Annotated in this window: 114 protein-coding genes, 2 tRNA genes and 1 pseudogene (2 of these 117 cut by a window edge); 45 read left to right on the top strand and 72 right to left on the bottom strand. The window is 60.1% G+C overall.

The annotated features are described in order from the left end of the window. Positions 1 to 214, bottom strand: the 5' portion of a protein-coding gene (locus CKW30_RS08635) for a hypothetical protein (protein ID WP_095180553.1). 134 nt of this gene lie to the left of the window's left edge; only the first 214 of its 348 coding nucleotides appear in the window; the start codon lies at positions 212 to 214; its stop codon lies off the left edge, out of view. A 137-nt stretch (positions 215 to 351) separates the two neighbouring features. Between CKW30_RS08635 and CKW30_RS08630 the strand changes: the two genes are divergently transcribed. Both CKW30_RS08630 and CKW30_RS08625 read left to right on the top strand, forming a co-directional pair. Continuing rightward, the gene (locus tag CKW30_RS08630) at positions 352 to 1,005 is read left to right on the top strand and encodes a COG3650 family protein (protein ID WP_095180552.1); all 654 of its coding nucleotides are present in this window, start codon (positions 352 to 354) and stop codon (positions 1,003 to 1,005) included. A gap of 96 nt (positions 1,006 to 1,101) precedes the next feature. Then, positions 1,102 to 2,715 carry an NAD(P)/FAD-dependent oxidoreductase gene (locus tag CKW30_RS08625; protein ID WP_095180551.1) on the top strand — a complete coding sequence of 538 codons (1,614 nt, stop codon included), beginning with the start codon at positions 1,102 to 1,104 and terminating at the stop codon, positions 2,713 to 2,715. A gap of 138 nt (positions 2,716 to 2,853) precedes the next feature. Here the strand turns inward: CKW30_RS08625 and CKW30_RS08620 are convergent, their stop codons facing one another. Beyond that, positions 2,854 to 3,948 (bottom strand): PLP-dependent cysteine synthase family protein, encoded by a 1,095-nt coding sequence (locus CKW30_RS08620; RefSeq protein WP_095180550.1) that lies wholly within the window; start codon positions 3,946 to 3,948, stop codon positions 2,854 to 2,856. 251 nt (positions 3,949 to 4,199) lie between these two features. On the opposite strand from CKW30_RS08620, the gene nhaA reads away from it, so the two are divergent. The 6 genes and pseudogenes from nhaA (at position 4,200) to CKW30_RS27845 (ending at position 7,550) form a co-directional block, all read left to right on the top strand. Further along, entirely contained in the window at positions 4,200 to 5,384 is a 1,185-nt protein-coding gene (nhaA, locus tag CKW30_RS08615; RefSeq protein WP_041478038.1) for a Na+/H+ antiporter NhaA, read from the top strand. Positions 5,385 to 5,555: 171 nt separating this feature from the next. Continuing rightward, entirely contained in the window at positions 5,556 to 6,770 is a 1,215-nt protein-coding gene (locus CKW30_RS08610; RefSeq protein WP_095180549.1) for an S-type pyocin domain-containing protein, read from the top strand. A gap of 7 nt (positions 6,771 to 6,777) precedes the next feature. Beyond that, the gene (locus CKW30_RS08605) at positions 6,778 to 7,029 is read left to right on the top strand and encodes a colicin E3-like toxin immunity protein (protein WP_095180548.1); all 252 of its coding nucleotides are present in this window, start codon (positions 6,778 to 6,780) and stop codon (positions 7,027 to 7,029) included. After that, positions 7,030 to 7,275, top strand: coding sequence for a colicin E3-like toxin immunity protein (locus CKW30_RS08600; protein WP_095180547.1), 246 nt, complete (start codon positions 7,030 to 7,032; stop codon positions 7,273 to 7,275). 22 nt (positions 7,276 to 7,297) lie between these two features. Beyond that, positions 7,298 to 7,399 (top strand): annotated as a pseudogene (locus tag CKW30_RS27850) (pyocin S6 family toxin immunity protein); the annotation flags it as partial. Further along, entirely contained in the window at positions 7,389 to 7,550 is a 162-nt protein-coding gene (locus CKW30_RS27845) for a pyocin S6 family toxin immunity protein (protein ID WP_371857549.1), read from the top strand. The pseudogene CKW30_RS27850 and the gene CKW30_RS27845, both read left to right, overlap by 11 nt. A 73-nt stretch (positions 7,551 to 7,623) precedes the next feature. Here the strand turns inward: CKW30_RS27845 and CKW30_RS08590 are convergent, their stop codons facing one another. The 6 genes from CKW30_RS08590 to dinG form a co-directional block, all read right to left on the bottom strand. Next, entirely contained in the window at positions 7,624 to 8,088 is a 465-nt protein-coding gene (locus CKW30_RS08590; protein ID WP_016771369.1) for a glycine zipper 2TM domain-containing protein, read from the bottom strand. A 180-nt stretch (positions 8,089 to 8,268) separates the two neighbouring features. Continuing rightward, positions 8,269 to 8,916 carry a pyridoxamine 5'-phosphate oxidase gene (gene pdxH / locus CKW30_RS08585; protein ID WP_024011915.1) on the bottom strand — a complete coding sequence of 216 codons (648 nt, stop codon included), beginning with the start codon at positions 8,914 to 8,916 and terminating at the stop codon, positions 8,269 to 8,271. Between the two features lie 24 nt (positions 8,917 to 8,940). Beyond that, the gene (locus CKW30_RS08580) at positions 8,941 to 10,044 is read right to left on the bottom strand and encodes an OmpA family protein (protein ID WP_095180546.1); all 1,104 of its coding nucleotides are present in this window, start codon (positions 10,042 to 10,044) and stop codon (positions 8,941 to 8,943) included. 113 nt (positions 10,045 to 10,157) lie between these two features. Next, positions 10,158 to 11,303: a serine hydrolase domain-containing protein gene (locus CKW30_RS08575; protein WP_095180545.1), complete on the bottom strand. Its 1,146-nt coding sequence runs from the start codon at positions 11,301 to 11,303 to the stop codon at positions 10,158 to 10,160. Positions 11,304 to 11,513: 210 nt separating this feature from the next. Beyond that, complete coding sequence (locus CKW30_RS08570; protein WP_095180544.1) at positions 11,514 to 13,982, bottom strand: beta-galactosidase; 2,469 nt, start codon at positions 13,980 to 13,982, stop codon at positions 11,514 to 11,516. Positions 13,983 to 14,077: 95 nt separating this feature from the next. Continuing rightward, positions 14,078 to 16,222 carry an ATP-dependent DNA helicase DinG gene (gene dinG, locus CKW30_RS08565; RefSeq protein WP_024011911.1) on the bottom strand — a complete coding sequence of 715 codons (2,145 nt, stop codon included), beginning with the start codon at positions 16,220 to 16,222 and terminating at the stop codon, positions 14,078 to 14,080. Positions 16,223 to 16,585: 363 nt separating this feature from the next. Between dinG and CKW30_RS08560 the strand changes: the two genes are divergently transcribed. Next, positions 16,586 to 17,044 carry a CopD family protein gene (locus CKW30_RS08560; RefSeq protein WP_076566254.1) on the top strand — a complete coding sequence of 153 codons (459 nt, stop codon included), beginning with the start codon at positions 16,586 to 16,588 and terminating at the stop codon, positions 17,042 to 17,044. A gap of 113 nt (positions 17,045 to 17,157) precedes the next feature. Here the strand turns inward: CKW30_RS08560 and CKW30_RS08555 are convergent, their stop codons facing one another. From CKW30_RS08555 to CKW30_RS08540, 4 genes are all read right to left on the bottom strand, one after another. Beyond that, the gene (locus tag CKW30_RS08555) at positions 17,158 to 17,916 is read right to left on the bottom strand and encodes a collagen-like protein (RefSeq protein WP_095180543.1); all 759 of its coding nucleotides are present in this window, start codon (positions 17,914 to 17,916) and stop codon (positions 17,158 to 17,160) included. Further along, positions 17,909 to 18,190: a DUF1145 domain-containing protein gene (locus CKW30_RS08550; RefSeq protein ID WP_016771375.1), complete on the bottom strand. Its 282-nt coding sequence runs from the start codon at positions 18,188 to 18,190 to the stop codon at positions 17,909 to 17,911. The genes CKW30_RS08555 and CKW30_RS08550 overlap by 8 nt, the downstream gene beginning before the upstream one ends. Positions 18,191 to 18,350: 160 nt before the next feature. After that, positions 18,351 to 19,073 carry an OmpA family protein gene (locus CKW30_RS08545; RefSeq protein ID WP_095180542.1) on the bottom strand — a complete coding sequence of 241 codons (723 nt, stop codon included), beginning with the start codon at positions 19,071 to 19,073 and terminating at the stop codon, positions 18,351 to 18,353. A 90-nt stretch (positions 19,074 to 19,163) separates the two neighbouring features. Next, positions 19,164 to 19,859 (bottom strand): OmpA family protein, encoded by a 696-nt coding sequence (locus CKW30_RS08540; protein WP_016770616.1) that lies wholly within the window; start codon positions 19,857 to 19,859, stop codon positions 19,164 to 19,166. A 199-nt stretch (positions 19,860 to 20,058) separates the two neighbouring features. Here CKW30_RS08540 and CKW30_RS08535 point away from each other — a divergent pair, with 199 nt between their 5' ends. The 4 genes from CKW30_RS08535 to CKW30_RS08520 all read left to right on the top strand — a co-directional run bounded on the left by CKW30_RS08535 (position 20,059) and on the right by CKW30_RS08520 (position 21,835). Continuing rightward, complete coding sequence (locus tag CKW30_RS08535; protein ID WP_095180541.1) at positions 20,059 to 20,556, top strand: DUF6231 family protein; 498 nt, start codon at positions 20,059 to 20,061, stop codon at positions 20,554 to 20,556. 4 nt (positions 20,557 to 20,560) lie between these two features. Continuing rightward, the gene (locus tag CKW30_RS08530; protein WP_095180540.1) at positions 20,561 to 21,037 is read left to right on the top strand and encodes a YchJ family protein; all 477 of its coding nucleotides are present in this window, start codon (positions 20,561 to 20,563) and stop codon (positions 21,035 to 21,037) included. A 103-nt stretch (positions 21,038 to 21,140) separates the two neighbouring features. Continuing rightward, entirely contained in the window at positions 21,141 to 21,626 is a 486-nt protein-coding gene (locus tag CKW30_RS08525; RefSeq protein WP_095180539.1) for an LEA type 2 family protein, read from the top strand. 5 nt (positions 21,627 to 21,631) lie between these two features. Then, positions 21,632 to 21,835 carry an SEC-C metal-binding domain-containing protein gene (locus CKW30_RS08520; protein WP_095180538.1) on the top strand — a complete coding sequence of 68 codons (204 nt, stop codon included), beginning with the start codon at positions 21,632 to 21,634 and terminating at the stop codon, positions 21,833 to 21,835. A 199-nt stretch (positions 21,836 to 22,034) separates the two neighbouring features. Here CKW30_RS08520 and CKW30_RS08515 read toward each other — a convergent pair whose 3' ends face one another. Continuing rightward, positions 22,035 to 22,592, bottom strand: a complete 558-nt coding sequence (locus CKW30_RS08515) for a cysteine hydrolase family protein (RefSeq protein ID WP_095180537.1) — start codon at positions 22,590 to 22,592, stop codon at positions 22,035 to 22,037. A 201-nt stretch (positions 22,593 to 22,793) separates the two neighbouring features. On the opposite strand from CKW30_RS08515, the gene CKW30_RS08510 reads away from it, so the two are divergent. The 10 genes from CKW30_RS08510 to pdeM all read left to right on the top strand — a co-directional run bounded on the left by CKW30_RS08510 (position 22,794) and on the right by pdeM (position 36,281). Next, the gene (locus CKW30_RS08510) at positions 22,794 to 25,244 is read left to right on the top strand and encodes a penicillin acylase family protein (RefSeq protein WP_095180536.1); all 2,451 of its coding nucleotides are present in this window, start codon (positions 22,794 to 22,796) and stop codon (positions 25,242 to 25,244) included. Positions 25,245 to 25,657: 413 nt separating this feature from the next. Next, entirely contained in the window at positions 25,658 to 26,692 is a 1,035-nt protein-coding gene (locus CKW30_RS08505) for a ligase-associated DNA damage response exonuclease (RefSeq protein ID WP_041478061.1), read from the top strand. Beyond that, positions 26,689 to 28,377 carry an ATP-dependent DNA ligase gene (locus tag CKW30_RS08500; protein ID WP_095180535.1) on the top strand — a complete coding sequence of 563 codons (1,689 nt, stop codon included), beginning with the start codon at positions 26,689 to 26,691 and terminating at the stop codon, positions 28,375 to 28,377. The genes CKW30_RS08505 and CKW30_RS08500 overlap by 4 nt, the downstream gene beginning before the upstream one ends. Positions 28,378 to 28,747: 370 nt before the next feature. Continuing rightward, positions 28,748 to 29,530 carry a transporter substrate-binding domain-containing protein gene (locus CKW30_RS08495; protein WP_041478063.1) on the top strand — a complete coding sequence of 261 codons (783 nt, stop codon included), beginning with the start codon at positions 28,748 to 28,750 and terminating at the stop codon, positions 29,528 to 29,530. A 56-nt stretch (positions 29,531 to 29,586) separates the two neighbouring features. Then, the gene (locus CKW30_RS08490; protein ID WP_016771383.1) at positions 29,587 to 30,315 is read left to right on the top strand and encodes an ABC transporter permease; all 729 of its coding nucleotides are present in this window, start codon (positions 29,587 to 29,589) and stop codon (positions 30,313 to 30,315) included. Further along, a complete protein-coding gene (locus tag CKW30_RS08485) occupies positions 30,312 to 31,022 on the top strand; it encodes an ABC transporter permease (RefSeq protein WP_095180534.1) in 711 nt (236 codons plus the stop codon). The genes CKW30_RS08490 and CKW30_RS08485 overlap by 4 nt, the downstream gene beginning before the upstream one ends. 28 nt (positions 31,023 to 31,050) lie before the next feature. Next, positions 31,051 to 32,169, top strand: coding sequence for a succinylglutamate desuccinylase/aspartoacylase family protein (locus CKW30_RS08480; RefSeq protein ID WP_095180533.1), 1,119 nt, complete (start codon positions 31,051 to 31,053; stop codon positions 32,167 to 32,169). Positions 32,170 to 32,181: 12 nt separating this feature from the next. After that, positions 32,182 to 32,946, top strand: a complete 765-nt coding sequence (locus CKW30_RS08475; protein ID WP_041478066.1) for an ABC transporter ATP-binding protein — start codon at positions 32,182 to 32,184, stop codon at positions 32,944 to 32,946. 195 nt (positions 32,947 to 33,141) lie between these two features. After that, the gene (locus CKW30_RS08470) at positions 33,142 to 35,631 is read left to right on the top strand and encodes a ligase-associated DNA damage response DEXH box helicase (protein WP_095180532.1); all 2,490 of its coding nucleotides are present in this window, start codon (positions 33,142 to 33,144) and stop codon (positions 35,629 to 35,631) included. Beyond that, positions 35,628 to 36,281 (top strand): ligase-associated DNA damage response endonuclease PdeM, encoded by a 654-nt coding sequence (gene pdeM / locus CKW30_RS08465; protein WP_371857537.1) that lies wholly within the window; start codon positions 35,628 to 35,630, stop codon positions 36,279 to 36,281. The genes CKW30_RS08470 and pdeM overlap by 4 nt, the downstream gene beginning before the upstream one ends. Positions 36,282 to 36,325: 44 nt before the next feature. Here the strand turns inward: pdeM and CKW30_RS08460 are convergent, their stop codons facing one another. Together CKW30_RS08460 and dcd are read right to left on the bottom strand one after the other, a co-directional pair. Further along, positions 36,326 to 36,535 (bottom strand): hypothetical protein, encoded by a 210-nt coding sequence (locus CKW30_RS08460; RefSeq protein WP_016771389.1) that lies wholly within the window; start codon positions 36,533 to 36,535, stop codon positions 36,326 to 36,328. A 107-nt stretch (positions 36,536 to 36,642) separates the two neighbouring features. Then, the gene (gene dcd, locus CKW30_RS08455; protein ID WP_007940589.1) at positions 36,643 to 37,209 is read right to left on the bottom strand and encodes a dCTP deaminase; all 567 of its coding nucleotides are present in this window, start codon (positions 37,207 to 37,209) and stop codon (positions 36,643 to 36,645) included. 355 nt (positions 37,210 to 37,564) lie between these two features. On the opposite strand from dcd, the gene CKW30_RS08450 reads away from it, so the two are divergent. After that, a complete protein-coding gene (locus tag CKW30_RS08450) occupies positions 37,565 to 37,774 on the top strand; it encodes a cold-shock protein (protein WP_002554837.1) in 210 nt (69 codons plus the stop codon). Positions 37,775 to 37,893: 119 nt separating this feature from the next. Here the strand turns inward: CKW30_RS08450 and CKW30_RS08445 are convergent, their stop codons facing one another. Further along, positions 37,894 to 38,901: a DUF481 domain-containing protein gene (locus CKW30_RS08445; RefSeq protein WP_041478069.1), complete on the bottom strand. Its 1,008-nt coding sequence runs from the start codon at positions 38,899 to 38,901 to the stop codon at positions 37,894 to 37,896. 165 nt (positions 38,902 to 39,066) lie between these two features. On the opposite strand from CKW30_RS08445, the gene CKW30_RS08440 reads away from it, so the two are divergent. The 4 genes from CKW30_RS08440 (at position 39,067) to CKW30_RS08425 (ending at position 43,839) form a co-directional block, all read left to right on the top strand. Next, a complete protein-coding gene (locus CKW30_RS08440) occupies positions 39,067 to 39,420 on the top strand; it encodes an MGMT family protein (protein ID WP_095180530.1) in 354 nt (117 codons plus the stop codon). A gap of 43 nt (positions 39,421 to 39,463) precedes the next feature. Beyond that, entirely contained in the window at positions 39,464 to 41,023 is a 1,560-nt protein-coding gene (locus tag CKW30_RS08435) for an AmpG family muropeptide MFS transporter (protein WP_024011895.1), read from the top strand. A 129-nt stretch (positions 41,024 to 41,152) separates the two neighbouring features. Then, a complete protein-coding gene (locus CKW30_RS08430) occupies positions 41,153 to 42,868 on the top strand; it encodes a proline--tRNA ligase (RefSeq protein WP_024011894.1) in 1,716 nt (571 codons plus the stop codon). Between the two features lie 17 nt (positions 42,869 to 42,885). Further along, positions 42,886 to 43,839 carry a hypothetical protein gene (locus CKW30_RS08425; protein WP_056783330.1) on the top strand — a complete coding sequence of 318 codons (954 nt, stop codon included), beginning with the start codon at positions 42,886 to 42,888 and terminating at the stop codon, positions 43,837 to 43,839. Between the two features lie 124 nt (positions 43,840 to 43,963). On the opposite strand, the gene dinB is transcribed toward CKW30_RS08425, so the two are convergent. Then, entirely contained in the window at positions 43,964 to 45,025 is a 1,062-nt protein-coding gene (gene dinB, locus CKW30_RS08420) for a DNA polymerase IV (protein ID WP_095180864.1), read from the bottom strand. A 279-nt stretch (positions 45,026 to 45,304) separates the two neighbouring features. Between dinB and CKW30_RS08415 the strand changes: the two genes are divergently transcribed. The 6 genes from CKW30_RS08415 to CKW30_RS08390 all read left to right on the top strand — a co-directional run bounded on the left by CKW30_RS08415 (position 45,305) and on the right by CKW30_RS08390 (position 55,516). Next, positions 45,305 to 45,381 (top strand) — tRNA-Met (locus tag CKW30_RS08415). 217 nt (positions 45,382 to 45,598) lie between these two features. After that, positions 45,599 to 45,675: transfer RNA gene (locus CKW30_RS08410), tRNA-Met, on the top strand. Positions 45,676 to 45,954: 279 nt separating this feature from the next. Beyond that, a complete protein-coding gene (gene mprF, locus CKW30_RS08405; protein ID WP_095180529.1) occupies positions 45,955 to 48,594 on the top strand; it encodes a bifunctional lysylphosphatidylglycerol flippase/synthetase MprF in 2,640 nt (879 codons plus the stop codon). Further along, the gene (locus CKW30_RS08400) at positions 48,594 to 49,889 is read left to right on the top strand and encodes a virulence factor family protein (protein WP_095180528.1); all 1,296 of its coding nucleotides are present in this window, start codon (positions 48,594 to 48,596) and stop codon (positions 49,887 to 49,889) included. The genes mprF and CKW30_RS08400 overlap by 1 nt, the downstream gene beginning before the upstream one ends. A gap of 184 nt (positions 49,890 to 50,073) precedes the next feature. Then, the gene (locus CKW30_RS08395) at positions 50,074 to 52,812 is read left to right on the top strand and encodes a hypothetical protein (RefSeq protein ID WP_095180527.1); all 2,739 of its coding nucleotides are present in this window, start codon (positions 50,074 to 50,076) and stop codon (positions 52,810 to 52,812) included. Beyond that, positions 52,799 to 55,516, top strand: coding sequence for an adenosine deaminase (locus CKW30_RS08390; RefSeq protein WP_095180526.1), 2,718 nt, complete (start codon positions 52,799 to 52,801; stop codon positions 55,514 to 55,516). The genes CKW30_RS08395 and CKW30_RS08390 overlap by 14 nt, the downstream gene beginning before the upstream one ends. A gap of 65 nt (positions 55,517 to 55,581) precedes the next feature. Here the strand turns inward: CKW30_RS08390 and CKW30_RS08385 are convergent, their stop codons facing one another. The 3 genes from CKW30_RS08385 to CKW30_RS08375 all read right to left on the bottom strand — a co-directional run bounded on the left by CKW30_RS08385 (position 55,582) and on the right by CKW30_RS08375 (position 58,189). Continuing rightward, positions 55,582 to 55,869 (bottom strand): type II toxin-antitoxin system RelE/ParE family toxin, encoded by a 288-nt coding sequence (locus tag CKW30_RS08385; RefSeq protein WP_095180525.1) that lies wholly within the window; start codon positions 55,867 to 55,869, stop codon positions 55,582 to 55,584. 11 nt (positions 55,870 to 55,880) lie between these two features. Continuing rightward, positions 55,881 to 56,171, bottom strand: a complete 291-nt coding sequence (locus CKW30_RS08380) for a Phd-YefM (RefSeq protein WP_064393110.1) — start codon at positions 56,169 to 56,171, stop codon at positions 55,881 to 55,883. 176 nt (positions 56,172 to 56,347) lie between these two features. Continuing rightward, positions 56,348 to 58,189 (bottom strand): potassium transporter Kup, encoded by a 1,842-nt coding sequence (locus tag CKW30_RS08375; protein WP_371857548.1) that lies wholly within the window; start codon positions 58,187 to 58,189, stop codon positions 56,348 to 56,350. Between the two features lie 349 nt (positions 58,190 to 58,538). On the opposite strand from CKW30_RS08375, the gene rimO reads away from it, so the two are divergent. From rimO to tsaA, 6 genes are all read left to right on the top strand, one after another. Further along, positions 58,539 to 59,876, top strand: coding sequence for a 30S ribosomal protein S12 methylthiotransferase RimO (gene rimO, locus CKW30_RS08370; protein ID WP_024011887.1), 1,338 nt, complete (start codon positions 58,539 to 58,541; stop codon positions 59,874 to 59,876). A gap of 435 nt (positions 59,877 to 60,311) precedes the next feature. Further along, positions 60,312 to 60,785: a GNAT family N-acetyltransferase gene (locus tag CKW30_RS08365; RefSeq protein WP_095180524.1), complete on the top strand. Its 474-nt coding sequence runs from the start codon at positions 60,312 to 60,314 to the stop codon at positions 60,783 to 60,785. Between the two features lie 189 nt (positions 60,786 to 60,974). Then, a complete protein-coding gene (locus CKW30_RS08360; RefSeq protein ID WP_095180523.1) occupies positions 60,975 to 61,685 on the top strand; it encodes an rRNA pseudouridine synthase in 711 nt (236 codons plus the stop codon). Between the two features lie 70 nt (positions 61,686 to 61,755). Then, positions 61,756 to 62,226 carry a DUF1456 family protein gene (locus tag CKW30_RS08355; protein WP_056783315.1) on the top strand — a complete coding sequence of 157 codons (471 nt, stop codon included), beginning with the start codon at positions 61,756 to 61,758 and terminating at the stop codon, positions 62,224 to 62,226. Positions 62,227 to 62,355: 129 nt separating this feature from the next. Further along, positions 62,356 to 63,126 (top strand): SDR family oxidoreductase, encoded by a 771-nt coding sequence (locus CKW30_RS08350; RefSeq protein ID WP_056783313.1) that lies wholly within the window; start codon positions 62,356 to 62,358, stop codon positions 63,124 to 63,126. Positions 63,127 to 63,308: 182 nt separating this feature from the next. Beyond that, complete coding sequence (gene tsaA / locus CKW30_RS08345) at positions 63,309 to 64,007, top strand: tRNA (N6-threonylcarbamoyladenosine(37)-N6)-methyltransferase TrmO (RefSeq protein WP_095180522.1); 699 nt, start codon at positions 63,309 to 63,311, stop codon at positions 64,005 to 64,007. A 179-nt stretch (positions 64,008 to 64,186) separates the two neighbouring features. Here tsaA and fpr read toward each other — a convergent pair whose 3' ends face one another. Further along, positions 64,187 to 64,966 (bottom strand): ferredoxin-NADP reductase, encoded by a 780-nt coding sequence (gene fpr, locus CKW30_RS08340; protein WP_007908723.1) that lies wholly within the window; start codon positions 64,964 to 64,966, stop codon positions 64,187 to 64,189. A 132-nt stretch (positions 64,967 to 65,098) separates the two neighbouring features. On the opposite strand from fpr, the gene CKW30_RS08335 reads away from it, so the two are divergent. Then, positions 65,099 to 66,025: a LysR family transcriptional regulator gene (locus CKW30_RS08335; protein WP_024011881.1), complete on the top strand. Its 927-nt coding sequence runs from the start codon at positions 65,099 to 65,101 to the stop codon at positions 66,023 to 66,025. Here CKW30_RS08335 and CKW30_RS08330 read toward each other — a convergent pair. The 3 genes from CKW30_RS08330 to CKW30_RS08320 form a co-directional block, all read right to left on the bottom strand. After that, positions 66,022 to 66,384: a diacylglycerol kinase gene (locus CKW30_RS08330; protein WP_003222276.1), complete on the bottom strand. Its 363-nt coding sequence runs from the start codon at positions 66,382 to 66,384 to the stop codon at positions 66,022 to 66,024. The two genes, CKW30_RS08335 and CKW30_RS08330, sit on opposite strands and share 4 nt — an antisense overlap. Before the next feature lie 74 nt (positions 66,385 to 66,458). Beyond that, positions 66,459 to 67,109 carry a response regulator transcription factor ErdR gene (gene erdR, locus CKW30_RS08325; protein WP_016771412.1) on the bottom strand — a complete coding sequence of 217 codons (651 nt, stop codon included), beginning with the start codon at positions 67,107 to 67,109 and terminating at the stop codon, positions 66,459 to 66,461. Between the two features lie 223 nt (positions 67,110 to 67,332). Beyond that, a complete protein-coding gene (locus CKW30_RS08320; protein ID WP_095180521.1) occupies positions 67,333 to 68,079 on the bottom strand; it encodes a tRNA-uridine aminocarboxypropyltransferase in 747 nt (248 codons plus the stop codon). A gap of 189 nt (positions 68,080 to 68,268) precedes the next feature. On the opposite strand from CKW30_RS08320, the gene CKW30_RS08315 reads away from it, so the two are divergent. Further along, the gene (locus CKW30_RS08315) at positions 68,269 to 68,694 is read left to right on the top strand and encodes a PA3611 family quorum-sensing-regulated virulence factor (RefSeq protein WP_007908738.1); all 426 of its coding nucleotides are present in this window, start codon (positions 68,269 to 68,271) and stop codon (positions 68,692 to 68,694) included. Here CKW30_RS08315 and CKW30_RS08310 read toward each other — a convergent pair whose 3' ends face one another. Beyond that, positions 68,695 to 68,892 carry a hypothetical protein gene (locus CKW30_RS08310; RefSeq protein ID WP_016770569.1) on the bottom strand — a complete coding sequence of 66 codons (198 nt, stop codon included), beginning with the start codon at positions 68,890 to 68,892 and terminating at the stop codon, positions 68,695 to 68,697. Between the two features lie 341 nt (positions 68,893 to 69,233). Here CKW30_RS08310 and CKW30_RS08305 point away from each other — a divergent pair, with 341 nt between their 5' ends. After that, a complete protein-coding gene (locus tag CKW30_RS08305) occupies positions 69,234 to 70,349 on the top strand; it encodes a TIGR00730 family Rossman fold protein (protein ID WP_095180520.1) in 1,116 nt (371 codons plus the stop codon). 60 nt (positions 70,350 to 70,409) lie between these two features. Here CKW30_RS08305 and recX read toward each other — a convergent pair whose 3' ends face one another. From recX to CKW30_RS08105, 40 genes are all read right to left on the bottom strand, one after another. Continuing rightward, positions 70,410 to 70,880 carry a recombination regulator RecX gene (gene recX, locus CKW30_RS08300; RefSeq protein WP_041478085.1) on the bottom strand — a complete coding sequence of 157 codons (471 nt, stop codon included), beginning with the start codon at positions 70,878 to 70,880 and terminating at the stop codon, positions 70,410 to 70,412. Between the two features lie 8 nt (positions 70,881 to 70,888). Next, positions 70,889 to 71,947, bottom strand: coding sequence for a recombinase RecA (gene recA / locus CKW30_RS08295; protein WP_024011876.1), 1,059 nt, complete (start codon positions 71,945 to 71,947; stop codon positions 70,889 to 70,891). Between the two features lie 83 nt (positions 71,948 to 72,030). After that, complete coding sequence (locus CKW30_RS08290) at positions 72,031 to 72,531, bottom strand: CinA family protein (protein WP_041478216.1); 501 nt, start codon at positions 72,529 to 72,531, stop codon at positions 72,031 to 72,033. Between the two features lie 67 nt (positions 72,532 to 72,598). Next, a complete protein-coding gene (locus tag CKW30_RS08285) occupies positions 72,599 to 73,117 on the bottom strand; it encodes a lysis system i-spanin subunit Rz (protein ID WP_095180519.1) in 519 nt (172 codons plus the stop codon). Beyond that, positions 73,096 to 73,662: a glycoside hydrolase family 19 protein gene (locus CKW30_RS08280; protein ID WP_095180518.1), complete on the bottom strand. Its 567-nt coding sequence runs from the start codon at positions 73,660 to 73,662 to the stop codon at positions 73,096 to 73,098. Before CKW30_RS08280 ends, CKW30_RS08285 begins: the two co-directional genes overlap by 22 nt. Before the next feature lie 36 nt (positions 73,663 to 73,698). Continuing rightward, positions 73,699 to 73,917: a hypothetical protein gene (locus CKW30_RS08275; protein WP_095180517.1), complete on the bottom strand. Its 219-nt coding sequence runs from the start codon at positions 73,915 to 73,917 to the stop codon at positions 73,699 to 73,701. Between the two features lie 11 nt (positions 73,918 to 73,928). Beyond that, a complete protein-coding gene (locus tag CKW30_RS08270) occupies positions 73,929 to 75,131 on the bottom strand; it encodes a carbohydrate-binding protein CenC (RefSeq protein ID WP_095180516.1) in 1,203 nt (400 codons plus the stop codon). A gap of 17 nt (positions 75,132 to 75,148) precedes the next feature. Then, positions 75,149 to 75,595, bottom strand: coding sequence for a phage tail assembly chaperone (locus tag CKW30_RS08265; protein WP_095180515.1), 447 nt, complete (start codon positions 75,593 to 75,595; stop codon positions 75,149 to 75,151). Then, a complete protein-coding gene (locus tag CKW30_RS08260; RefSeq protein WP_095180514.1) occupies positions 75,596 to 76,489 on the bottom strand; it encodes a phage tail protein in 894 nt (297 codons plus the stop codon). It lies immediately after the preceding gene. Between the two features lie 124 nt (positions 76,490 to 76,613). After that, positions 76,614 to 77,129, bottom strand: coding sequence for a phage tail protein (locus CKW30_RS08255; protein WP_095180513.1), 516 nt, complete (start codon positions 77,127 to 77,129; stop codon positions 76,614 to 76,616). Further along, complete coding sequence (locus CKW30_RS08250; RefSeq protein ID WP_095180512.1) at positions 77,126 to 78,277, bottom strand: phage tail protein; 1,152 nt, start codon at positions 78,275 to 78,277, stop codon at positions 77,126 to 77,128. The genes CKW30_RS08255 and CKW30_RS08250 overlap by 4 nt, the downstream gene beginning before the upstream one ends. A gap of 13 nt (positions 78,278 to 78,290) precedes the next feature. After that, the gene (locus CKW30_RS08245; RefSeq protein ID WP_041478090.1) at positions 78,291 to 78,890 is read right to left on the bottom strand and encodes a YmfQ family protein; all 600 of its coding nucleotides are present in this window, start codon (positions 78,888 to 78,890) and stop codon (positions 78,291 to 78,293) included. Then, positions 78,878 to 79,924, bottom strand: coding sequence for a baseplate J/gp47 family protein (locus CKW30_RS08240; protein ID WP_056783281.1), 1,047 nt, complete (start codon positions 79,922 to 79,924; stop codon positions 78,878 to 78,880). The genes CKW30_RS08245 and CKW30_RS08240 overlap by 13 nt, the downstream gene beginning before the upstream one ends. Further along, positions 79,914 to 80,312, bottom strand: coding sequence for a phage GP46 family protein (locus CKW30_RS08235; RefSeq protein ID WP_016771422.1), 399 nt, complete (start codon positions 80,310 to 80,312; stop codon positions 79,914 to 79,916). Before CKW30_RS08235 ends, CKW30_RS08240 begins: the two co-directional genes overlap by 11 nt. Next, positions 80,312 to 80,821, bottom strand: a complete 510-nt coding sequence (locus CKW30_RS08230; RefSeq protein WP_095180511.1) for a phage baseplate assembly protein V — start codon at positions 80,819 to 80,821, stop codon at positions 80,312 to 80,314. The genes CKW30_RS08235 and CKW30_RS08230 overlap by 1 nt, the downstream gene beginning before the upstream one ends. Before the next feature lie 151 nt (positions 80,822 to 80,972). Further along, positions 80,973 to 82,022 carry a phage baseplate assembly protein gene (locus CKW30_RS08225; RefSeq protein WP_095180510.1) on the bottom strand — a complete coding sequence of 350 codons (1,050 nt, stop codon included), beginning with the start codon at positions 82,020 to 82,022 and terminating at the stop codon, positions 80,973 to 80,975. Positions 82,023 to 82,025: 3 nt separating this feature from the next. Further along, on the bottom strand, positions 82,026 to 83,264 hold the full coding sequence (locus CKW30_RS08220; protein WP_095180509.1) for a DNA circularization protein: 1,239 nt from the start codon (positions 83,262 to 83,264) through the stop codon (positions 82,026 to 82,028). Beyond that, positions 83,261 to 85,150 (bottom strand): phage tail protein, encoded by a 1,890-nt coding sequence (locus CKW30_RS08215; protein WP_095180508.1) that lies wholly within the window; start codon positions 85,148 to 85,150, stop codon positions 83,261 to 83,263. Before CKW30_RS08215 ends, CKW30_RS08220 begins: the two co-directional genes overlap by 4 nt. Positions 85,151 to 85,280: 130 nt before the next feature. Further along, complete coding sequence (locus tag CKW30_RS08210; protein WP_007908778.1) at positions 85,281 to 85,577, bottom strand: phage tail assembly protein; 297 nt, start codon at positions 85,575 to 85,577, stop codon at positions 85,281 to 85,283. Then, entirely contained in the window at positions 85,574 to 85,921 is a 348-nt protein-coding gene (locus CKW30_RS08205; protein WP_007908779.1) for a phage tail tube protein, read from the bottom strand. The genes CKW30_RS08210 and CKW30_RS08205 overlap by 4 nt, the downstream gene beginning before the upstream one ends. Positions 85,922 to 85,988: 67 nt before the next feature. Further along, complete coding sequence (locus tag CKW30_RS08200; RefSeq protein ID WP_095180507.1) at positions 85,989 to 87,485, bottom strand: phage tail sheath subtilisin-like domain-containing protein; 1,497 nt, start codon at positions 87,483 to 87,485, stop codon at positions 85,989 to 85,991. Further along, complete coding sequence (locus CKW30_RS08195; RefSeq protein ID WP_024011856.1) at positions 87,485 to 87,667, bottom strand: DUF2635 domain-containing protein; 183 nt, start codon at positions 87,665 to 87,667, stop codon at positions 87,485 to 87,487. Before CKW30_RS08195 ends, CKW30_RS08200 begins: the two co-directional genes overlap by 1 nt. Further along, positions 87,664 to 88,248: a hypothetical protein gene (locus CKW30_RS08190; RefSeq protein ID WP_095180506.1), complete on the bottom strand. Its 585-nt coding sequence runs from the start codon at positions 88,246 to 88,248 to the stop codon at positions 87,664 to 87,666. The genes CKW30_RS08195 and CKW30_RS08190 overlap by 4 nt, the downstream gene beginning before the upstream one ends. Before the next feature lie 156 nt (positions 88,249 to 88,404). Continuing rightward, on the bottom strand, positions 88,405 to 89,427 hold the full coding sequence (locus CKW30_RS08185; RefSeq protein WP_095180505.1) for a phage tail protein: 1,023 nt from the start codon (positions 89,425 to 89,427) through the stop codon (positions 88,405 to 88,407). A gap of 9 nt (positions 89,428 to 89,436) precedes the next feature. Beyond that, the gene (locus CKW30_RS08180; RefSeq protein ID WP_095180504.1) at positions 89,437 to 89,649 is read right to left on the bottom strand and encodes a tail protein X; all 213 of its coding nucleotides are present in this window, start codon (positions 89,647 to 89,649) and stop codon (positions 89,437 to 89,439) included. Then, entirely contained in the window at positions 89,642 to 90,025 is a 384-nt protein-coding gene (locus tag CKW30_RS08175; protein WP_041478101.1) for a phage tail protein, read from the bottom strand. The genes CKW30_RS08180 and CKW30_RS08175 overlap by 8 nt, the downstream gene beginning before the upstream one ends. Continuing rightward, positions 90,025 to 91,998, bottom strand: coding sequence for a phage tail tape measure protein (locus CKW30_RS08170; protein ID WP_095180503.1), 1,974 nt, complete (start codon positions 91,996 to 91,998; stop codon positions 90,025 to 90,027). Before CKW30_RS08170 ends, CKW30_RS08175 begins: the two co-directional genes overlap by 1 nt. A gap of 128 nt (positions 91,999 to 92,126) precedes the next feature. After that, positions 92,127 to 92,708, bottom strand: coding sequence for a phage tail assembly protein (locus CKW30_RS08165; protein WP_095180502.1), 582 nt, complete (start codon positions 92,706 to 92,708; stop codon positions 92,127 to 92,129). A gap of 152 nt (positions 92,709 to 92,860) precedes the next feature. After that, positions 92,861 to 93,367, bottom strand: a complete 507-nt coding sequence (locus tag CKW30_RS08160; RefSeq protein WP_039762530.1) for a phage major tail tube protein — start codon at positions 93,365 to 93,367, stop codon at positions 92,861 to 92,863. Next, complete coding sequence (locus CKW30_RS08155) at positions 93,367 to 94,533, bottom strand: phage tail protein (protein ID WP_095180501.1); 1,167 nt, start codon at positions 94,531 to 94,533, stop codon at positions 93,367 to 93,369. Before CKW30_RS08155 ends, CKW30_RS08160 begins: the two co-directional genes overlap by 1 nt. Before the next feature lie 2 nt (positions 94,534 to 94,535). Continuing rightward, entirely contained in the window at positions 94,536 to 94,721 is a 186-nt protein-coding gene (locus CKW30_RS08150; RefSeq protein WP_039762525.1) for a hypothetical protein, read from the bottom strand. Positions 94,722 to 94,838: 117 nt separating this feature from the next. Next, positions 94,839 to 95,030, bottom strand: a complete 192-nt coding sequence (locus CKW30_RS08145) for a hypothetical protein (RefSeq protein ID WP_095180500.1) — start codon at positions 95,028 to 95,030, stop codon at positions 94,839 to 94,841. A 10-nt stretch (positions 95,031 to 95,040) separates the two neighbouring features. Beyond that, positions 95,041 to 97,788 (bottom strand): phage tail protein, encoded by a 2,748-nt coding sequence (locus CKW30_RS08140; protein WP_095180499.1) that lies wholly within the window; start codon positions 97,786 to 97,788, stop codon positions 95,041 to 95,043. Further along, positions 97,789 to 98,424 (bottom strand): phage tail protein I, encoded by a 636-nt coding sequence (locus CKW30_RS08135; RefSeq protein WP_095180498.1) that lies wholly within the window; start codon positions 98,422 to 98,424, stop codon positions 97,789 to 97,791. Further along, the gene (locus tag CKW30_RS08130; RefSeq protein WP_095180497.1) at positions 98,421 to 99,416 is read right to left on the bottom strand and encodes a baseplate J/gp47 family protein; all 996 of its coding nucleotides are present in this window, start codon (positions 99,414 to 99,416) and stop codon (positions 98,421 to 98,423) included. Before CKW30_RS08130 ends, CKW30_RS08135 begins: the two co-directional genes overlap by 4 nt. After that, positions 99,413 to 99,745: a phage baseplate protein gene (locus CKW30_RS08125; protein WP_095180496.1), complete on the bottom strand. Its 333-nt coding sequence runs from the start codon at positions 99,743 to 99,745 to the stop codon at positions 99,413 to 99,415. Before CKW30_RS08125 ends, CKW30_RS08130 begins: the two co-directional genes overlap by 4 nt. 14 nt (positions 99,746 to 99,759) lie before the next feature. Beyond that, complete coding sequence (locus tag CKW30_RS08120; RefSeq protein WP_095180495.1) at positions 99,760 to 100,368, bottom strand: phage baseplate assembly protein V; 609 nt, start codon at positions 100,366 to 100,368, stop codon at positions 99,760 to 99,762. Positions 100,369 to 100,371: 3 nt separating this feature from the next. Continuing rightward, positions 100,372 to 100,893 carry a hypothetical protein gene (locus tag CKW30_RS08115; protein ID WP_095180494.1) on the bottom strand — a complete coding sequence of 174 codons (522 nt, stop codon included), beginning with the start codon at positions 100,891 to 100,893 and terminating at the stop codon, positions 100,372 to 100,374. A gap of 71 nt (positions 100,894 to 100,964) precedes the next feature. Next, the gene (locus tag CKW30_RS08110) at positions 100,965 to 101,303 is read right to left on the bottom strand and encodes a phage holin family protein (protein WP_041478110.1); all 339 of its coding nucleotides are present in this window, start codon (positions 101,301 to 101,303) and stop codon (positions 100,965 to 100,967) included. A gap of 526 nt (positions 101,304 to 101,829) precedes the next feature. Further along, entirely contained in the window at positions 101,830 to 102,573 is a 744-nt protein-coding gene (locus tag CKW30_RS08105) for an XRE family transcriptional regulator (RefSeq protein WP_056783238.1), read from the bottom strand. A gap of 202 nt (positions 102,574 to 102,775) precedes the next feature. Here CKW30_RS08105 and mutS point away from each other — a divergent pair, with 202 nt between their 5' ends. Together mutS and fdxA are read left to right on the top strand one after the other, a co-directional pair. After that, the gene (mutS, locus tag CKW30_RS08100; RefSeq protein WP_041478113.1) at positions 102,776 to 105,358 is read left to right on the top strand and encodes a DNA mismatch repair protein MutS; all 2,583 of its coding nucleotides are present in this window, start codon (positions 102,776 to 102,778) and stop codon (positions 105,356 to 105,358) included. A 163-nt stretch (positions 105,359 to 105,521) separates the two neighbouring features. Then, positions 105,522 to 105,845 (top strand): ferredoxin FdxA, encoded by a 324-nt coding sequence (gene fdxA / locus CKW30_RS08095; protein WP_056783233.1) that lies wholly within the window; start codon positions 105,522 to 105,524, stop codon positions 105,843 to 105,845. Positions 105,846 to 106,374: 529 nt separating this feature from the next. On the opposite strand, the gene rpoS is transcribed toward fdxA, so the two are convergent. The 7 genes from rpoS to fghA all read right to left on the bottom strand — a co-directional run. Continuing rightward, positions 106,375 to 107,382 (bottom strand): RNA polymerase sigma factor RpoS, encoded by a 1,008-nt coding sequence (gene rpoS, locus CKW30_RS08090; protein WP_016771451.1) that lies wholly within the window; start codon positions 107,380 to 107,382, stop codon positions 106,375 to 106,377. 106 nt (positions 107,383 to 107,488) lie between these two features. Continuing rightward, complete coding sequence (locus CKW30_RS08085) at positions 107,489 to 108,358, bottom strand: peptidoglycan DD-metalloendopeptidase family protein (protein ID WP_041478115.1); 870 nt, start codon at positions 108,356 to 108,358, stop codon at positions 107,489 to 107,491. A gap of 212 nt (positions 108,359 to 108,570) precedes the next feature. After that, positions 108,571 to 109,206, bottom strand: coding sequence for a protein-L-isoaspartate(D-aspartate) O-methyltransferase (locus CKW30_RS08080; protein WP_160768345.1), 636 nt, complete (start codon positions 109,204 to 109,206; stop codon positions 108,571 to 108,573). Positions 109,207 to 109,244: 38 nt separating this feature from the next. After that, a complete protein-coding gene (gene surE / locus CKW30_RS08075; RefSeq protein WP_024011837.1) occupies positions 109,245 to 109,994 on the bottom strand; it encodes a 5'/3'-nucleotidase SurE in 750 nt (249 codons plus the stop codon). Next, positions 109,982 to 111,040 (bottom strand): tRNA pseudouridine(13) synthase TruD, encoded by a 1,059-nt coding sequence (gene truD / locus CKW30_RS08070; RefSeq protein WP_095180493.1) that lies wholly within the window; start codon positions 111,038 to 111,040, stop codon positions 109,982 to 109,984. Before truD ends, surE begins: the two co-directional genes overlap by 13 nt. After that, complete coding sequence (gene ispF / locus CKW30_RS08065) at positions 111,037 to 111,510, bottom strand: 2-C-methyl-D-erythritol 2,4-cyclodiphosphate synthase (protein ID WP_016771456.1); 474 nt, start codon at positions 111,508 to 111,510, stop codon at positions 111,037 to 111,039. The genes truD and ispF overlap by 4 nt, the downstream gene beginning before the upstream one ends. Positions 111,511 to 111,553: 43 nt before the next feature. Then, positions 111,554 to 111,576, bottom strand: the end of a protein-coding gene (gene fghA / locus CKW30_RS08060; RefSeq protein ID WP_056783229.1) for an S-formylglutathione hydrolase. The gene runs 823 nt beyond the window's last position; 23 of the gene's 846 nt are visible here — the last part of the coding sequence; its start codon lies off the right edge, out of view — the gene reads right to left on this strand; its stop codon occupies positions 111,554 to 111,556.

Raw genomic sequence — 111,576 nt, 5'->3', positions numbered from 1 at the left:
CCATCGCCTCATGACTGATTGCCTTAGCCCTCGCAGTGGCTACGGGTGTCAACACCAGGGATAGTTCGACAAGATCCGGATTAGGCCCCTGATCATCCTTGAGCAGCATTACCATCTTTGTGAAATCAACCCCTGAAGAGAAAGCCAAATCGGCTGCCTGGACGCTGACAGCGCTTGCAGATGCCAACAGCAACAGCGCAATTTTCCATTTCATTTAACACTCCCTGATCCATCAAAAAACGTGCATGAGACTATGCGGGGCTCCCACGCCCGACTCAATAGTGGCAGACCAGACCTTGTGATAGGCACTCAGCCTCAGTAACGTGGCAGCACTTGTCTGGAGAGCCAAAGATGCGTGTTGCCCGTTCGATCGTCCTCGTTACCCTGCTGCCGATGTTTGCCGCCTGCCAGTTGTTCGACGGCCAGCGTGAAAGTGTGTCCCATGCCGGGCAAACGCGAATGCAGGGGCAACTGACCGCCGCCGACGGCAAACTGGTGTTCCAGCCGTGCCAGGAGCAGCGGCAACTGGTGGTCAACGACATCGGCGGCACCAGCGTCCTGCAAGAGGCCGCCACCTTGGCCGACGAGCAAGGCAAGTTGTTTGCCGATGTGCGCGGCAAGGTTTCCGGCGACCGCCTCGACCTCGGCCAGTTGTATCGCGTCGAGCGCTCGGGCACGGCCTGCGACGACCCAAATTTCAAACTGCTGATCCTGCGCGCTGCCGGCCATGGCCCGGAGTGGAACGTCAAGGTCAGCGGCAAAGGCATGGTCATCGAGCGTGAGGGCCAGGCTCCACTGGCGGTGCCGTATGTGGAAGAGCAACTGGGCGACGGCCGCTTCAATCTCAGCAGCGAAGCCAACAACCAGCGCATCGAATTGTGGGTGGCGCCACAGCGCTGCGTCGACAGCAGCACCGGCAGCGTGCAGCACATGAGCGCCGAGTTGCGCATCGACGGTCAGGTCCAGCGCGGCTGCGGCTATTTCGGCGGCGCGCGTAACGACTGATCGTTTTTCCCCCACGGATCCGCTCGCGGCGGCTTATAATCGCCGCCTTCAAACGCCCTGGCGCAGTTGTGCGCCCCGCGAATCCGGATCCCCGCCATGTTACGAATCACTGAACTCAAGCTGCCAATCGACCATCCCGAAGAAGACCTGCGCGCCGCAATCGTGCAGCGTCTGGGCATCGCCAGCGATGATCTGCTCGATTTCACCTTGTTCAAGCGCAGCTATGACGCGCGCAAAAAGTCCTCCGAACTGTGCTTCATCTACACCATCGACCTCAACGTACGCGACGAGGCCAGAGTGTTGGGCAAGTTCGCCGACGACCGTAACGTCAACGTGGCGCCGGATGTCAGCTACAAATTCGTCGGCCAGGCACCGAACGATCCCGGCCAGCGGCCGATCGTCGTCGGTTTCGGCCCGTGCGGCATCTTCGCCGGTCTGCTGCTGGCACAGATGGGCTTCAAACCGATCATTCTCGAACGCGGCACCGAAGTCCGTCAGCGCACCAAGGACACTTGGGGTCTGTGGCGTAAAAGCGTGCTCAATCCCGAGTCCAACGTACAGTTTGGCGAAGGCGGCGCGGGCACGTTCTCCGACGGCAAGCTGTACAGCCAGATCAAGGACCCGAAATTCCTCGGCCGCAAAGTCCTGCACGAGTTCGTCAAGGCCGGCGCGCCGGAAGAAATCCTCTACGTCAGCAAGCCGCACATCGGTACGTTCCGCCTGACCGGTATGGTCGAAAACATGCGCGAGCAGATCCGCGAACTGGGCGGTGAGGTGCGCTTCCAGGAGCGCGTCAGCGACGTGCTGATCGAAGACGGCCAACTTGTCGGCGTGCAACTGGCCAGCGGCGAAACCCTGCATTCCAAACACGTGGTTCTGGCCCTCGGCCACAGCGCCCGCGACACCTTCCGCATGCTCCACAGCCGTGGCGTGTTCATGGAAGCCAAGCCGTTCTCGGTGGGTTTCCGCATCGAGCACCCGCAATCGCTGATCGACCGCGCGCGCTTGGGCAAGTACGCCGGCCACCCGAAACTTGGTGCTGCCGATTACAAGCTGGTGCACCACGCCAAGAACGGGCGTTCGGTCTACAGCTTCTGCATGTGCCCGGGCGGCACCGTGGTCGCGGCGACGTCCGAGCCCAATCGCGTGGTCACCAACGGCATGAGCCAGTACTCCCGTAACGAGCGCAATGCCAACTCCGGCATCGTCGTCGGCATTACCCCGGAAGTCGATTATCCGGGCGGCCCGCTCGCCGGTATCGAGTTGCAGGAGCGCCTGGAATCCCACGCGTTCATTCTGGGCGGCAGCGACTACAAGGCTCCGGCGCAACTGGTTGGCGACTTTATCAACGACATTCCATCGACCGAGCTGGGCGAAGTCGAGCCGTCGTACAAGCCGGGCGTGGCGCTGGGCGATCTGGCCTTGGCGCTGCCCGACTTTGCCATTGAGGCGATCCGTGAAGCCTTGCCGGCGTTCGAGAAGCAGATTCGCGGTTATTCGCTGCACGACGCCGTGCTGACCGGAATCGAGACGCGCACTTCATCGCCGCTGCGCATCACCCGCAACGAGTCGCTGCAGAGCATGAACGTCAAGGGCCTGTTCCCGGCCGGTGAAGGCGCGGGCTATGCCGGCGGAATTCTCTCGGCGGGTGTCGACGGGATTCGCATTGCCGAGGCAGTGGCTCGCGATATCCTCGGCCTGGAAGCCTGATCAGCATCAGCTGACCCAACACAAAACCCTGTGGGAGCGAGCCTGCTCGCGAAAGCGGTCTGTCACTCAACGAAGTTGTTGAATGTGATTCCGCCTTCGCGAGCAGGCTCGCTCCCACAGTGGTTTCTGCGTTGAGCTTTAGATATTCGCGCGCAGTACCGAGGTCGGCAGCGCCTCCCCGCGCTCGGCACTCGCCGCCACCGCTGCAATCAAATTACCCAGTTCATAGCCCTGCGCCTTCAGCCATTGCTGATCGTAATACGTGTCGGCATAACGCTCGCCGCCATCGCACAGGATCGCCACGATCGACCCCGACTGCCCCGCCGCTTTCATCTGTTGCGCCGCCATCAGCGCACCGATCAGATTGGTCCCGCTCGACCCGCCGACATACCGCCCCAAACGCTGCGCCAGATAATGCATGGCCGCCAGCGACAGGGCGTCCGGCACCTTGACCATCGCATCGATGACCTTGGGCAGGAACGACGCTTCCACCCGAGGCCGACCAATGCCTTCGATGCGTGAACCGCAATCCAGACGCAGGCTGGCATCTCCCGTCTGGTAAAAATCGAAGAACACCGAACGCTCGGCATCGGCACACAACACGCGGGTGCAGTGCTGGCGATAACGCACGTATCGACCAAGGGTCGCTGTAGTCCCGCCAGTGCCGGGGCTGGAAATCAGCCACGTCGGCTCAGGGTGTTTTTCGTAGCGCATCTGCTGGAAGATCGACTCGGCGATGTTGTTGTTCGCTCGCCAGTCGGTGGCACGTTCGGCGTAGGTGAACTGATCGATGAAGTGACCGCCATGCTCGCGGGCCAGGCGCTCGGATTCGGCGTAGATCTGCGTCGGGTCCTGCACCAGATGGCTCTGGCCACCGTAGAAGGCAATCTGGGCAATCTTCTCTTTCGAAGTCGTCGCCGGCATTACCGCGATAAACGGCAATCCGAGCATGCGCGCGAAATACGCTTCGGAAATCGCCGTCGAGCCGCTGGATGCCTCGATCACCGGCGCGCCGGGTTTCAGCCAGCCGTTACACAGCGCGTAAAGGAACAGCGAACGGGCCAGGCGATGCTTGAGGCTGCCGGTCGGGTGGCTGGATTCGTCCTTGAAATACAACTCGATGCCGGCAAAACCGGGCAGCGGCAAAGGGATCAGGTGGGTGTCGGCGCTGCGCTGGAAGTCCGCCTCGATGATGCGGATGGCTTCGCGTGCCCACTGTCGGTTGTCGCTCATGGTTTCGGTTCTCGTTGAATCAGCCAGAAGATCGGTCTTCTGAAAAAGGTCTGCCGCAAGCTTAGGAAAAATCCCGCAGGCGGCAAAGATACAGCTGAGTCTCAATGTGTCGGGCAACTGCTAGGCTCAGTGCTGCCCGAGCCAGACAGCCTGTAACGACATATAACAAAAAAGAATATAACTTTTGTTTTAACAACTAACGGTACGGGTTAGGGTGTTTCACCTTTTTCTTGATTCGATGGAGAGCGACCTTGCCTCTGCGTAGCACTTTCACGCGTTTCTTTCAGTTGGAAGCCGCCAGCGGTCTGCTATTGATCGCCGCAGCCGTTCTCGCGCTGATCATCAACAACTCACCGCTGTCGTGGCTGTACACCGGCCTGCTCGACACCCCGGTGGTGGCGCAGATCGGCGCGTTGAAAATCGCCAAACCCCTGCTGCTGTGGATCAATGACGGCCTGATGGCGATGTTCTTCCTGCTGATCGGTCTGGAAGTCAAACGCGAAGTGCTCGACGGCCAATTGTCCAAGCCTTCGCAGATCGTCCTGCCCGGCGCAGCGGCGATTGGCGGCATGCTGGTGCCGGCGCTGATCTACTGGTTCCTCAACCGCGACAACCCCGCCGCCCTGAGCGGCTGGGCCATTCCGACCGCCACCGACATCGCCTTCGCCCTCGGCGTATTGGCCCTGCTCGGCAAACGCGTGCCGGTGTCGCTGAAACTGTTCCTGATGACCCTGGCGATCATCGATGACCTGGGCGCCATCGTCATCATCGCAATCTTCTATTCCGGCGAACTCTCGACCCTGTCCCTTGGCCTGGCGGCTGCGTGCATTGCCGCGCTGGTGGCGATGAACCGGCTCGGCGTGGTCAAGCTCGGGCCGTACATGATCATCGGCCTGATCCTCTGGGTCTGCGTGCTCAAGAGCGGTGTCCACGCGACACTGGCCGGCGTGACCCTGGCTTTCTGCATTCCCCTGCGCACGAAAAACGCCGAGTCGTCGCCGCTGCTGACCCTCGAACACGCGCTGCACCCCTGGGTCGCCTACGGCATCCTGCCGCTGTTCGCCTTCGCCAACGCTGGCCTGTCACTGAGCGGCGTCACCGTCGAAAGCTTCACCCACGACGTACCGATGGGCATCGCCATCGGCCTGCTGCTGGGCAAGACCATCGGCGTGTTCGGCCTGACCTGGCTGGCGGTCAAGATTGGCATCGCCGCCCTGCCCCAAGGCGCCAACTGGGGCCAGGTCCTCGGCGTGGCAATCCTCTGCGGCATCGGCTTCACCATGAGCCTGTTCGTCGGCTCGCTGGCCTTCGAACCGGGCGTGAGTGATTACGCCGGCATGGATCGCATGGGCATCCTCACCGGCTCGATTCTCGCGGCGGTGATTGGTTATGCGGTGACGGCGGCGGCGAGTCGCAAGAATTCACAACTGCAATGACCCCTGTGGCGAGGGAGCTTGGCCCTCGCCACAGATTCTCCGCCTGACAGTTACGCAGCGAACAATCCCCACGTCATTAGCGACCCGTCCTACAGCCACACTTTCCCCGCTTCGATAACGTCGTGCAGCCCCTTTCCGAGGGGCTGTCGATGATGAACGAAGGGATGATCAGTGGCGCGGAACAAGGACATTCCCCGGGTGCAAAACCCACCGCAGGGCGACGGGCATCACGTTACCTGGCGGTATATGACGGCCGCAGAACTGGCCGAGCGCGAAGCCGGGCAAAACGCTTACGACGCGATGCTGGCGCGGCAGGAGGCGTTCGAGCGCAGTCGTGAAGTGGCTGCGAAAAAACCTGAAGCCGTGCGTGCCGGCTGTGTATTCGCCAAGTCCTGCAAGTTGCCGGATGCGATTATCGATTACAGCAATCCTTCCGGCATGGTGCCGACCGACAGCCTGAAGGATTACGGCGAGCTGATCCTGCTCGGCGCTCGCGAAGCCGACGCAAGCGGCGGCATTCCTCTCAAGAAAATCAGCGCCAACACCATCCCGGTCGGGTTCGGCAGTCTGGCCTTGGCAGGCTCGGCTTTTGAAGTGCTACCGGCGCTCGCCTCCCCTGCGGCGGCTGCGACTTTGGTGGGGCTGATTGCGCTTTTGATGCCATCCAGCCTGGGCGACAGCGCGCTCTACACCGATGAGCAACTGAGCACACTCAAACAAGCCCGAACCCGCGTGCGCCTGCGCGTCGAGCAACAGGCCGATGGCAGCCTCAAGGGTTACGGTTTCTACACCGGTAAGAACCGCGATTGGGAAATGGTCGATGTCGTGCAGTTCATTGCGCGTGGCGACCGGTTCGTTGCCGATCTGGGTGAAGGCGTCGAACTGCTCTGGACCCCGGCGGTGGATGGCTCGGACATTCTCGGCATTCCAGCACTGGAGGCCGCACCGCAGGCACCGCATATCTGGGTGTATCCACCGACGAAGGCGGCGGACGGGATACTGGTGAATCCGCTTTATCCGCCGGAGTACAAAGATTTCATTCTGGTGTTTCCCACAGACTCGGGTGTAAAACCGATTTACATCGTTGTCAGCTCTGCGAAAGGCACCGCTGAAGCGGGACATACCTATCACCCCGCTCCCGAAACGTCGGATATCACAGCCTTTCCCGATTTAAGAAGAGCAAAAAAGAAAACGCCGTTCAACGGTGGGCTCCGGGATCGCTGGATCAATGCAAAAGGCCGAATAATTTATGAATGGGACTATTTACACGGCGAGCTTGAAGGCTACCGCGCAAGTGATGGCAGCCATTTAGGCTCTTACGACCACAGAACTGGTGAACAGATAGATCCACCCAAAAAAAACCGTAGTATTAAAAAATATTTATGAGGATTACATGGGACTCAAAGCCAGACTCGAATGGTACGACCAACAAACCGAACTGGGTGAGGGGGAGGAACTGTCGAAAGACTTTGGCGAGGACGGCTCATTAATGGAAGCATTAGGCCTACCGTCGAAAAGCTTCAATAACGGCGGATTTGATGTAAAAGCCGATTGGATCAAGACTCTCCAGCCCCACTTCCAGCATTCCATTCAATTTTCTTCTTACGACTATCAGGTATCGTTCGTTTACCGGGATCAATGGTAGATGGGACTGGAACTGAGATTGGAATGGTACGACACAGCAACCTTGGAGTTTCAGGGGGAAGAGTCGTCAAAAGACCTGGGTGGTGACGAGTCAGTGTTAAACGCCTTGGGGATTCCCGCCGCGGACAACATCAACAATGGCAGTTTCAACGTCGCTCAAAATTGGCTCGCCACCATTCAGCCGTATTTTCAACATCAAATCGATTTGAGAGTTCACGACTATCAAATTTCGTTTGACTACGGCTAACAGCTCCGGAAGTATTAGCTCCGTGCACTTTCTTTTAATTACCGGTTTTTTCCCTGACGAAGCCCAAGACGACTCCTTGCAATTCGAGCTGGATATCACAGGCAGCGAGATGAATGAAAAAGTGGCTCAGCTCATTGAATCAAAGCCCTTGGATGAGGTGGAACCCGGGCGAGCTGTTGTTGACTCAGGATCAGGTAACCGCATTGGAAAACCTGCTCAACGTCAGTTTTCCAAAGGGCCTCGAATACTTCATGGGCACCTGCGCCACATACTGAATGAGCAATTCACAAACAAAGAAAAACCCCGACCAGTCACCTGATCGGGGTTTTCTTTTACCCGGCTTCCCGCTTAGTGCGAAACGCGGCTGGTTCCGCCAACGGTGGAAATCCGTACCCGCTCGCCAACGCGGAATACTTCATTCTCCTGAACCTGCTGCACATAGGCGCGCATGCTGCCGTCGTCTTCGCGGACGGTGATTTCCACGCCCTGGGTGCGGGTCAGGCCTTCTTCGGTGGCCGAGCCAAGCAGGCCGCCGGCCACTGCCCCGATGACCGCAGCCACAATGCTGCCCTTGCCGCCGCCGATAGCGCTGCCGCCGACGCCGCCGACCACTGCGCCTGCTGCGCCGCCGATCGGGGTCTTGGTGCCTTCGATTTTTACCGGTCGCAGGGATTCGATGGTGCCCATGCGAATCGTCTGCACACGACGCGCTTCGTCACGGGAGTAGGAGTCGCCAGTGAGGCTCGATTGGCAGCCGGTCAGCAACATCGCCATCGTCGAAAAGGAAGCAACCAGCAGAACAGACTTACGCATAGCATCAACTCCAAAAGAACATGTGTTCATTAAACCCCGTGGCCTGGCGCCTGTCACGACACCATCCGGATAAAATTGGCTTCCATTCAGGCCTGGTACAGATGCCCGCGAGCGTCCACTCAAGGTAGCGTCAAATCAACGATCCTGCGCCATCCGCGTTTATCTCGCTCGGTAGACTGCTCAGGGTGCCAGACGTTCCAGAATCCACTCGGCGCCCTGGAGGCGGTAGTTGAGGCGATCGTGCAGGCGGCTCGGACGGCCCTGCCAGAACTCGATGCGCTCGGGCAACAAGCGGTAACCGCCCCAATGTTCCGGGCAGTGCGGCTGGCTGTCGCTGAAGCGTTGCTCGGTGGCCTTGAGCAAATCTTCCAGTTCGCCACGACCGTTGATGACCCGGCTCTGCGGCGAGGCCCAGGCGCCGAGGCGGCTACCCAGCGGACGCACCTGATAATACGCGTCGGACTCTTGCGCCGTGACCTTGACCACCCGCCCTTCGATGCGCACCTGGCGCTCCAGGGTGGGCCAGAAGAAGGTCATGGCGGCAAACGGGTTTGCCGCCAGATGCTGGCCCTTGGCGCTGTCGTAGTTGGTGAAGAAGGTGAAGCCCTGCTCGTCTAGGCCCTTGAGCAACAAAATGCGGCAATGCGGACGACCGTCGGCATCGACCGTGGCCAGGGTCATGGCATTGGCTTCCACCGGCGCCTGCTCGGTTTTCACCGCATCGGCGAACCACTGGTGAAATAGCGCAAACGGCTCGGCCGGGGCTTGCGCCTCGGTCAAACCGTCACGGGTGTAGTCGCGACGCATATCGGCCAGAGCCTGGGTCATGGCGGATTCCTTTTCGTTAGCGGATCACTTCTTGGCGGCGTCGGCTGCGGCGACTTTCTTGTCGGTCGCGGCGGCTTTGGCTGGTGCAGTTTTTTTCGCTGGAGCCTTGGCCGGGGCCTTCTTCGCAGGAGCCTTGGCGGCGGTTTTCTTGGCTGGCGCCTTTTTCGCCGCCGGCACAGCGGCTTTTTTCGCCGCAGGCGCCGGGGTAACCGGTTTGGCAACTGGCTTGACGTCTTGCGCAGCAACCATCGTCACCGGCTTCGGTGCTGGCATGTTGTATTTGCTCAGCAGCGCAACCATGGTGTTTTGCGGAGTCACCAGCAGCTCGACACGACGGTTCAAGGCGCGGCCTTCAACGCTGTCGTTGGCCGCACGCGGCGCTTCGGAACCCATGCCGCGCAGCATCAGGCGATCACGCTGCAAGCCGCTGAGGCGGAAGATCGCTGCCACCGATTGCGCACGTTCCTGGCTCAGCTTGACGTTGGCCGGTGCGGCACCGCTGGTATCACTGTGACCGAGCACCAGCACTGCGGTTTTCGGATCGGCTTCAAGGATTTTCGCCACGCGAGTGAACGGGCCAAGGGTGACCGGCAGCAGCATCGCCGGGCGATCCGGGTTGAACGAGCCTTCGACAGGGGCTGTTACGACCAGCACGTTATCGCGACGCTCGAGTTGCAGATTGCTGTCTTTCACCGCTTCACGCAGACGCGGCTCGTAGTCGTCGAGCCAGGCCTGAGTCACCTTCGGATCGGGCATCGGCACGGCTTTGGCGGTTGGCTGGTCCTTGCCGCCGAACGGCCACCACCATTTGCCATTGGACTGCGCCTCGGCTTTGGCCACCTCGACCGGTTTGGCTTCAGGTTTGACCTCGGCTTTCAGATCAGCCTTGGCCGCTTCATCGCTGGAACCGAACGGCCAGTACCACGGGTTGCTGCTTTCGGCCTTGGCCACTGGCGCAGTCGCCGCAGGTTTCAAAGGAGCCGGAGCCGGGGCCGAATCTTTGGCCGCGACTTTGTCGGAAGAACCGAACGGCCACCAACTGCCGCCATCTGCATCGTTTTTCGGAGTCTGTGCGCAACCGGTGATCGCTACACACAGGGCCAGGGCGAGGGTCTTTTTAGATGACATTGAAAATCCACAAAATGAAGTAATGAAAAATCAGAGCACTTTCGCCCGGATAAACAGCCGTTTTGAAACGAAAATCCCTTCGAGGTTCCGACCCTGGAACCTCAGTTGAAGCTTTACAGACAAGTGGCAAGCACCCGCGCCAGCTTTTGTGCACGCGGATCCATCAAAACGTAAGGCCCCAGGGTATTTGTCACGAAACCGAAAGCCACATCGTGCTCCGGATCAGCAAAACCGATCGAGCCGCCCGCTCCCGGATGACCGAACGCGCGTGGTCCGAGGCCGTAGGTGGCGTTGGGCACGTCCGGTTGATCGAGCATGCAGCCGAGGCCGAAACGGGTGCGGGTGAGCAAGGTCTTGTCATCGCCAAGGCTGTGCTCGCGGGTCAGCTCTTCGAGCATCTCGCTTTCGAGCAGGCTGCCGTCCAGCAGGCCGGCGTAAAACCCGGCGAGGCTGCGCGCATTGCCGTGGCCGTTAGCCGCAGGCTGCTGCATGCGGCGCCATTCCGGCTTGTTGGTGCTGGTCAGCACTGACGGCGGATTGGTGAAGGCGCGGGTAGTCATGGCCGTCGGTTCGCGCATGGTGACTTGCAGCAGGCGCTGCGCCGCAGCGTCGCCGGCGTTGCCCTTGCCACGAGCGATGTGCGCCACGCGATGAAATTCTTCGTCGGCCAGGCCCACATGGAAATCCAGGCCCAACGGTTTGGCGACCCGAGCGACGATCGACTCGCCCGGCCCACGCCCGTCAGCGCGGCGCAGCAATTCGCCGACCAGCCAGCCGTAGGTAATCGCGGCATAACCGTGACCGGTGCCCGGCGTCCACCATGGTGCTTCGGCCGCAAGGGCGTCGACCATGGTTTGCCAGTCGTAAAGGGCTTCAGGGGCGAGCAGTTCGCGCAGCGCCGGCAGGCCGGCCTGATGGCAGAGCAATTGGCGCAGGGTGACGGATTCTTTGCCGGCGGCTGCGAATTCCGGCCAGTAGCGGGCAACCGGGGCATCGAGCTGCAACTTGCCTTCAGCGACCAGTTGCAGCGCGGTAACGGCGGTGAAGGTCTTGGTGCAGGAGAACAGGTTGGCGATGGTGTCGCTGTGCCAGGCTTCGGTGCCGTCCTTGTCGGCAGTACCGGACCAGAGGTCGAGGACGGTTTCTCCACCGACCTGGATGCACAGGGCTGCGCCGCGTTCCTGGGGATCGTCGAACAGTGCGGCGAAAGCCTCGCGCACCGCTTCGAATTGAAGCTCGTAATGTCCCTGAATCTGCACCCGCAACTCCCCCGCGAAAACGCTCTACAAAGTGGTCCGCATTGTTCCAGCCCTTGAGGGATTTGGGAACAGGCGCGGGCCAGACGGTTGATCGGCAATTTGTGGCGATCCCTTCGCGAGCAGGCTCGCTCCCACAGGGGATCTCCGCTGCTGTTGATATCCAGTGTGGGAGCGAGCCTGCTCGCGAAGAACGATAACGCGGTCTGAAACCTAGTGACCATTCCCCGAATGCCCACCCGCCTGTGCAGCCTCCGCAGCTTTGCCAGCCTCGGCCTTGCGCCCGCCTTCAACTTCCGCAGCCGGGGTTTTCTGCGCCTCCTTGCCCAGTTGCTCAAGCGCCTGCAGATTGCTTTTGCGCACCGCCTCGACAAATCCCTGATACGGCAGATCGGTCACACCGACCAGACCGAAATGGCCATTCTCGCCGTCGAGCAAACGCCCGGTCACCGGTTGGTCGAGATACTGGAACCAGTGCACGCCGACAATCGACGGTTCGCTCAGCGCCTGTTTTAGGAAGTTGGCATAGGCCGGGCCGCGATCTTCCTCCTTGGCCAGCTGCGTCACGCCGCCCCAGAACGGACCTCGGTCGGCCGAGCCGAAGTTGAATTCGGTGATCAGCACCGGTTTGTCCAGGGCTGCCAGCGCGGCGAAGTCGTAGCCGTCCTGCGGCTTGAGCGTGTACATGTTGAAGCTCAACACATCGCAATACTGTGCGCAGGACGCCACGGCTTCAGGGGTACTGATGGCGAAACGACCGCCAAGGAGCATCTGGTTCGGCGCGTGCCATTTCAGCGAATCGGAAATGGTCTTGAAATAGGTATCGGCGAAGACCTTCTGGAAGTATTTGAAATCCGCTTCGATCTCCGGATGCTCCGGGTTCGGCAGTGGCGGCACGAAGCCAGGGTCTTCCATCAATTCCCACGCCGGCAACTCGATGCCCCAGGCCTTGGACAGTCCGGCCTGATTGCGGTACTTGTCGCGCAATTGCTTGAGAAAGGCGCGTTTGGCCGGCACGTCGGTGGTCATTTTCAACGTGCCGTAGGCCAGCGCGTAGCGAGCTTTCGGATCGTCGCCAGGGCCGGCCCAGGCCAGTTCGTTGTCGGCGTAATAACCGATCAGCCACGGATCGTCACGGTGATCGCGGGCGGCAATGGCCACGGCACGCTCGGTGGCCATGGCGAAACGCGGATCGAACGGATCCGGCATGCCGCCCCACCAATCGCTGCCGGTGCTGATGCTGGTGTAATCGCCGACGATCGACAGCGGCAAGGTGTACGGTACGCGCTCAGCATCCGCCAGCGACGGCGCGCTCCAGTTGCCCACTGTGTTGAAGCCCCAGGCTTGCAGCCGATCGAGGGTGTGCCGGGTCCAGCGTTCTTCATCAATAGTGGCTTTGCACGGAGCGGTTTCCTCGCTGGACGCTTGCACCGCATCGGTCTGCGCCGCTTCGGCAATACCGGATTTTGGCTCGGCAGGCACCGCTGCGGTTTCAGCGGCCTGCACCGAACCGGCCTCAGCCGCCCCAGCCTTCGCCGCTTCGGCAATCCCGGCCTTGTTGTCGCTGTCTGCCTTGCACGGTTCGCCGTACAGGCGTTGCAGATTGGCGCCATAGAAGTCGTACCAGCGGCCGTTGCCGTAGCCACGCCCCTGGTCGGCGCCATTGCCGCCACGGTTGTCACCCTCGCCAAAATGCGCGGCCAGCGGGTCGTCGTTCTTAGGCAACGATTCAAACATGGATTCACGGCCGGCGACGTAGGTCTGGTTGACCTGCGCGCTGACGGTGTTGACGCCCAACGAATAGAACGGGTGGCCTTCGGGGGTCACCAGATACCAGCGGCCATCGCGTTTTTCCGTGCGAAAGAAACCGCTGGCCTTGAACGCCGGGCCTTTGTTCCAGCCCCCGAATGTGTCCAGCGAAGCCTTTTCACGCTCGGCCAGCCACGTATTCAGCTGTTGCTGCTCTTTGCTGGCGGCGCTTTTCAGTTGTTCGTCGCTGCTGACTTTTTCCGGCCACTTGCTGCGGGTTGACTGCCCGTAAGCATCGACCAGATTGCCGTACACCGCCCGCGTCACCGATTCGCCGTCCTGCACGCCGAACCGCTCGAGCAACAGACTCTGCGCAACTTTCGGCTGATCCATCGACAGACTCACCGAAACCACCTGGCTGCGGTCGATCTCGCCCGTGCTGCTGGCCAGCAGGATGCGTTGGCCATCGACGGTCATCGGCATCGGCGGCCCGGCTTTCATGCCCTGGCTCAGCGGCGTCGAAGCCACCAGCGGCACCAGCAAGGTCTGCGCGGGGCCGGCCGGCAGATCGACGCGGCTGACCAGAGTGCGGCCGTCGTTGCTCTGGATCTGCACATAGACTGTGACCGCCCAATTCATCGCACTTTGCAGACGCAGGGTCATCATGTCGGACTGCGACCAGTCCCAAGCGCCGGTCTGCGGGGTAAGGCGCAAGGTCGGGCGGGCGACCGGGTTGAACGTCACCCGGCGCAGCACTTCACCTTCCGCGGTCTGTTCGGCATTGGCCTGCGGCAGGTCGGCGTTTTCCGTGGCGACCTTGACCACGTCGGCCGGGCGTACGAAGTTGAACAGCGTCTGCTGACCGGCGGGCGCAGCCAGCAACGGCGCGGCAAAGATCAAGGCGAAAACAGCGGGCAACGAACGGCGGATCATAAGAGCGGAGTTCTCCCTAACGACCAGTCAAGGCCAGTGGAAAAGCGGTGGCAGAGAGATAGACAACGCGGCGGGCCAATCGGCCCACCCGTGTCTCAGGATATTTCACGACGGAAAGGAGGCAACGCATTGAGGATCGCCTTGCCGTAGCGCTGAGTGACCAGACGCCGGTCTAGCAAGGTGATGGTGCCGCGGTCTTCTTCGGTGCGCAGCAGACGGCCGCAGGCCTGAACCAGTTTCAGCGAGGCATCGGGCACGGAGATTTCCATGAACGGATTGCCACCGCGCGCCTCGATCCACTCCGATAACGCGGCCTCAACCGGATCATCGGGCACCGAGAACGGAATCTTGGCGATCACCACGTGCTCGCAGTAGGCCCCCGGCAAATCGACACCTTCGGCAAAACTGGCCAGCCCGAACAGCACGCTGGAATCACCGCCATCGACCCGCGCCTTGTGCTTGTTCAGGGTTTCCTGTTTCGACAGGTTGCCCTGAATGAACACTTGCTTGCGCCAGTCGCGGTCGAGACCGTCGAATACGTCCTGCATTTGCTTGCGCGAGGAGAACAGCACCAGTGTGCCTCGTGAACCTTCCACCAGATCGGGCAGCTCGCGAATGATCGCCGCCGTGTGGGCGGCGGCATCGCGCGGGTCGGCCTTGAGATCCGGCACGCGCAGCACGCCGGCATCGGCATGATGGAACGGGCTCGGCACCACCGCTGTGACAGCTTTTTTCGGCAGACCGGCGCGCATGCGGAAACGGTCGAAAGTGCCCAGCGCCGTCAGCGTCGCCGACGTCACCAAGCAGCCGTAAGCGACGTTCCACAAACTGCGACGCAAGGTTTCCGCCGCCAGAATCGGGCTGGCGTTGACCTCGATATCGAACAGCGAACCGCTTTCGGCCAGGGTCAGCCAGCGCGCCATCGGCGGGCTGTCTTCCGGGTCTTCGGCGGTGAACGCGGTCCACAATTCCCAGTTGCCGGAAGCGCGGGACAACAAGCTGCCGAACAACGGATACCATTCTTCGGCCTGATTGCTGGCGATGCCGATATTGACCTCACCGTCCATGCCTTCCTTGAGCAGGTCGGTCAGGCGCTGGAACAGATCGTTAAGGCGCGAATAGCCTTTTTTCAGCTCGATGCCCATCTCGCGCATGTCCTCGGGAATCACCCCGCCGACAAAGCGATGACGCGGTCGCTCGCGGCCTTCGACGTCTTCGCCGGGTTTGAAATCGGCGATCTGCTCGCAGGCGGTGAACATGAACTGCTGTTGGGTCTTGATCTCCCGCGCCAGCTCGGGCACCTGCTCGATCAGCTTGCCGAGATCGCCCGGCAACGGATGCTGGGCCAGCAGCTTGGTGAGGTTCTTGGCGGTGGTTTCCAGCCAGTCGGCGGTGGAGCGCAGGCGCGTGTAATGAGCGAAGTGGCCGATGGCCTTGTCCGGCAAATGGTGACCTTCGTCGAACACGTAAATGGTGTCGCGCGGGTCAGGCAACACGGCGCCGCCGCCCAGTGCCAGGTCAGCCAGGACCATGTCGTGGTTGGTAACGATCACGTCAACCTTGCCCATGCCTTCGCGAGCCTTGTAGAAAGCGCACTGGCCGAAGTTCGGGCAATGACGGTTGGTGCACTGGCTGTGATCGGTGGTCAGGCGCGCCCAGTCGGCGTCTTCCAGCGCGTTAGGCCAACTGTCGCGGTCGCCGTCCCATTTATTGCCGGCGAGCTTTTCGATCATGCTGGTGAACAGCTTCTGACTGGCCTCGTCGACTTCGATCTTGAAGCCTTCTTCTTCGAACAGCTGCGCGGTGGCGGTTTGTGCGTGGCCTTCCTGCAACAACATGTCGAGCTTGGACAGGCACATGTAGCGACCACGGCCCTTGGCCAGGGCAAAGCTGAAATTCAGCCCGCTGTTGCGCATCAGGTCGGGCAAATCCTTGTAGACAATCTGCTCTTGCAGGGCGACGGTCGCGGTGGCAATCACCAGACGCTTGCCGGCCAGTTTCGCCGTGGGGATCGCCGCCAGGCTGTAGGCCACCGTCTTGCCGGTACCGGTGCCGGCTTCCACCGCGACAATCGCGGGGTCGCCACTGCGCCGGCCTTCGTCGTCGGTGTCGATATCTCCGAGGACTTTGGCGATTTCAGCGATCATCAGGCGCTGGCCGTAACGCGGCTTGAGACTCTTGGCCTCTAGAAAACGCGAATAGGCGCCCTGGATCGTGGTTTTGAGTTCAGTGCTGATCATTGAGTGTCGGGCGCTGGAAACGCTGGATAAATTTTCAGTAGTTTAGGGGGCGTTCTCGATTAGTTTCCACGCCGCGTTGTCGCCTTAAACCGGGCCAGGCAAGGCGCAGGCCGCTGGGAATGGTGTTTTATTTCCAAGGCCTGCAACGCAGGCTGGCCCGGCTTAAGGCACAACCCGAAGGGCCGGGTCTGCTGTTGTGCAGGGCTGCGTTGCTCGAAGCTTATTTGGAATGACCAAACCACGCTTCTCGCGCCTTGCCCTGCACAACAGCAGGCCCGGCGCGGCGCGGAAACTAATCGAGAACGCCCCCAGCGGCGGCTATCATACCTGCCTAATCGATCCTGCGCAGAACGGAGTGCCCGAATGACACCTTTTAGCCTCGTTTACCCCCTGCATGTCCTTGCCGCTTTGGTGTGGGTCGGCGGTATGTTTTTCGCCTGGATGGTCTTGCGCCCTGCGGCCGTGAAGGCTCTGGACGGCCCCGCTCGCCTGACCCTGTGGGTGGAAGTGTTTCAAGGTTTTTTCCGTTGGGTCTGGGTCGCCGTGATCCTGTTGCCGATCAGCGGCGTGGGCATGTTGCATCTGCAGCAGGTCGGATTTGAAACCGCGCCGAAGTACGTGCAGGTGATGATCGGTTTGTATGTGGTGATGACGGCACTGTTCATCCGCATTCAGGGGTTGATGCTGCCAGAATTGCGCAAGGCGGTTGAGGCGAAGGATTGGCCGGCGGGTGCGGCAGTGCTGGGGCGGATTCGGCGGGTGGTGGGGCTTAATCTGCTGGTCGGGTTGGTGCTGGTGGCAGTAGCTGCGGCTCGGCCGTGATCGTTCCCACGCTCTGCGTGGGAATGCCGCAAGGGACGCTCTGCGTCCAGTGACGCGGAGCGTCACGGGCTGTATTCCCACGCAGAGCGTGGGAACAATCAGCGGGTTGGCCGTTAGAGGCGCTGCACGGTAACCGAACCCGTCGCTCCCACCGGCCCCGGCTGGCCATCCGCACCGGCCTTACCGTTCTTGCCGCCATCAGCGCGATAGACCAGGCAGCCCTTGGACTTGCCACCCTTGCCCGCCTTGCCGCCGACACCCGCCGGTCCGCCGGCACCGCCAGCCACGTTGACCTTGATCAGCTCGACTGGGAAATCCCGTGGTACGGCGAGGCGCACCAGCGCACCCGGCGCGCCTGGCTGACCATCGCTGCCGTCACTGCCATCGGCACCGTGGCCGGCCGAGCCATAGGTGCAGCCCGGATCTTCACCGTTGCCGCCGTCGAGGCCGACGAAACCCGGCGCGCCCCTGCCGCCACGGGCATCGACCGTCAGTTGCGGCGCGCTCAGGGCCTGAAATTGCAGGTTCAGATTGCGCCCGGCCCGGGCCGCTTTTTCATAAGTGCCGGGGGCGCCGCGCGCGGTGATCTGGCTGCCCTCGCTCAATTCAGCGCGCTTGACCTTCACTTCCAGCGCCTGTTCAGCCGGAACGATAGCAATACGTGCTTCGTGGCCCAGACGCAGTTCATCAATGTTCAATTCAGTCACGTTGGACGGGATCAGCAAGGTGCCGTAATCGGCGACTTCCAGTTTCTCCAGTTGCAGCGTGCTGGTGGTGTTGGGCAAGCGCATCAAAGAATTGCTTTGCACGTTGACCACCTGGGCGCAGGCCAGTGGACTGATGAATGCAGCGAGCAGGCAGAGTTTACGCATGGGAAGAAGCCTCCGGAGCGGCCGGGGCCGGGATGGTTTGCAGGTGGAAAACGCCGAACAACAGAATGCGGCCACGATCACGCCAAGGGTGCGGACGACCCTTGAGGCTGCGATTGCACAGCAGCACTTCGAGTAGATGAATCAGCAACAACAGAGCGCCGGCCAGATTGACCAGCAGATGCAGCGGATGAACAAACGGCACCAGTTGATTGGCCAGTACCACGCAGCAGAACAGCAGGGTCAGCAAACGCCCCAGCCCCCAGAACACCTTCATACGCTCCCCCGTGTTGCGAATTATTCTTTGCACGCACAGTACCGGCTTCTGCGGGGGATAAGCCAGAGGGAAAAATGAAATTTGTGCAAACGCGGATGAAATGGCTGCCGGGGCGACGATCTCGACCCGGCAGCTCTAGCCTGCGTACTACAGACGGTTGCTAACGATTGATGTGCAGCTCGACCCGGCGATTTTCCGCGCGGCCTTCATCGCTGGCGTTATCGGCGACCGGCTCACTCTCGCCTCGGCCCTCGCTGGTGAGCTTGTTCGGCGCCAGCCCCTGACTCAACAGATACGCTGCGACACTGCTCGCGCGCCGCTCGGACAAAGCCTGGTTATAGGCGTCGGAGCCTTTACTGTCGGTGTGCCCGATGACCTTGATGCTGACCACATCGGCATTGCGCAGCTTGTCCATCAAGGTATCGAGCTGGGCTTTAGCCGCCGGGGTCAGATCGGACTTGTCGAAATCGAACAGCACGTTGCCGGCATCGCTCAAGGTGATCACTTCGGTTTGCGGCGCCGGTTCGACCGGTTTGACTGCCACCGGATATTGCGGCAGCGGGCAGCCACGGTGATCGACTTCGGTGTTTTCCGGAGTGTCCGGGCAGCGGTCGCGGCGGTCGAAGACGCCGTCGCTGTCTTCGTCGCCATCCTGGGCGTAACAGATCAGCCCGCCGGTGACGATACCCAATGCCGCGCCGCCGCCGGCCCAGCCGGCGCTTTCAATGGCGCCAAGACCGCCGCCGACCAGACCGCCAAGCAGGCTGCAGATCGGCCACGTACGTTGATTGAGGGGGGCGGTGCCATCGCTGTGAGTGGCACAACCGGTGAGCAAGCTGCCAAGCAGCAGCACCGGCAAGACGGACCTTGAGAAAAGACGCATTTGTGAACGCTCCTGTGTACCGGCCCATACCGGTTACACAGGAGTAAAGACCCGCATCCGCGACTGCACAAGCCGCGGATGCGAGAGGGGCTAGCGGACGATTTTGATTTCGGTGCGACGGTTCTGTGCACGACCATCAGCCGACTTGTTGTCAGCCACAGGCTGGCTTTCACCAAGGCCCGACACCGAAACGAAGCTGGCACGCGGTACACCCTGCTGGATCAGGTATTCCACCACCGAGTGCGCACGACGATCCGACAGTTTCTTGTTGTAGGCATCGCTGCCGACACTGTCGGTGTGACCGGTCACGGTCAGTTGCGCGGTAGAGGATTCCTGTTTCAGGCGATCGGCGACCTTGTCCAGCACTTGCTTGTCAGGGCCGGTCAGCGTGGCTTTGTCGAACTCGAAATGCACATCACGAATGACGATGGTTTCTTCCTTGACCACAACCGCTTCTTCGACCACTGGCGCAGGCGTCGGTGGCGGGCAACCGTCAGCATCGACCTGCACGCCTTTTGGCGTGCCCGGGCACTTGTCGCGACTGTCCGGCACGCCATCGCCGTCTTCATCGCCATCGCCATGCACCCAGCAGTAAGCCGCTGCCGTACCGCCGACGATCAGTGCACCGTAGCCAGCCCACGATGCGCTTTCCGTCGCGCCGAGACCGGCACCGACCACACCGCCGACCGCCGCACAGGTCGGCCAGTCGGTTTTCTGCAAACCTGCACAACCAGTCAACACACTGGTTAGCAGAACCAAGGGTAATGCTGTCCGAACTATGCTCATCTAGTTTTCTCCTGAGGGATCGGCTTAAAACCGATTCAGGGAGTAAAGACCGGAGTTTTAATCTCCGCCAGCAATAGGCCACCGCTGTTTGCGACCGTGTTCACAGGGGTTTGCCTCTTTGGGCGAAAACCGCCGCCACCGGGCGCTTTGCCGACGCGGTCTGGCAGGCTAGTCTTGGCGGTCTGACTGAGGAGCTTCGATGAACGTCGCCATTTCTTCGCGCACGCCACAACAGGCGTTGGCCGCTTTGCTGGATCGCTACGCCCCGGCCCGACTGCTGCTGATCGGCGCCAGCGAATTTCCCGCCTTGAGCGCTTTCAAGGACGCGCATCCAGATACCGTGGTCGCCCATGCCGCACCCGGCGGTCTGCCCGCCGAACTGGCCGCGCAACGCTTCGATCTGGCGCTGGTAGTCGATTGCCTGGAACATTTGCCCAAACGCGATGGCCTGAACCTGTTGGGCGGCATCCGCAATCTCAACGCCAGTCGCATCGCGGTGCTGGCGGATCTGGCCGCCAGTGGCTGGCAGGAAACCGATTTCTATTCGCTGGCACTGCAGGCCAGCGAGCGTTTTCAGCGCGACGCGCAGGTGCTGACCCTGTTCACCTACGATCTGCTTGACTACAAACAAGTCCCCGACTGGCTCAATTCACGCTTCTGGGCCAATCCGGAAAACTTCGGGAAATACTGGTGGTAATGCAATGAGTACAGCCATTTGCCCTTGCGGCAGCGGCAATCTGCTGGATGCCTGCTGCGGCCCTTATCATGACGGCCACCCGGCGCCGTGTGCCGAAGCCTTGATGCGTTCGCGGTACAGCGCTTATGTGCTGGGGCTGATCGACTATCTGGTGGCGACCACCCTGCCCGCGCAGCAGGCGGGGCTGAACCGACAATCGATCAGCGACTGGAGTGCGCAAAGCACCTGGCTTGGTCTTGAGGTGGAAAGCTCGGAAGTGTTCGGCGGCCAGCCGGAACACGCTTTTGTGACCTTCACCGCACGCTGGCATGACAGCCAGGGCGAGCACAGCCATCGCGAGCGCTCATCCTTTGTACAAAACGCCGGGCGCTGGTACTTCATCGATCCCACGGTGCAGCTGAAGCTGGGGCGCAATGACGGCTGCCCTTGCGGCAGCGGGCAGAAGTTCAAGAAGTGTTGTTCGGGTTATTTCGGCGCTTGAAAGCCAAGATCAAAAGATCGCAGCCTTCGGCAGCTCCTACACGGGATTAGCCGAAGGCTGAAATCTTTTAAGGTCTAGACTGGGCACAAAGGGAGTCAATTTCATGCTCGGTCGTCGGCGCACACTACATTTTCTGCTGTTGATGCTGATCGTAAACCTCGGCGGCTGTGCCTCGTGGTTCAGCGACGAAAGCGTCGAGCCCGCCGTGCATCTGGTGAAAGTCGAGGTGGTGCGGGCCAAACTGCTCGAGCAAAAATTCATCCTGCACTTTCGCGTCGACAATCCCAACGACAGCGATCTGACCGTGCGCGGCCTCGAATACCGGATTCACCTGGCGGACATGCTGCTCACCGAGGGCGAGCATGAGCACTGGTTTACCGTGGGACCCAAGCGCAGCGCTTACTTCAAAGTGCCGATCCGCACCAACCTGTGGCCGAAGGTCAAACAGGTGGTGAAACTGCTGAAAAATCCGAACCAGCAGATTCCCTATCGATTGCAGGGGGAAATGGAAACCGGTTTATTCATCGCCCACTACGTGCACCTTGAGCGCAATGGCGTGATAATCCCCGCCGATCTAACTCCGGAGTGACCTCGATGAACCAGCAACCCCATGTCCATGGCCCTGACTGCAACCACGATCATGACCACCATCATGATCACGACCATGGCCATGTCCACGGCCCGAACTGCGGCCACGCCCACCAGGAACCGGTGCGCAACGCCCTGAAAGACGTCGGCCGCAACGACCCTTGCCCATGCGGCAACGGCAAGAAATTCAAGAAGTGCCACGGCGCTTGATGTCACGGGCGAAGATCTTCTTCGCCTGACACACCGCTTCGCGAGCAGGCTCGCTCCCACAGTTGATCTGCACTCAACACATTTTTGTGAACCTGCGCAGCCCTGTGGGAGCTGGCTTGCCAGCGATAGGGCGGCACATCCCTGCATTGATGTCGCCTGATTCACCGCAATCGCTGGCAAGCCAGCTCCCACAGGTCTATCAGTTGACTGTCAGAATCAGGGCAGCACTGACCACCGTCGCGTACTCCCCATGCAGATTGCCCAGCGACATCCCGTGCACCTCTTCAGCGGTACGCGGTGTGCCGAAATAATCGGCCTTGTCGAAGGTAAAACATGCATCCTCTGCCACCCATGCGTCGAACCCCAGATTGCCCGCAGTGCGCGCCGTCGACTCAACAGAGTTGTTGGTCGCCACACCAACGATGATCAGTTGCCCGATCCCGGCCTCACGCAACTGCGCCTCCAGCCCACTGGCACAAAACGCATCGGGCACCTGTTTCTGGATCAGCCATTCAGCGTCCTGCGGCATAAAGCGCGGCTGAAACTCCACTCCGTCCTGCTCCGGCCAGAACACCGAGTCAGGTGAGCGCGACAAATGCTGCACGTGAATCACCGGGCGCCCGCGCAGGCGCCACAGCGCCAATAACTCAAGCATTCGCTCTTCGGCCTGAGGATTATTCCGCCGCCCCAGACGCGGATGCAGAATGCCTTTCTGCTGGTCGATGATGATCAGCGCAGCGTTGCTTTGAAGCTCCATAGCGATCTTTCTCCTGACAGGTCTCGGGACTCATTCCGCAGTTCAACATCAGCGCTTTCCCACAAGCAACTGTCACAGCTCTGACCGATCAGCCGACAACAGCACAAATAACCGCTCGCCCCGCTTGCGCGGCCCTCGCGCCCTCACTAACGTAGCGGCTTTATTGCGCCCCCAGCCTTATACCCCCGCAGGAGCTTCGCCATGGCCTCGCCAGCCCTTACACATTTTCTTCCCCGGTTCGGCGTTGCCGCAGCAGTGGCCGGTGTTCTCGGCCTGTCCGGTTGCCAGACCTGGAACGCCCAGGACAGCCTGCCGCCGACCTCCGGCGTACAACCGCTCAAGGGCCTGGCGCAGAATGTGTCGGTGCGGCGCAATGCGATGGGCATGCCGCTGATCGAGAGCAACAGCTTCCATGACGCACTGTTCAGCCTCGGCTATGTCCACGCCAGCGACCGCATCAACCAGATGGTCACCCTGCGCCTGTTGGCCCAGGGCCGGCTGGCGGAAATGTCTGGCGCGTCGATGCTCGATGCCGACCGCTACATGCGCGCGGTCAATCTGAAGAAGAGCGCCGGCGAGCTGTACAAGGCCTCGTCGCCACGGCTCAAGCGCTTCTTCGAAGTCTACGCACGAGGCGTCAACGCTTATCTGTTCCGCTATGCCGACAAGTTGCCGGGCGACCTCGCCGCCAGCGGTTACAAGCCCGAATACTGGAAACCGGAAGATTCGGCGCTGATTTTCGCCCTGCTGAATTTCAGCCAGTCGGCCAACCTGCCGGAGGAAATCCAGTCGCTGGTGCTCGCGCAAACCGTGACCACTGACAAACTCGCCTGGCTGAGCCCGTCGGCGCCTGATGAAAACCTGCCGGTGGCTGAAGCCGACAAGCTGCAAGGCCTCAAGCTCAACGGACAGATTCCGGGGCTGACGGAATTGAGCAGCGCCAGCCAGCAACTGTCGGCGCTGAACCTGCTCGCCACACCGACTGCGAACAACTGGACAATCGCCCCGCAACGCAGCCGCAGCGGCAAGAGCCTGCTGGCCAGCGATGCGCACGGGCCGCTGGCCGCGCCGTCGTTGTGGAGTTTCGTGCAGATCCGCGCACCGAAATATCAGGCGGCCGGCGTCACGGTTGCCGGTCTGCCGATGGTGCTCGGCGGCTTCAACGGCAAAGTGGCGTGGAGCATGACCAGCGTGCTCGGCGACAATCAGGACCTGTTCCTCGAGAAAATCCGCCGTCAGGGCAGCAGCCTCACTTATGAAGTCAACGGCAAATGGCAGCCGTTGGGCGTGCGCAACGAAACCTATTTCGTCAAAGGCCAGCGGCCGATTCGCGAAGCCGTGTACGAAACCCGCCACGGCGCGCTGCTCAACAGTGCCCAGGCAGCGGCGCAAGGCAACGGTTTCGGCCTCGCCTTGCAGACGCCAAGCTTCACTGACGACAAAACCCTGGATGCCTTCTTCGACCTGACCCGCGCGCAGAACGTCGAGCGCGCCTCAGACGCCAGCCGTGAAATCCGCGCCATTACCCTGAATCTGGTCTTTGCCGATGCAAGCAATATCGGCTGGCAAGTCACCGGGCGCTTCCCCAACCGTCGCGAAGGTGAAGGCCTGCTGCCCTCGCCGGGTTGGGACGGTCGCTACGACTGGGACGGTTACGCCGACCCGATGCTGCACCCCTACGATCAGGACCCGGCACAAGGCTGGCTCGGCACCGCCAACCAGCGTGTAATTCCCGACGGCTACGGCATGCAGTTGTCGAAATCCTGGGCGGCACCGGAGCGCGGCGAGCGCCTGGCGGAAATGGCCGGCAGCGGCAAGCACGACAGCCGCAGCGTGATCGCCATGCAGTACGACCAGACCACCACGTTCGCCGCCAAGCTGAAAAAAGTCTTCGAAGCGCCGGGGATGAAGCAACCGCTGAAACAAGCGATCGACGCTTTGCCGGAAGCGGAGCGCAGCAAGGCCCGCGAAGCCTTCACGCGCTTGATGGCGTTCGACGGCAAGCTCAGCCCGACCTCGGCGGATGCGGCGATTTATGAACTGTTTCTGCAGGAAAGCATGAAGCAGATCTTCCTCGATGAACTGGGTCCTGAGTCGAGCCCGGCGTGGAAGGCCTTTGTCGCCAATGGCGATCTGTCCTACGCGGCGCAGGCCGATCATCTCTTGGGGCGTGAGGACAGTCCGTTCTGGGATGACCTGCGCACGCCGCAGAAGGAAGACAAATCCGTGATTCTCGCCCGCAGCCTCGCTGCGGCGATTACTGCCGGTGACAGCCAGTTGGGCGGCGATCATCGCGCCTGGCAGTGGGGCAAATTGCACAGCTATGCGTGGAAAAACAGCAACGGTCAGACTGTGCGCGGACCACTGGCAGCCGGTGGCGATCACACCACGCTGAACAACTCGGCGTTTGCCTGGGGCCAGGACTTCGTCACCACGCGCGCGCCGTCGATGCGTTTTATCGTCGACTTCGGCCAGAGCGAGCCACTGATGGCGCAGAACGGTACGGGGCAGTCGGGCAACCCGCTGAGTCCGAACTACCTGAACGGGATCGATGCGTGGCTGAAAGGTCAGTACATCGGCCTGCCGATGCAGCCGCAGAACTTTGATCGGGTGTATGGCAAGACCCGCTTGACCCTCACCCCCGGGAAATAGAGCAAAGATCAACAGCCCCTCACCCTAGCCCTCTCCCGGAGGGAGAGGGGACTGATTGGGGGATGCTTGGGTCTTGCGCCGACCTGAAAGAGAGATGGTGAATCCAACGTTGGATCAGGCTCAAGGCTGTGCCGGATCCATATTCAACTCGGTCCCCCAGGTCGATGTACCTCACCAGACACCTCGGTCGGCCCCTCTACAAAGCGAGGTGAATCCAACGTTGGATCAGGCTCAAGGCTGTGCCGGATCCATATTCAACTCGGTCCCCCAGGTCGATGTACCTCACCAGACACCTCGGTCGGCCCCCTCTCCCTCTGGGAGAGGGCTGGGGTGAGGGTAGCGCTTCAAAGCCGATCGAACTTCCAGCCTCACGCCCGCCTCATAGCTAACAAGCCCCCCATTCCGGTCACGACATGGATCTTGTTATTGCCCGACCTGAAGGTCTCTACTGCCCCGCCGGAGATTTCTATATCGATCCGTGGCGGCCGGTCGAGCGTTCGGTGATCACCCATGCCCATGGCGATCACGCGCGCACCGGTAATCAGCACTACCTGTCGAGCAGCGCCAGCGCCGGGATTCTGCGCGCGCGCCTGGGTCAGGACATCCAGTTGCAAACCCTTGATTACGGCCAACGCCTGACCCATCACGGCGTGACCCTGAGCTTTCACCCCGCCGGGCATGTCCTCGGTTCGGCGCAGGTGCGCCTGGAATACGGCGGCGAAGTCTGGGTCGCGTCGGGGGATTACAAGGTCGAGCCGGATGGCACGTGCGCCCCATTCGAACCGGTGCGCTGCCACACCTTCATCACCGAATCGACCTTCGGCCTGCCTATCTACCGCTGGCAGCCGCAGGCGCAGATCTTCGCCGAGATCAATCAGTGGTGGGCGGCCAATATCGCCGCCGGCAAGGCCAGCGTGCTGTTCTGCTACTCCTTCGGCAAGGCCCAACGCATCCTCCACGGCATCGACGAAACCCTCGGGCCGATCCTCAGCCACGGCGCAGTCGAACCGTTGAACCGCGTCTACCGCGATGCCGGCGTATACCTGCCGCCGACGATTTACGCAGGCGACGTGAAAAAAAGCGATCCGATCATGCGCCAGGCGCTGGTCATTGCTCCGCCATCGGCGGGCGGCAGCACGTGGATGCGCCGTTTTGGCGACTTCAGCGATGCCTTCGCCAGCGGCTGGATGCGCTTGCGCGGGACCCGGCGGCGGCGCGGCGTCGATCGCGGCTTCGTCCTCTCCGACCACGCCGACTGGCCCGGCCTGCTCTGGGCGATCAACCAGACCGGCGCGGAGCGGGTGATGGTCACTCATGGCTCGATCGGCGTGCTCGTACGTCATCTGCGCGAACAGGGTCTTGATGCACAAGGCTTCACCACTGAATACGGCGATGACGAAGACGACAACATCGCCACCGAACCCACCGTTGCCGAGACGTCCCCATGAAAGCGTTCGCCGAGTTATATGCCGAACTCGACGCCACCACGTCGAGCAACGCCAAGCTGGCGGCGATGCAGGTGTACTTCGCACAGGCCGCGCCAGCAGATGCCGCGTGGGCGGTGTATTTCCTCTCCGGTGGTCGGCCTCGGCAACTGGTACCGGTGCGCATACTCCGAGAGCTGGCGGTCGAAGTTTCGGGACTGGAGCCATGGCTGTTCGAAGAAAGCTACCAAGCCGTCGGCGATCTGGCCGAGACCATTTCTCTGGTGCTGCCGGAAAATCCTCACAGCTCCGAGGCCGGTCTAGCCGAATGGATCGAAGACAAGCTGCTGCCACTTCGCGGTGAAACCCCGGAATATCTGGCGCGCCAACTGCCGATGTTGTGGGCGCAACTGGATCGGCCGAGCCTGATGCTGTGCATCAAGCTGATCACCGGCAGTTTCCGCGTCGGCGTGTCGAAGTTGCTGGTCACTCGCGCCCTGGCGTCGATGGCCGGCCTCGACAGCAAACGCGTGGCCCAGCGCCTGGTCGGTTACACCGATCTGTCGAACCGGCCCAACGCCGCGAGTTACCTGAAACTCATCGCCCCGGAATCCGCAGACGAACATGCCCAGCGCGGCGGCCAGCCCTACCCGTTCTTTCTTGCCCACGCCTTGGCGCAACCGGTCGAGGAATTCGAAGCCCTGCTCGGCCCCGCCAGCGACTGGCAGGTGGAATGGAAGTGGGACGGTATCCGCGCGCAAGTTGTCAAGCGCGACGGCAAGCTGTGGGTGTGGTCGCGCGGCGAGGAATTGGTGACCGAGCGCTTCCCTGAATTCGATGTGCTGGTGCATGGCTTGCCTGACGGCACGGTGATCGACGGCGAAATCGTCGTGTGGAAGAGCACCCATCCGACTACTGAAGATGCCTTCGATCCGCAATCCGATGAACCGCCGGCCGTGCAACCGTTTGCCCTGCTGCAACAACGCATCGGTCGCAAGACGCTCGACAAGAAGATTCTCGAAGAAGTGCCGGTGGTAGTGCTGGCCTACGACCTGCTGGAATGGCAGGGCGAGGACTGGCGCAACCAGCCGCAGGTCAAGCGACGGGCGCAACTCGAGGAAGTCATCGCGCGCTGCAACAGCCCGGTACTGCTGCCCTCCCCCGTATTGACCGGCGAAGACTGGCTCGACCTCGGCCGCCAGCGCGAAGCGTCACGCAAACTCGGCGTCGAAGGCATGATGCTCAAGGCGCGCGATTCGCTGTATGGCGTCGGCCGGACCAAGGACATGGGCGTGTGGTGGAAGTGGAAGGTCGACCCGTTCAGCGTCGACGCGGTACTGATTTATGCCCAGCGCGGACACGGTCGTCGCGCCAGTCTGTACAGCGATTACACCTTCGCGGTGTGGGACGGCCCGCCGGAATCCAGTCAACGCTCGCTGGTACCGTTCGCCAAGGCGTATTCGGGGCTGACCGATGAAGAGATGCGCCAGGTCGACAGCATCGTGCGCAAGACTACCGTGGAGAAATTCGGCCCGGTCAGCAGCGTCAAGCCGAGCCTGGTGTTCGAACTCGGCTTCGAAGGCATCGCCCTGTCGCGCCGGCACAAGAGCGGCATCGCCGTGCGTTTCCCGCGCATGCTGCGCTGGCGCAAGGACAAGACCGTCGAAGAAGCGGACAGCCTCGCTACCCTGCAAGACTTATTGGCCTGATTCATTCTCGACACATCGCAGAACCCTGTGGCGAGGGGATTTATCCCCGCTGGGCTGCGCAGCGGCCCCCAGCAATTCCCACCTGAAATCGTGCACTCAGGTTTTTGCGACTGCTGCGCAGCCGATCGGGGACAAATCCCTCGCCACAGTTTTTCCCTGCTCTGAGCTACGCGTTTGAACCGAAACAGTGCATGCAAACAGCAATGCCCGTTTCCGTGCATTCAACTACCCTTGCCTCTCTGCACTCGACCTTTTAAAACACCTGTTCGGCACTCTGGTTCGGAAATTGCTACTTTCTATAGGTCGTAAGCGTTGCAGTAACAATAATTCTGCGCCACAAGCGCTCATATTGGTTCTTAGGGATTGAATAATGAAAAAAGCATTGCTGACCCTTTCTGCACTGGCGTTGTGCATGGCCGCCGGCTCCGCGCTGGCCAAGGAATACAAAGAGCTGCGCTTTGGCGTTGACCCTTCGTACGCACCGTTCGAGTCGAAAGCGGCCGATGGCAGCCTGGTCGGGTTCGATATCGATCTGGGCAACGCGATCTGCGCCGAACTGAAGGTCAAGTGCAAATGGGTCGAAAGCGATTTCGACGGCATGATTCCGGGCCTCAAGGCCAACAAGTTCGACGGTGTGATCTCGTCGATGACCGTGACCCCGGCTCGCGAGAAGGTCATCGACTTCTCCAGCGAACTGTTTTCCGGCCCGACCGCTTACGTGTTCAAGAAAGGCTCCGGCATCACCGCCGACGTCACTTCACTCAAGGGCAAAACCGTCGGTTACGAGCAAGGCACCATTCAGGAAGCCTACGCCAAAGCCGTGCTGGACAAGGCTGGCGTGAAAACCCAGGCCTATCAGAACCAGGATCAGGTGTATTCCGACCTGACCTCCGGTCGTCTCGACGCCGGTATCCAGGACATGCTGCAAGCCGAACTGGGCTTTCTGAAGTCGCCAAAAGGCGCTGATTATGAAATCAGCCAGCCGGTCGACAGCGAATTGCTGCCAGCCAAAACCGCTGTCGGTATCAAGAAAGGTAACACTGAGCTGAAAGCACTTTTGGATAAAGGTATCAAAGCGTTACACGACGACGGCAAATACGCCGAGATTCAAAAGAAACACTTTGGTGACCTGAATCTGTACAGCGGCAAATAATGCTCCGGCGCCCATCCTCGATGGGCGCCTTTTCCATCCGCTCAGGTTGCTGATTTATGTTTGAAACCCTCCTGCAAAATCTGGGGCTGGCCTCGTTCAGTCTGCAGGGCTTCGGCCCGTTGCTGCTGCAAGGCACCTGGATGACCATCAAATTATCGGCGATGTCGCTGCTGGTGGCCGTGTTGCTCGGCCTGCTCGGCGCCAGTGCCAAACTGTCGAAAGTCAAACTGGTGCGCCTGCCCGCGCAGCTCTACACCACGCTGATTCGCGGCGTGCCGGATCTCGTGCTGATGCTGTTGATCTTCTACAGCCTGCAAACCTGGCTGACGTCGCTGACCGACTATATGGAATGGGAATATATTGAAATCGACCCGTTCAGCGCCGGCGTGCTGACGCTGGGCTTCATTTATGGCGCGTATTTCACCGAGACCTTCCGTGGCGCCATCCTCGCGGTGCCGCGTGGCCAGGTCGAAGCCGCCACCGCGTATGGCCTCAAACGTGGCCAGCGTTTTCGCTTCGTGGTGTTTCCGCAAATGATGCGCTTCGCTTTGCCGGGCATCGGCAACAACTGGATGGTCATGCTCAAGGCCACCGCGCTGGTGTCGATCATTGGCCTCGCCGATCTGGTCAAGGCTGCCCAGGACGCCGGTAAAAGCACCTATCAACTGTTCTACTTTCTGGTCCTCGCCGCCTTGATTTATCTGCTGATCACCAGTGCTTCGAACTTCATCCTGCGCTGGCTCGAACGCCGCTACGCCGCCGGTGCCCGGGAGGCCGTACGATGATCGAACTTCTCCAGGAATATTGGCGCGCCTTCCTTTATACCGACGGCCAGAACATCACCGGGCTGGCGATGACGATGTGGCTGCTGACCGCGTCGATCTGCATCGGCTTCGTCGTCTCGATTCCGCTGTCGATTGCCCGCGTCTCGCCGCACTTCTACGTCCGTTGGCCGGTGCAGTTCTACACCTACCTGTTCCGGGGCACGCCGCTGTATATCCAGTTGCTGATCTGCTACACCGGCATCTACAGCCTCGCCGCCGTGCGCGAGCAGCCGATCCTCGACAGCTTCTTTCGCGACGCGATGAACTGCACGATCCTCGCCTTCGCTCTCAATACCTGCGCGTACACCACGGAGATTTTTGCCGGGGCGATTCGCAGCATGAACCATGGCGAAGTCGAAGCGGCCAAGGCTTATGGCCTGACCGGCTGGAAGCTGTATGCCTACGTGATCATGCCGTCGGCATTGCGCCGTTCGTTGCCCTACTACAGCAACGAAGTGATCCTGATGCTGCACTCGACCACCGTGGCGTTCACCGCGACCATTCCCGATATCCTGAAAGTCGCGCGGGATGCCAACTCGGCGACCTTCCTGACCTTCCAGTCATTCGGCATTGCCGCGCTGATCTACCTGACCATTACTTTTGCGCTGGTCGGTCTGTTCCGCCTCGCCGAACGCCGCTGGCTGGCCTTCCTCGGGCCGACTAACTAGCACTGGTTTCAAAAATAAAGAGATAACAATGCGCCACCAGATCCATGACTTGCTGGCCCCGCTGCCGGGGACCGCACGGCAGATTCACAGCTTCTACTTCGGCCCACCGCAGGCCAAGGGCAAGGTTTACATCCAGGCGTCGCTGCACGCTGACGAACTGCCGGGCATGCTGGTCGCCTGGCACCTGAAACAGCGTCTGGCCGAACTGGAAGCTGCCGGCCGCCTGCGCAGCGAAATCGTCCTGGTGCCGGTGGCCAACCCGGTCGGCCTCGAACAAGTGCTGATGGACGTGCCGCTGGGCCGTTACGACCTGGAGAGCGGGCAGAACTTCAATCGCTGGTTCGTCGACCTCAGCGAAGAAATCGGCAACGCCATCGAAGGCCAACTCAACGACGACGCGCAGCACAACCTCGAACTGATCCGCGCCAGCCTGCGCAACGCCCTCGACCGTCAGAAGCCGACCACACAACTGCAATCCCAGCGTCTGACCCTGCAACGCCTGGCCTGCGATGCCGACATGGTGCTGGACTTGCATTGTGACTTCGAATCGGTGGTGCACCTGTACACCACGCCCGAGGCGTGGCCACAGGTCGAGCCCTTGGCGCGCTACATGGAAGCGCAGGCCAGCCTGCTCGCTACCGATTCCGGCGGGCAATCGTTCGACGAGTGCTTCACCCTGCTCTGGTGGCAACTGCGCGAGCGCTTCGGTGAGCAGTTCGAGATTCCGCTGGGCAGCTTCTCGGTGACCGTCGAATTGCGCGGCCAGGGCGACGTCAATCACCCGCTGGCCAGCCGCGATTGTCAGGCGCTGATCGACTATCTGATCCAGTTCGATGCCATCGTCGGCGAGACCAAGCCGCAACCGCCACTGCCGTACCCGGCCACGCCGCTGGCCGGGGTCGAACCGGTGACCACGCCAGTTGGCGGCCTGCTGGTGTACTGCGCGACACCCGGCCAATACCTGGAAGCCGGGCAGCAGATCGCCGAAATCATTGACCCGGTCCACGACAAGGTCACCCCCATTCATTGCACCGCCGCCGGCCTGCTGTATGCGCGCTCGCTGCGGCGCATGGCCACTGCCGGCATGGTCATCGCCCACGTCGCGGGCGCCCAGGCCTATCGCAGCGGCTACCTACTTTCGCCTTGAGGATGCTCGTCCATGTACAAACTGACCGTTGAAGGCCTGCACAAAAGCTATGGCGATCATCAGGTGCTCAAAGGCGTTTCGCTCAAGGCCAAAACCGGCGACGTGATCAGCCTGATCGGCGCCAGCGGCTCGGGCAAAAGCACCTTTTTGCGCTGCATCAATTTCCTTGAACAACCGAATGACGGCGCCATGAGCCTCGATGGCCAGGCGATCCGCATGGTCACCGACCGCCACGGCATGCACGTTGCCGACGCCGATGAACTGCAACGCCTGCGCACGCGGCTGGCGATGGTGTTCCAGCATTTCAACCTGTGGAGCCACATGACCGTGCTGGAAAACATCACCATGGCCCCGCGCCGGGTGCTGGGCTGCAGCAAACAGGAAGCCGAGGATCGCGCCCGACGTTATCTGGACAAAGTCGGCTTGCCGGCGCGGGTCGCCGATCAATACCCGGCGTTTCTGTCCGGCGGCCAGCAACAGCGCGTGGCGATCGCCCGGGCACTGGCGATGGAGCCGGAAGTGATGCTGTTCGACGAACCGACCTCGGCACTCGACCCGGAACTGGTCGGCGAAGTGCTGAAAGTGATTCAGGGTCTGGCCGAGGAAGGCCGGACGATGATCATGGTCACCCACGAAATGAGTTTTGCGCGCAAGGTGTCGAATCAGGTGTTGTTTCTGCATCAGGGTCTGGTGGAAGAAGAAGGTGCGCCTGAAGACGTGCTGGGCAATCCCAAGAGTGAACGCCTGAAGCAGTTCCTCAGCGGCAATCTTAAATAAGGTTGGCAACCCACCCCTGTGTGGGAGCGAGCCTGCTCGCGAAAGCGGTTTATCAGTCAACATCAATGTTGAATGTGCAATCGCATTCGCGAGCAGGCTCGCTCCCACAGGGGGAATCCATCGACCGACAAAGTTAAACTTGTCGCCCCGCTTCGCTGTCTCTGAAACAACACCTCCAGAGCGCACGCAGCCGGCATGGCGAAATCCCCCGACTTTGCAAAAACCTGGTTCAGCGCCCGCGACTGGAAGCCGTTCGCCTTTCAGAAACAGGTGTGGGCGGCGGTGAAAAACGGCGAGTCCGGCTTGCTCCACGCCAGCACCGGCGCCGGCAAAACTTATGCGGTATGGTTTGCTGCGCTCAACCGCTTCGCCCGCCTGCAACCGCCCGCGGCTACACCGCGCAAACGCAAACCGCCGGCCGAGCCGTTGACAGTGCTGTGGATCACGCCCATGCGCGCCCTCGCCGCCGATACCGCCCGCGCGCTGCAAAGCCCGGTGGATGATTTACAGATTCCGTGGTCCATCGGCCTGCGCACCGGCGATACCAGCAGCAGCGAACGCGCCCGCCAGGGCCGACGTCTGCCGACCACGCTGATCACCACACCGGAAAGCCTGACTCTGTTGCTCGCCCGCGCCGATGCGCGCACCGCGTTGTCGACCCTGCGCATGATCGTCGTGGATGAATGGCACGAATTGCTTGGCAACAAGCGCGGCGTGCAACTGCAACTGGCCCTCGCCCGCCTGCGTCATTGGCAGCCGGAACTGATCGTTTGGGGCGTGTCCGCCACCCTCGGTAATCAATCCCACGCCGAGCAAGTGCTGATCCCACAGGGCGGCGGCGTCAGTGTTCAGGGCAAAAGCGAAAAAACCCTGCAAGTCGACACCCTGCTGCCTCCGGCCATCGAGCGTTTTCCCTGGGCCGGCCACATCGGTCTGAAGATGCTGCCGCAGGTGGTGGCCGAACTTGACGCCTGCGCCAGCAGCCTGGTGTTCACCAACACCCGCGCGCAATCGGAGATCTGGTATCAGGCGCTGCTGGAAGCGCGGCCGGACTGGGCCGGGTTGATCGCGCTGCACCACAGCTCACTGTCCCGCGATACCCGCGATTGGGTCGAGCAGGCGTTGAAGAATGGCCAGTTGAAAGCAGTGGTGTGCACCTCGAGCCTGGACTTGGGTGTGGATTTCCTCCCGGTCGAGCGCGTATTGCAAATCGGCTCGGCGAAAGGCGTCGCACGTTTGATGCAACGTGCCGGGCGCTCCGGCCACGCGCCGGGGCGCACCTCGCGGGTGACGCTGGTGCCGACCCACAGCCTTGAACTGATCGAAGCGGTTGCCGCACGCGACGCCGTCGAACAGCGGCGCATCGAGCCGCGTCTGTCACCGCACAAGCCGCTGGATGTGCTGGTCCAGCATTTGGTCAGCATGGCCCTTGGCGGTGGCTTTATTCCTGAAGACTTGTACGAAGAAGTCCGTGGTGCCTGGGCTTATCGTGACCTGACAGCGGCAGACTGGGCCTGGGCGCTGGCGTTCGTACGCCATGGCGGGATGTCTCTTACAGCGTATCCGGATTACCGCCGGGTCGAGCCGGACGAGCACGGCGTCTGGCGTGTGCCGGATGCGCGCCTGGCGCGGCGCCATCGCATGAGCATCGGCACCATCGTCAGCGACGCGAGCATCAATCTGAAATTCTGGAGCAAGGGCGGCGGCGGCAAACAACTGGGCAGCGTCGAGGAAGGCTTTATCGCGCGGCTGAAACCCGGCGATGGTTTCCTCTTCGCCGGGCGCCTGCTGGAACTGGTGCGGGTGGAAAACATGACCGCCTACGTCAAACGCAGCACCGCAAAAAAAGCCGCCGTGCCGCGCTGGAATGGCGGGCGCATGCCGTTATCCAACGAACTGGCCGAAGCAGTGGTGACGCGCTTCAGCGCCGCTGCTCAAGGTCAGTTCAACGGCCCGGAAATGCACGCGCTGCGGCCGCTGCTGGAGACGCAGATACGCTGGTCCGGCTTGCCCACCACGGAAAATCTGCTGGCCGAGGTACTGAAATCCCGCGAAGGCTGGCATCTTTTCCTCTATCCGTTCGCCGGGCGCCAAGTGCATCTGGGACTGGCGAGCCTGCTGGCGTGGCGCGTCAGTCAGCGCCAGCCGGTGACCTTCTCGATTGCCGTGAATGATTACGGCCTGGAACTGCTCAGCGCCACGCCGGTGGATTGGGCCACGCATCTCGACGCTCACCTGTTCAACGCCGATGACCTGTTGCTGGACGTGCTGGCCAGCCTCAATGCCGGTGAACTGGCGTTGCGCCGCTTCCGCGAAATCGCGCGGATCGCCGGGCTGGTGTTCGCCGGGTATCCGGGCGCACCAAAAAGCACTCGCCAGGTGCAGGCGTCGAGTGGCTTGTTCTTCCAGGTGTTCAAACAATATGACGCCGACAACCTGCTGCTAGCCCAGGCTGGGGAAGAAGTCCTACGCGAAGAGCTGGATATTCGCCGTCTGGAACAGACACTGGAGCGCATCAATCAGATGAAACTGGACGTGCATCAGGTTAAACGTCCTACACCGTTGGGCTTTCCGCTGCTGGTGGAGCGGATGCGCGAGAGCATGAGTTCGGAAAAACTGGCTGACAGGATCAGAAGAATGGTTGGTGACCTGGAAAAAACCGCTGATAACGGGAAATCGTCGTGAGTGCGTACCCGGTGCGTTTGGCCGGTGAGGAGTTGTGGCTGCTGCCGGAGAAAGCGCTGTACTGGCCAGCGCAGGAAGCATTGCTGATCGCCGACGTGCATTTCGGTAAGGCGGCGGCCTATCGCAGCCTCGGCCAGCCGGTACCGCATGGCACGACGGCGAGCAACATCGAGGTAATCGACGCGTTGCTGGCGCGGTTGCCGTGTCGCCAGTTGATCTTCCTCGGGGATTTTCTGCATGGGCCTGGTTCACATGTCCCGGCCACGCTGAATGCGCTGGCAGAGTGGCGCGCACGGCACGCTGACCTGCCGATGACACTGATTCGCGGCAACCACGATAAACGCGCAGGCGACCCACCAGCCTCGCTGAATATTCGCGTGGTACCAGAGCCGCTGTTACTAGGGCCATTCGCCCTGCAGCATGAGCCCGATCCGCATCCGGAACGGCACGTGCTCGCGGGCCATGTGCATCCGGTTTATCGATTGCACGGCAAAGGTCGGCAGAGCCTGCGCCTGGCCTGTTTCAGACTTGGTGAGCGCATCAGCCTGATGCCGGCATTCGGTGCGTTCACCGGCGGCTATCAGGTCGAGCGCGACGACAGCTGCAAAGTCTTCGTGATCGGCGACAACGAAATATGGCCCATCAGCTAGATCGCAAATCGATCAGACTGACGGGCCATATTCATGACAGTGGATCAGGCCACAGGCGCCGGAGGCGGCTCGTCCGGCAGCGTCGGTTCGCCTGGTTCGGTCGGTTGTTCGTTGGGAGTATCGGGATCGGGCTGGCCGGGCACGCCGCCGGACAGGCTCAAAGACGGATTCGCCAGTAACGACCAGGCCAGAACGCCTATCTGATTGGGCTCAAGCCTTGCCAGTTCAGCGCTGATTCGCGGGTCGATCTTCATAGGGCACTCCTCAGTGAAGGCCCGAATCTGTGTGTAACAAAAACGGGCAGTACACCCCATAGAGTGTCTGCCCGCCAAAGAATTCCCGACATCCGTCGGATGGTCGATCAGGTACGCGGCAAGGTCACGCCACGCTGGCCCTGGTATTTGCCGCCGCGATCCTTGTAGGAAACTTCACATTCTTCATCGGATTCGAGGAAGAGCATCTGCGCCACACCTTCGTTGGCGTAGATTTTCGCCGGCAGGTTGGTGGTATTGGAGAATTCCAGCGTCACATGACCTTCCCACTCAGGCTCGAGTGGAGTGACGTTGACGATGATGCCGCAGCGCGCGTAGGTGCTTTTACCCAGGCAGATGGTCAGCACGTTGCGCGGAATGCGGAAGTATTCGACGGTGCTGGCCAGGGCGAAGGAGTTCGGCGGAATGATGCAGACGTCGCTGTGGATGTCGACGAAGCTGCCGGCGTCGAAGTTCTTCGGGTCGACAATGGCCGAGTTGATGTTGGTGAACACCTTGAAGTGGTTGGTGCAACGCACGTCGTAGCCGTAGCTCGACACGCCGTAGGAAATCACCCGGCTGTCGTCGCTGCCGCGCATCTGGCGCTCGACGAACGGTTCGATCATGCCGTGTTCCTGCGCCATGCGGCGAATCCACTTGTCCGATTTGATGCTCATGGCGGGTTTGTCCTGAATAGCGAGGTGGAAAAATTCTGTCCGGCATCTTACCGGGCGCGTCGTCTCGTTCAAAGTGCGCAACGCAATTCTCGGCGAACACCCCGTATTTACGCGATGTGGCGACGAACCGTCGCACCGCCGATCCCTAAAACACAGAATCCTTTGCAAGAAACATTGGCACGTTCCGGAAAAAGGGTTAAGGTGGCGTCACTGTGTTGCTTGTGTCACTGAGAATCTCTACACGATATGTTGAATTTCGATCCAACCATCTACAAGAATTTTTCCTGCTCTTTGCACTCAGTCTCGGCCAGGGTTCTTCCTGAGTCGCAGTTATCTTTGTTCAAGGAGTTACACCATGTCTAATCGCCAAACCGGTACCGTTAAGTGGTTCAACGATGAAAAAGGCTTCGGCTTCATCACTCCACAATCCGGTGACGACCTGTTCGTTCACTTCAAAGCTATCCAATCCGACGGCTTCAAAAGCCTGAAAGAAGGCCAACAGGTTTCTTTCATCGCTACCCGCGGTCAGAAAGGCATGCAAGCTGAAGAAGTACAAGTTATCTAACTTGTAGCTTCTTTAGAAAAGAGCCCCGCCCTTAAAAGCGGGGCTTTTTTGTGGGCGCCTGTTTTGCGCTGGCAAAAAAAATCGCGACCCTTGAGGTCGCGATTTTTTTGTTTCTGCCCTTACCAGGCGACGCCAAACCCTGCGGTATAACGGGTCTTGTTCAGATCCGCATCGTTGGTGCCACTGATGATGTCGCGCTCGGCCTTGAGGTTGAGGGAGGCCCAGTCGGTGACCTTGTAGCGCAGGCCCAGCTCGGCATCCAGTGCGTAATCGGCAACACCCGACAGCGGCTTGCCTACTTCGCCATTGGTGAAGAACTCGACCTTCTTGCCGATCAGGTAGCGGTTGTAGTCCCACTTCATCGCGACGGAGTAGAAGTTGTCCTTGCTGCCATCGCGGTATTCATAGTCGGTGCGGTTGAGCAACGAGCCCAGCGAGAACGCACCCAGCTCATCGTCCCAGAACTGGTAACCCGGACCGGTACCGACCACACGCTGACGCGCCAGCTCTTCGATGTGATCACGCTTGTAGTTGATGCGCCCTTGCCAGAACCACTGATCGGTAAGGAAGCGGTCGAGGGAATATTCGGCGCGCCAGTTGTTGGTGGTGGTTTCCGTATCCTGCACTTCGCGGTTGTACTCGCCCTCGCCGGTATGGCGCCAGCGACCATGGCGAGCCGAAGTCTTGAAGGCTACGTCGTAATCGTCGGTGTCCTTTTCGGCGCGCTGATAGTCCAGCGCCAGATCGACGTTACCCTTCCATACCAGGTCGGTGACGATCGGCTTGGGCTTGAGGATCTGCTGAATGCTCGCCAATTCGACAGTCTTCGGCGCCTCGCCGTTAGCCAGGGTGACCTTGCCATCGTCGGCCGCGGTGAGCGACTTCGACACTTCGCCGGCATAGGCGTCCTGCTTCACCAACAGGTGCTGATCGCTGTCGAGGGTCTTGACCTCTTTCCAGTCAATCGCCACTGCGCCGGCGTATTTGGTCTGGATCAACAGCTTGCCGCCGTCGAAAACCGTGATAGTGCCACTCAGCTTGTCGCCGTTTTTCAACCAGACGGTGTCGGCAAGCAGGGGCGTGGACGCGCTGAAAACAGCGAGGCACAACAGGGTTCTGGGGAACATAAGCAGATCGGAGGCTCAGAGTTGGCGAAAAGGGTCGGCATTATCCGTAGGATTTTGCCCATGACAAGGACTGACCGGACTATTTCAATTGAGTTCATTTCTCAACTGCACCACGAGCGATTACCCTTGTCGCCATCATCACGCTAATACTCAGGAGCCGCGTACGTGAAAGACCCGCTCGACAGCGTCGAAAACGATGCGCAAATCCGACGCACGGCACTCTACTCAACACTCGCGCAAGTGCCTGAAGGCAAAGTCGTCAGTTATGGCCAGTTGGCCGAACTTGCCGGGCTGGGCCGCGCCGCGCGCTGGGTTGGGCGGACCTTGAGCCAGTTGCCCGGCGACACCAGGCTGCCCTGGCACCGCGTAATCGGCGCCGGCGGGCGCATCAGCCTGCCGGTCGGCAGCCCCTCCGGTGATGAACAACGTGCGCGATTGCGCATGGAAGGCATCACCGTCCAGAACAATCGTGTGGATATTCGGCGCCATGGCTGGCGTCCGGTAGAGCACAGCGGTTAGAGTGCGCGCTTTGTTTTCGCAATTTTGAGGCAGACTTCAGCCCATGCCCCGTAAAACCTGGCGCGCCGCGCTCGCCGCCTATGCCAGTCCTTCGACGCTCGTGCTGTTGTTGCTCGGTTTTGCCGCCGGCCTGCCGTACATGCTGGTGTTCTCGACGCTCTCCGTATGGCTGCGTGAAGCAGGCGTGGCCCGTGAAACCATTGGCTATGCCAGCCTGATCGGCCTGGCGTACGCGTTCAAATGGGTCTGGTCGCCGCTGCTCGATCAATGGCGCCTGCCCTTACTGGGCAAACTCGGCCGTCGCCGCTCCTGGCTGGTGCTCTCCCAGGCACTGGTGATTCTCGGCCTGATCGGCATGGGATTCTGTGATCCGCAGAAGCATTTGTCCTGGCTGATCGCCATTGCCGTCGTGGTTGCCTTCGCCTCCGCCACGCAAGATATCGCGGTCGACGCCTATCGCCTGGAAATCGCCGATGACAGCCGCCAGGCCGCTCTTGCCGCCAGCTACATGTCCGGTTACCGCGTTGCCGCCCTGCTCGCCACCGCCGGCGCGCTGTTCTTCGCCGAAGGTTTCGGCTCCACCGGCTTCAACTATAAGCACGCAGCTTGGACCGGCACCTATGTGCTGTTCGGCGCATTGATGGTGCCTGCGCTGCTGACCACGCTGTTCATGCGTGAACCACCCGTACCGCTGCGCACGCAGTTACAGGCCGGGCGCTATACGTTCATGCATCAACTGATGTCGGTGTTCGTGCTGATCGTTTTGCTGGTCTCCGTGCCGGCGATGTTCACCCAGCTGTACAACACCGATTTCGCTGGCGTGCTGTTCGGCGACATGAGCCCGCTCGATTTGCTGCTCGAAGACCGCGCCTTTCTGCGCGCCATCCTCTACATATTGCTGACGGGGATGTGCCTGTCGGCCATGGGCCGGCGCGGACTGGCGCCGGTACTGACGCCGATCAATGACTTCATCCTGCGTTATCGCTGGCAGGCGCTGTTGCTGCTGGGTCTGATCGCCACTTACCGGATGTCCGACACGGTAATGGGCGTCATGGCCAACGTGTTTTATATTGACCAGGGTTTCACCAAGGATCAGATCGCCAGTGTGAGCAAGATTTTCGGCCTGATCATGACCCTCGTCGGTGCCGGCATGGGTGGCCTGTTGATTGTGCGTTTCGGCATTCTGCCGATCCTGTTTATCGGTGGTGTATCTTCGGCAGCGACCAACCTGCTGTTCGTCATGCTCGCGGACATGGGCCCGAACCTGCAGATGCTGGTGGTGACCATTTCCCTCGACAACTTCAGCTCGGGCCTGGCGACATCGGCGTTCGTTGCCTACCTGTCGAGCCTGACCAACCTGAAGTTTTCCGCTACGCAATATGCCCTGCTCAGCTCGATCATGTTGCTGCTGCCGCGCCTGATGGGCGGCTATTCCGGCGTGCTGGTCGAGAAGTTCGGTTATCACAGCTTCTTCCTCATTACCGCCCTGCTCGGCGTGCCGACGCTGCTACTGATCGCGCTGCACTGGTTTCAGGAGCGCCGCCGCGAAGGACAAACACCGACGCCCGAGCCTGCACCGACGCCCGTCACCGAAGAATCGTAGGACGCTTCGCCAATGGCGGGAGGAATCCCGCCGCTGGCGCCTTCCGCCGGCCACACTTCTGTACGTCAGCAAAACTCGCCGGTACACTGCTCCGTCATTTCCAGTCATAGCAACCGACAACGGCCAACCATGCGCACCAGTCAATTTTTGCTCGCCACACAGAAAGAAACGCCTTCCGACGCGGTCGTGATCAGCCACCAGCTGATGCTGCGCGCCGGCATGATCCGCAAGCTTGCCTCGGGCCTGTACACCTGGCTGCCGATGGGCCTGCGAGTCATGCGCAAGGTCGAAGCCATCGTTCGCGAAGAGATGAACGCTGCCGGTTCTCTGGAAGTGTTGATGCCGAGCACCCAACCGGCCGAGCTGTGGCAGGAATCGGGGCGCTGGGAAGAATACGGCCCTGAGCTGCTGCGCATCAAAGACCGCCACGGTCGTGACTTCTGCGCGGGCCCGACCCACGAAGAAGTGATCACCGATCTGATGCGCAACGAGTTGAGCAGCTACAAACAGCTGCCAATCAACCTGTACCAGATCCAGACCAAATTCCGCGACGAAATACGCCCGCGCTTCGGTTTGATGCGCGGCCGCGAATTCATCATGAAGGACGCCTACTCCTTCCACGCCGATCAGGCGTCGCTGCAGATCACTTATGACCGCATGCATGAAGCCTACTGCAACATCTTCACGCGTCTGGGTCTGAAATTCCGTCCGGTAGAAGCCGACAACGGCTCCATCGGCGGCGCCGGCTCCCACGAATTCCACGTGCTGGCCGAGTCCGGCGAAGACGATATCGTCTTCAGCAACGGCTCCGACTACGCGGCGAACATCGAAAAAGCCGAAGCGGTGCCACGGGAAACCTCGCGCCCTGCGCCAACCGAAGAACTGCGTCTGGTCGACACGCCGGACACCAAAACCATCGCCGCCCTGGTGGAAAAATTCAATCTGCCGATTGAAAAGACCATCAAGACCCTGATCGTCCACGCCGAAGAAGAAGGCAAGCTGATCGCGCTGGTGATTCGTGGCGACCACGAACTGAACGAGATCAAGGCTGCCAACCAGCCTGGCGTAGCCAGCCCGCTGGTGATGGCCTCCGATGCCGAACTGCGTGACGCGATTGGCGCCGGCGCCGGCTCGCTCGGCCCGCTGAACCTGCCACTGCCGATCATCATCGACCGCTCGGTCGCGATGATGAGCGACTTCGGCATTGGCGCGAACATCGATGACAAGCACTACTTCGGCGTGAACTGGGAGCGCGATCTGCCAGTTCCGACCGTTGCCGACCTGCGCAACGTCGTCGCCGGCGACCCAAGCCCGGACGGCAAAGGCACGCTGGAAATCAAGCGCGGCATCGAAGTCGGCCACATCTTCCAGCTGGGCAACAAATACAGCAAGGCGATGAAGTGCGAAGTGCTGGGCGAAAACGGCAAGCCAGTGACCCTGGAAATGGGCTGCTACGGCATTGGCGTTTCCCGCGTGGTCGCCGCAGCGATTGAGCAGAACAACGACGCCAACGGCATTATCTGGAGCGACACCCTGGCGCCATTCCAGATCGCTCTGGTACCGCTGCGCTATGAAACCGAGCAGGTGCGCGAAGCCACCGACAAGCTGTACGCCGAACTGACGGCGGCCGGCTTCGAAGTGCTGCTGGACGATCGCGACAAGAAAACCAGCCCGGGCATCAAGTTTGCGGACATGGAGCTGATCGGCATTCCACACCGGATCGTGGTCAGCGACCGCGGCCTCGCCGAAGGCAACCTGGAATACAAGAGTCGTTCCGAAGCAGAGGCGCAAGCGCTGCCGGTGGCCGATGTTGTGTCCTTCCTTCAGGCCCGTATCCGCCGCTGAAACCAGATAGAGACGTCATGTTCAAGCGAAACACCTTAGGCCTCGGTGGCGCCGCCCTGTGCGGCGCCCTGCTGGTCAGCGGCTGCGCCAATCACATGTCGCAACGCAGCGAGCACGAAGAGCGGGTCGAGCGAAAGTTGCTCGATCACAGCCTGCAGATCGATGTCGGCGAGCCCAAGGTGCTCGAGCTGCCGCAGCGACGCGTGAAGATCAACGAGCAGAAGACTTTCGAAGTCACCGAGTTCGAGGTCACTCGTCGTTACGACCGCTACACGCCTTACCAACCCTGGCGCGAAGTCTACGAGATTCCGCTGGGCGCGGTGGCCGTGGTCGGTGGTGTCGGTGCCAACGTGGTCAACGTGTTTGCCCTCGGTAACCTGCCGGATAGCGTCACCCGGGATTGGCTGAGCTACGGTTTCGCCGGGCTCAACCCGTTCATGAACGTGCAGTCCAATGGTCGTGCGCAGCAGAACCTCGCGGGCATCGACGAAGTCCAGCGCGACAAGCGCACGGAGTATTCGAGCCTGCCGTGGAGCGAACGACCGGTGCAGGTCAAGGCCGGCAAGCAGACATTCGACATGACCACTGATCGCAACGGTGTGCTGCGCTTGAATCTGCTCGATAGCCCTTTCGCCGAACATGACCTCAACCATGTCGGCCGCTTGCAGATCAGTGTCGAAGACGCCAAGGACGATGTGCATTCCGACTCGACCCTGATGCTCAGCGGCCACCTGCGCGGCAAGTTGATTGAGGCGCACGGGCTGATTTATGACGATCTGGAAGATGACGAGGTGAGCCAGTGGGTACACCGGGTCAAACGCCTGTCGGAGCTGGGCCTGGAAGAAGAAGCCAGCGAACTGGAACAGAGCCTGATCGAACTGACGCGCAACGATCCGGAGTTGCAGGCTGAGTTTCTCAAGTCTTTGGCCAAGGATGCCGGGCGTTTAGTGGCTGATCCGGGACCGAATTAAAGCTTAGAAGCTTCGTCGGAACGCCGCCCGGAGCAGGCTCGCTCCCACAAGGGATTTGTGAACGACGCAGATCCAATGTGGGAGCGAGCCTGCTCGCGAAGAGGCCCTGCCAGGCACCGCGAATCTACCGCTCAAACAACTCCATCTGCTCAAACCCGCCGCGCAAATCCTCCAGCCTCACTCCCACCCCCAACAGCCGCACCGGCTTGCCGCCGCGATTGAACGCCTGCGTCAGCATCAACTGATAACTGCCAAGGTCGCGCCCTGCCCCAGCCTGCTCCAGCGTGGTCTGGGTGAAATCATGAAATTTGACTTTGACGAACGGCTTGCCCGGTCGATAACTGCCGTCGATCCGGGCCATGCGGGTTTTCAGGGTATCGAGCAGCTCGGGCAATTTGTCCAGGCAACTGCGCAGGTCAGGCAGATCTACGTCGTAGGTGTTTTCCACGCTGATCGACTGACGGCGGCTGTCGTTGTGCACCAGACGGTCATCGATCCCACGAGCCAGATTCCACAAGCGCTCGCCGAAACTGCCGAATTCGCGCACCAGCGCCAGCCTGCCCCACTCGCGCAGATGCTGGCAGTCAACGATGCCGAGCTTGCCGAGCTTGTCGGCGGTGACCTTGCCGACGCCGTGCAGCTTGCTCACCGGCAGACCACTGACGAACTCCTCGACCTGATCCGGGGTGATCACGAACAAACCGTTGGGTTTTTTCCAGTCGCTGGCGATCTTCGCCAGAAATTTGTTTGGCGCAACGCCAGCCGAGACGGTGATGTGCAATTGGTTGGAGACCCGGCGGCGAATGTCCTGGGCGATGCGCGTAGCGCTGCCGCCGAAATGCGCGCTGTCGGACACATCCAGATAGGCCTCGTCCAGCGACAGCGGCTCGATCAGATCGGTGTAGTCGGCAAAGATCGTATGAATTTCTTTCGAAGCTTCGCGATAAGCGTCCATGCGCGGCTTGACGATGGTCAGGTCCGGACACAGCTTTAATGCATGCCCGGAAGCCATGGCCGAGCGCACACCATAGGCGCGCGCTTCATAGTTGCAGGTGGCGATCACCCCGCGCCGATCCGCCGAACCACCCACCGCCAGTGGCTTGCCGGCCAGACGCGGGTCATCGCGCATCTCGATGGCAGCATAGAAACAGTCACAGTCGACGTGGATGATTTTTCGCTGGGTCATGTCGGAAAAAGACAACGTGGCAAGCCGGAGCGGCAGTATCTCATTGGCACCTGTATATAGCACCAGTGGTTGAATGTTCTTTTCCGACCGTAGGAGATTTCCGATGAATTTATTTTTTCAATCACAGATCAGCGCGCAATAGAGCTGAAAGCCTTGCGCCACTTGCCCTGCGCGCCGGCCGCCCGCCGTGAAAATACGCTAAGCGCTTGAACCTCAACAGATTTATCCGGATCGACGGTTGACACACTCGCGAACCTCTGTAGAATGCCGCCACACAGACGCGGGATGGAGCAGTCTGGTAGCTCGTCGGGCTCATAACCCGAAGGTCGTCGGTTCAAATCCGGCTCCCGCAACCAAACATCAGAAAAGGCTACTCGAAAGAGTGGCCTTTTTTGTGCGCGTCTGTTTTGCAAACGGGCGCCCTGCTCAATCGCCAGCGAAACGGCAATTCGTTGCATTTCCGAAACTTACGCATTACCTGCGACCGTTCGCCGCGATTTCGCAGTTATTTTGCCCATTCCAGGATTAGCGGTTGACACCTCGTCGTTCGCCTGTAGAATGCCGCCACACAGACGCGGGATGGAGCAGTCTGGTAGCTCGTCGGGCTCATAACCCGAAGGTCGTCGGTTCAAATCCGGCTCCCGCAACCAAACATCAAAAAAGGCTACTCGAAAGAGTGGCCTTTTTTGTATCTGTTGAAAAAATCCTTTCGCAACAATGATCTGTCACTGTGCAGTGAACCGCTGGGGATCATCAGAACCACTGACTTGCGACTATGCTTGAGTCGCAGACAGGGTTTCTGCAATCCAGGAACTGCCCTCGCCGATGCCCGACGAGAGGCGTAGTATTTTGTGATTATTTTTTTCTACAGGGATTGGTAACTTGGCTGGATACCTCCATCCTGTCGCGCACAATCCAAGAGGTGATTGATGCGCGCCAACTCGTCTGATCCACAAGACACCGTTACAGCAGAACAACCGATCAAACCCGAGCGTTTGCGCTGGCTGGATCGATTAAGCAAATACCGTCAGCCGATCGGTCTGGCCGTCACGTTGCTGCTGTTTGCCATTGCCCTGATTGCCTGCCGCCATCTGCTCGCCGAACTTGATCTCGACGCGCTGCATGACTCGATTCTGGACGTGCCCAAACCTGCCCTGCTCGGCGCCATCGGTGCGACCGTGGTCGGGTTCATCATTCTGCTCGGCTATGAATGGTCGGCCAGCCGCTACGCTGGTGTGAAACTGCCGCCGCGCACCCTCGCGCTCGGCGGTTTCACCGCATTTGCGATTGGCAATGCGATCGGCCTGTCGCTGCTGTCCGGCGGCTCGGTTCGTTATCGTTTATATGCGCGACTGGGCGTCGGTGCGTCGGAAGTCGCGCACATGACCTTGTTTGCCAGCCTCTCGCTGGGCTGCGCCTTGCCGCCACTGGCAGCGCTGGCCACCCTGAGCAACCTGCCCGCCGCCTCGCAAGCGCTGGGGCTGTCCGAATTCTTGCTGGGCACGGTCGCCGCTGCCGTATTGATCCTCGGTGCTGTGCTGGCAATCGGCATCTATCGCCGTCGTCTGCCGGAACAACCCTACCCCGACAATCTGCTGGTCCGTGCCGGGCGGCGGACATTGCGCCTGCCGGGTCGACGCCTGACCTTCCTGCAACTGGTGATCACCGCCCTCGATGTCGCGGCTGCCGCCACCGTTCTGTATCTGCTGCTGCCGGAAGCGCCGCCGTTTGCGCCGTTCCTGCTGGTGTATCTGCTGGCACTGGCTGCGGGCGTGCTCAGTCACGTTCCGGGCGGCGTTGGTGTGTTCGAGGCGATTCTGCTCGCCGCGTTTGCCGACAAGCTTGGCGCCGCACCGCTGGCCGCTGCCCTGCTGCTGTATCGCCTGATCTACGTGGTGCTGCCGCTGCTGGTCGCTTGCGTACTACTGCTGATCAACGAAGGCCAGCGCCTGTTTCAATCCCAGACCATGCGCGCGGCGTCCGGTCTGGCTGCGCCGGTTCTGGCGGTGCTGGTGTTTCTGTCTGGCGTGGTGCTGCTGTTTTCCGGCGCCACCCCGGAGATCGACACGCGCCTGGAGCACATCGGTTTTCTGATCCCGCATCGTCTGGTCGATGCCTCGCACTTCGGCGCCAGCCTGATTGGCGTTTTGTGTCTGTTGCTCGCCCAAGGTCTGCGCCGACGCCTGTCGGCGGCGTGGATGCTGACCACCATTCTGCTGCTGGTCGGCGCCCTGCTCTCGCTACTCAAAGGCTTCGACTGGGAAGAAGCCACGCTGATGACGTTTACGGCCGCGCTGCTCGGCGTGTTCCGCCGCTCCTTCTATCGCCCGAGCCGTTTGACCGAACTGCCGTTTTCGCCGCTGTATCTGGTCGCCAGTCTCTGCGTGCTGGGCGCTTCGGCCTGGTTGCTGCTGTTCGCCTACCAGGACGTACCCTACAGCCATCAGCTGTGGTGGCAGTTCACCCTCGACGCTGACGCGCCGCGCGGTCTGCGCTCGCTGCTCGGTGCGGCGGTGTTGCTGGTGATCATCTCGCTGACCTGGCTGCTGCGCACGGCGCGCCCGGTGATTCACTTGCCGACGCCGGACGAACTGGATCGCGCGGCAAAGATTCTCATGGCCTCGTCGCAACCCGACGGCGGCCTCGCGCTGACCGGTGACAAGGCGTTGCTGTTTCACCCCAACGATGAGGCGTTCCTGATGTACGCCCGCCGTGGCCGCAGTCTGGTGGCGCTGTACGACCCGATCGGGCCGAGCCAGCAACGCGCGGAAATGATCTGGCAGTTCCGCGATCTCTGCGACATCCATCACACCCGCCCCGTGTTCTATCAGGTGCGCGCGGAGAACCTGCCGTACTACATGGACATCGGCCTGACAGCGATCAAGCTCGGCGAAGAAGCCCGGGTCGATCTGCTGCGCTTCGATCTGGAAGCCAAGGGCAAGGAGATGAAGGACCTGCGCTACACCTGGAACCGTGGCACCCGCGATGGACTGTCGCTGGAAATCCATGAGCCGGGGCAGGCGCCGATGGACGAGCTGAAAGTGATCTCCGATGCCTGGCTGACCGGCAAGAACGTGCGCGAGAAAGGCTTCTCCCTCGGCCGTTTCAGCGACGATTACCTGAAGCATTTCCGCATTGCAGTGATTCGCTTCGAAGGCCGCCCGGTAGCGTTCGCCAATCTGCTCGAGACCTACAGCCACGATCTGGCCAGTCTCGACCTGATGCGCGCGCACCCGGAAGCGCCGAAGCTGACCATGGAATTCATGATGGTCGGCCTGATTCAACACTATAAGAGTCACGGATACGCGCGCTTCAGCCTGGGCATGGTGCCGTTGTCGGGGCTGCAACCCCGGCGCGGCGCACCGCTGACCCAGCGCCTGGGCTCGATGGTCTTCCGCCGTGGTGAGCAGCTGTACAACTTCCAAGGCTTGCGCCGCTTCAAAGACAAGTTCCAGCCCGACTGGGAACCCCGTTATATGGCCGTGCCCGCCGGACTCGATCCGCTCGTGGCGCTGGCCGATACTGCTGCCCTGATCGCGGGCGGCTTGACTGGATTGGTGAAACGCTGATGATTCAACGCTCCCTGAAGTACATCCTGGCCGCCCTGCTGGTATTGGCCGTGATTGCCGGCGGCGGTTACTGGTACCTCAAACGTCCGGCACCGGAACCGACCGTCGAACAACTGAAACCCGCCGATGGCACGGCCATGACCCGCGTGATCCCCGGCAACAAGCCGAAGGCTCAGGTGCTGGTGGCCGTCACCGACGACCAGAAGCTCTCCGAGAAACAACTGACCACCCTCAGCCGCAGCGCCTCGGCGCAGATCGTCCAGGTGATTCTGCCCAAGGACTGCCTGCTGCAAAGCCGCGCCCTGCAATCGGGCCTGCGCGAACTGAATGGCCCGGCCACCCTGGTCAGCGGCATCGGCCCGGGCGCTGTGCTGGCGTGGCGCTGGCTGGCGGAACAGAAAGACGACAAGGCCCAGGCCGTCTCCGTCGATCTGGCCCTGGAAAAACCCGGCTGCACCCACCTGCTGCCGAAATCCGCCGCCCACGGCCACTGGCTGGTGGCGTGGAACGACAACCCGGACGATGCCAGCGCAGGCTTCGTGCGCGATCAGCCGAACGCCGAAACCAGCATCAGCGACTACGACATCAACCTGTCGCAAGTGCTGAACAACGAACTGCGCAAAATCCTCGTCGGTGGCGACAAGGCCAACGGCGGCCTGGCGATCCCGGTAGTTGAAGTGCCGGCCGGTCAGGCCAACGACACCGTCACCCTGTTCCTCTCCGGCGACGGCGGCTGGCGCGACCTCGACCGCGACGTGGCGGGCGAAATGGCCAAGATCGGCTACCCGGTGGTCGGCATCGATACCCTGCGCTACTACTGGCAGCACAAGAGCCCGGAGCAAAGCGCACTGGACCTCACCGAACTGATGCAGCACTACCGGCAGAAATGGGGCACCAAACGCTTCATCCTCACCGGCTATTCGTTCGGCGCTGACGTACTCCCGGCGATCTACAACCGCCTGCCAGAGAACGAACAGCAGCGCGTCGACGCGATCATCCTGCTCGCCTTCGCCCGCACCGGCAGTTTCGAAATCGAAGTCGAAGGCTGGCTCGGCAACGCCGGCAAAGAAGCCGCGACCGGCCCGGAAATGGCCAAGCTGCCAGCGGCCAAGGTCGTGTGCATTTATGGCGAAGAAGAGACGGATGAGAGTGGCTGCACCGACAAGACTGCTGTTGGTGAAGCGGTGAAACTGCCTGGCGGGCATCACTTTGATGAAAACTATCCGGCGCTGGCCAAGCGCTTGGTGGAGCTGATCGAGAAACGCCAGGCGGCGAGCCAAGTCGCTGAAGAGTGATCTGAAACGCCCTAAAAAAAAGCCCCCGCAACTTCGCAGTTGCGGGGGCTTTTTTATGCGCGAGTAGTTAATTTTCAAGTGAAACCTCACGTGTGGCCGAGCGAAAAAGGCGCCAAGGCCATTATCTAGCCATTACACACTTCTCCAAGTAAACTCTTCCTATTTTTCAGGAAAGGAAGCCGAAATGATTGAGACGCCGCTGGTAATCAACCTATCCAAGAGCGAAAAGGAAAGGTTGGAAAAACCCGACGACATACTGCAGACAGTTGCTCTCACGCGTCTGGACAGACTCATCAGTGAACAGCTGGATGGCATTCCAACTAAACCCCACTCCGAGTTCAGCGAAACTTCATTGAGCTATCCACGCCCGCACAACGCGATTCTTGTTCAGGGTGGTCGAGGCAGCGGCAAAACCACTTTTCTGCTGAACGCGCTTCAACGTCTACAAGATGGAACAGATAAGGATATTGCCGGCAAAGCAAGCGATCTTCATGTACTGCCGATGATTGATCCAACCCTAATCGAAACCAAAGAACATATCGTGATCGTCATCCTTTCGATGATCGAGGCTGCAATCAAAGACGTTGCAGATAAAAACGGTCAAATGCAGACGGCCCGCCAATCGTTGTCTGAAGGATTAGGGTTGCTCGATGGAATTGGCTCGAGTTCGGCTTACGGCAGCGAGTGGGAAGACGCGGACTGGGTGATGAGCCGCGGGCTACATAAAGCAAAGAAAGGGCGCTTGTTCGAGCTCAAGTTTGGCGTGTATCTCGAGACAGCGCTGAACATGCTGAAAAAGAAAGCTTTTGTGTTGGCCTTTGACGATGTCGATACGAACTTCACCCATGGTCACACCATTCTCGAAACCATCCGCAAGTACCTGACCTCCCCGCGTCTTGTCCTCCTTCTGTCGGGCGACCCCGATCTGTACGGTCGACTGCTACGACGAAACATTTACAGCACGTTTGGCAAAGAAGTGCTGCGACACGATTCCGAAATCATTGGCGGAGACAAACAACATCTTGGCCACGCGGTACTCGAACTGGAAGAACAATATCTTCTGAAGATCGTACCTCCGCAGAACCGGATTGCGATGCTACCTCTGGGTGGCATCATGCTCGGATCGGAAGTACTTGTGGATTCAGGCAAGACTCCGGAGCCTGTGAACCTGGCTTTTTGGGCTAATAAACAGATCCGCAAGCTGTTGCTGGAAAAGGAAGGTCAGCCGCAGCGGTTCTTCGACTTCATCTCGATGGAGCACCTTCGCCTAGTAATCGGCTATCTGCGCGCACTTAATCAAGACGACATAAAAGCCAGTCGCCAAATGATTTTGCGAGTGTTTGAAACTCGGCTTCGAACCAGCCAGGTTCCAACCAACCTGCTTGAACGCGGTAATTTCGATCACGCCCTGAGATCTGCTTTCGAGTGGCTGTGCAAACAGGACGACGCAGCCGATTTGCTGTCGTTCGGGGTTCCGGTTGATCCGGTAAGAGCCGTTGTACTTCATTGCTTGGCGCTGGCACTTGCGCAAGGGATTGAGGCGCATAACGGAGGGGCTTTGAGGGCGCTGTTTGCACTCGCGCTGCCCGTCACGATGATGCGGCGCCCAGAGAATAGCGACAAAGAAACCCGCGTTTCGATCTTCCGCTTTCTCTGGACCACCGCATCCCCGTCACTACCGGAAATCGCCGCTCGTATCGGCACCATCGACAGGTCCCGCCGCAACGAAGTCGGGAGAATACCCGCCAGCTCATTCGGCTCCGTCGGGCTGACTAACAGACTTACTCAAAAAGAAAATCTACTTCGTGTGTATGGTTTAAGTGCCCCGGTGAAAGGTACTGATCGGCCGACAGTCACTGATCTCTACAATCTGACAGGATCAGAAATCAACGCTGCGACCGCGAACTGGATTTGCCACGTATATAACGCAGATTATGGCGACCTGCAGATTCGTCAAAATGTAAGTTGGTTTTCAATCGACGACCTCATACAGGATCGCACTGGAAAATTCAGCGATGTGCTGAAACTGATCTCATACAAACGCTTCAGCGCGCGAGGTGAAATATTCCGATCATTGTCAGCGCTCTCCCTGTTCGCCGTGATTGGGGATCTGTTGATGTCCAGCGACATTGGCGATCTGACTTCATGCGCAGTGTCGGCCACCATTCCTCCCTTCAAACGCGATAAAACTCAGGACGAGGCCAATTTTTCGCCCGAGATCGACGACGACCCGAGCGATGAAGAATTGAGGGTCGAGGAGGATGCGGCAGGCGTTTCGGAAGATCGAGATTTCGACATCTTTGCGAAAAACCTCAAGGATTGGCACGCCTTTGCTCGCGACATCCATCTTGATGCCGCTGTTTCTCCAGCGATGTTGGGCAGCATTGCGTCACGCATCCACGATGACCTAATGGACCTGGACGAAAAGGTCACATCCTCTTGGAAAAGTGGGCAAATCCTACATCGGCAGATCACCAACATCCTCCACGGTATCCTCGTACAGACCTCTGGCTTGCCGGGGCGTAAGGAAAGTCCAAAAACTTCTGACCGACCTTTGATCGAGGCTTTGGGACGTATCCAGGCAGCCGGGACGGAGGTATCACTTCATCCCTTAGCAATCATTGTCCTGTCTTGCCCGCTAATCTGGGCCTTCCTGAACCCTCACGACGACGACAATTTACTTGAATGGGCCCCCAACCCATTGAGTTTGGCAGCATCCGCAGCGCTGGAAGAATGGCAAGGTGGGAAAGGCAGTCAGGAAGCGGAAAATTTCAAGGTCAACGCAGACTTTGGGATCTGGCTGGTGCCGCCGGCAATCCCGATCAAAATCGGCCCGATCGTTCAATCTGGCAACCAGCGTTCAGTGACAGTTTCTGGCTTCTACGATGTCCTCAACGTCGTGCCACGCAATGTCACGAAATAAATCCAAGCAGTCCTCGCCCCTCGCCAACGAGCTGTTTGAGGCTCGTGAGTTGGTGGACTACGCCAAGTGCGTGCTGGGCAACCTCGATCTGTTGCGCGCCTTCGAGCGCATGGCGCAATCAGCGCCCGCCAAGGTCGAAGTAGCCAGGCATTTCACTCCGCAGCAACAGGCCATCCTCAACGATGCGCACAGCACCGGACGTTTCTTGGAAATGCGCCGACTGCATCCTGGGCTGACGGATGAAGGGGTAGAAAACCGGATTGCGCGGATCTTGAAGCGGATCAACGGCCGCGCCGCAGTGCCCGATCAGTATCCGGGCAGCCCGTGCCTGGGCCGCCCGCAAAAACCGCAGAAAGACACAGAAGATGATCTTAATGGCAACCTGCCGGAACTGTTGGAGTGCCTCGGTGACATGTTCCTGTGCGAGGGTAACGACGGTTCGATCCGGGTGCGCACCCGGCTGCTGGAGCCGTGGCAGGATCTGGTGCTGGTGGTTCCGCCGCTGCTGATCACCTCGGCCTGGATGGCGCAGCATCTGTACTTGTCCTGCGCCACGCCGTCAGCTGAGGAGTTGCAGCGCGCTGTCGTGCGGATTAACGCATGGCTGTGCGATTCCACCTTGCCGGTAGACGATGATCCATTCCTCGATCACCTGTGCCGGACCGAGGGGCTGGACGAAACGCATATGCACCTCAACGGCACCACCGAGGCGGAAAAGGTCTGGTTCGATGCGCTGGAACGGCCGGACCAGGTGGTCGGTGGCCTGACGGCCAAGACCATCAAACAAGATATCGGCATCAGGGTAGCGATCGGCAACGGTGTGAAACGCCTGCTGCAACAAGAAGACCCGGACCTTTCACCGGAGCGACTGATGCTGCGGACCCAAGCTGCCGCCGCGCTCAAAGCACGCTTGTTGAACCGGGCTACTTCAAGGGACGAGCCGAAGTTTGCCGAGCCGCCAGTCGCGGCCTATCGACGCGCCCAGGAACACTGTCTGCAACGGCTTTCTTCGCGCACGCCCAAAGTGGTCAAGGAAGCCTGGCAACTGATCGCGCTGTTCAAAGGCTTCGATCAGAACCGCATGGACCACACCAGCGGTCTGCTCCTATGGCACTACGCCCTGCTACGAGCGCAGTTCTGTCGTTTGCTTATCCAGCAAGCGGATCAGAAAGGCTTCGATCAGTTTCAAAGCATCACCCTCAACGAGTTGCGCGAAGCGACAGAAAAGGACTACGCCGAGCGGTTCCGCCAGATCGAACGCGGGCAGCAAAAAGGCGTGGACTTCTTGGAAGGTCGTTTCACCCCGAAAATGACGCCCGATGACAGCGCAAAATTGCTGGGATTAATCTTGCGCGGTTATCTGGAGTTTCTCGGCGAAGGAGTGGACCGACCGGCCGGGGTGATGCGCGAAGCACGCGAGTACCGCTCACTTTCGGACTTGCTTAGGCGGGTCCGTCGGCTGGAAAAAGGCGATGACCAATGGCCTGGCATTTCGCCAGAGCAACCAGGTCACAGCCACACCTCCCGCTCGTCCCGACGCTTACGCCTGGCGCTGGTACCGCACTTCGTCAAGCAGAGTGACAAGAAGGAGCGCGAAAGCTTCTTCACCGGGGACAAACTGCGCGCGATTTGCCGGGACGCGAAAGTGCGCCGCGAGTCCGACCAGCGTGCGCGAGCACTTGTGGCGTTGATTCAGCGCACCCCTGGACTCGAAACGCTGATTCGTGGCATCGATGCCGCCAGCAACGAACGTCACGCCGGCCCCGAAGTATTCGCCCCGGTGTTCCGACGCATGCGCCAAGCCGGGATCCGTCGCTTTACCTATCATGCCGGAGAAGACTTCGGGCACATTGCCTCCGGAATACGCGCAATCCACGAGGCGGTGGTCTTTCTCGACTTCGATGCGGGCTGCCGGATCGGCCATGGCACAGCTTCCGGACTGGATCCGAAAGCGTGGTGGCAAGCAGTCAGCGGCTACGTGGTCATGCCGGCCGAAGAGCGTCTGGACGACTTGGTATTCGCCAGAGAAATGCTGCTGTTGACCCGCACCCACGTTGATAGCCTGCCGTTGATTGAAGCGGAGATTCAGCGCCTGTCGATGAAAATCTGGAACGAGCCACGCATCACTCCGGACCTCCTCGCCGAATCGTGGAAGCTGCGCTCCCTCGATCCATTGGCGCAAAACGTGAGCGTGGACGATGTGGACCCCAATCGACGCTTCGAAGCTCGCTGCTTTGCCAACGCCCGTCAACGCAACGCCAACGCACTCAAGCACTTCCTGCGCAGACACGGCGTCGACGCGAGTACCGAGGAGCTGAAGGCCGGCCGCGAAGACGTGGTCGTTTCAAGGGAAAACGATGTGCTGCGCCCCAAAGTCATCCGCGCCATCCAGAACGCGGTGCTGCGTTTGCTGCGCGAGCGCTCGATTGCGATTGAAACGCTGCCGAGCAGCAACCTGCGGATCAGCATCCACAAGCGCTACAACGATCACCACGCCCGCAACTGGCTGGGTTTGGGCAAACATCCGGTCGACGGTCCCGTCAGCGTGGTCATCGGCTCGGACGATCCGGGGATTTTTGCCACGGGACTGCGCCTGGAATACGCGCACCTTTCGCGCATGCTGCACGCGCATGTGATGTCGCCCGAAAACGCCAAGGAATTACTGCGGCGGATGTGCGTGGAAGCCAAGCAATTCCGTTTCTGAATACCAGACAGAAACGCGAAAAACCAAAGCCCCTGCCAGCCGCAAGGCCGAAACGGGCTTATTGTTTAGAGGCGCTTTTCAGCAGCGCCATACACCTCTTCGTCACGTCGAGCCCCCACCGCAACGATCAACACTTGGATGGCCCGACCATCGACTCGATAAACGATTCGCGTGTCGCCCGTTCGAATTCGTCTGCACCCCGCAAGACTGGCCCTCAGAGGCTTGCCACTTTTGTCCGGCTCGCCATGGATGATCCGTTCATCGATCACATCCAGTATCCGGTTGGCAGCTGCTGATCCCAATTGATCCAGATCCCCTTGGACTTCCGGATGATAAACCACTCCCCAAACCATCCAGCACTCCTTTAGTCCTTCCTAGCATACCGAGCCCGCATATCGTCATGGCTGACCGCCTGGGCCGGATCAAAATTGATCAATCGCTCCCGGGCTGCCGCTTCGATGCGCAGGTTCTCGAGCTCATCCAGCATCTCTTGATAGGCCTGCACATTGATGATGACCGCTGCCGGTTGATTGTCTTTGAAGATGACCAAGCGCTCAGTCGCACGACTGGATATCTCCTTGAGCTTCGCACTGAAGCTCCTGACCATCGCAGTGACGGAAATTGCCTGGTCAGCGCGCTCTAATAATGCCGTCATAACTACCTCTCAATCGCTTGCTGCTGGGCACAATAATGCACAGAGTATTGCGTTGAATTAAACACAGTGCAACTGGTTGTTTCCAGCCACCGACCGAATATCCGGTAGACCAGACATCCACAAAAAAGCCCCCGTCAGCCACAAGGCTGACGGGGGCTTTTCAGTTGAGGCGCAGGCTACATCTCCACCTGCGTGCCGAGCTCAATCACCCGGTTCAGCGGCAAATTAAAGAACCGCAGATTGCCATTGGCATTCTTCAACATGAACGCAAACAGCGCCTCACGCCAACGCGCCATGCCCTCGAGTTTCGAGGCGATCACCGTCTCGCGACTGAGGAAGTAAGTGGTACGCATCGGGCTGAAGTCGAGGTCTTCGAGGTGGCACAGTTTCAACGCCTGCGGCACGTCCGGCTCGTCGGTGAAACCAAAGTGCAGGATCACCCGGAAGAAGCCCTCCCCGTGCGCTTCGACTTCGAAGCGACGGGATGGCGGCACACGCGGGATGTCTTCGTAGACCACCGTCAGCAACACCACTTGCTCATGCAGCACCTGATTATGCAGCAGGTTGTGCAACAGCGCGTGCGGCACGGCATCGGAGCGGGCAGTGAGGAACACCGCCGTGCCCTGTACGCGATGCGGGGGTTGTACGCGGATGCTGCTGATGAAGATCGGCAGCGGCAGCGCGCCTTCGTCGAGGCGTTCGACCAGCAGTTGTTTGCCGCGCTTCCAGGTGGTCATCAGCACGAACAGGGCGATACCGGCGATCACCGGGAAGGCGCCGCCCTGAACGATCTTCGGCACGTTGGCGGCGAAGTACAGGCCGTCCACCAGCAGGAAGCCAAGCAGCACCGGTACCGCAAGAATCGGTGGCCATTTCCACAGCAGCAGCATGACCGCCGACACCAGAATGGTGGTCATCAGCATGGTGCCGGTCACCGCCACGCCATAAGCCGAGGCCAGTGCGCCAGAGGATTCGAAGCCGATCACCAGCAGCACCACGCCGACCATCAGCGCCCAGTTCACCGCGCCGATGTAGATCTGGCCCTGCTCGTCGCTGGAGGTGTGCTGGATGTACATGCGCGGGATGTAGCCGAGCTGGATCGCCTGACGGGTCAGGGAGAATGCGCCGGAAATCACCGCTTGCGAGGCGATCACCGTGGCCAGTGTCGACAGGCCGACCAGCGGAATCAGCGCCCAGCTCGGTGCCAGCAGATAGAACGGGTTGCGCGCGGCGTCAGGATTTTCCAGCAGCAACGCACCCTGGCCAAAGTAATTCAGCACCAGCGCCGGCAGCACCAGCAAGAACCAGGCGCGAGCGATCGGCTTGCGGCCAAAGTGGCCCATGTCGGCGTACAGCGCTTCGGCGCCGGTCAGCGCCAGCACCACGGCGCCGAGAATCGCCACGCCCATGCCCGGATGCACGATGAAGAAATTCACCGCCCACATCGGATTGATCGCGTGCAGCACTTCCGGGGTATGGCTGATGCCATACACGCCGAGGGCGCCGAGGACGACAAACCAGGTGACCATGATCGGCCCGAACAGGATGCCGATCCGCGCGGTACCGTGGCGCTGGATCAGAAACAACGCGACCAGCACGACCAGGGACAGCGGCACCACCCAGTGATCAATGCCGTCGAACGCCAGGCCGAGGCCTTCGATCGCTGATAACACCGAGATAGCCGGAGTGATCATGCTGTCGCCGTAGAACAGCGCCGCGCCGATCAGCCCGCAGACTACCAGCAGCGTGCGCAGGCGCTTGCGCCCCGCCGCTGCCCGCCGTGCCAGTGCGGTGAGGGCCATGATGCCGCCCTCGCCCTGGTTGTCGGCGCGCAGCACGAACATCATGTACTTGATCGAGACCACCCAGATCAGCGACCAGAAAATCAACGACAGAATGCCGAGTACGCCGTCGTGATTGACCGGCACACCGTATCCGCCGGAAAACACTTCCTTGAGGGTGTACAACGGGCTCGTGCCGATGTCGCCATAAACCACCCCGACCGCCGCGACCAGCATGCTCAGCGGTCTGCTCGCCGAACCCTCGGCGCCCGCCGCATGACTACTTGCCTGACCCATCCAACACTCCTGATCTCGATACCGGCTTCTTTGAAGGAAGCACTATGCTTTGAGTTGCAGCATGCGCTGTTTTACCTGTTGTTACAGACCAATGATTGACTGCACGAAATCGGTAAAGCTCAACGGCGCGAAGCATAGCGCAGCACTCGTCGTATTTCCCCGTATAAAGCTGGTCAAGTGCGTTGCCCGCCGCTAGAATTGCGCACTTTTTGATCAGAGGCGCGCCCTAAGCGCCCATCCGTCGGCTTGCGCACCAAGCAAGCGACGTCACAAAACACCGAGGTTAGACATGTCCACCACTCCTGCGCCGGCCAATCCAAAGGTTGGCTTTGTATCTCTGGGTTGCCCGAAAGCACTGGTCGACTCCGAGCGCATCCTGACCCAGCTGCGCATGGAAGGCTATGACGTGGTGTCCACCTATCAGGACGCCGACGTCGTGGTGGTCAACACCTGCGGTTTCATCGATTCGGCCAAGGCCGAGTCGCTGGAAGTGATCGGCGAAGCGATCAAGGAAAACGGCAAGGTCATCGTTACCGGCTGCATGGGCGTGGAAGAAGGCAACATCCGCGACGTACACCCGAGCGTGCTGGCCGTGACCGGCCCGCAGCAGTACGAGCAAGTGGTCAACGCCGTGCACGAAGTGGTGCCGCCGCGTCAGGATCACAACCCGCTGATCGACCTGGTGCCGCCGCAAGGCATCAAACTGACCCCGCGCCACTACGCGTACCTGAAGATTTCCGAAGGCTGCAACCACAGCTGCTCGTTCTGCATCATCCCGTCGATGCGCGGCAAACTGGTCAGCCGTCCGGTCGGTGATGTGCTCGACGAGGCGCAGCGCCTGGTCAAATCCGGCGTCAAAGAGCTGCTGGTGATCTCGCAAGACACCAGCGCCTACGGCGTCGACGTGAAATACCGCACCGGCTTCTGGAACGGCGCGCCGGTGAAAACCCGCATGACCGAACTGTGCGAAGCGCTGAGCACGCTGGGCGTTTGGGTACGCTTGCACTACGTTTACCCGTACCCGCACGTCGACGAGCTGATCCCGCTGATGGCCGCCGGCAAGATCCTGCCGTACCTGGACATCCCGTTCCAGCACGCCAGCCCGAAAGTCCTGAAGTCGATGAAACGCCCGGCGTTCGAAGACAAGACCCTGGCGCGCATCAAGAACTGGCGCGAAATCTGCCCGGACCTGATCATCCGTTCGACCTTCATCGTCGGCTTCCCGGGCGAAACCGAAGAAGACTTCCAGTACTTGCTCAACTGGCTGACCGAAGCCCAGCTCGACCGCGTCGGCTGCTTCCAGTACTCGCCGGTCGATGGCGCTCCGGCCAACGATCTGGATCTGGAAGTGGTACCGGACGACGTCAAGCAGGATCGTTGGGAGCGCTTCATGGCGCACCAGCAGGCGATCAGCTCGGCACGTCTGCAGATGCGCATTGGTCGTGAGATCGAAGTGCTGGTGGACGAGGTGGACGAGCAAGGCGCGGTCGGCCGTTGCTTCTTCGACGCCCCGGAAATCGATGGCAACGTGTTTATCGACAACGGCAGCAATCTGAAGCCGGGCGACAAGGTCTGGTGCAAGGTGACTGACGCTGACGAATATGATCTGTGGGCTGAGCAGATCTGATCTGAAGATCAAAAGCCCCTCACCCCAGCCCTCTCCCAGAGGGAGAGGGAGCTGACCGTGTTGTTCTTTCTAGGTACATCGACCTGAGCTATCCGGTCGAACTCAGGTTTGAAAAGCACGAAGTTCAGCTCCCTTCCCCCTCGCCCTCTCTGGGGGAGAAGGGACTGATCGAGGTGCTCTTCAGAATGACGGCGACTTGAAATATCGAGTCGAACTCAGGCTTTGAACAGCACGAAGATCAGCTCCCTTCCCCCTCGCCCCCTCTGGGGGAGAGGGTTGGGGTGAGGGGGAGAGATCTTGCTGGCGACAGAAATAGCCAGCCAGACACCGCAACAAATCCAAAAAGCCCCGCTCTTTTCCGAGATACGGGGCTTTTTTGCGGCTATCGTTTAGCGGGGGACGGACTCCCTTGAACCGCACAAGAGGCACACGCACATGCGTCAGCATTCGGTCATCCACACACCGAAAATCAGCGATTACGAAGAACTGACCCGGGTCTGGGAGGCCTCGGTCCGTGCAACTCATCGGTTCCTGCCGGACAGCTATATCGAGCTGCTGCGCAATCTGGTGCTCACCCGCTATCTCGACGCGGTAATGCTGATCTGCACCAAGGACCGCCAGCAGCGCATCACCGGGTTTGCCGGTGTCGCGGCGGGCAAGATTGAAATGCTGTTCATCGATCCCGACCATCGTGGTCAGGGACTGGGCAAGCAATTGCTCCGCTATGCGATCGAACGGCTCAATGCCGATGAACTCGACGTCAACGAACAGAATCCGCAAGCCTTGGGCTTTTACGAGAAACAGGGCTTCGAGGTGATCGGCCGCTCCGAGGTCGATGGCATGGGCCAGCCGTATCCGCTACTGCATATGCGCTTGCGGCAGTCCCAACAGCGCGCGAACCATGCCTGACACAACCTGGAACCCTGTGGGAGCTGGCTTGCCAGCGATGCAGACGCCGCGGTGTACGAGAAATACCGAGTTGATACCATCGCAGGCAAGCCAGCTCCCACAGGGAATACCAACACCCTGCAAATGGAACCGGGCTTAACCGCTTCCACACAGGTACAATGCCCACCCCTTTTTTGTTACGGCCCCGTCATGACTGACCCGATCCGCCTCTCCAAACGCCTCATCGAACTGGTCGGTTGCTCCCGCCGGGAGGCCGAGCTGTTCATCGAGGGCGGCTGGGTCACCGTGGACGGCGAAGTCATCGATGAGCCGCAATTCAAGGTCGGCGAGCAAAAGGTCGAGCTCGACAAGGACGCCAAGGCCACCGCGCCGGAGCCGGTGACCATCCTGTTTAACGCGCCCGCCGGCATGGATGTCGACAGCGCCATGCAATCGCTCAGCGCCGAAACCCTCAGCGAAGAGCATCGCTACGGCAAGCGTCCGTTGCGCGGGCATTTCCTGCGCCTGACCGCCAGCGCCGACCTGCAGCCCAAGGCCAGCGGCCTGCTGGTGTTCACCCAGGACTGGAAAATCCTGCGCAAACTCACCGCCGACGCGGCGAAGATCGAGCAGGAATACATCGTCGAAGTCGAAGGTGAGATGGCTGCCCACGGCCTCAACCGCCTGCAACATGGCCTGACGCACAAGGGCAAGGAGCTGCCGCCGGTCAAGGCCAGCTGGCAGAACGAAAACCGCCTGCGCTTCGCCATGAAAAACCCGCAGCCGGGAATCATCGCGCAGTTCTGCGAAGCGGTCGGCCTGAAGGTCATCGGCATCCGCCGCATCCGCATCGGCGGCGTGTCGATCGGCAAGGTCCCGGTTGGCCAATGGCGCTACCTGTCCGGCAAAGAGAAGTTCTAGAACTTCCATTGCCGCCACACATTCCGGCAGCGCCCGCGAGCGCTGCCCACAACGCATCAGGAATACCGACATGGTTCATAACGACGTACTGCGCAGCGTGCGCTACATGCTCGACATCAGCGACAAGAAAGTTGTCGAGATCATCAAACTGGGCGGCATGGACGTCACGCTCGCCGATGTCATCACCTGGCTCGACAAGAAAGAAGAAGACGAAGAAGGCTTCGTACGCTGCCCGGACGAAGTCATCGCGCACTTCCTCGACGGCCTGGTGATCTTCAAACGCGGCAAGGACGAAAGCCGTCCGCCGCAGCCGATCGAAGTGCCGGTGACCAACAACATCATCCTGAAAAAACTGCGTGTGGCCTTCGAACTGAAAGAAGACGACATGCACGCGATCCTCAAGGCCGCCGAGTTTCCGGTATCCAAGCCTGAACTGAGCGCGCTGTTCCGCAAGGTCGGCCACACCAACTATCGGCCGTGTGGCGATCAGTTGCTGCGTAACTTCCTCAAGGGTCTGACCCTGCGCGTTCGCCCGGCCTGATGCCCTTCTGCGGTGGCGACTGATGGTCGCCACCGCAGCGCATGACCGTTCATTCCCTTCGAAAATAGTGGCTCCGTTTTTTGCGGCTGGCGACTAGGGTGTATTGACCCCTAGCCCTCAGGACTCGCCATGCATCCCTACTTTTCCCTGCAAGGCCGCACCGCTCTGGTGACCGGCGGCACCCGTGGTATCGGCAAAATGATCGCCAAGGCCTTTGTCGAGGCTGGCGCCCGAGTGTTCGTCTGCTCCCGCGACGCCGAAGCCTGTCATCAAACGGCGCAAGAACTCAGTGCCTTCGGCACTTGCCACGGCGTGGCGGCGAATCTGGCCACTGAAGAAGGCGTGCGGGAACTGGCCGCGCGCCTGGGCGAGCAGATCACTCATCTGGACATTCTGGTGAACAATGCCGGCACCACCTGGGGCGCGCCGCTGGAGAGTTATCCGGTCAAGGGCTGGGAAAAGGTCATGCAGCTCAACGTGACGTCGGTGTTCAGTTGCATCCAGCAGTTTCTGCCGTTGCTGCGCAAGGCTGGTTCGGCGGCGAATCCGGCGCGGATCATCAATATCGGTTCGGTGGCGGGGATTTCTTCGTTTGGCGAGCAGGCATATGCCTATGGGCCGAGCAAGGCCGCCCTGCATCAGTTATCGCGCATTCTGGCGCGAGAACTGGTGAGCCAGCACATCAACGTCAACGTGATTGCGCCGGGACGCTTTCCGAGCAAGATGACCCAGCATATTGGTAATGATGAGCAGGCATTGGCTGAGGATACTGCGCTGATTCCGATGAAGCGCTGGGGGCGTGAGGAAGAGATGGCGGCGCTGGCGATCAGCCTGGCGAGTACGGCGGGGGCTTATATGACCGGGAACATCATTCCTCTTGATGGTGGGTTCAGCCTCTGACATCGGCGGTGTGACTATCGCTGGCAAGCCAGCTCCCACAGGGTTCTTGGGTGTTTGAACAATCCAGGTTCACTCAAAAACCTGTGGGAGCTGGCTTGCCAGCGATGGCGTCCGCCCTGTCACCACCAGACTTGAAGCGAGCCGGGTTATCATGCCCGCCCTACCCGCTTCGATCCCAGACCATGACTTACAGCGTCTCCCCCATCGGCTTCGTGCGCTCCTGCTTCAAGGAGAAGTTCGCCATCCCCCGCCAGCCACAACTGGCCCCGGCCGCCCGTGGCGTGCTGGAACTGGTCGCGCCGTTCGACCAGGGTGACGCCGTGCAGGGGCTGGAGCAGGTCAGCCATGTGTGGCTGTTGTTTCTGTTCCATCAGGCCCTGGAAGACAAACCGCGACTGAAAGTGCGCCCGCCACGCCTGGGCGGCAACAAGTCGATGGGCGTGTTCGCCACCCGCGCCACGCACCGGCCGAACGGCATTGGCCAGTCGGTGGTGAAGCTGGACAGGGTCGAAGGTAATCGGCTGTTTATCTCCGGGATCGATCTGCTCGACGGCACGCCGGTGCTGGATATCAAACCGTATGTGCCGTATGCCGACATCATCCCTGGGGCAACCAATGACATCGCCAGCGCGGCGCCGCAGTTGATCGACGTCCAGTGGGTGGAGTCAGCCTTGAAACAAGCGCACACCCACGCTCAGCGGCTTGAAGAGCCATTGGTTGAGTTGATCGAGCAGTGCCTGGCGCAGGATCCGCGTCCGGCGTATCAGACACCGGCGCCGGAACGTGAATATGGTGCGCAGTTCTGGGATCTGGACGTGCGCTGGCATTACCCGACGCCCGAACAGATCCGCGTGCTGGAAGTCATCCCGGCCACAGCCTGAAACCACGCCCAGTGTAGGAGCTGCCGAAGGCTGCGATCTTTTGATCTTGATTTTAAAAAGCAAGATCAAAAGATCGCAGCCTTCGGCAGCTCCTTGGATCGTGGCAGGCATGAAGGAAATGCTTCGGGCATAAAAAAGCCCCCATTGCCTGCCAAGGCAATGGGGGCTTTTTGTGGCGCTTACTTCTCGACGAATGCACGCTCGATCAGGTAATCACCCGGCTCGCGCATCCGCGCCGAGATCTTCAGGCCGAAGCTGTCGAGCACTTCGCTGGTCTCGTCGAGCATGCTCGGGCTGCCGCAGATCATTGCGCGGTCGTCCTGCGGGTTGATCGGTGGCAGGCCGATGTCGCTGAACAGCTTGCCGCTGCGCATCAGGTCGGTCAGGCGGCCCTGATTCTCGAACGGCTCGCGGGTCACGGTCGGGTAGTAGATCAGCTTGTCACGCAGCGCCTCGCCGAAGAACTCGTTCTGCGGCAGGTGCTCGGTGATGAACTCGCGGTAGGCCACTTCGTTGACGTAACGCACACCGTGAACCAGGATCACTTTCTCAAAGCGCTCGTAGGTTTCCGGGTCCTGAATGACGCTCATGAACGGCGCCAGACCGGTGCCGGTGCTCAGCAGGTACAGGTGCTTGCCCGGGTTCAGGTCATCAAGAACCAGCGTGCCGGTAGGCTTCTTCGAGATGATGATCTCGTCGCCTTCCTTCAAGTGCTGCAGCTGGGAGGTCAGCGGACCGTCCTGCACTTTGATGCTGAAGAACTCGAGATGCTCTTCCCAGTTCGGGCTGGCGATCGAGTAAGCGCGCATAAGCGGGCGGCCGTTGGGCTGTTGCAGGCCGATCATCACGAACTGACCGTTCTCGAAGCGCAGGCCCGGATCGCGGGTGCACTTGAAGCTGAACAGAGTGTCGTTCCAGTGATGAACACTGAGGACACGCTCGTGGTTCATGTTGCTCATGTACGTTTGACTCCTGGAGATTGGTCTGCGCGGCTCAATGAGGCTCAACGTGCGCAATTGCATCGCATTCTAATAGCGACGACAATATCTGTTAACTGGATTATTAAGATAAGGGTTATCGGTTATATCGATATGCGATTTACTCTCCGTCAACTGCAAGTCTTCGTTGCCGTCGCCCAGCAGGAAAGCGTATCCCGTGCTGCGGGTCTGCTCAACCTCTCGCAATCGGCGGCCAGCACTTCGATCACCGAGCTCGAGCGCCAGTCCAGCTGCCAGCTGTTCGACCGCGCCGGCAAACGCCTGAGCCTCAACGCCCTCGGCAAACAGCTGTTGCCGCAAGCGGTGGCCCTGCTCGACCAGGCCAAGGAAATCGAAGACCTGCTTAATGGCAAATCCGGTTTCGGCTCGTTATCAGTGGGGGCGACGCTGACCATAGGCAACTATCTGGCCACCCTGCTGATCGGCAGCTTCATGCAGCGCCACCCGGAAAGTCAGGTCAAGCTGCACGTGCAGAACACTGCCAATATCGTGCAACAGGTCGCCCACTACGAAATTGATCTGGGTCTAATCGAAGGCGATTGCAGCCACCCGGACATCGAAGTGCAGAGTTGGGTCGAGGATGAGCTGGTGGTGTTTTGTGCGCCGCAACATCCGCTGGCCAAACGCGGCAGTGCGACAATGGAAGAGCTGACCCATGAGGCATGGATTCTGCGGGAACAGGGTTCCGGCACGCGGCTGACCTTCGACCAGGCCATGCGTCACCATCGCAGCGCGCTGAATATTCGTCTCGAGCTGGAACACACCGAAGCGATCAAACGTGCAGTGGAATCTGGCTTGGGGATTGGCTGCATTTCGCGGCTGGCGCTGCGCGATGCCTTCCGGCGCGGCAGTCTGGTGCCGGTGGAGACGCCGGATCTGGACCTGGCCCGGCAGTTCTATTTCATCTGGCACAAACAGAAGTACCAGACTTCAGCGATGCGCGAGTTTCTCGAGCTGTGCCGAGCATTCACCGCCGGGGTGCAGCGCAGCGACGAGATCGTTTTGCCGACGATTGCTTAAAGCAGAATCACTGCCCACACCAAAGCGATCATGCTCAGTGCGACAAATTGCGCGGCACTGCCCATGTCCTTGGCGTTTTTCGACAGCGGGTGCAATTCCAGCGAGATGCGGTCAATGGCCGCTTCCACCGCCGAATTCAGCAACTCGACAATCAGCGCCAGCAAACACACGGCAATCAACAGCGCCTGCTCGACCCGGCTGACATTGAGGAAGAATGTCAGCGGAATCAGCACCACGTTGAGCAGCACCAGTTGGCGGAATGCCGCTTCGCCAGTGAAGGCGGCGCGCAGGCCATCGAGCGAATAGCCGGACGCGTTGAGGATGCGTTTCAGGCCGGTCTGGCCCTTGAAAGGTGACATAAGAAAGAAACCAGCCAAAAAGGTGTGGGGAAGCTAGATCAACGAAAGTCAAAAAAGCGTGAAACCGCCAGCCATCACTGGCTCGGAATTGACTCAAGTTGTTGCAGCAGTAAAGCCGCTTGCGTGCGAGTGCGCACGTTCAATTTGCGAAAGATCGCCGTGACGTGGGCCTTGATGGTCGCTTCCGACACGCTCAGCTCATAAGCGATCTGCTTGTTCAGCAGACCTTCGCAGACCATGGTCAGCACGCGGAACTGTTGCGGCGTCAGGCTGGCGAGGCCATCACTGGCAGCTTTCGCCTCATCCGACACGCTGACTGCTTCGAACGCTTGCGGCGGCCAGAACACGTCGCCATCGAGCACCTTGCGCACCGCTTCCTGAATCACGCTCAGATCGCTGGATTTGGGAATGAAGCCACTGGCGCCGAACTCGCGGGATTTGACCATCACCGAAGCTTCTTCCTGGGCCGAGACCATCACCACCGGAATCTGCGGATACTGCCCGCGCAGCAGCACCAGCCCGGAAAAACCGTAGGCGCCGGGCATATTCAGATCCAGCAGGACCAGATCCCAGTCAGCCTTTTCAGTCAGGCGAGCTTCCAGTTCGGCAATGCTCGCCACCTCCACCAGTCGCACGTCCGGGCCAAGGCCCAGCGTCACCGCTTGGTGCAGGGCGCTGCGAAACAGGGGGTGATCATCGGCAATCAGGATGTCGTATGTGGCCATTTTTCAAATGATCCTGTTTTTGATGGCAGACGCGGTAGATTCCGGTCTGGCCAAAGCAACTCGAGACAACGCTTGGAAGCGATATCCACAGGGGCACGTTCGACGCCAATCAACAGCAAACACGGCGTCTCAAACCTTGGCCGCACCCTAATCGGCGCCAAGCATGCCCAGCGCAGCCGGGGTGGTCAAGCAAGATGGCCAGCGCTGTCGACAGTATGGGCCACTATGGGGCCAACTCCGGCTGCGGCTTTCGTATATAGGGCAGCAGCTCGGCATGGGCGGGCGTTGATTCATTCATGTCCAGTTGCTGCTTGGCACCGAGGTAATGCTGGCTGAACACATCGAAATAGGCGTCCAGCGCCGAAGCGGCATCGCTGTCACCGGCCAGCTCCAGGCACAACGCCGCAACTTCAGCGGTGCACAGGTGCTCGCTGCGGGTCGAACGGCGCAAGCGATAGCGCGAGAGTTTGTCGGGCAGCAGGCTGAGGATTGGCAAGCGGTCGAAATACGGACTCTTGCGAAAGATCTTGCGCGCCTCGGTCCAGGTCGCATCGAGCAAAATGAACAGCGGGCGCTTGCTGCTATCGACTGTCACCGTGTTGGTCACCCGCGACGGTTCGACATACTCACCCGGAAACACCAGGTACGGCTGCCATTGCGGATCGTTGAGCAGTGCAAGCATCTGCGGGTCGGGCTCGGTGCGTGACCAGATGAACGCATGGTTGTCGCGCACCACATCGGCAATCAGCCAACCGGTGTTGCTTGGCTTGAACACTTCCTTGCCGGTCATGATCAGGCACACGCCGGAGCGGGTGTCGACGCTTGGCCGCCACGCGCACAGGCAATGACTTATGATCACTCGGCAATCGCGGCAACGCTCGGAGCGAAAGCCGCGCGCCTGAATCGGCTTGATGCCTTCGTCCTCGCGCTGATCGCGCAGGCGGGCCACGGCGTTGGGGGCATGGTTCATCGCAGGCAACACCGGCAGACAGGGAAACTCGACACGAACGACACTCGGCAGGGCAATAAAGGCCGGCAGTTTACCAGAGCGACGGCCACAAGCCTGTACCGTCCAGACCGGCTCCCCTATAATTCGCCGCCACTGAACGCACCGCCCCGTGACGGGTCGAACCACCAGTCACCGAATCAGGAGAGTTTCATGCTGCGCCTTATCGTTCCCACCGCTGCCATTCTGCTGGCGTCGTCCTTTACCGCTCAGGCTGCGTCCCTGAGTGAGCAGAATCTGAACCGAGAGCTGCGCAACGTCGCCGCCCAAAGCAGCGTCGGCACGCCACGGGCGATCAATGAAGACATTCTTGATCAAGGCTACACCGTCGAAGGCACGCAGCTGATCAACCATCTGAGCGTGCAAAAGAGCCACGCCGACAAGATGCGCGCCGATCCCAAGGCTGTGTATTTCCAGTTGGGCGCGTCGGTGTGCAACAACCCGTCGTACCGCAAGCTGATGGCCAAGGGCGCGATCATGCGTTACGACTTCACCGAAGTGAAAACCAACAAAGCGATCGGCTCGGCCAGTTACCAGGAATCCGATTGCCCGAAAGCCGCGCCAGCGAAGAAGAAGTAATCAGCGCGAAGCCTTGGCGCGCCGCTGCTCATCCTCGGCGCGCAATTCCGCCACTAGCGCCTGCAGATAGCGCGAGCGACGCTCGCCGCCGGCCAATCGTCGGCAGCACTCTTCTTCGAGACTCAATTGATGCGTCTCGGCCGACTCCTGCAACATTCGATACAACTGCGTATCGATCTCCAGAACCACTCTGACCATGCATCCCGCCTCCTTGCCACCCACGAATCCTTGAATTGCTTTGCCTTGCGCAAACGCAAGGTTGTCTTGCGACGTCTGTATTTGAGTAAATCAGAGTGATGGCCCTTTGCGATACGTTCAGACGAGCGGCGGGGCTTTGGCGCAAATCAGTAAGCGGTTGCCAGACAAAACGTTACAGCGCACTGTTCAAGTCAGCGCGAATGCGTGCGAGGGTCTAGATTGAGAGTATTCCCGATCATTCGTTAACGGCAGAAATGGAACTGCCGGCCCTGCGTGTTTTTGCAGTGCGACCCGGACGCTGGTTGTCCGGGCTACCCGCCCTGTACAGAAGGAGACGTTGAATGCCTTATCAACCGAACGACCTCTTGAGCCGTCATTTTCAGGAAAGCGGCGACCTCATCAGCCAGGTCGAAGCCCAACTCAGTCATATTTCCACCAACAGCCCGAACATCCCCATCTACCGTGACATGATCCTGACCGTGCTGCGCATGGCTCAGGAAGACCACAACCGCTGGAACGCCAAGATCACCCTGCAAGCCCTGCGTGAGCTGGAACAAGCGTTCCGCGTGCTCGAACAATTCAAAGGCCGGCGCAAGGTTACCGTGTTCGGCTCGGCACGCACGCCAGTGGAACATCCGCTGTATGCAATGGCCCGCGAACTCGGCGCAGCGCTGACGCGTGCAGACATGATGGTCATCACCGGCGCCGGCGGCGGCATCATGGCCGCCGCCCACGAAGGAGCCGGGCGTGACCACAGTTTGGGTTTCAATATCACCCTGCCCTTCGAACAACATGCCAACCCTACTGTCGACGGCACCGACAATCTGTTGCCATTCCACTTTTTCTTCACCCGCAAACTGTTCTTCGTCAAAGAGGCCGATGCGCTGGTGCTGTGCCCGGGCGGGTTTGGCACCCTTGATGAAGCGCTGGAAGTGCTGACGCTGATTCAGACCGGCAAAAGCCCATTGGTGCCGGTGGTGTTGCTGGATGTTCCGGGCGGGACGTTCTGGCAAGGCGCGCTGGACTTCATCCGCAATCAGCTGGAAGAAAACCGCTACATCCTGCCGACCGATATGAAGCTGATGCGACTGGTCTACAGCGTTGAAGAAGCGGTGGAAGAGATCAATCAGTTCTACAGCAACTTCCACTCCAGCCGCTGGCTCAAGCGGCAATTTGTGATTCGCATGAACCACAAGCTCAGCGACCAGGCACTGGCGCGGATGCAGGAGGAGTTTGCTGATCTGTGCCTGAGCGACCAGTTCCACCAACATGCCTACAGCGGCGAAGAACACGACGATGCGCAGTTCAGCCATCTGGCACGGCTGGCCTTTGCCTTCAATGGCCGTACCCATGGTCGTCTGAGGGAGTTGGTGGACTTTATCAATCTGCCGGAAAACTGGGCCGATTCAAAACCGCCCACTGCACAACGCTCACTCGAGCCTTTCAACGTGATTTGAAGGCAAAAAAAAGGCCCGCTATTTTTTTAAAAAATAGCGGGCCTTTTTTGTTGAATCGGTCTAATCGTCCATCCCTCGACCGCTGAACAAGCGGTTGATCATCTCCATCGAGAACCCCCGATACGCCAGAAACCGGCCTTGCCTGGCCCGTTCTTTCGCATCAATCGGTAAATGTCCGGAGAACTTGCGTTGCCACGTATCCTGAAGCTGCGCCTGCCAATTGATACCACTTTCGCGCAGGGCGATTTCGATATCGGTACGTTGCAAACCCCGCTGGCTGAGCTCCTCGCGAATTCGCAGAGGGCCATAGCCGGAACGGGCGCGGTAGGAGACAAAACTTTCAAGGTAACGGGCTTCGGAAAGCAGACCCTCTTCCGTCAAACGGTCGAGGGCTGTTTCGATCAGCTCCGCCTCGGCGCCGCGCTGACGCAGCTTACGCGTCAACTCGACTCGACCATGCTCGCGACGTGCGAGCAGGTCCATGGCGGTTCGCCGCACCGCGACGAGGGTATCCAGTACGGCGGTGGTCATCGCTGGTATCAGAGATCAGCGTCGGCCAGGTCGTCTTCGGTCTCTTTGACCGCCGAGGCCTTGGAATCCGCGATCACCGCTGGCGACAGCAGCTTGTCACGCAGCTGCTTCTCGAGCTTCGCGGCGATTTCCGGGTTGTCCGCCAGGAACTTGGCCGAGTTGGCCTTGCCCTGACCGATCTTGGTGCCTTCGTAGGCGTACCAGGCGCCGGACTTCTCGACAAAACCGTGCAGCACACCCAGGTCGATCATCTCGCCGTTGAGGTAAATGCCTTTGCCGTAAAGAATCTGGAACTCGGCCTGACGGAACGGCGAAGCCACCTTGTTCTTCACAACCTTGACGCGGGTTTCGCTGCCGACCACTTCGTCGCCTTCCTTCACCGCGCCGGTACGGCGGATGTCGAGACGAACCGAGGCGTAGAACTTCAGCGCGTTACCACCGGTGGTGGTTTCCGGGCTGCCGAACATCACGCCGATTTTCATACGGATCTGGTTGATGAAAATGACCAGGCAGTTGGCGTTCTTGATGTTACCGGTGATTTTACGCAGCGCCTGAGACATCAGACGTGCTTGCAGGCCGACGTGCATGTCGCCCATTTCACCTTCGATTTCAGCCTTCGGCACCAGTGCGGCCACGGAGTCGACGATGATCACGTCAACGGCGTTGGAGCGCACCAGCATGTCGGTGATTTCCAGGGCCTGTTCGCCGGTGTCCGGCTGGGAAACCAGCAGGTCGTCAACGTTGACGCCCAGCTTGCCGGCGTACTCTGGATCGAGCGCGTGCTCGGCGTCGACGAATGCGCAGGTCGCGCCGGCTTTTTGCGCCTGGGCGATCACGGACAACGTCAGCGTGGTTTTACCGGAGGATTCAGGACCGTAGATTTCAACAATACGGCCTTTTGGCAGACCGCCGATGCCGAGTGCGATGTCCAGACCCAGAGAGCCAGTAGAGATGGCCGGGATCGCCTGACGGTCCTGATCGCCCATACGCATTACGGCACCCTTGCCGAATTGACGTTCGATCTGACCCAGGGCCGCAGCCAAGGCTTTCTTCTTGTTGTCGTCCATTAAAGTCCTCACGTAATCAATAAGGCCTGACGGCCAACACCTGTATAAGTAGCCAGTATTATTCCACAGCGTTCGAAGATCGCCTACCCCTGATTTTCGATTTCTCGTGCCGCTAGTCGCACAAGCCCCTCTAGCGCGGCCTTCACCGTTTGTCGGCGGACTTCATCACGACCGCCGGGGAAGTGCTGAACTTCAGTGTAAACCTCATCGCCCACACCCCAGGCCAGCCACACTGTGCCCACCGGTTTGTTCGGCGTGCCACCGTCCGGACCGGCGACACCGCTGACCGCCACGGCAAAATGCGCCAGGCTGTGATGCTGCGCACCGCGCACCATGGCCTCGACCACTTCACGACTGACCGCCCCTACCGTCTCGAACAAATCGCCTGGCACATCCAGCTGCCGGGTTTTCTGCCGATTGGAGTACGTCACGTACCCCGCTTCAAACCAGGCCGAACTGCCCGGAATCCGCGTAATCGCTTCGGCGATACCGCCACCGGTACAGGACTCGGCGGTAGTGACATGAGCATTGAGCACTTGCAGACGTCGGCCCAGTTCTGCGGCCAGTTGAGTGGTCTCTTTCACGGCGAGCTCCGAATCGTGTGGAATGCCTTCACCGTACACGAGCCGGCCATGCTTTCAATACACAAGATCATTCAAGATGTTCGGGCGCCAGCGCTCTGACATAGGCCTGACAGGCCTGCAACGCAATCAATCCACGGTCGCCGGTGTCGGTGATGGCGATAATTCGTTGAGCATGCGCCGGGTCAAGTCGGGCGCGTACGGTTGCAGGATCCACGCCGCCGGTGCCGGCGGCGGCTGGCACCGCACAGCCGTGGGCAACGTCGCCGGCATCGAGAAGGACTGACAGCCGCACATCGGCAGTAGCAAGGCGATCGCGCAAGCGATCCTGATCACGTTGGGCATCGCTCAGCGCTCGATAATGGGTTTGCTCACTGGCCGCGAGCCGCTGCTCCAGTGCCAGGCGTCTATCCTGCTCGGCCTGTTGCGCGGTGGCGGCGGTCTGCGTCAGTTGATTGAGGGTTTCGGCGTTTAACCGCGCCTGCTCGGCCAATTGCCGCCCGTAGCGCCAGTCCTGAAACTGCCATGCCGCTGCAAACGCCCCGGTCACCAGCAGCAACAGACCCATCACGCGCCAGGAGCCGGACATAGCACCGCCCTCGCCCGTGCCCAGATCTCGAGTCGATCCTGCAAGCCATTCAACCCGCCGTTGATCCGGCGGGTGATGGTGTTGAACTGGTCCGCGTCGGCCAGTTCGTTCAAGCCCTTCTGCGCCCAGAACCACGCCGCCGATTCGGCCGCCCATTGCGGTTGCTCGAGCAATTCGGGCAATGCCAACAGACGCTCATCGCCAAACAAGCCGAGACTGCACTGACGATAATTTGCCCGGCCGGTGATCTGAATCAGTCCACGCCCGCGATACTTTTGCCCGTCGCCATCCGCCTCGGGCGTATTGCCCAGACGCAGCGCCAGGGTGCCGGTGTCGTATTTGCTCAGGTACTGGTTGTTGCCCAGTTCGCGCACGTAACGCAATTGGCCCGACTCGTGACCGACCTGTGCCAGAAAAGCCGCGATACGTTTTGGCGTATCGATGCGATGCCTGGCCATCGCGGTGTTGAGTGGCGAAACAAAAACGCCCGCTTGGGAGCGGGCGTTGGGCATGATGTCGATAAGGTGTTTTTCAGTTAATTGCATGATGCTTGATCCTCCCTGGATGTTGCCCCGATTGAATCACGGCTGGCGGCTGATGCTTGCCAGCCATTTATTTGCCAGAGTTTTCAGGGTGCCGGTTGCACCAGTTTCAGCGAGTACCCCATCCGCCGGTAGCACCTGCCCGCCCGAGAGCTGCCACTGCTGGAACTCTAGCCAGTCGCGATTGTTGGAGTCCTGTGGAATAAATGCACAGTCAGCCAGGCGCAACACGCCGCAAGCGCTTAGTTGATAAGCCATGAGTGTCGCTCCTAGATTTCAGCGTCCGCTGTCCATTCCAGTTGTAAAGTCTGCCCCGGTGCGCTGCCGACTGGCGTGACAGTGGCAAAAGAAATACTACGATCCGTTACGCCTTGAAGTAGCGTGCCGGTGCAAGCTTTGCTGATCGTTTGATTCCAGACCTGATTACTGCTGTCTGCCGGGCTATAGGCAGTGACAGTCGGTTGAACCCTTTTCTGAACCAGAAAGCCGATCGTCATCCCGTATTGGCCGATATTTCCTGCCGGGACCTGAGTAAACGTCGAGATACACGTATTGGTGCCATTATTGGCTTTGACCGGCAACCCGGAAGCAAATGACTTTTCGTAATAGCGCTGACATAACGCCAGCTCCTGCGCTAAGGGACGAAGCTCAAAGGGAGTGGACACAGGCCCCTCCTCCAATTGGATCTGTGTCAGATCGACCGTTTGCAGAACGTTGAGAGGCAGATCGAACGCCAATGTCAGACAGTCGCCGCTGCCTTGCATTTTCCCCGCAATGGCGGGCACCTGAAACGTTGCGGTGTAGCGCGTCCACACTGTGTTCAGTTGAAACGTATCAATCAGTTTCCCAACGGCTGCCGATCCACCTACTCCGAATTGCTGCGCAATCGTTATTTGCAAAGGCCGCACGGCATCGGATCGAGCCCAAAACGTCAGCGTTGCCGTTTTTCCGGCGAGCGTTCTGACCGACTCTATATTCTGGGAGATTTTGTGAACGGTAGCTCCCGCCCCTGCGGACGTTTGCTGCCAGCGCAGGAAACAGGCCGGTTCATCAGAGACCTCGCCTTGCCCGAGCGCAAAATTTTGCCGCGTGATGCTCACTCCGGCGTTTCCGTTCCAGTCACAACGGAAACGATCAGCCACGTACCCGCCGACATTTGGCGCCTGATTGCTCGCACCACGCTGCCAGATTCTGAAATCGCCATTGATCAACAGATTCTTGCGATAGACCTGCACCGGAAACGCTTGCAGCGGATCAGGTCTGGACAACTCTCGAATGGCTTGAGCCAATTGATGGGTCTGATTTTCATCAGGTGTCAGGCCAGCGGCCGTGATTGCATTGAGTATTTCCTCGGTAACACTGTTCCCCCAACTCGCCGGGATCAGTGACCCCGGCGTCCCTGCAATCGGGTCTTCGTCGACAAACCTGCCGTTTTCCAGACCTGAGCCCGGAATGCTTTTCGGATAATCCATATCACGTCCCTAATGATTTAAAGCGCAGCAGGCAGCCAGCTCGGTGCCACCGGCCTATGCGCGCTGGACGGGAAGAATGAGCCTTGCGGCCACTCGCGCAACGCCCGTCGATAAGTTTGCAGTTCGGCATATTGTTCAGTGGTCAATGTTGTGCCGCCGCCGTCCTCCAGTTCATCACGGTCGCGTGCGACCAGGCCGTCAGTGGCGGCAAGCTGGGCGTTGCGCCAGGTGCGCTCGAAGCCTGCGGCCGCCTCTGCCGAAGGAGGCGGTGGATCGACCAGGACCGGATAACCGCTTTCAGCATGCACGCCAATAACTTTCGCGGTGACCGACAGTTGCTGCAGCAGCGAGATCCAATAGGCTTGGGGAATTTCGATGACATCGTCAGGAATGTCCGACGAATTGATACCCGGTACATACACGCCTCGCGTACCGGCGCTGAAAAGCACGTTGGTAGTATTCATTCAATAACCCTTGGCAAAATAAAACACGGTCCAGCCAGCGCCAGGCTGGTTGACCGCGTTGCGCACTTTCAAGCGAACGCCTTGCTTGGTGGCGGTGCCTCCGACAACAATCACGATGGCCGCTTCGCCACCGGCATGGTTGGCGACACATGAGAAAAAACCATTCGGGAAGGAAACCGGGAAATTGACCCACATTTCACCGTTGGCATCCGTAATGCCGGTCCCCCATTGATCTATGTTCCCACTGGCGTGCTTCTGATACCCGGGGTTAGCCGTCAACCCTGAAAACAGTGCGGCATATTTGAGACTCGCGGTGCCGTGGACTGCCCAGACTCCGTTTTCCCTGACGACGGTGGCGCTCTCACCACTGTTCATGACAATCGAGGTCAGTTCAGCTCCTTGCGGGCTTATTTTCGCAATGCCTGTACAGGCAATAGTGACCGGGGCGTTGCTACGGCAATGCAGCGTGAACGTTGCGCCATTGGGAACTGACTTGATGTCTGGCAAAGACACGGTATAGGCCGAGTTTCCGCCCAGGCCGATCGCCCATCCCACATCCGCAAGAGAAAGTTGCGCCGTGGCTGCGATGTCACGAGACCCTGCGTGATTGCCCAGTGCACGCTGCACGAACTCGGCCGTAGCCACTGAACGGCTGAAATCGAATTGCGCCGGGGTTTTGAAGAGCTGCGAGCTACGTAGCGCGTCGAGCATTTGTGTATTTGAAGTCTCGGTCGGTGTCATTCCAGCAGCCCGCACAACGCCGAGAATTTCCTGCGTCACGCCGTTGCCCCATCTCGCGGGAATCAACGAGCCGGGTGTGCCCGCGAGCGCGTCCTCATCAACAAACATGCCATTGACCAAGCCTGCGCTTGGCACACTGATTGGATAATCCATTGTCTTTTTCCTTAACGATGACTTCGATCCTTGCGGTCGCGCGGGGCGCCACAGGCCAAATGATGTACAAACTAAACAAGCCCATATCGCGTGGCGTCGGTGACGTAGAAGTGGACCTTGTTGCCTAGCTGGATATACCGTTGATCAGGGCACGAATCCCGATCAACGCATCGTCTGCGGCGCCACGCGCCAAATCGACCTTGCCCTTGCCCGCCTGTGCGCGAATCTGCGCCTTGGCCTTCAGGCGCAAAGTGCGCAGAGTGAGCAAATGGTCAGTCAACTGCTCCGCCTTACTCAGAATCTGCTCGGCGGCCTGTTTGGCGCTGCGGCCTTTGACAACCCACGCGGCGACCGACAGCGGCACTTCTTTTTTTGGGTAACCGGCGTCCTGATAAGCCTGCGCGTCGGCGGCGGCCTGGGCGTATTCCATGGCTTTGAGCGGGTCGCCGGCCAGCACCGAGCGGACGTTATCAGCAGCGGCGTCGATCATGCCGCAGAGGCGTTCGGCTTCCAGCAGTTCCAGTTCGGCGACCCTGCCCGTATTGAGCTGCCATGCTTCAGCGACCCACTCATGGGCAGGAGAAGGCTGTGCAGCACGCAAACCGTCCTCGAACTGATGCATTTCTTGAATGATGATCATCGGATCAACTCCCAGAAAAGATTGATATTCACCGCTGCTGTAAAGTTGATCGCAATACCGTTGGAGTAGTCGCTTGGAAGGATATTTTTGATACCCATGCTCAACAGCAATTCGTCACTTGTTCCGTTATCAGCACCGAAGGCGTGTTCGGCTTGATAGGTCTGCCACAGGGAACGCAAAATGCTGTGGTCGAAGCTGGCGGTCAATGTCGAAACGGTTGTGTCATTCACCTCGTTGTTGGTAATAACCCGCACCGTCTCACCCGCATTGGCCCAGCCGTCCCAGTTGCTCGACGTGGCAACCTTCGGGTTGAGAAAACAGTAGTTGGCGCCCAGCCATCCGGGTGTAGCGAAATTCACAGCTGTGACTTGTGTCGGATGCGGCGTCGCGTTGCCCACCACCAGACGAGCGGCACGAGCATGCGGGTCAAGTGGCAGGTACACCACGCCATTACCGCTGATTGTTTGCGTCCACGACAAGCGACTGCGGTTATAAATCGGCCGGACAATTGGTACCGAGCCGGGACCAGCCGTCACCACCCATGCCAGACAAAGATCCAGCGTCGTCGACTGGAAACCGCCTCCCGCCGTTCCATTGATCGTGCCCTTCAAACCCTCCGGTGTAGCGTCATAAATCGTGCCGCGCTGCATGTAGAAGGTCAGTAGGCCCGCAACCACTTGCGCACGCAGAAAGTAACCAGAGTTGGGCAAAAGATCGGCACTGCTCCAGGCTTGTGTCGTAAACGTGCGCGGACGACCCAACTGACCTGCCAGCACTTCTTGGCCCAGGCTGATCAGTACGCCGGGCAGAATAGATAACCGCCCGCCACTGGTAGCAAACGCGGTCAGTGTGATTGGCAATCGCCCGTCCGCCGTAGCGACGGTGGCGGTTGGCAAGGCGCCAATCGGCAACGCCGAATCCAAATTCCAGCCCTTGGCCGAAACGCTCTGAATCGCCTGCAACAACTGATCGTATTTCTTCTCGTCCGGCGTCAGGTCCGCCGCCTTGATCACGTTAAGAATTTCCTGGGTAACTCCGTTACCCCAATCCGCCGGAATCAACGATCCCGGCGTCCCCGTCATAGGGTTCTCATCAACAAACTTCCCATTCACCAAGCCGGCACTGGGCACACTCTTCGGATAATCCATCCCTCATCCCTCCCTAGTCATAATTGATGTGCACCTTGGTATGCGCCGGCGCGCTGCGGTGGATCAGGCATTCCAGCGCCGAGCCTGGGTTGACGCCGAAGCGCTCGCCCCAGTAGCTCGCGCCGTAACGGCGGCCGAGCAGCAGGCGGCCGCCGGTGTTGAGCGTCCACATGAACTGCGCTTCCCAGGTGCCCCAATGCGCCGAACCAAACCGGGCGCGGCCCATGCGTGGGGCTTCGTGTTCGGTGATGCTGGCGTTGGGGTAACCCTGGCTTTTGGCGATGTCGAGGTAGTAACCGACCGCCTGGCTGCCGACCGCGAGCAAGCGGCGGCGGACGGCGAGGCGGCGGTCGTCGAACAACGGCGTGGCGCCCAGGCACGGGTCGGGCAGGTTCATCACCCGCTCCCAGTCCGGCACCAGTTCGCTGACGCCGGCCGGGTCCATCTCGTTGAGCAGGTCGGCGGCGCGGGCGTCGAGGCGGGCCAGTTCGACGGCGACGCCTTGCAGCACTTCCTCAAGCTCGGGCACCCGCTCCGGATCCCATGCCGGGCCACTGGGCAGCAAGGCGCGCAACTGCGCCTGGTATTGCGCGGCGGTTCTTATGCCCCCCATACGCAGCCTCCGAAGGTGAGCAGTTCGCTCTGCCCGGCCGGCACGTCAGCGGCCGGAGCAGTGAGCGTGTGATCGTATTCGCCGCCGGCGCTGCTGATCGCTTCGCGGATATGGCTGATCAGCAGCGGCACACCGAGATCGGCCTCGCGGTTGTGCAGATCGCGCAACTGCGCTTCAACGGCGGCGCGCACGGCGGTGGTGTCCGGATTGACGCTCTTGAAGCGATACACTACCGGCACCTGAACCGGTCGCTGCACGTGCACTTCCGCGGTCACCGGACGCAGCGGTTCGATGTACTCCTGAACCTCCGCCAACTGCTCATCGTTCGGCACCGGTTGCGGGTCTTCATCACGCATGATGAACACCGTCACCGTGCCCGGCCCGAGCAGGCCGCCCCGGCACCACGCCCGCGTCACACCCGGCACTTCCAGCGCCCAGGTTTCGTAGTCGCTGGCCGCGCCACCGTGGGGAATCACGCGGTAGGAACGGATGACCCGCGAGCGCAGCGATTCGAGGCTTTCCCGCGCCACACCGCCGCTGAGGCCCGGCGCCAGCACCACGAAGCTGTTGCCGACAATCCCGGCAATCGGCTGCACCTGGGTCAGCGTCAAACCCGCATCAGCGTTGCCCAGACTGCCGGCCTCCAGCGCCGCAATCGTGGTGCTGTTGCTGCCATTGACCGTGGTGCGCGCCGTGGTGACTTTGTAGGTGCGGCCATCGTTCGCTTGCAGCAGAGTGTCGACGTCGAGCACGGCGCCGGGAGTGGCGGTAAAACTGACGCTGCCGGTAGCCACCTGCGCGGCTTTGCGCGGCTGATTCAGGCGCAGCGCGGCGATGCGTTCCAGGGTTGACTCATCGGCTTTGTCGGGCAGGATCTGCTCGGCAATCCAGTCGAGATAACCGTACAAGCCATAAGCGGCGCCGCCGAGGGTGCGGGCGAGCACTTGCGCATCGGACTGGCGCAGCGAATCGCCAGCCAGGTCGCTTTGGGTGCGCTTGATCAGCACCGGCAGCGAAGGGGTTTCAAACGGCATAGATCACCTGCCAACTGTTATCGGGGTTGATGTCCAGACGTTCGCCGTCGGCCAGCGTGAGGACCGTGCGCAGGTTCAGGCGCTGGGCATCGAGGCGTTCGCTGATGATGTCGATGGCGCTGCAGTGGCCGTCGTCGAGCAGCCATTGCAGGGCTTCGCGGGCATAGAACTCGGCGTCCATCTGCGTCTGCCGGGTCAGCTTGACCCGGCGCAGCAGCCACAGCCGCGAGCCGATGCGATCGTCGGCAACCGTGGGAAAACTGTCGCCCCACCAGCCGAAGCGTTCTTCGTCATCGAGGGCGTCGTCATCAGCGGCGCGACGCCAGGTGAACAGACTGATGAGCACGGCGCGGGTCAGTGCGGCGTGGAGGTTCTGGCTGATGAACATCACTGGCCTCCTGCCGGCGCGCCGGTCTGACCGTTGCCGGCCTGCACGCCTACATGCACGTGTTTGGTCTGGCTGATGCCGCCAGCCAGTTGATCACCGGTGGAAACGATCTTGCCGGTCTGGTTTATCACCGGCGTGTCGAAGTTCACCGCGCTGCTGGCGCGGATGTTCAGCGTGGCGGTTTCGATGTCGATGATCCGCCCGCGCTTGAAATGAATTTTGTCGCCCTCGTCGGTGTAGATCGCCACTTCACCGGCAGCGAGCGCTTGCAGGCGATAGCGACGGTCGGCGATGACCAGGGCGATGGCGTGGGAACGGTCGCCGCCGATGAAGGTGACGACCCCTTCAGCGCCAGCCAACGGATGGCTGGTGAAACCGTAGGGTTCGAAGTGTTCGAGGTCGTCGTTGACTTCACCGGCGGTGAGGCGCATTTGCAGCGATTGCAGCTTGGTTGCCGAATTGGCGAGCACGACAGTGCCGCGCGCCAGCAGGCGTGTCAGTAGGCTCATGGGTTTCCTTAGACTTTGTCGACACAAACCCTGTGGGAGCGGGCTTGCCCGCGATGGCGGTGTGTCAGGGAAAAAATGTATTTGTTGTCACGACCGCTATCGCGGGCAAGCCCGCTCCCACAAGGGCCATTGTCGCCAGCAGGATCCTGCGTCAGGCCTGGGATTGCTTCGGGGGCGTCGGATCAGGATCAAAGGTATGCGGCGGCGCCACTTGCAGCGTGGTCACCGAACCCTGCGCCGACAACGAATAAGTGACCTTGGAAATCAGCATGTCGCCATCGAAATCCAGCACCGGGTCCTTGACCTTGACCAGCGTGTTATGGCGCCACAAATCGCCATTGCTCTGCCGCCAGCCCTGCACCTGATAGGCGGTGGTCTGCGCGCGACCCATGCGAGTCGCGCTTTCCCATTGGGCACGCTGCTGCGCCAACTCAAAGGTCAGTTGCGTGCCTTCGTTGATCACCGTGGTGCGCCGCCGTTTGAAACTCAGGTCGGCCGCCGTCGACTCGACTTCGCTGACCGCCGCGCCGCTTTTCGCATCCGAGCCTTTCTGCTGGCCGATCACCCGATACTCGGAGAACACCTGGCTGAAATCCATTGGCGCACTGGCCGACAAGATATTCTTGCCCAGCTCCAGCGCATCGCTGGCGCGGCCGCCGCTGCCGGGTTTGGCCAACACCAACTGGCCCAGCTCGTTGTCGGTGGAAAACACCCGCAGCAGCGACAGCAATCGGTCGATCGACTGGAATGCCGTTTCACCCGGCACGATGGTGTGTTTGGTCAGGCGTGTGGTGTCGCTGATTTCATTGACGACCCACAGTCCATATTCGCTCGCCAGATCGCGGACGATAGTCAGCAAGGGTTGTTGCTGCCATTGGCTGGGCAGGTTACGGGCGGCGCAATCGACCAGATCCTGGGTTTTCGAACTGCCTTCGATGGTCAGGCTGATCTGCCGCCCGTCATAGCGGATCGGTGCCTTGAACACGTAACCGGTGAGCACCAGATCCTTGCCGATTTTCACCTCGCAGGGGTCGCCGGGTTTAATCGGTTTGCTCACCGCCTGCCCCGGCCATTGCCAGGTAATGTCGAGCTTGAAGGTGCGGAACTGACGCTCGAGATCGGCGGTGATTTCGACGCTTTTCCAGCCGCCGTATTCCATGCCGTTAACCGTCAGTGTGACGTGGTTATCCAACTCGTCCATGGTTCACTCCCTGGAGACTTTCACATCGCTTTGCGGGAGGTACAACGGATTGGTCACGCCGTTGCGCTGCACGACTTCGGTGACTCGCGTGGCGTCGCCAAACTGTTTGTACGCTATGACCAGTGCTGGAAGGCTTTCCTGAAAGGATTTGCTGACCAGTCGCACGCCCGAGGATGCCACGGCCTTGAGGTGCGCAACCAAGGCATCCTGCACATCACTGATAGCTTGATAGTGATCAGGATCGGCCTTGTTTTTCGCCCCTTGCAGCGCCTCCACCAAATCCTTTTGCAGCGCCTGCAAATCATCCGTGGCCGGGACTTCCGGGCGGGTGACTTGCTGATGGGCCTGCTGAGCAACGGTGGGCGTCGACGGCAGTTGCAGCGCTCGGGTGGCCACTGGCATCGATGCGACCCACTGCGCCACTTTGACGATCAGCGTGTCCTGCACCAGATCGGCCATCGCCTGCGCTGCGGCATTGGTGTCCTTGCCGGTGGTGATCTTCGGCGCATCAGCCTTGCGAATCGCTTCGAGTTGCTGCGACACGTCGGCGATCACGCCACGGTAGCCTTCCTTGGCGAACGCTTTCAGTTCCTGGATATCGCCGAGCAAACCGTTGAATTCCGCCGCCACTTCCTTGGGCAGCTCTTTCACGGCTTTGACCAGTTCAGTGATCTGGCGGTACTGCTCGATCAAAGGTTTCAATTGCTCCTTGATCACGTCATAGACGCCGGTAAGGCTGTTGCGCAGGTTGGTGATGCCGATCCGCGCAGCCTTGATCAAAGTCATCGCCTGTTCGAAACGCGCCACCGCTGAACCCAGCAGACCGTCGGCCTTGGCCAGGAGCACTTTCTGCGTGCTGACCGTGGCTGTCGGAAACGGCAGGGGTTGGTCGGGATAGAACTTCAATGCGAACGTCACCAGCCCACCGTCCTGGCGGGTGTGGGTCATGTCGCATTCGCCGACCTTGACTTGCAGGCGTCCAAGCCACGGATGCACCAGCTCGCCACGCCCCTGCTCCAGCGCCTTGAGCAGCTTGTCGCGCTGCTCAAGGCAATCGGGGCCGATGATGAACGCGGTCAGATCGTGAGTCTTGGCCTGCTGGCCGAGGTCCTCGAAAAACGGCAGGTCGCGTTGCGGGTACTCATGCAACTGTCCTTTGCGCCCGACCGGGGTTTTCGCCTGGTCGATCCAGAAACCGACACCGCGAAAGGATGCCGGCAATAAACGGTCACGCCAGTTCATTGGGAACCTCCCATCGACAGCGAGCGATAGCCGATGCGTGAAGACACGGCCAGGCCAGGTTGATTGGTTTGCGGTTGTTCGGTGCGCAGGCCGGCCGGCGCATTTTCGAAGCGCACGGTCAGACCGCCTTCGAGTTGCGTACGGTTGTTGGCGGCACTTTGCTGGATCAGCGCGCTGGAGGTTTGTGGCAACGAGCCGCTTTGCAGTGTGCCATTGCCAGCAGGCGCCGGGCTGGCAGCGAAAAACGCCGGCGCCAGCTCACCCTTGCCTTCGGCATTGGTCTCGCGTTGCGCTTGGGTCAGCGTTTCAACCTTGCCGGTGACCTTGGCGATCAGTCCGGCGAAGCCACCGTCGAACAACTCCTTGATCGGCGCAATGACGGTTTGCAGCTTTTGCCACAACTCGCCGAACCACTCGGTGATCGGCCCCCAACTCTCGATGATCTGATCCAGAGGCTTCCATTCGAACAGGCTGTGCAGAAAGTCCGCGACCGGCGCGGACAGCGCCAACACAACGCCCCAGATCGCCGAAAAGACTTCACCGATCGGCTGCCAATATTGGGCAATCTGCTCCAATGGCGACCACTCGAACAGGCTGGTGAAAAAGCCTCTGACCCGCTGCACAGACGTTTGCAGCGCCATCCAGATCGGTTCGAAAAACCCGACAATCCCACCCCAGGCGCTGGTGAGCATTTGCATCGGGAAAAAATCGAACAGTGCCCGCAAAGTATCCCGGGTGCTTTGCACAGCCGATTGCAGCGTCGTCAATATCGGCTGGAAATACGCAACAATGCCTCCCCAAGCGCTGGTGATCATCTGCATTGGCGAGAAGTCGAACAGCGACACGAGGAATTCTTTAGCCGGTAGCGCGACTTCTAGCAGGCCGCTGAACATCGGTTCGAAGAACCTCACGACACCACCCCACGCATCGGTAAGCATCTGCATCGGCGAGAAATCGAACAGGTTTCTGAGAAATGCCATCACCGGCACACTCAAGGCCTTGAGCAATTCCCAGATCGCCGAGAACAGGCCGGTCAGCGGCCCCCAGTTTTCAATGATCATCCCCGCAGGCGACCACGAGAAAACCGACTTGAAGAAGTCGATCACTGGCGCCGTCACGGCCATCACCTTGTCCCAGACTCCGGAGAAAAATGCCGTGACCGGTTCCCACAGCGCAGCCAGTGCCGCCAGCGGTCGCCAGTCGAGTACCGAGCGCAACGTCGCCATCGCACTCGCCCCGATGTTTTTCACGCCCTCCCACATCCCTGTGAAGAACGCGCTGATCGGCGTCCAGTTGGCCACGATCAAACCGGCCGCCACGGCAATGCCCATGGCGATCAGCATGATCGGGTTGGTCTTGAGCACCATGCTCATGACGTCCATCACCTGCGTCATACCGGTGACCGCGGTTTGCATAGCGGAGAAGGCAATTGCCCCCGCCGCCAGGCCTTCAACCAGTTTCGGGTTGTCGGCGAGCAGGCTGCCGACCTGCGTCAGCATCGGTTCCAGCCCGACCACCAAGGCCCCCACCGCCGGCACCAGCGCGGCGTCCACCGCCGCCGAAACCTTCTGCATCGACGCACTGAACACGTTCATGTTCTGCGTCGCTGCTGTCGGCGCGGCGGGCAGATCTACGGTTTTCGCCGTGTCGCTGACTTCGCTCAATTTGCCCTGGAACGCTGCGGCCGATTTGATGCCGTCTACAAACGGCGTGGTCACGCTGCCGCCATTGAACAGACCACTGATGTCCAGTTTGCCGAGGCCGGTCTGCTCGAGATTGTTTTTAAAACTCTCAACCTTCATGCGCAGGGCGCCCAGTTTGGGCGAGAGTTCATCGATGCCGGTGATCAGCACCGGTTTCGGGGTTTTCTTCTCTTCGTCTGCCATCACTGCACCTGCTGCATCGCATTGATCCGTTGCGCGTGCTCCAGCGATTCGCGGAGCACATCCAGTGGCCTGGCCATCATCTGTTCGGGATCAACCTTCCAGAACCAGGCCAGGTCATAGGCGACGGCGATCAGGTCGGTGATGGCGCCGACGCCGCACTCATGAAAAAACTCGCAACGGCCCAGCTCAGCGCGTTGAGGTCAGCCAGATCCAACTGGTTGACCGACGACGGCGGGATGCCCGCGCACACAGCGATGTATTTGGCCGCCACGTCCATGTCGAGGCTGACTTCTTCGCTCTTGTCGATCTTGTACGGCAGCGCCTTGATCGCTCGCACTTCCTGCACCGTCGGGCGGCGCAGAACGAGTTCGGTCAGAGGCTCGCCGTGGGCTTCGATCGCTACCTGAAGCTTCACGGCGCCGCTCATTGCCAGGTCCCCTTGATGCCTTCGAACTTCAGTTCGATGGTGGCGTCGTCGCCCTTGGAAACTGGCTCCTCGACCAGATAGGCGCCGGCCAGCACGTAAACTTTGCCGTTGCTGAATTCGCAGGTGACGGTGATATCGGTGCCTTCGATCAGCTTCTTCAGCGGGAAGTCGGCGGTGTGCAGCGCGGTCACTTTGAACGACGGCGCGATGTCGGTTTCCTTGTAGAAACCGGGCACGACGGTTTCACGTTTGACGGCCATCAGCGGGGCTTCGCAGCCGCCATTGATGGTCAGTTGTGCGCCGTCGACCTTGACGTAGCAGGTGCCTGCAATCAGTTGACCCATGGTGTTTCTCCCTTCAAATAAAAAGCCCACGCGAGGTGGGCTGAATGCTTAGCGCCGACTGCGCGGATCAGGCCGCGTCGTCGTACTGCAGACGGAACTGGTTGAGCAGTGCGAACACGCGCAAGCCATTGATGTAATCCGGCGGGAACAGCACGTTCACGCGGCTCGGGTCCTGCACGTCGCGCTCGACGATCAGGTGTTCGGCGAACAGCTCGGCGTTCTCCACATGGCCTTCCAGCTCTAGCTTGGCGTACTGCGCAATCAGCTCGCCGCGAATGGTCGCAGGCGTGACGATCGGCTGACCGGCGCCGAAACGGGTACCGTCGGAGGCCAGTTTGTGGCGGCCGTATTTGCTGGTGATCACGCTTTGCAGACGACGCACGATGAACGCCGACTGGTGCATGGTTTCGCTGTCCAGATAGGAGTTGTCGGCCTGGCCGTAGGCGTTCTTCTGGTAGGTGGTGATCGAGCGCTGGATGCGCACGTAACCGCCTTCGTAGTACGCAGTAGCGATGCCGTAGTTGAGCAGCGACTGACGCTCGGTCAGGGTGAAGCGCTCGCTGGCCGGCGCCGGGTCAACACCCGGCAGGCTGCCGCTTTGCGTCGGACGGCTGGCATCGGCGGAGATGAACACCGCCGTGCGCGCAGCCAGCGCCGCCGCTTGTACCCAGAACGGTTGCGGTACGCCCGGCTCCAGCGCCTGGATGGTCATGTGCTGATCGTTGCGCGCCTGGCCGGCAGCGACCAGCGTACCGACCGTGCCGCGTTTGGCGCTGTAGACGTGACCAAACAGTTGCTTGGCCCACGACCAGCGACCGGTGCTGTCATCCATCACCGCTTGCCAGGTGTTGAGGGTGGCCAAGTCGGACCACGGCAAGGCGATGAATTCGAATGGCTCATCGCCTAGAGCCGCGACGGCGGCGATCTGATCCGGCACACCGGCGCCGCCGGTCATGGCGGTGATTGCGCTGGTCAGACCGGCCGGAGTTTCTTCGCCGTTGCTCTTGCCCAGGCGATTGAATTGCAGGCTGATGTCGTTGCCGCTGTCGCCGGTCCATTTGGCGGTCAGGGTGACCACGCCTTCGGCAGCCGCCGCGCTGACCGGCAGGTCGGCAGTGGCGTTGATTTTCTGCGCCAGGGCAGTGGCCGCTTGAGCGGCGGTGGCGCCGTTGACCACGGTGGCCTGCACGCGCACGCCGCCGACGTACAGATTGAGCATGCCCGCCTGCGTCGCGGTGCCGGTCAGGGTCAACACCCCCTTGGCGATGGCGCCTTCGGTGTTGTGCAGCGGCAGGCACCAGATCTCGCCGATCGGGTCAGCCTTGCGGAAGGTCTCGTACATCGAAGCGAGCATCGAGCCCTGGCCGCCGATGCTTTTCGCCAGCGCCACGCTGGAAACCAGCACCAGTTTGCCGACCTCAGTCGGGGCAATATTGTCGTTGACCTGCGCGACGATCAAACTGCGCATGGCCGAGGTCGCGCTGTTGGCGGCCGAGTTGTCCATTTCGGCATAGAACAGCGGAACACGAATGTCCGCCGGGATGTTGCTGAATCCGATCGCCATTATTTGGCTCCCTGTGGTTTAGCCGCTTTTGCGGTTTTGAGTGTGATATCGCCGTCGGCCAGACGCCGGCGCCACCAGGCGCTGTCCAGCACTTCACGGCCTGCGGCCGGCAGCAAGTCGCCGGCCTCCGGGTCAGGTACGACACGGCCAGCGGCCGGCACTACGGTGATGCGGTTGCTCATGGGGTTACGTCTCCAGAGAAAGTCATTTCCACCCGGCCATCCGGACCCGGGCGTTGCAGATTGGGGTCGGCCGGATCGATCGCATCGACCCGCACCGTCATCCCGGTAAAGGACGACAAAGCGTCCAGTTCGCGCTCGTGCCAACTCTCCGCAGGCTGACTTGGCAGATTGCGGCCGAGCTGGAACTCGGCATAAAAACGCAGCCGATAGAAGGCGCGGCTGCTGTTGATCGAGACCATCTCGCCGCCGTCGTAGACGATGGCGCTGTAGTCGGAATCGGGTTTAAACCCCACCAGCGCGCGCCACAGTTCGGCGCGCAGGTCGTGCAACCCATCCAGCGCTTTTGTCGCGTCGGTAGCATCAAGCACCAGAACGATTTCGAAGCGCTCGCGGATCGGTTGGGTGGTGAGGTTTTGTGCGCTGCCAGGACTGGCCAGATCGGCCAGCGGCAGTACGTGAGCTGAGGGTGTCGGTAGATCGGGGTTGCCTTGCAGCAACGCCAGATCGACACCCACCGAACTATGATTGGCAAGCCCAGGGCATTGCCCACGCAGTTGCGTGAGGATCGGGGTGATCTTCATGGGGGTGTTCCGGAATAAGAGGAATTACAGAGGACGCCGCAGTCCTGTGGGAGTGAGCCTGCTCGCGAAAGCGGTCGATCAGTCACATCGATGCTGAAGCTGACGTCCCTTTCGCGAGCAGGCTCGCTCCCACAGGAATATGCACTCGGTTCAGGATTACTGTTCCGCCTTGGGATCCAGGCACGACGCATCAATCAGGCAGCGATAGCTGTTCTCGCGACTGCCGCTGGCGGTGACCTTGTCGATCGACCAGCGTCCGCGCATGAAGTCCGGCCAGCTCTCATCGAGCAATACCAGCCCTTCGGCCGCGAGCCGTGGATCCCCCGGGCAGGTGATTTGCACCTTGTACTTCTGCCGCAGCATCTTGCGCACTTCGCCCTCGCCTACTGCGATGGCATCAGCTTCGCTGGGCTGCTTCTGGCGCAGCGTCTTGAACGGCGCAACACCGGTTTCAACCCAGCGCAGCACCCCGGCCGCCGCATCCCAGAAACAGGTCTTGCAGCCCTTGGCCTGCTCGCGGGCAGATTCTTCCAGCGTGGCGCTGATGAAGGCGTGATCGCCGGGGCGATTGTTGTGGGTAACCGACAGCGTCACGTCCGGCAGAATCTGCCCCGACAACGACTTGGTCTGCCCGGGCCGCGCCAGCACATAAACATCGCCGTAAGGCTTGGCGACGACGTTGTATTTTTTCGCCAGACGCGTGACAAACCCCATGTCGGTCTCGTTGGACTGGTCGATGTGCTCGATGCGGATCAACGAAATCTCCGGCGCGACCCGTGGCGAAAAGCCGTGCAGCTCCACCAGCTTGCGAAATAATCCACCCAGCGTCGTTGGCCCATGACTGGCGGTGCGGCGCTGCTTGAAGCCGGTTTCATCATCCTTGCTGAATGGCGCCGCAGTGGCCACCAGGGTGAGGCGAAACGGAAACAGTGTTGGCGTCAGACGCGTCACTTTGAACAGGCCTTTATCGACCATCGCGGTTTCTCGATAGCCGACTTGCATGCCAATCTTGCCGCCCAGATTCGGCAACCCCTCAAGCCCCTCCAGATCGATAGTCAACGTCAGCTGATCGGACTCGAAACCGGCGGCATCGATGTGCTCCCAACTGATCAGGCGTTGATTGAGCAAGGCCGCGTTGGCCCCGTAGATATTCACTGCCGGCGTAAATCCCAGTGCCATTCAACCTCCTTAATCCCACGCCGTCGCTGCTTTGACCACGGCGGGTTTCACATCCAGTTCCGGTAGCACGATCCAGACGCCGGCGGGCAGAATCGGCCCGTGTTCGGCCAGGGTCGGGTTGAGCTTCCACAGCGCTTCTTCGGCAGCGTCATCACTGCGCCCGGTTTCGCGGTAGAGCAGCAGATTCACCGAATCACCGGCCACGCTTCGTGCTTTACGCATTGTTGAACTCCGCTAGTTCGATGACCCAATCGACTACCATCGCCGTACCGTCATCGATGATCTGGGTCTGGGTTTCCTGAACGCTGCTGATCCGCCACAGGCCCCAGTTTCGACCAATCCCGTCGATCAACGGCAGCGGGATACGCAGCGCCTGCAAAGCTCGCAATTCATCGAGCCGATCCATGGCTACGGCGTACATCGACTTGCCGGTAATGGTCAGGGTTTCCGGTTTCTGTCCGGTCTGGCTGGACTTGGGTTTGCTGGTGAGGATCTGTATCTCGGTCCAGCCGCCGTCAGACTTGCGCAGCAACTGGTGGTACGCAAAGTTGCGCGACAGGCCGAAGATGAAACTGCCCAATGCCATTTGCTGTTTCATCAGGCGACTCCATCGGTCAGGGCCGCGTCGCGGCGGGTGGCAAGGGGGTTGTTGGTGAGCAGCGGGGTCATTTGCATGAACTGGTTTTGCAGATGCTGCGCGACCAACATACCGATCTTGTCCGAGCTGCCGGGGTCGCTGCAGTAGACCTGGACCGAAGGTGCGTAGGTCACGTGCTGGTCAGACGCATGGGCGCTCGCCAGATCCTTGCTCACTTGGGCGGGCGCAGAAAGCGTGTCAGGCGCGGTGATAGCAAGTCTTTCACTCAAAGCAGTTTGCGCGTTTCTGCTCGATGCCGGAATCGCCTGCGAAATAGCCTCCAGAGAAACCGTCGATGGCCCGAGGTGCGGCGTATCGACCAATGATGCTCGTTCGCCAATTGCCATTTCCGCACCGGCCGCAGGAGCCAGACTGGCAATCCCTGTCACCGGCTTGTCCGCTGCGAGCCTCGATGCAGAATCTGCTGTTGACGAAAGATCGGGGGGATTCGCCAGGGCGCTACCAGGTATCCGTTTGCGCAACCGGTCTTTCGCCTCATCGACACCGGCGTCCAACACAAGATCGAATAGCTTTTTCAGGGCTGAACCCAAAACAATGACCCCCGCCGTGATCGTCGGATGGTCCTCAGCGAATTCACTCATCCTGTCGATGCCGGCACCGGCAACGCTCAGCACTTCAGGAGAGGGCGCCACCGCCTGGGCGCTGGCGATAGCCAAGCGCTCGTTTCGAGCAGTCTGAGCATTCCACTGTCCTTGCGGGGAATTGGAGCGTGCCAGTGCAGACTGGCGCACCGAACTCCGCTCACCGATCACCGAAGTCGCGTACTGACTTTTGTCCTTTACTTGCGAAAAGGCCTCGTTGACATCGCCCGGATTCTGCGCCAACAACTGCACCGCATTGGCGCTGTCAGCAAACAGGCTTCGCGCCAGCGTGGCGCGTTGTTCGACAGGTTTTGCGTGCAGCGCGGCAAGCACCGAGAGCAGCGCACCCTGGGCATTCTGCTTGTCGGGGTCATGCATTGCAGCGGTCACGGCAGCAGGATCAAGTCCCAACTGCTTCCAGGCGCCACGTTCTGCGGCGGAGACGCTGTCACCTTTGCCCAAGGCAGCTGAAAGGCTTTTCAACGCCTGCCCGGCATCGTCTTTGCCCGTTCCGCTGCGGAGCAAGGCTGCCGACAGCGCTGCGGCCTGCTGGGGCTGCAAGCCTGCTGTGAGCGCCGCCTCGCCTGATTGCTTGAGTACGGCGCCGATGTCGGCGGACTTGACGCCACCCGGCATTTTGCCGAGCAGGTGTGTCGCATCCGCGAGGTCAAACGCCTGATCGCGAGTGAGCTTCATCGAGGTGCGCCACACCGTCATCATCTCGGCGACTTCCATCGCTGGGATTTTGAGTGCCGACGCTACGACCGCAGCGTCGCTGGCGAAGTTGAGCAGCTCAAAAGACTTGTCCGACGCGTTGGTCAGCTCATTGCCAATTCCTGAGTCGGCGGCCAGCGTTGCAACCTTGATCAGTTCGATACCGCTGGTGCCTCCCGCCGCCACCATCGGCTTACTGGCCATGATCAAGCTCGACAGTGCGATTTCGTTGGCCTGCACTGGCGTCAATTGTGCCGCGCTACCCAGATCGGCCGCCGCCGAATAAAAGTCAATCGCCGGCCTCACACTTTCTGGTGCCTTGGTCCGCTCGGCGGCCTCATCCGGCGCTGCCGACGCGCTGGTGGCTTCACCGTTCGCGGTGGAACTCAACGAGAGCATCCGCAAGTTGGACAATGCCAATCGCAATGAATCGATCGCTGTCGTCAACGCATCGATCCTGATACTTGCGGTGACGAGCGCCTGACTCAGCTGGGGATATTGATCGCCGATGATCGGTCCGGGGCCGGGGTTTGCCGCAGCCATGTTCAAGCGGATATCACCGGTTGCTGCGCCCCCCCGCTCATCGGCATTCATTGGCGCAAATTTGCTTTCTGCCATGCCGCTCTACTCCTGTTTCACGCCAAGGCGAGTGATCGCTATGTCGTAGCGGCGCAACGCCTTTTCGGCGTCCCATTCCAGAATCTCCGCTTCACTTACCGGGTAAATGAGCGGGACGATATCGAGGATTACTTCGATGTCGCGTTCCGAAAGTAGGCCGCCGGCTGGTTTAAAAAATCGTCGATGCGCACCTGCAATTGCGTCCAGTCGGGGACGGTCAGGTGGGCCAGATCGGGGATCATCAGGCCGGTGCAGTGGGCGGTGATGAATTCGGCGCGTTCCTTGGCCGTCTTCAGTTTCTTCATCACTTTGGTGGCGCGCAGCACGGGCATTTCCAGGCTCAGCGAGTCGACGGTGCGGCCGGTGACGGCGAGCGGTTGCAGCAATTGCACCTGGTCGGGATCGTCGGATTTCTCCGCGTCATCGATCTGGTCAAGAAAGTACGCACTCGGCCGGGTCGACATCTCATGGACGTACTGGGCGATGCTCACGTAGTCCGGACGTTTGAGTTGATCGAGCTCTTTCACCGACAGGCCGGTGGCGAGCAGCGCCAGCTCGAAGAACTGATCGTCTTCGTCATCGCCGGCGCGTTCCAGCGCATCTTTTTGTGCGGCGTAGAACAGCGGTTTGAGCTGGATCGTTGCGATCTGCGAGCCATCGTCACCGGTGATCGGCGACAGCAGTTCGTGTTGGGGTGGCATCCACGGCATGTATGAATTCCTTGGTGATTCGTTTTGATCCACTGTGGGAGCGAGCCTGCTCGCGAAGGCTTTGGCACATTCGAAATTGATGTAACTGAACGACCGCTTTCGCGAGCAGGCTCGCTCCCACAGGGTTTTGTGATTTGCCGGTAAACCGGGGTTTACGGCATCAACACCGCACGCCGTGCATCACCGAGGATGTCGACGCCGTTGAGCACGAATTTCTGCGTGCGCACGTCGATGTCGATCACCGGCACGCCGTTTTCCAGGCGGTTGTAGGTGCGGCAGGACAGTTCCAGATTGGTCTTGGGCTTCTCGCCCATTTTCACTGCGGTTTCCTCAAGGGATTTCAACTGGCCGCCGACGGTGTGGTAGGTGAACCAGGTATTGCCGTCCTGATCCTGACCGGCTTCACGCACGTTCAGCAGAATGTCGTCGCCGAGCTTCACGCCCAGCGCCAGCAGTACTTCGGCGCCGAGGCCTTGCAGGGTCAGCTTGGCGCCGAGCGCTTTGCCGCCCTTGGCCATTTCTTCGACGATGAAGCGCCCGCCGCGCATCTCTTCCATGTCGAATTCGATTTTCGGCGGGGTGAATTCCTCAACGGTCGCCGACAACGGCAGGCCTTGCAGGGTGGCCGCGATGGCCTGTCTTACGCGGTTGGTAAACATTAGAGAACGTCCTCCAGGAACTGCTCGATGATTTCATCGCGGGCGTTGAGTTGATAAACCATGTGTTCGTTCGGCGCGTAGCGGCCGTAGTCGATGACCACGTACCAGGTGCCGTTCTTGTACTTCTCGACGCTGTTGAGTTCCGGGTGCAGATACACGCTGCCGCCAGGAATGGTTTCGTCGGCGACCAGGGTCTGCAGCCAGTCGTTGACGCGCTTGACCTCCTGATCCATGAAGGATTTGGTGAGGTTCTTGGCCATGGCTTTCTGGCCGGCCTTGACCAGCTTGCGGCTGATCGCATCTTCGAGGCCGACGTAGCTGATGAACTTGCCGGTGATCGAGCGGTTACCCAGCAGCGAGAAGCCGCCGAGCACGGTGCGGGCGTAGTAGCTGACGCCGTAACGATTGAGCAGATCGCCTTCGGTGGACGTGTCGAGGATGTTGTACTCGACGACCCGCGAAACGTCTTCGGCGAAGGTCACCTGGTTGCCCGGGCTCTCCCACTGCTTGACCTTGGCCAGCGCGGCAATCGCCAGACTGGAGGGCGACAGGAAGACGTTTTTCTTCGCCGCTTTCGAATACACGGCGGGCATGTTGTGCACCACCAGGCAACGGTCGAAACCGAGTTCGGCGCCGCCGAGTTCCTGGCTGTACAGCACCTGATCGGACACCGAGACATCCTTGCCGTCCAGCACTACACGGGCCTTGATGCGCTTGCCGAACGCGGCGAACTCGCCGGCCACCGCTTTAGTGCCGGTGAAGCCCGGCGCGCCGATGATGGTCAGGTCTTCCGGGACACTGCCCAGCGCCGCCAGACCGAGCTTGCGGCCAGTGGCCGGCTCGACACCGCCGATCACATTGTTGACCGTGTCGGCCGGCGTCGCGCCTGCTTCGACGATGACTACGTACACCGGCACCTTGACCACTTTGAGGATCTGGTAGACCGCGTGATACAGCGTGCCCTCTTCCGAACCGGTCGGATCGAGCAACGCGTGGGTGGTGAAGCTGTTGATGCGGAACGGCGCGTTACGCGGAATCAGCGGATCGGCTTTCGGCGCAGTGCCGACCAGACCGATGACGTTGTCACCCAGGCCACCCATGGCCTCGGGGGATTCGGTGGCATTGACGGTAATGCCGTTGTGCTCGAAGTTCAGAACCTCAGCCATGTTCAGTCAGCCTTCTTGGCAGCGGCCTTTTTGGCCTGGGTGATAGGGGTTTTCGGCTCAAGTCGCCCGGCAAAGTGCAAGGCACTGGCCTCGACATCGAGCAGATCGAGTTCTTGACCGACGCTCGACCAATGCCCACCGCCGGTGGGGAATGGGACGAGCACGGTGTAGGTTTGGCGGGTTGCCATTTTTCGTTTCTCCATAAACGGGAAAGCCCCTCGGGAGGGAGGGGCTTTGGCGGGTGTTTTGGTGTTAGTGAGAAAATGCAATTGAGCGCGATTATTATTTCAGCGCTTTCCTCTAACTCAGGTTTGGGCGGGAGCACGCATCCCTCTCAGCACCTCCTGACCCAGTGAGATCTGCGCGTCGTGGTAAGCCATGAAACGAGGATCCTCCCACTCGATTTCTGCTTGATTTGGATATAAACCAGGATCTTGCGCACATCCAAATACCGCGACGATCTTTCTCATGCTGTCATCTTCAAATTGGACAAACATTGATCACCTCTTAAAAATCATATGATGTGGCGGAAACGATAAACGTGGGCGAACCTTGAAGAGTTGAGGTTGCCCAGCGGATCGTTTGAGGAGTTTTCATGTGCAAGCGTTCGAAAGGCACTGTTTGTTGCCCTCCGGCTGGCACAGTACCGTTGTTTGTTTTCTGACCTACCGAAGCATCCGAAGCAAAGAGACTCAATGAAATAGATCCGGCAGTTGTGGATGTTACGGTCGATGAGCCGCCAATCATTCGCGCATTTTTGGGAAGGGCCGGCACTACCTGGGTTGTAGGGCCTGATAAAACAGTCGTGTTCAGTACCGAAATGCCACTCACATCGACATGCCGACCGTCTTGCTGGCAGGCAGCGAAGAGCCCTGCGGATTGCGTCGGCAAAATAGACACTAGCGCCGACGCAGTAAAACCGGCTGGGATATTTATCCCGCTATAAACATTCGGCAAAACGGAATTAACTGCATTGACTGCCATTAACGCACTTACCCCTGAAGCCGGATTGTAAATAGCGTAGAGACCGACATAACCGTTTGACGGAGCCACCCCAGCATCCATTCCTCCAACGCCCACAACTGACAGGTTGACTTGTTTGTTGAAGTTGTTGAGTCGATATGACCCAGCAAAATCTTCGACGATGACCTCATCCGCCGTAAACGTTGCGGTAAGGGAGGCAGTATTAACGATCAGGGCCGCATTTCTGCTGGCTCCAGCTAGTGGACCGTTTAGCCGAAGCCTTTGCGTCTCCAGCAACAATGCACCTATATCAATGTTTCCCTGATTGATCGGCGCGTTCCAGGCCTTGATGCACCACATCACAGCCAGGTTGCGCGGGCGGGTTTCAGCGCCTACGTTTCCCGTTATCGGGATATCCGAGTTGGCGCCAGTTCCTGCACCGCTGATTACAACGGCCAGGCCGGAACCGGCTCCTGCCGCCGTAGTGACTGTATGCCGGAGAGCATGCAAATGGGACTGGAACTGGTGGTTCTGCCAACTGCCAACGGTTCGATCAGCATCCACGCCGCGCCCATGATCCCAGCCACGCAGAAACTCGCCGCGAGATTCCGGCAAGCGGAATTTGCCCGCGCCCTCGTCACCCTTGTTGTAAGTTGTACCGAGAAAAGCGGCTAGATCAGGATAGGTCGCAATGCTCTGCGCACTGCCATCCAGTTCCAGATAACCGGGAGCGACGATACCCGTCGGGAATGCCAGAACAGCACCCACCGGAACGGCAGATTTCAGCCGTTCGACCTCCTTCGCCAGCGCGGCGACATCAATGGTTCCCTGATTGACCGGGGCATTCCAGGCTTTGATGCACCACATGACGGCGATGCTGCGAGGACGGGTTTCTGTTGAGGTGCGCGCAACTCTCGAAGCATCGAAGAGCATATTGATGACGCCGGTAGCGGCTCCACCTCCGGGGATCTGCGTCCCACCGGTCGCCGCCGAGCCAAAAGCGCCGCCGACCGTGCCCACAGCTGCAAGTTGAACACCATTGTTCGCGGCATATTGTCCCGTGATGTTTTGGAGCGAATCGAGCTGCGCACTGCCGATTTCCCGGCCGACGTCCACCCCACGCCCATGATCCCAACCCCGCAAAAACTCCCCACGCGCCTCCGGCAGCCGAAAGTTTCCAACCCCCTCATCGCCCCTGTTGAACTTGCCACCCAAATAGGCGCTCAAGTCCGGGTAAGTCGCGATGCTCTTGACGCTGTTATCCAGCTCCAGAAAACCCGGCGGTGGCGCATCAACCGGAAACGCCACAATCGATCCAACTGGCAACGCGGAAGCCTTGGCGATCAACGCCTCAACTTCAGCCTTGGTGTACGAGTCCTTGATGCCAAACCCTGCCAGCGTTTCCGGATTGGCACCGGCAGTCGCCCGGCCATATTCATCAACCGTCAGACTCTTATAAGTCCCGGCAGCAATCCCGGTGCGCCCCGCGAGCATCTTGAACGTCAGCGCAGTCGTGCCGAGGGTGATCGGCGCATTGGTGCTCAGATGCCACAGCGAATCACCGTTCGCCGTGCCCTCCTCCACCATGACCGTCAGACCCGGGGTGACCTTGGCGCTGGTGTTGGCATCGGTGGCCCGCACCCAGTCACCATTGGCAACGATCCACAGGCCGTTGTCCTTGGCCAGCGTCTGGCTCGACAACAGCACACGATCGCCGGCAACCACGGCAACACCATCAATCTGCTGTGCGCTGTTCATCACGACATTGCCAGTCGCCGCAACGCGCACCGACTGCTTGCCATCAAGTTTGCCGAGTTCTTCAGCCAGATAACTCATGACCCACGCACGAGTAGCCTTGACCACCGTGTCATCAATCAACAAGGTCACCAGCGAGGCATTGCTGGTCTCGAAAATCGAGCGGATATAAAACTCTTTACCTGAACCCGACGTCGCTAGCACCGGTTTGAACGACTCCGGATATTTGACGATGGCATAGAGAACACCAGTGTCAGTCCATAGCCCCGCTTCCCGTACATACCAGCCGCCAACATCCGGAGGAATGGTCACTTCGGCGAGCAGCCAGCTCGGGTTTTTCTCATCCTGGAACAGTGCGTTGAGCGGTCCGCGCCAGACTTCGCGTTTCAGAGCGGTCGCGGTGGCAGCCGGGTTGTAGACCGCGCCGCCGCCGTCGCCGACCGAAATCTGCGTCAACTTGATCGGCACACCCGCAGCCTTGCACGCCGTTTCGTGGGCAATCCCTGCGTTGGTGAGCAGGGTGTAATAGTCAGCCATTCAGGCCCCCTGAGGATAAATAGTGGATGTTTCGACGGTGTACATGCCGGCAGCCATGAACGCCTCGCCAGAGGTTTCAAGACCTTCGATGAACACCGGATAAACCGTGGTCAGTTCGCCGCAGAACGTCGCGGCGCCGATGACGTGATTGCCGAACGCGCTCAAGCCGACCGAGACCGTCAGCACATCGCGCTCGCTCTTGGCATCAGCCAGGCGTCGGTCGAGACGTGCATCGATTTCTTCGCTGTAGGGTTGGTCGCTGAAGGCACGCACGGAAAAGCTGTACGGCGCGCCGGGCGGTGTCTGTTCGTACCAGGCGCGGATCTCGGGTCTTAATTGCAAACCCTTGGCGGCGTTTTCCAGCGCCTTGCGTGTGCCGGCCTGGCGCGCGGTGGGCCAGGCGAGTTCGACGGTTACGCGCTTCTCCGCCACCGGCGCATCGGTGCTCCATTCGGCGACGCCGCGATCGGCAGCCAGATACGGCAGGAAGGCCACCGGCGTTTCACTGGGGTTCATCAGTTCCGGGAACGGCGGTGCGATGCGATCGAGCAAGGCGCCGAAACCCAGATCCAGTCCGCGTTCGAGGGCCGAGCTGTTGGCCGGCAGTAAGGTCGGGCGCTGAGTTTTTTCACTCATAGCGTCAGCACCTCGACTTCAACCGCGGTGCAATACGGCGCCTGAAACGCGGTCGTCACAATCGGCGCCAGCGGTTCGAGAATCTGCAGTTGCACGGCGCCGGCGCTGTGCAGCGTGTAGTCGATCCAGCTCGGATCGACCCGGCCTTCGAGGCGATGGCAACTGTCGGCATACGCTTGCAATTGTGCTTGCGCCGCGACCTTGGTCAGGCCCGAGTCGGGGCCGGAATTGATCTTGGCGACGACGCGGATTTTGTAGCGCTGGATCTCGGCAGCCTTGACGGTGACGAGGTCGGTTTCCGGGCGCACGTCTGGACGAGCAAAGTGCTGACGGACGCCCTCGAGCAATGCTTCGGAAGGCGTGCCATCGCCGTCTCGAGAAAGCACGGTGACTTGCACTTCGCCCGGCGCAGTGCGGCGCCCGTTGCCATCCTTGACCTGCGCGGCGAGGCCGTCGGGATCGAAGGTGTAGGTGACGTTTACCACGCCGGAATCAGTGGACTCAACCTGCACCGTGGGCCGCTCGCCGAGGGTGAACACCTCGCGGCGATACTGCATCCGCGAACCCGCCGCCGGCGCATGAGGTGCCAGGTAATAACGCAACCGAGCGTCGTCATCACTTTCATAGATCGCCGGCACTGGCGGGAATGCCGCCGGGTCGCCGGGATCGAGCAGTTGCCGCTCAAGCCCCATGTCGGCCAGCCGCGCATCGAGATTGCTGCCGGTCGCCCACCACGCCAGCATCTGTTTGATGCGTGCGTTGTATTTGCGCTCATGGGTTTGCAGACGCACGCAGAACGCTTCCAGCGCGAGGGTCAGCAATTCGCTTTCGTTTTCCAGGCTCACCTTGAGTTTCGCGGCGCTGGTCGGCGAGCGAGCACCCACGTATTCGACGACGAAGGCTTTGAACTCGTTGAGTAAGTCTTCGAACGCTTCAACCGTGATCAGCGCGGGTTCGGCCAGTTGATTCTGGCCGGGGATCAGCATGCTCATGTCACCACCTCGAAGGTTTGTTGGCGGTTTTTCCAGGTGCCGGCAAAACGCAGCAGCAGGCCGTCGTCGTGGCGACTGGCAACAATCACTTGCGGCTGAAAATCATCGATACCGTTATGCGGGTTGTAGAACGCTTGCGCGGCGTGGCTCTGTGCCAGAAGCAGAATGTCGTCACCGAGGTTCTGCCCGAGGAGAGTGGGAATCAGCGAACCGTACAAAGGTCGTTTCTGCCGAGTGCCCAGCGGTGTGGTCAGGGCTCGGGTCGCGCGCTGCACGAATTGCAGCCAGTCGTCGACCGTGGCCCCGCTGTCTCTATCGATTCCGATCATGGGAGGCTCTTGAATCAGGGGCTGATGACGCGGCCCTGGTGATCGACCAAGGGGCCGCTGAAGTGCACGCCCAAGGCGTCGATGCTCAGGCCGACGGCGCCCAGTTGCAGGGTGATCAGTTCTGGCGTCATGGCCAGACGTGCAGGGCCGATGCTCAGTTCGAGCGACTCGCGAGACCCGTTGAATTGCGCGGGTCCGTTCAGCCAGTGCAAGGCGTGGCTGGCGTCGTCGTAACCGCTTTCGCTGCCATCCTGATGCACCCGACGGGTCAGCGTCGGCACAGTCGAGGCCGGGGGGAAACGGTCACTGTTCAAGCCGAACAACGCGACACTCTGCGCACCGCTTTCACCGCTGCCATAGTTGAACAGCAGGCACTGCTCGCCCACCGTCGGGATGCGCGATTCACTTTGCGCACCAGCGCTGGGGTTGAAGAACTTGATCGCTGGGGTGAGCAATCCACCATGGCTGACCTGGCAGGTATTGCTCGCCGCATCAATTGACTGACAGATGCCAATGCGACAGAAACTCTCGGCGCGGCGGTGCAAGTCTTCGATTTCCGCTTCCATTTCCGCCAGACGCTCAATGATCGGGCCGAGTTGCATGCGCAGTAATGCATCGAACATCGGTCAGCCCTCCAGCGCGGTGTACTGGTCTGGATGGTCGATGTTGCTGACTTCCCAGGTGCGAGCGAATTTCGGCATGCCCAGTGGATCGTCGAGCAGGGTCGAGCCGAGGTAGAGCGTCTGCTCGAAGGTCAGGGTCCAGGCTCTATATTGTTGATCAGCACTGATAAGCAACGATGGCAAGCCATCGATATTCATCGGCAGATCGCATTGATCGCCGGGCAATCCCCAGCGGTTGTCGGTGATCAGGTTTTTCAGCACGGCGATCAGATCGCACGCTGCAAATGCACTGGCGGCAAGGGCCGGGATGACTTGCAGAGAGAGCGTCATGACATGAGCAATTCGCCCGTCAGCGGCGCGCACCCCGGGTCCATTGCGGTCGAAGTCGATCAGCACCCAGGCCTGATCGCCCGGTGCAGTGAAATCATCATGGTTGCCGACGGTGAGGTTGAGGCCGGCGGTGTTGCGCAGTGACGTCGCGATGGCTGTAAACAGTTGCGACGGCTGCTGGATCGGTGTGGGCATACATGACCTCCTTTTCAATCGTCCACGCGCAGTCCTGCCGCCAACATGGCGGCACGGAAAAATATTCAGGGTTAAGGGAGGTCGCGCGGCGGCACTTCGCAGACGCCGATACGCTTGGCCGCCCAGCGTTCGTAAAGGCCTATGGCGACATCAGCGCCGGCCATCGCCGTCAGGCAGCCAAAAGCGCCAGCGGCCCAGATCGACATGCCGGCGGCATACAGCAGCATGATCGCCGACACGCCGCAGATCATGCAGGCACCGGAACGTAAGGCCAGACGCCTTACCAACGACCAGCCACGGGCGCCCTCCTTGTCGGCGCGCCACATTTCGCCGGACACCCCGCCAACGACGGCAAGGAGGATGACCAGCCAGATCGGCATGTCCGCCAACGCTTGTTGCTCGTTTGTCATGTCACGCCTCCGTGGGTGATTGATGAGTGATGGGTTGGATTCAAACGGTTTCTCTTGAGGCAGGCATTCCAAAAAGCCCGGCGCTTGTACACCGGGCTTTTCAGTAATGCGCTCCTTCGCCTTCCTTCAAATCCTGTGTTCGAGAAGGAAGCTGACTTTTCGGCGCTACTGGCGCGGTACGAGTCCATTCAGATTGTTTTTCCGACCGCGGTCCCTGCCCGCCGGATAACTGCTTCTGGTGCTTTACGCTGCACACCCGGGTCAGTTGCCAACCCTCTGAACCGTTGAGGCCGGTTCATCGCTGCCTGTTCTTGTGGAACTAAAGAGCTTGTCTTGCCAGCCGCTTTGTCGAGCGGCTTGGTGGCAAGAATATGCATGGATGCATATACAGTCAATGCGTAAATGCATTTATTTATGCATTAAATTTGCGCATATGCATGAAACCCAAGCGGGCCAAGGGCTGGGGAGATTTCTGCAGGCGAAAAAAAACCTGCCGGGGGGCAGGTTTCAGTTGGATGAACAAGAGTCAGCGGGCGTACATGCCCCACCAGAAGACGTGACCGAGGATGACGATCTGCTCTTCCTGGATTTCCTGGAAGCTGTAGTCCTCATCCGGATGCTCATCGCGATTGAAGCTGCGCAGACGGATGCCGGTGGGCAGCCGATAGAGTTGCTTCACGCGCAGCTGGCCATTGTGATTGATCGCATACAGGTCGCCATCAATGATGTCGCCGATGCCGCACTTGCCGGCGTTGACGCCGACGGTGGCGCCATCGCGCAGAACCGGCAACATGCTGTTGCCGCGTACTGTCACACACTTGGCCTGGTCGAACTGCACACCGTTGTGGCGCAGGCTGCGCTTGCCGAAGCGCAGGCTTGAGCGCTCGCTCTCTTCGATGACGAATCTTCCTGATCCAGCAGCCAATTCAACCTCACGTAGAAAGGGCACCGACACCTCGTCGTCATCGACGGGGGTGTCGTCGTCCCACAGGCTTATGTCCTTGAGTTCCGCATGCACGTCAGCGCGCGTGCCGGCCGCCGTTGGTGCGACATCCGCGCGCCCGCGCAACTGATCGGTGCTGACGTTGAAATATTCAGCGATCTTCGAGATGTGTTTATCCGAAGGATCGACAATCTTCCCGCTGAGAATCCGCGAGAGCGTTGATTGAGGCACGCCGGTGCGACGGTGGAGCTCCGTGGGGGAGATCCCGTGCTGGTCGAGCAGTGCTCTTAAGACGGAGGAAACGTTGCGTTTTTGCATAACGCGCATAGTGCTTGAAGTTTTTCGCGAAGACAAATGCTGATTTGCATAAATCGTGCATAGATCAACTTTTCCCTGCCAATAAATGCTCACCCGACCGCAGCGCCTGCGTCGGGCAGACTGGCCATGGTAACCTTGCGCCCATCGCGGAAAAGCCCGGCCACTGCCCGCGCTTTGCCCTACATCTTTTAACGAGTTGCCCGACAATCCGATGAATAAAGCCGTCTCCGACCTGTCCTCCCACACTCCGATGATGCAGCAATACTGGCGCCTGAAGAATCAGCACCCGGACCAGCTGATGTTCTATCGCATGGGCGATTTCTACGAAATCTTCTACGAAGATGCGAAGAAAGCCGCCAAATTGCTGGACATCACCCTGACCGCGCGCGGGCAGTCGGCGGGTCAGGCGATTCCGATGTGTGGGATTCCTTACCACGCGGCGGAAGGGTACCTGGCGAAACTGGTCAAGCTCGGCGAATCGGTAGTGATTTGCGAGCAGGTCGGCGACCCGGCCACCAGCAAAGGCCCGGTGGAGCGCCAGGTCGTACGGATCATCACGCCGGGGACAGTCAGTGACGAGGCGCTGCTGGATGAACGCCGCGATAACCTGATCGCAGCGGTATTGGGCGACGAGCGTCTATTCGGTCTGGCGGTGCTGGACATCACCAGCGGCAACTTCACCGTGCTCGAGATCAAAGGCTGGGAAAACCTGCTGGCGGAACTGGAGCGGGTCAACCCGGTGGAATTGCTGATTCCGGATGACTGGCCAAAAGACCTGCCGGCGGAAAAACGCCGTGGCGTACGCCGTCGCGCGCCGTGGGATTTCGAGCGCGATTCGGCGCTGAAAAGTCTCTGCCAGCAGTTTTCCACCCAAGACCTGAAAGGCTTCGGCTGCGAGAACCTGACCCTGGCCATTGGCGCTGCCGGCTGCCTGTTGGCCTACGCCAAGGAAACCCAGCGCACTGCCCTGCCCCATTTGCGTAGCCTGCGTCACGAACGTCTCGATGACACCGTGGTGCTCGACGGCGCCAGCCGGCGCAATCTGGAACTCGACACCAACCTGGCCGGTGGCCGCGACAACACGCTGCAATCGGTGGTCGATCGCTGCCAGACCGCCATGGGCAGCCGCTTGCTGACTCGTTGGCTGAACCGGCCGTTGCGCGATCTCACCGTGTTGCTGGCGCGTCAGACCTCGATCCGCTGCCTGCTCGACGGCTACCGCTTCGAAAAGCTGCAACCGCAGCTCAAGGAAATCGGCGATATCGAGCGGATTCTGGCGCGTATCGGTCTGCGCAATGCACGACCACGTGACCTTGCGCGTCTGCGTGACGCACTCGGCGCACTGCCCGAACTGCAAGTGGCGATGACCGATCTGGAAGCGCCGCACCTGCAGCATCTGGCAGCCACCACGAGCACCTATCCGGAACTGGCGGCGCTGCTGGCAAAAGCCATTATCGACAACCCGCCTGCGGTGATCCGCGACGGCGGCGTGCTGAAAACCGGTTACGACAGCGAACTCGATGAACTGCAATCACTGAGCGAAAACGCCGGCCAGTTCCTCATTGATCTCGAAGCCCGGGAGAAAGCCCGTACTGGTCTGGCCAACCTCAAAGTCGGCTACAACCGTATCCACGGCTACTTCATCGAACTGCCGAGCAAGCAGGCTGAATCGGCGCCGGCCGACTATATCCGCCGGCAGACGCTCAAAGGCGCCGAGCGCTTCATCACGCCCGAGCTGAAAGAATTCGAAGACAAGGCACTTTCCGCCAAGAGCCGCGCGCTGGCTCGGGAAAAGATGCTTTACGAAGCGCTGCTCGAAGACTTGATCAGCCAGTTACCACCATTGCAGGACACCGCCGGCGCCTTGGCCGAGCTGGATGTGCTGAGCAACCTTGCCGAGCGTGCGCTGAATCTCGACCTCAATTGCCCGCGTTTCGTCAGCGAGCCGTGCATGCGCATCACCCAGGGTCGTCACCCTGTGGTCGAGCAAGTGCTGACCACGCCGTTCGTGGCCAACGATCTGAGCTTGGACGACAATACGCGCATGCTGGTCATCACTGGCCCGAACATGGGCGGTAAATCCACTTACATGCGGCAAACCGCGTTGATCGTGTTGCTAGCGCATATTGGCAGTTTCGTGCCGGCCGCCAGTTGCGAGCTGTCGCTGGTCGACCGCATCTTCACCCGTATCGGCTCAAGCGATGATCTGGCCGGCGGTCGCTCGACCTTCATGGTCGAGATGAGCGAAACCGCCAACATCCTGCATAACGCGACCGAGCGCAGTCTGGTCCTGATGGACGAAGTCGGGCGCGGTACCAGCACCTTTGACGGTCTGTCGCTGGCGTGGGCGGCGGCCGAGCGCTTGGCCCATTTGCGCGCCTACACCCTGTTTGCTACGCACTATTTTGAGCTGACCGTGCTGCCGGAAGCCGAACCTCTTGTCGCTAACGTGCATCTCAATGCCACCGAGCACAACGAACGGATCGTGTTCCTGCACCATGTTCTGCCTGGGCCTGCCAGCCAGAGCTATGGCTTGGCAGTCGCGCAACTGGCGGGTGTGCCGAGCGAAGTGATCTTGCGCGCGCGCGAGCATCTGAGTCGCCTGGAAGATACTGCCCTGCCCCACGAGGCGCCGAAACCGGCAGCCAAGGGCAAGCCGTCGACACCGCAGCAAAGCGACATGTTCGCCTCGCTGCCGCATCCGGTGCTGGACGAATTGGCGAAAGTGGATCTGGACGACATGACGCCACGTCGAGCGCTGGAAATGCTCTATGCACTGAAGAACCGGATATAAGCACTGAAGAAGCGGATATAACGCAATTCGCTTCAAGCTGTTAGAATCTCGCGCGGTTCGGGATGCTGCTGGCTCATAGCCTGGTCAGCAGGTATCGCTCCCGAACCTGGCGACCCCAACCGTGAAGGGGCAACGCTGCCGCCGCCTGAGGAGAAAATTAGAAATGACCTTCGTCGTCACCGACAACTGCATCAAGTGCAAGTACACCGACTGCGTAGAAGTCTGTCCGGTGGACTGCTTTTACGAAGGCCCGAACTTCCTGGTGATTCACCCGGACGAGTGCATCGACTGCGCGCTGTGTGAACCAGAATGCCCGGCTGTGGCGATCTTCTCGGAAGACGAGATCCCAAGCGGCATGGAAAACTTCATCGAGCTCAATGCCGAGCTGGCGGATATCTGGCCGAACATCACCGAGAAAAAAGAATCGCTGCCGGATGCCGAAGAGTGGGATGGCCAGCCGAACAAGATCAAACACCTCGAACGCTGATCTACCCCGCGCTCGACTGAAAGGCCCCTTGCGGGCCTTTTTGCTTTTGCAGATTCTGCTTTTCTGCAGACGAAAAAAGGGGCGGTATGACCCGCCCACATTTTTTCCCTATTCCCTGTATTCCTTTTCATCGTCCTGATGAATCGCCTCCTGCGATGTCCGTTCCCCCTCTTCCGTGAAGGGTGTGTCTGTCCGTCGACACAGTTGAGATATTAGAGAGTTTCTGGAGACGAGCAATTGGCCCTCGGCGTACGCGCGCTCTGTCACAAGGACATAACATTTACGAAATAATCAACAGAATCAAAAGGTTGCTCACTGTAAGTGAGCGCGATCGCCTTCCACCGAAGTGTAAAAATAACGAACACTTACGACACAGTAAGCAAAGGCTTACAGCGCGAGACTACAAATTCAGAAATTGACGACCGCTTGTCTGGTGGCTGCCGAAAGCCCGATTTGCTGCACGCGAAAAACAAAAAAGCCCCGACTGATTGAATCAGCCGGGGCTTTTTGCGGGCGGACGATCAGGCGCTTATTGAAACAGCGACTCGCTCGACAGGCCGTTCTTTTCAAGGATCTCGCGAAGGCGCTTGAGCCCTTCCACCTGAATCTGCCGTACCCGCTCGCGGGTCAGACCGATCTCCAGGCCGACATCTTCCAGCGTGCTGCTTTCGTGACCACGCAGCCCGAAGCGGCGAATCACCACCTCGCGCTGCTTGTCGGTCAGCTCCGACAGCCATTGATCGATGCTCTGCGACAGGTCATCGTCCTGCAGCAGTTCGCACGGATCGGTCGGACGATCGTCAGTGAGTGTGTCCAGCAGGGTTTTATCCGAATCCGGACCCAGCGAGACGTCGACCGAAGAAACTCTTTCGTTGAGGCCCAGCATGCGCTTGACCTCCCCCACCGGTTTCTCCAGCAGGTTGGCGATTTCTTCGGGTGAAGGTTCGTGGTCGAGTTTTTGCGTCAGCTCACGTGCGGCGCGCAGGTAGACGTTGAGCTCCTTGACCACATGTATCGGCAGCCGGATGGTCCGGGTCTGATTCATGATCGCGCGTTCGATGGTCTGACGGATCCACCAGGTCGCGTAGGTCGAGAAGCGGAAGCCGCGCTCGGGATCGAACTTTTCCACCGCGCGGATCAGGCCGAGGTTGCCCTCTTCGATCAGATCCAGCAGCGACAGCCCCCGATTGACGTAACGCCGGGCGATCTTGACGACCAGCCGCAGGTTACTTTCGATCATGCGCTTGCGCCCGGCAGGATCGCCACTTTGCGACAAGCGCGCAAAATGAACTTCTTCTTCCGGGGAGAGCAGAGGGGAAAAGCCGATTTCGTTGAGATACAGCTGCGTGGCATCAAGTGCCCGAGTGTAGTCGATGTATTTATGTTGTTTGAGTGTGGCGGAGTGTCTGGATTTGGAACGAACGGAAGGTGGAGCAGCCCCTTCATCATTCAACATCGAATCCGAATCGATGCCGGTCTCCATAAGGAGAACCTCATCGTCGATGTCAAACTCCGGCACTTCTTTACTGAGAGCCATTGTTATAGTCCTTTGGTGAGTTCGACCCCAAGCTCAAGCGACGCCTTTATCCTTGGCAACGCTGGAGCCTGTCCCCTCTACGCGACGGAACAGGCTGGCCTTCAAATCAACGTCTTGGCAGGAACTGCAGCGGATCCACAGGTTTACCTTGGCGGCGAATCTCAAAATGCAGTTTCACCCGGTCTGTACCCGTTGACCCCATTTCGGCAATTGTCTGTCCGACCTTGACCTGCTGCCCCTCCCGAACCAACAGCCTGCGGTTATGTCCGTAAGCACTGACGTAGGTTTCGCTGTGTTTGATGATGACCAATTCGCCGTAGCCCCTTAAGCCACTCCCGGCGTATACGACCGTCCCATCAGACGCAGCTAAAACAGGCTGTCCCAAATCTCCGGCGATATCAATTCCTTTATTCAAACTACCGTTTGAAGAGAATTTTCCAATCAGAACGCCATTAGATGGCCATCCCCAGCCGGTCGGGGCCGGGCCTGCCGGAGGCAGTGGAGCGGGTGCAGGTTTGCTCGCGACGGACGGTACAACCCCTTTGGAACCGGTGGTTGTAGTGGTTGTGGTGCCATTCGCCTGGCGCCGGATTACTGTGGTTTTACTCGACGAAGAAGGCGAGGAACTGGAGTTGCTCACCACCGCTGTCGGCGTTGAACCGCTGCGCCCGTCGAAGCGAATTGTCTGACCCGGATGGATCGTATACGGCGTAGGAATATTGTTCCGGGCGGCGAGGGTTTTGTAGTCCCAGCCGTAACGAAAGGCGATCGAAAACAAAGTATCGCCGGGACGGACTACATATTGCCCGGTAGTAACGGTAGGACGTTGCGCCACCGCATTGTTGCGATCAACAACGCGCACGTTGCTCGATTTGGTGCTGGAGCAACCGACCAGCAAGGTGCTCAAGACAAGGCCAGTCACCAGGCGCTGAAAGCTCGTGTTACCCATACGCTGCGCAATGACTGTGAGACTCACCCGCCGCTCCCTTTGTGGTGGCTGAAAAATTCTGAATGCCGCATTGCGGCATGAGGTGTCGCAAGTATAACGGGCCGAACCGGCTTTACCTTTAATGAAGCGAAATCACCGGACGCACACGTTTGCCAGGGGCAAGTACGCTGCGTTTAAACTCTGGCTGCCGGTGTAAGACCGGCGCCGTTGAAAGGAATTCAGCGCCTGCTCGCAAATGCTCAGGCCAGTGGCCCGTTGAGCAACGGCACGAAACGCACAGCGCCCAGAACGTGTCGGGAAAAACCATGTTCTTCGCGCACGATCAGCATCAGTTGTTGCACTTCACCGGAGCCGACCGGTATTACCATGCGCCCACCGGGGGCCAGTTGATCGAGCAAAGCTTGCGGTACATCGGTGGCAACGGCGGTGACGATGATGCCGTTGTATGGGGCCAGCGCCGGCCAGCCCTCCCAACCATCGCCCCAGCGAAACACCACGTTGCGCAGGTTCAACTCGACCAGACGCTCCTTGGCGCGGTCCTGCAGCACCTTGATGCGTTCGACCGAAAACACCCGTTCGACCAGCTGCGACAACACCGCCGTCTGGTAGCCGGAACCGGTGCCGATCTCCAACACCTTATCCAGCGGGCCGGCCTCCAGCAGCAGCTCGCTCATGCGCGCCACCATATAAGGCTGGGAAATGGTCTGGTTGTTGCCGATCGGCAGCGCGGTGTCTTCATAAGCGCGATGTGCCAGCGCCTCGTCGACAAACAGATGACGCGGCGTGCGGCGGATCACTTCCAGCACCTTGGCGTTCGACACGCCTTCTTCATATAGACGCTGGATCAGGCGCTCGCGCGTACGCTGTGAAGTCATGCCTATGCCGCTGCGCAGGCGGTCGTCGTGTTCGCGCATCAGCTCAGCCCTCCCAGCCAGCCATCCAGACTTCTGAAGGCATCATTGAAGGTGCGATCGAGCTGCAACGGTGTGATGGACACATAACCCTGCATCACGGCATGAAAATCGGTGCCCGGGCCGCCGTCTTCAGCGTCGCCGGCAGCGGCAATCCAGTAACCGGCCTTGCCGCGCGGATCGACCACTTTCATCGGCGCCGCCGCGCGGGCGCGATGACCGAGGCGGGTCAACTGAATGCCACGGATGTGATCGATGGGCAGATTGGGAATGTTCACGTTGAGCACCGTGCGCGGTGGCAGATCCAGCCCGGCGTGGGCCTCGACCAGTTTGCGCGCAAAGTAGGCCGCAGTCGGCAGATTGTCCACCTGACGCGAGACCAGGGAGAAGGCAAACGATGGGCGCTCGAGAAATCGTCCTTCCAGCGCTGCCGCCACGGTTCCGGAATACAGCACGTCGTCACCAAGATTGGCGCCCAGATTAATGCCGGATACCACCATGTCCGCTTCGCGCTCAAGCAAGCCGTTAAGGCCCAGGTGAATGCAATCGGTCGGTGTGCCGTTGAGGCTGATAAAGCCGTTGGCCAGGTATTGCGGGTGCAGCGGACGGTCGAGCGTCAGCGAACTGCTGGCGCCGCTTTTGTCCTGCTCCGGGGCGATAACCACGCATTCGGTGTAATCCGCCAGCGCAGCATAAAGCGCGGCGAGACCGGGCGCGGTTACCCCATCGTCGTTAGAAATCAGAATACGCATGGGCTGTCCGTCTGCCCCACCGGCACCAGATCAACGAGCTCGCGCACCAATACGGTGGCAAAGCATCCGGCCGGGAGGACGAATTCCAGTTGCAGAATGTCAGGTTGGGGATAATGCCACGTCAACCCGCCAATGGGCAGCCGCAGGATGCGACGTTCATGGCTCATGCCGGCGTGGATCAACCAGTCACGCAGATTCGCTTCGCGGGCGGCGATCGCCTGCTCCAGTTCATGGACTGCGCCAGCGGTGGGCGAGTCACCTTCGCCCCACTGCGGACCGGTCGGGTGCAGGTCGAGAATCGCCAGACGCGGGTCGCTGCATTCGGCTTCACCGGCCGGGAAAAAACTGCGGCTGTCGGTGAAGGCCAGCAGATCGCCAACCAGCGCGGTGTTCCAGGTGCCATCGGCGACGCGCGCCGCGAGCACCTGGTTGAACAGAAAGCTACGCGCCGTCGACAGCAACCGCGAACGCACATTGCGCTGTTCCGGCAAAGCCTTGCGCGCCGCCCACGCCCGGGCATCGACAACGTTGCCGCCGTCATGGCCGAAGCGCTGGGCGCCGAAATAATTGGGGATGCCTTGTTTGGCGATCAGTTGCAGCCGCTGTTCAATCGCATCTTTGTCGCCATTGAATTGCGTCAGGCGCAGGGTGAAGCCATTGGCCGAATGCGCACCGCGTTGCAGCTTGCGCTTGTGGCGCGTGGTCTTGAGGATCTTCAGCGTGTCGTTTTCCGCCGCCGACAAATCCGGATCAGCCTTGCCCGGCAACTGCACGCTGAACCACTGTCGGGTCAGGGCCTGACGGTCCTTCAGCCCGGCATAGCTGACGGTACGCAACGGCACGCCGGCTGCCTTGGCGATACGCCGCGCCGCTTCTTCGGTATTGAGGCCGCGCTTTTCCACCCAGATCCACAGGTGTTCGCCGTCACCGCTGAACGGAATATCCAGCACTTCATCGACCTGGAAATCTTCGGCGATGGCTTTCAGTACCGCTGTGCCGAGGGGTTCGCCATAGGCCCGTGGGCCGAGTAATTGCAGTTCATTCATGCGCGCAGCAACAAGGCAACGGAGTGCACGGCGATGCCTTCTTCGCGACCGACAAAGCCAAGCTTTTCGGTGGTGGTAGCTTTGACGTTCACTTGATCCAACTCAACTTGAAGATCCGCCGCGATCAGCGCGCGCATCGATTCGATATGCGGCGCCATTTTTGGCGCCTGGGCAACGATGGTGTTGTCGACGTTGCCGACTTTCCAGCCCTTGGCGTGAATCAGACTGACCACATGACGCAACAGCACACGGCTGTCGGCGCCCTTGAATTGCGGATCGGTGTCCGGGAAGTGTTTGCCGATATCACCCAGCGCCGCCGCGCCGAGCAAGGCATCGCTCAAGGCGTGCAGCAGGACGTCACCGTCGGAATGAGCGAGCAGCCCGAAGCTGTGTGCAATCTGCACGCCGCCCAGAGTAATGAAATCGCCTTCAGCGAAACGGTGCACATCGTAGCCGTGGCCAATACGCATAAAAAAACGCCCCGATTTTTGTCAGGGCGTGATTCTACCTGCATTAACCGCGCAGAGCGCGTGCGT

This window comes from Pseudomonas sp. Irchel 3F6, from assembly GCF_900187595.1.
GTDB classification, from domain to species: domain Bacteria; phylum Pseudomonadota; class Gammaproteobacteria; order Pseudomonadales; family Pseudomonadaceae; genus Aquipseudomonas; species Aquipseudomonas siliginis.
The sequence above is the reverse complement of the archived record's forward strand: the minus strand, read 5'-3'. Positions and strand labels throughout refer to the sequence as shown.

Coding starts and splice junctions, on each gene's coding strand:
- CKW30_RS08630 (WP_095180552.1), top strand. CDS start 352: ATGCGTGTTGCCCGTTCGATCGTCCTCGTTACCCTGCTGCCGATGTTT.
- CKW30_RS08625 (WP_095180551.1), top strand. CDS start 1,102: ATGTTACGAATCACTGAACTCAAGCTGCCAATCGACCATCCCGAAGAA.
- CKW30_RS08620 (WP_095180550.1), bottom strand. CDS start 3,948: ATGAGCGACAACCGACAGTGGGCACGCGAAGCCATCCGCATCATCGAG.
- CKW30_RS08605 (WP_095180548.1), top strand. CDS start 6,778: ATGGGACTCAAAGCCAGACTCGAATGGTACGACCAACAAACCGAACTG.
- CKW30_RS08600 (WP_095180547.1), top strand. CDS start 7,030: ATGGGACTGGAACTGAGATTGGAATGGTACGACACAGCAACCTTGGAG.
- CKW30_RS27845 (WP_371857549.1), top strand. CDS start 7,389: ATGAAAAAGTGGCTCAGCTCATTGAATCAAAGCCCTTGGATGAGGTGG.
- CKW30_RS08590 (WP_016771369.1), bottom strand. CDS start 8,088: ATGCGTAAGTCTGTTCTGCTGGTTGCTTCCTTTTCGACGATGGCGATG.
- pdxH (WP_024011915.1), bottom strand. CDS start 8,916: ATGACCCAGGCTCTGGCCGATATGCGTCGCGACTACACCCGTGACGGT.
- CKW30_RS08580 (WP_095180546.1), bottom strand. CDS start 10,044: ATGTCATCTAAAAAGACCCTCGCCCTGGCCCTGTGTGTAGCGATCACC.
- CKW30_RS08570 (WP_095180544.1), bottom strand. CDS start 13,982: ATGATCCGCCGTTCGTTGCCCGCTGTTTTCGCCTTGATCTTTGCCGCG.
- dinG (WP_024011911.1), bottom strand. CDS start 16,222: ATGATCAGCACTGAACTCAAAACCACGATCCAGGGCGCCTATTCGCGT.
- CKW30_RS08560 (WP_076566254.1), top strand. CDS start 16,586: ATGACACCTTTTAGCCTCGTTTACCCCCTGCATGTCCTTGCCGCTTTG.
- CKW30_RS08555 (WP_095180543.1), bottom strand. CDS start 17,916: ATGCGTAAACTCTGCCTGCTCGCTGCATTCATCAGTCCACTGGCCTGC.
- CKW30_RS08550 (WP_016771375.1), bottom strand. CDS start 18,190: ATGAAGGTGTTCTGGGGGCTGGGGCGTTTGCTGACCCTGCTGTTCTGC.
- CKW30_RS08545 (WP_095180542.1), bottom strand. CDS start 19,073: ATGCGTCTTTTCTCAAGGTCCGTCTTGCCGGTGCTGCTGCTTGGCAGC.
- CKW30_RS08540 (WP_016770616.1), bottom strand. CDS start 19,859: ATGAGCATAGTTCGGACAGCATTACCCTTGGTTCTGCTAACCAGTGTG.
- CKW30_RS08535 (WP_095180541.1), top strand. CDS start 20,059: ATGAACGTCGCCATTTCTTCGCGCACGCCACAACAGGCGTTGGCCGCT.
- CKW30_RS08530 (WP_095180540.1), top strand. CDS start 20,561: ATGAGTACAGCCATTTGCCCTTGCGGCAGCGGCAATCTGCTGGATGCC.
- CKW30_RS08525 (WP_095180539.1), top strand. CDS start 21,141: ATGCTCGGTCGTCGGCGCACACTACATTTTCTGCTGTTGATGCTGATC.
- CKW30_RS08520 (WP_095180538.1), top strand. CDS start 21,632: ATGAACCAGCAACCCCATGTCCATGGCCCTGACTGCAACCACGATCAT.
- CKW30_RS08515 (WP_095180537.1), bottom strand. CDS start 22,592: ATGGAGCTTCAAAGCAACGCTGCGCTGATCATCATCGACCAGCAGAAA.
- CKW30_RS08510 (WP_095180536.1), top strand. CDS start 22,794: ATGGCCTCGCCAGCCCTTACACATTTTCTTCCCCGGTTCGGCGTTGCC.
- CKW30_RS08505 (WP_041478061.1), top strand. CDS start 25,658: ATGGATCTTGTTATTGCCCGACCTGAAGGTCTCTACTGCCCCGCCGGA.
- CKW30_RS08500 (WP_095180535.1), top strand. CDS start 26,689: ATGAAAGCGTTCGCCGAGTTATATGCCGAACTCGACGCCACCACGTCG.
- CKW30_RS08495 (WP_041478063.1), top strand. CDS start 28,748: ATGAAAAAAGCATTGCTGACCCTTTCTGCACTGGCGTTGTGCATGGCC.
- CKW30_RS08490 (WP_016771383.1), top strand. CDS start 29,587: ATGTTTGAAACCCTCCTGCAAAATCTGGGGCTGGCCTCGTTCAGTCTG.
- CKW30_RS08485 (WP_095180534.1), top strand. CDS start 30,312: ATGATCGAACTTCTCCAGGAATATTGGCGCGCCTTCCTTTATACCGAC.
- CKW30_RS08480 (WP_095180533.1), top strand. CDS start 31,051: ATGCGCCACCAGATCCATGACTTGCTGGCCCCGCTGCCGGGGACCGCA.
- CKW30_RS08475 (WP_041478066.1), top strand. CDS start 32,182: ATGTACAAACTGACCGTTGAAGGCCTGCACAAAAGCTATGGCGATCAT.
- CKW30_RS08470 (WP_095180532.1), top strand. CDS start 33,142: ATGGCGAAATCCCCCGACTTTGCAAAAACCTGGTTCAGCGCCCGCGAC.
- CKW30_RS08460 (WP_016771389.1), bottom strand. CDS start 36,535: ATGAAGATCGACCCGCGAATCAGCGCTGAACTGGCAAGGCTTGAGCCC.
- dcd (WP_007940589.1), bottom strand. CDS start 37,209: ATGAGCATCAAATCGGACAAGTGGATTCGCCGCATGGCGCAGGAACAC.
- CKW30_RS08450 (WP_002554837.1), top strand. CDS start 37,565: ATGTCTAATCGCCAAACCGGTACCGTTAAGTGGTTCAACGATGAAAAA.
- CKW30_RS08445 (WP_041478069.1), bottom strand. CDS start 38,901: ATGTTCCCCAGAACCCTGTTGTGCCTCGCTGTTTTCAGCGCGTCCACG.
- CKW30_RS08435 (WP_024011895.1), top strand. CDS start 39,464: ATGCCCCGTAAAACCTGGCGCGCCGCGCTCGCCGCCTATGCCAGTCCT.
- CKW30_RS08430 (WP_024011894.1), top strand. CDS start 41,153: ATGCGCACCAGTCAATTTTTGCTCGCCACACAGAAAGAAACGCCTTCC.
- CKW30_RS08425 (WP_056783330.1), top strand. CDS start 42,886: ATGTTCAAGCGAAACACCTTAGGCCTCGGTGGCGCCGCCCTGTGCGGC.
- dinB (WP_095180864.1), bottom strand. CDS start 45,025: ATGACCCAGCGAAAAATCATCCACGTCGACTGTGACTGTTTCTATGCT.
- mprF (WP_095180529.1), top strand. CDS start 45,955: ATGCGCGCCAACTCGTCTGATCCACAAGACACCGTTACAGCAGAACAA.
- CKW30_RS08400 (WP_095180528.1), top strand. CDS start 48,594: ATGATTCAACGCTCCCTGAAGTACATCCTGGCCGCCCTGCTGGTATTG.
- CKW30_RS08395 (WP_095180527.1), top strand. CDS start 50,074: ATGATTGAGACGCCGCTGGTAATCAACCTATCCAAGAGCGAAAAGGAA.
- CKW30_RS08390 (WP_095180526.1), top strand. CDS start 52,799: ATGTCACGAAATAAATCCAAGCAGTCCTCGCCCCTCGCCAACGAGCTG.
- CKW30_RS08385 (WP_095180525.1), bottom strand. CDS start 55,869: ATGGTTTGGGGAGTGGTTTATCATCCGGAAGTCCAAGGGGATCTGGAT.
- CKW30_RS08380 (WP_064393110.1), bottom strand. CDS start 56,171: ATGACGGCATTATTAGAGCGCGCTGACCAGGCAATTTCCGTCACTGCG.
- CKW30_RS08375 (WP_371857548.1), bottom strand. CDS start 58,189: ATGCTGGTCGCGGCGGTCGGGGTGGTTTATGGCGACATCGGCACGAGC.
- rimO (WP_024011887.1), top strand. CDS start 58,539: ATGTCCACCACTCCTGCGCCGGCCAATCCAAAGGTTGGCTTTGTATCT.
- CKW30_RS08365 (WP_095180524.1), top strand. CDS start 60,312: ATGCGTCAGCATTCGGTCATCCACACACCGAAAATCAGCGATTACGAA.
- CKW30_RS08360 (WP_095180523.1), top strand. CDS start 60,975: ATGACTGACCCGATCCGCCTCTCCAAACGCCTCATCGAACTGGTCGGT.
- CKW30_RS08355 (WP_056783315.1), top strand. CDS start 61,756: ATGGTTCATAACGACGTACTGCGCAGCGTGCGCTACATGCTCGACATC.
- CKW30_RS08350 (WP_056783313.1), top strand. CDS start 62,356: ATGCATCCCTACTTTTCCCTGCAAGGCCGCACCGCTCTGGTGACCGGC.
- tsaA (WP_095180522.1), top strand. CDS start 63,309: ATGACTTACAGCGTCTCCCCCATCGGCTTCGTGCGCTCCTGCTTCAAG.
- fpr (WP_007908723.1), bottom strand. CDS start 64,966: ATGAGCAACATGAACCACGAGCGTGTCCTCAGTGTTCATCACTGGAAC.
- CKW30_RS08335 (WP_024011881.1), top strand. CDS start 65,099: ATGCGATTTACTCTCCGTCAACTGCAAGTCTTCGTTGCCGTCGCCCAG.
- CKW30_RS08330 (WP_003222276.1), bottom strand. CDS start 66,384: ATGTCACCTTTCAAGGGCCAGACCGGCCTGAAACGCATCCTCAACGCG.
- erdR (WP_016771412.1), bottom strand. CDS start 67,109: ATGGCCACATACGACATCCTGATTGCCGATGATCACCCCCTGTTTCGC.
- CKW30_RS08320 (WP_095180521.1), bottom strand. CDS start 68,079: ATGAACCATGCCCCCAACGCCGTGGCCCGCCTGCGCGATCAGCGCGAG.
- CKW30_RS08315 (WP_007908738.1), top strand. CDS start 68,269: ATGCTGCGCCTTATCGTTCCCACCGCTGCCATTCTGCTGGCGTCGTCC.
- CKW30_RS08310 (WP_016770569.1), bottom strand. CDS start 68,892: ATGGTCAGAGTGGTTCTGGAGATCGATACGCAGTTGTATCGAATGTTG.
- CKW30_RS08305 (WP_095180520.1), top strand. CDS start 69,234: ATGCCTTATCAACCGAACGACCTCTTGAGCCGTCATTTTCAGGAAAGC.
- recX (WP_041478085.1), bottom strand. CDS start 70,880: ATGACCACCGCCGTACTGGATACCCTCGTCGCGGTGCGGCGAACCGCC.
- recA (WP_024011876.1), bottom strand. CDS start 71,947: ATGGACGACAACAAGAAGAAAGCCTTGGCTGCGGCCCTGGGTCAGATC.
- CKW30_RS08285 (WP_095180519.1), bottom strand. CDS start 73,117: ATGTCCGGCTCCTGGCGCGTGATGGGTCTGTTGCTGCTGGTGACCGGG.
- CKW30_RS08280 (WP_095180518.1), bottom strand. CDS start 73,662: ATGCAATTAACTGAAAAACACCTTATCGACATCATGCCCAACGCCCGC.
- CKW30_RS08275 (WP_095180517.1), bottom strand. CDS start 73,917: ATGGCTTATCAACTAAGCGCTTGCGGCGTGTTGCGCCTGGCTGACTGT.
- CKW30_RS08270 (WP_095180516.1), bottom strand. CDS start 75,131: ATGGATTATCCGAAAAGCATTCCGGGCTCAGGTCTGGAAAACGGCAGG.
- CKW30_RS08265 (WP_095180515.1), bottom strand. CDS start 75,595: ATGAATACTACCAACGTGCTTTTCAGCGCCGGTACGCGAGGCGTGTAT.
- CKW30_RS08260 (WP_095180514.1), bottom strand. CDS start 76,489: ATGGATTATCCAATCAGTGTGCCAAGCGCAGGCTTGGTCAATGGCATG.
- CKW30_RS08255 (WP_095180513.1), bottom strand. CDS start 77,129: ATGATCATCATTCAAGAAATGCATCAGTTCGAGGACGGTTTGCGTGCT.
- CKW30_RS08250 (WP_095180512.1), bottom strand. CDS start 78,277: ATGGATTATCCGAAGAGTGTGCCCAGTGCCGGCTTGGTGAATGGGAAG.
- CKW30_RS08245 (WP_041478090.1), bottom strand. CDS start 78,890: ATGGGGGGCATAAGAACCGCCGCGCAATACCAGGCGCAGTTGCGCGCC.
- CKW30_RS08240 (WP_056783281.1), bottom strand. CDS start 79,924: ATGCCGTTTGAAACCCCTTCGCTGCCGGTGCTGATCAAGCGCACCCAA.
- CKW30_RS08235 (WP_016771422.1), bottom strand. CDS start 80,312: ATGTTCATCAGCCAGAACCTCCACGCCGCACTGACCCGCGCCGTGCTC.
- CKW30_RS08230 (WP_095180511.1), bottom strand. CDS start 80,821: ATGAGCCTACTGACACGCCTGCTGGCGCGCGGCACTGTCGTGCTCGCC.
- CKW30_RS08225 (WP_095180510.1), bottom strand. CDS start 82,022: ATGGACGAGTTGGATAACCACGTCACACTGACGGTTAACGGCATGGAA.
- CKW30_RS08220 (WP_095180509.1), bottom strand. CDS start 83,264: ATGAACTGGCGTGACCGTTTATTGCCGGCATCCTTTCGCGGTGTCGGT.
- CKW30_RS08215 (WP_095180508.1), bottom strand. CDS start 85,150: ATGGCAGACGAAGAGAAGAAAACCCCGAAACCGGTGCTGATCACCGGC.
- CKW30_RS08210 (WP_007908778.1), bottom strand. CDS start 85,577: ATGAGCGGCGCCGTGAAGCTTCAGGTAGCGATCGAAGCCCACGGCGAG.
- CKW30_RS08205 (WP_007908779.1), bottom strand. CDS start 85,921: ATGGGTCAACTGATTGCAGGCACCTGCTACGTCAAGGTCGACGGCGCA.
- CKW30_RS08200 (WP_095180507.1), bottom strand. CDS start 87,485: ATGGCGATCGGATTCAGCAACATCCCGGCGGACATTCGTGTTCCGCTG.
- CKW30_RS08195 (WP_024011856.1), bottom strand. CDS start 87,667: ATGAGCAACCGCATCACCGTAGTGCCGGCCGCTGGCCGTGTCGTACCT.
- CKW30_RS08190 (WP_095180506.1), bottom strand. CDS start 88,248: ATGAAGATCACCCCGATCCTCACGCAACTGCGTGGGCAATGCCCTGGG.
- CKW30_RS08185 (WP_095180505.1), bottom strand. CDS start 89,427: ATGGCACTGGGATTTACGCCGGCAGTGAATATCTACGGGGCCAACGCG.
- CKW30_RS08180 (WP_095180504.1), bottom strand. CDS start 89,649: ATGCGTAAAGCACGAAGCGTGGCCGGTGATTCGGTGAATCTGCTGCTC.
- CKW30_RS08175 (WP_041478101.1), bottom strand. CDS start 90,025: ATGAAACAGCAAATGGCATTGGGCAGTTTCATCTTCGGCCTGTCGCGC.
- CKW30_RS08170 (WP_095180503.1), bottom strand. CDS start 91,998: ATGGCAGAAAGCAAATTTGCGCCAATGAATGCCGATGAGCGGGGGGGC.
- CKW30_RS08165 (WP_095180502.1), bottom strand. CDS start 92,708: ATGCCGTGGATGCCACCCCAACACGAACTGCTGTCGCCGATCACCGGT.
- CKW30_RS08160 (WP_039762530.1), bottom strand. CDS start 93,367: ATGTTTACCAACCGCGTAAGACAGGCCATCGCGGCCACCCTGCAAGGC.
- CKW30_RS08155 (WP_095180501.1), bottom strand. CDS start 94,533: ATGGCTGAGGTTCTGAACTTCGAGCACAACGGCATTACCGTCAATGCC.
- CKW30_RS08150 (WP_039762525.1), bottom strand. CDS start 94,721: ATGGCAACCCGCCAAACCTACACCGTGCTCGTCCCATTCCCCACCGGC.
- CKW30_RS08145 (WP_095180500.1), bottom strand. CDS start 95,030: ATGTTTGTCCAATTTGAAGATGACAGCATGAGAAAGATCGTCGCGGTA.
- CKW30_RS08140 (WP_095180499.1), bottom strand. CDS start 97,788: ATGGCTGACTATTACACCCTGCTCACCAACGCAGGGATTGCCCACGAA.
- CKW30_RS08135 (WP_095180498.1), bottom strand. CDS start 98,424: ATGAGTGAAAAAACTCAGCGCCCGACCTTACTGCCGGCCAACAGCTCG.
- CKW30_RS08130 (WP_095180497.1), bottom strand. CDS start 99,416: ATGAGCATGCTGATCCCCGGCCAGAATCAACTGGCCGAACCCGCGCTG.
- CKW30_RS08125 (WP_095180496.1), bottom strand. CDS start 99,745: ATGATCGGAATCGATAGAGACAGCGGGGCCACGGTCGACGACTGGCTG.
- CKW30_RS08120 (WP_095180495.1), bottom strand. CDS start 100,368: ATGTTCGATGCATTACTGCGCATGCAACTCGGCCCGATCATTGAGCGT.
- CKW30_RS08115 (WP_095180494.1), bottom strand. CDS start 100,893: ATGCCCACACCGATCCAGCAGCCGTCGCAACTGTTTACAGCCATCGCG.
- CKW30_RS08110 (WP_041478110.1), bottom strand. CDS start 101,303: ATGACAAACGAGCAACAAGCGTTGGCGGACATGCCGATCTGGCTGGTC.
- CKW30_RS08105 (WP_056783238.1), bottom strand. CDS start 102,573: ATGCGCGTTATGCAAAAACGCAACGTTTCCTCCGTCTTAAGAGCACTG.
- mutS (WP_041478113.1), top strand. CDS start 102,776: ATGAATAAAGCCGTCTCCGACCTGTCCTCCCACACTCCGATGATGCAG.
- fdxA (WP_056783233.1), top strand. CDS start 105,522: ATGACCTTCGTCGTCACCGACAACTGCATCAAGTGCAAGTACACCGAC.
- rpoS (WP_016771451.1), bottom strand. CDS start 107,382: ATGGCTCTCAGTAAAGAAGTGCCGGAGTTTGACATCGACGATGAGGTT.
- CKW30_RS08080 (WP_160768345.1), bottom strand. CDS start 109,206: ATGACTTCACAGCGTACGCGCGAGCGCCTGATCCAGCGTCTATATGAA.
- surE (WP_024011837.1), bottom strand. CDS start 109,994: ATGCGTATTCTGATTTCTAACGACGATGGGGTAACCGCGCCCGGTCTC.
- truD (WP_095180493.1), bottom strand. CDS start 111,040: ATGAATGAACTGCAATTACTCGGCCCACGGGCCTATGGCGAACCCCTC.
- ispF (WP_016771456.1), bottom strand. CDS start 111,510: ATGCGTATTGGCCACGGCTACGATGTGCACCGTTTCGCTGAAGGCGAT.